Origin of the sequence: Aeromonas ichthyocola (assembly GCF_046087985.1) — a bacterium.
Classification (GTDB): Bacteria; Pseudomonadota; Gammaproteobacteria; order Enterobacterales; family Aeromonadaceae; genus Aeromonas; species Aeromonas rivipollensis.
Genome location: NZ_JBJSWH010000001.1, coordinates 575011 through 685877, shown reverse-complemented (window position 1 = coordinate 685877; position 110867 = coordinate 575011). Strand labels below are relative to the sequence as shown.

The following is a 110867-nucleotide window of genomic DNA, read 5'->3' as shown; positions in this document are numbered from 1 at the left end:
GGCTTTGTGATCCCGGTCCACAAATCCTGCTGATTGTTGGCATCTTTGAAAAGACGCTTCCAATACTGTGTTAATATGCAGGCCGCTTCTTTTCACTGATTACATCCTCATGCTGCTTCAAATTCACAATCTGAGCTGCGTGCGTGAAGATCGCACTCTGTTTGAACATCTCTCCTTTGCGGTGCGCCCGGTGATCTGGTGCAAATTGAAGGCCCCAACGGGGTAGGGCAAGACCAGCCTGCTGCGCTTGCTGACTGGGCTGTCGCAACCGTTTGCCGGTGAGGTGTGCTGGAATGGGGAGAATATCCGCACTGCCGCGATGAGTATCATGCCAATCTGCTCTATCTCGGCCATCAGCCCGGCGTCAAAGCGGCGCTGACCCCTTTCGAAAACCTCGCCTTCTACCAGAAGTTGCATCACCCGCAGCGATACCAGCGTGGACTTGTGGCAGGTACTGGCCCAGGTCGGTCTGGCCGGGTTTGAAGACAACCCCACCGGGCAGCTCTCTGCCGGGCAGCAGCGCCGGGTGGCGCTGGCCAGACTCTGGCTGTCAGCGAAACCGGCGCTCTGGATCCTCGATGAGCCCTTTACCGCCATCGACAAGCAGGGGGTCAAGGTGCTGGAGCAGCTCTTTCTGACCCACGCCGAGCGGGGGGGCATGGTGATCCTCACCACCCATCAGGACCTGACCCTGATGCAGGGGCGCCTGAAGACACTGTCGCTGACCTCGTTGTTGCAGGAGTAGCCATGTTGCGCGCCGTCATACACCTTATTCACCGCGAGTTGCTGATGGCCCTGCGCCAGCGCGCCGACATCTTCAACCCGCTCTGGTTCTTCCTCATCGTCATCACCCTCTTTCCCCTCGGCATCGGGCCCGAGCCCCAGCTGCTGGCCCGCATCGCCCCCGGCATCATCTGGGTGGCAGCCCTGCTGGCGGCCATGCTCTCCCTGGAGCGGCTGTTTCGCGATGACTTCAGCGACGGCGCCCTGGAGCAGATGATGCTGATGCCCCATCCCCTTGGGCTGCTGGCGCTGGCCAAAGTGATCGCTCACTGGTTGCTGACCGGCCTGCCGCTGCTGCTGGTTTCCCCGCTGCTCGCCATCCTGCTCTCCCTGGACATGAAGAGCTATCTGGCCGTGGTGGCCACCCTGGCCCTGGGTACTCCGGTGCTGAGCCTGCTCGGGGCCGTCGGGGTGGCGCTGACGGCGGGCCTGCGCAAGGGGGGCGTGCTGCTCAGCCTGCTGCTGCTGCCGCTCTATATCCCGGTATTGATCTTCGCCACCTCCGCCATAGATGCGGCCAGCATGGGGTTGCCCTACGGGGGGCAACTCGCGATCCTGGGGGCCATGCTGGTGGGGGCCCTGACCCTGACGCCCCTGGCCATCTCGGCGGCACTGCGGGTCAGCGTCAACTGATTAATTATCAAAAAAGCCTCTTTTGAGGCTGTTTTGTGAAAAATATAATTGAGATAGATCAAGGGGATGGCTGCTTATTGCTTTGGGGGGATATGATGTTTCCCGCCGGTGGGTATGGTAGGCCTCGCCACTTAAAAATTAATAACTGAAAGGTTCTGTGAGCTATGTGGAAATGGTTGCACCCTTATGCCAAACCCGAGCGCGCCTATGGGCTGGCCGGCACCCTGCTGCCCTGGTTTGTCGTGACAAGCCTGCTCGCCTTCATCATAGGCACCGTCTGGGGGCTGGCCTTTGCCCCCGCCGATTATCAGCAGGGAGACTCTTTCAGGATCATCTACATCCATGTGCCTGCCGCCATCCTCTCCATGGGAGCCTACTCCACGATGGCGGTGGCGGCCTTCATCGGCCTGGTGTGGCAACTGCGCATGGCGGACATGACGGTGGCGGCCATAGCCCCGGTGGGCGCCGTCTTCACCTTCATCGCCCTCTTCACCGGTGCCGCCTGGGGCAAGCCCATGTGGGGCACCTGGTGGGTCTGGGATGCGCGCCTCACCTCCGAGCTTATCCTGCTGTTCCTCTATCTTGGGGTCATCGCCCTCTACAACGCCTTCAGCGACAAGGTAGTGGCGGGGCGCGCCGCCGGCATACTGGCCCTGGTGGGGGTGATCAACCTGCCGATCATTCACTACTCGGTGGAGTGGTGGAACACCCTGCACCAGGGCGCCTCCATCACCAAGTTTGACAAGCCCTCCATCTCCCCCGAGATGCTGTGGCCGCTGCTCATCATGATACTGGCGTTTACCACCTTCCTCGGGGCCCTGACCCTGATGCGGTTCCGCAACGAGCTGCTGATGCGGGAGTGGCACCGCCCCTGGGTTGCCGACATCGCCAGACAGGAGAAGTAAGCATGCACTTTGCCTCATTCAGCGATTTCATGGCCATGGGCGGTTACGCCTTCTACGTCTGGCTCTCCTTCGGTCTGACCGCGCTCTGCCTGGTCGGCATCGTCATTTCCACCCGGTTGAAAACCCGCAGCCTGCTCGGCGAATTGCGCAACAAGCAGGCCCGCGAGGCTCGTCGCAAGGCGGCCCAGCAGATGGAGAACACCCTATGACCCCGAGACGCAAGAAACGCCTCACCATCATTCTGGCCATCAGCCTGGGCCTCGCCAGCGTGACTGGCCTGGTGCTCTATGCCCTCAGCCAGAACATCGATCTCTTCTATACCCCGAGCGAGCTGGTGGAGGGCAAGGGGCCGGAGAAGGTCAAGCCGGAAGAGGGCCAGCGCCTGCGCATCGGCGGCCTGGTGGTGCCGGGCTCGGTGCAGCGGGATCCCCAGAGCCTCAAGGTGGCCTTCAAGCTGATAGACAACGGTGGCCATCTGGTGACGGTGGAATTTGACGGCATACTGCCGGACCTGTTCCGGGAAGGGCAGGGCATAGTCGCCCAGGGCACCCTCAAGGACGCGACCACAGTGGCCGCCTTCGAGGTGCTGGCCAAGCACGACGAGAACTACATGCCGCCGGAGGTGGCGGACGCCACCAATGGCATGCACTTCAAGCCCGAGTATACCGAGGCGCAATTGCAGGGGGCCAAGCAATGATGCCTGCAGTCTTGATCTCGTGTTCAGCTCGTTTCGCCGCCGGATCGGTATGTTTCACCCTGCCATCGAAAGGAAATAGTCAATGATCCCCGAATTTGGGCAGTTCTCACCGTCTCATGCCTGTGCGCCGGTTCTGGTCGCGGTGCAATTGAAAGGAAGTCAGCCATGATCCCTGAACTGGGGCAATTCTCACCGTCTCATGCCTGTGCACCGGTTCTGGTCGCGGCGCAATTGAAAGGAAGTCAGCCATGATCCCTGAACTGGGGCAATTCGCACTGATCCTGGCCTTTGCCACCGCCCTGCTGCTGGGGAGCTATCCGCTGATCGGCGCCAAATTGGGGCGCCTCGGCATGATGTCGGCGGCCCGTCCGCTCGCCTACAGCCAGTTTCTGCTGCTGCTGCTCTCCTTCCTCTGCCTGACCTGGGCCTTCGTCGACAACGACTTCACCGTGCAGTACGTGGCCACCAACTCCAACAGCCTGCTGCCGCTGCAGTACCGCATCTCGGCGGTGTGGGGGGCTCACGAGGGTTCCCTGCTGCTCTGGGTGTTGACCCTGGGGGGCTGGACCGCGGCCGTGGCCCTGTTCAGCCGTCGCCTGCCGCTGGATGCGGTGGCGCGGGTGCTGGGGGTGCTCGGGCTCATCTCGGTGGGCTTTACCGCCTTCGTGCTGTTCACCTCGGATCCCTTCACCCGCACCCTGCCGTACTTCCCGGTAGATGGCCGCGACCTCAACCCCCTGCTGCAGGATCCCGGTCTCATCTTCCACCCGCCCATGCTCTACATGGGCTACGTGGGCTTCTCGGTGGCTTTCGCTTTTGCCATCGCCTCCCTGATGACAGGCAGGCTCGATGCCACCTGGGCGCGCTGGTCCCGTCCCTGGACCATGGCGGCCTGGGTCTTCCTGACCCTTGGCATAGTACTCGGCTCCTGGTGGGCCTATTACGAGCTCGGCTGGGGCGGCTGGTGGTTCTGGGATCCGGTGGAAAACGCCTCCTTCATGCCCTGGCTGGCGGGCACGGCCCTGCTGCATTCGCTGGCGGTGAGCGAGAAGCGCGCCACCTTCAAGGCCTGGACTGTGCTGCTGGCGCTCTCGGCCTTCTCCCTGAGTCTGCTGGGGACCTTCCTGGTGCGCTCCGGCGTGCTGGTGTCCGTCCACGCTTTTGCCTCCGACCCGACCCGCGGCCTCTTCATCCTGGGCTTCCTGCTGGCGGTGATAGGCAGCTCCTTGCTGCTGTTCGCCTTCAAGGGCTCCCAGGTCAAGAGCCACGGCAAGCATGAGCTGTGGAGCCGCGAGACCCTGCTGCTTGGCAACAACATACTGCTGGTGGCGGGCCTGCTGACCGTGCTGCTCGGCACCCTCTTGCCCCTGGTGCACAAGGAGCTGGGGCTTGGCAGCATCTCCATCGGCACCCCCTTCTTCAACCACATCTACAGCTGGCTGATCATCCCGTTCGCCTTGCTGCTGGGGGTCGGGCCGCTGTTCCGCTGGCGCCGTCAGGAGCTCGGTGAGCTCAAGGGCAAGGTAGTGCTGGCCCTGGGGCTGAGTCTGGCCGCCGCCCTGCTGCTGCCGCTGCTCTTCGCCGGTGAGTTCAAGCCCTGGGCAGCGCTCGGCATAGGCCTGGGTACCTGGATCATCATCACCAGCATCCAGGAGACCTGGGTGCGCGCCACCCACAAGCACAGCTTTGCCACCGGCGTGCGCCGCCTCGGCAACAGCCACTGGGCCATGATCCTGGGCCACGTGGGGCTGGCGGTCAGCATCATAGGCATCGCCTGCACCCAGAACTACAGCATCGAGAAGGACTTGCGCATGCAGGCCGGTGACAGGGTGCACTTCGCCGACTACGAATTCGTGTTCACCGGTATCAGCGAGAAGAACGGCCCCAACTACGACGGCTTCAAGGGGGTGCTGGAGGTGCACAGGAACGGCAAGCAGGTGGCCCTGCTCAAGCCCGAGAAGCGGATGTACAAGGTCAGTCGCATGCCGATGACCGAAGCCGCCATCGACGCCGGCTTCACCCGTGATCTCTATGCGGCGCTGGGCGAGCAGCTCGACAACGGCGCCTGGGCGGTGCGTATCTACTACAAGCCCTTCGTGCGCTGGATCTGGTTCGGTGGCGTCTTCATGGCCATCGGCGGCGTGCTGGCCATGCTGGACAAGCGCTACCGGTTCGGCCGTCGTGACGAGGAGACCAAGGCATGAGCAAGAAGACCTGGCTGTTTCTGCTGCCCTTCATCATCTTCCTGATGGGGGCCGTGTTCCTGTTCAAGGGGCTCTACTCGGACCCCACTAAGCTGGAATCCGTGATGGTGGACAAGGAGGTGCCCGTGTTCACCCTGCAGGACATCTACGACCTCGACAAGCAGCATGATCGCAGCATCTTCAAGGGGCGCCCCATGCTGCTCAACGTCTGGGCCACCTGGTGCCCGACCTGCTATGGGGAGCACACCTACCTCAAGCAGCTGGCGGGGCAGGGTATTCCCATCGTCGGCATGAACTACAAGGATGAGCGGGACAAGGCCATCAAGTGGCTGGCTGAGCTCGGCAATCCCTATGAGGTCAACCTCTATGATCCGGATGGCATGCTGGGGCTGGATCTGGGGGTCTACGGCGCCCCCGAGACCTTCTTCATCGACAGCCAGGGCATCATCCGTTATCGCCACGTGGGGGACGTCAATCCCGAGGTCTGGGCCTCGACCCTCAAACCCATCTTCGATGCCATGAAGTGAGGGCCGCTTTGATGAAAACGCTTATTGCATCCCTGTTGCTGCTGGGGGGCCTGCTGGGCGCCGGCCAGGCCAGTGCCGCCATCGACGTCTACACCTTCGACAGCGATGCCCAGGAGCAGACCTTCCGCGAGCTGACCAAGGAGCTGCGCTGCCCCAAGTGTCAGAACCAGGACATCGCCGACTCCAATGCGGGGCTCGCCAAGGACTTGAGGGACAAGACCTACCAGATGGTGCGGGACGGTAAAAACAAGGAGGAGGTGGTGGATTACATGGTGGCCCGTTACGGCAACTTCATCCTCTATGATCCGCCCCTGATGGCCTCCACCCTGATCCTCTGGCTTGGCCCCCTGCTGGTCATTGTCATCGGTGCCGCCACTGTGGTGGTGCGCAGCCGCCGTGCCCCGGCGGCGACAAAACGAATGAATAACGCCCTGAGCGAAGAAGAGCGGCGCCGTCTGGCCGAGCTGCTCAAAGAGGAAGAGAAACAATGACCGCATTTTGGATAGTGATCGCGGCCCTGCTGGTGCTGGCGAGCCTGGCGCTGATCCTGCCGCTGTGGCGCGGCGAGGGTCGCCAGAGCATCAGCCGTTCGGCCCTCAACAAGCAGCTCTATCGCCAGCGTCTGCTGGAGATAGGCGAGGAGCGTGAGCAGGGGATACTGGCCGAGGAGTCCGAGTCCCTGGTAGAGCTGCAACGCAGCCTGCTGGACGACATCCCCGACGTGGAGCAGAGCGCCCGCGGCGGCAAGAGCCTGATCTGGATCCCGGGTGTGCTGGTGCTGGTGGTGGTGAGCCTGGGGCTCTACTACCAGCTCGGCTCCTGGCGGGAAGTTCAACGCTGGCAGGATGCCAGCAGCCGGCTGGGGGAGCTGAGCAACCGCATCCTGGTGGAGCGGGATAGCGATGTTACCGAACAGGATCTGCTGGACTTCACCCTGGGGCTGCGCACCCGGCTGAAAGAAGAACCGAACGACTACCGTGGCTGGCTGCTGCTGGGGCGCCTGACCCTGGATGGTAACGATCCCGAGATGGCCCGCGAGGCGCTGGAGCGAGCCTACTCCCTGGCGCCGCAGAAGGCCATGGTGGCGGTGCCCTACGCCCAGGCGCTGATGATGACGGGGGATGAGGCGCAAGCGGATGCCCTGCTGCAGGCGGCTATCGCGCAGGATCCGGACAATATCGAAGCGCGCTCCGTCTATGCCTTCATGGCGCTGCAAAAAGAGGACTTCCAGACCGCGCTGCAACGCTGGCGCGAGATGTTGCCGCTGATGGAGAAAGGCTCCCCGTTACGTGATGGTGGAGCGCTCCATGGACTATGCCCGAGCAGCAGCTGAAGCAGCGCGGCATCGCCGGTGACGAATTCAGCCAGCCAAAGGCGAGCGGGCAGAACGCAGGGACAGGTGCTGGCGGTGAAGGAGGGGGAGTTCCCCTCAAGGTCACGCTGGCACCCGGCATCCAGCTGCCGGAGGATGCCCACCTGTTCGTCTTTGCGGTGATCCCCAATGGTCCGCCCATGCCCATCGCGGTCAAGCGCATCCCGGGTCCGCAGTTGCCCCTCACCCTGTCACTGGGGGATGGGGATGCCATGATGGAGGGGAGCAAGCTGGCGGCCTATCCCGAGCTGCAGTTCAAGGCGCGCCTCTCCCGGGGCGGCAACGTCATGAACAAGGAAGGAGCCTTCGAGGGGGTCTCGGTCACAGTGCCGACCACCAGCATCCCTACAGCGCCGATTGACATCCGCATCGATCACGCACTCTAATACGCCTTTGGCCCGGCCCCTGGATGGGGCCGGGTTACCTATAATTCAGATAAATCAAAATAAAAGCTCAGGACTTCCATATGTATGTGCGTGTAGGGGCATTGATGGTGGCCTTGTTGCTGGGGGGCTGTGCTGGTGGCCCACCCAAGCCTGGCCCGAGAGTCTGGATCTCAAGGAGACCCGGCATGAATAATCCGGGTGCGACCAGCACGGCCAGCCGATCCGCGCGACCCCTTCCAGGGGGCCAACCGGGCCATGTGGGCGGTCAACTATGATGTGCTGGAGCCCTATGTGGCACGTCCTGTGGTGCATGGCTATGCCCGCTATTCCGGTAGGGGTGAAGGATGGCATCGAAAACCTGGTGGAAAACTTCAACGAGCCGAGCAGCATGGTCAACCATCTCATCACCGGCGATTTGAAAGGGGCGGGCACCAACCTGGGGCGCTTTACCCTCAACACCACGGTCGGTCTGCTGGGTATCTTCGATGTGGCCAAACATGCCGGTCTCGAGCGCAACAAGCTGGAGATGGATACCGTGCTGGGCAGGGCCGATATCGGTGATGGTGCCTACATCATGGTGCCTGTCTACGGCCCGACCACCACCCGCAAGCTGGTTGGCGATACCGATGGATACCATCTATTTCCCCTATGCCTTGTTGACCTTCCCGCTGAAGGTCACCCACTGGGCGCTGGATGGCTGGGGCACCCGTGCCAAGCTGATCGATCAGGAGCGGATCATCGACAACGCCCTCGATCCTTATGCGCTGACCAAGGACTTCTATCTGCAGTATAACCAGGGCAAGGTGACCGGCAAGTCAGACCGAGCTCAAGCAAGAGCAGCAGGAGAAGCAGGACGACGATGCCAATCTGGACGACTATATGGATGAGTTGGACCAGTAATGTCGGGCCTGCTCGATATGTAAAAGGCGCCTGCGGGCGCCTTTTTCATCTCTGCTGTGCTACAGGCATATAAAAAACGCCCCGCAGTGCGGGGCGTTTTGGCAAGAAAAAGGCTATCAGGCAGCCAGGTTCTTGGCCACGAATTCCCAGTTGACCAGGGCCCAGAAGGTTTCCATGTACTTCGGACGCAGGTTGCGGAAATCGATGTAGTAGGCGTGCTCCCACAGGTCGACGGTCAGCAGCGGGGTGGTCCCGGCTTCGGTCAGCGGGCAGCCGGCGTTGGAGGTGTTGACGATGGCCAGGGAGCCGTCAGCTTTCTTCACCAACCAGGTCCAGCTGGAGCCGAAGTTGCCGATGGCAGACTTGGTGAACGCATCCTTGAACTCGGCGAAGGAGCCGAACGCCTTGTTGATGGCATCGGCCAGGGCGCCGGTGGGTTCGCCACCGCCGTTCGGGGAGAGGCAGTGCCAGTAGAAGGTGTGGTTCCAGATCTGGGCGGCGTTGTTGAAGACACCGCCAGTGGAGGTCTTGATGATCTCTTCCAGAGACTTGCCTTCAAACTCGGTACCCGGCACCAGGTTGTTCAGGTTGACCACGTAGGTGTTGTGGTGCTTGCCGTGGTGATATTCCAGGGTTTCCTGGGAGATGTGCGGTTCCAGAGCATTGATTGCATAGGGCAGAGCGGGAAGTTCGAAAGCCATTTTCTACTCTCCATTGGCTGGGCCGTGCGAAGGCGACGGTTGCAAGACATTGCGTACTCTTTTCTATGTTGAAAAGAATTGTTCTTGAAATGATGGGGCCAGACGGCCCAAAGCCCGTCGATTGTAACAGCATCAAAGATGGGCGAACAACTCTTGATTCTCGCCATGATCCGGATCAAGCTGCGGCGTATTGATTCATCACTTCTTGCATTCGGGACGGTTTGCCAGTTTGTGGTCTGCCCGGTTTGCAGTAGAATGGCCGCCGAAATCGCTCTAGTGAGGCATTTATGGAAACTATTGAAAAGATCAAACAGCAGCTGGCTGAGAATCCAATCATCCTGTACATGAAGGGATCCCCCAAGCTACCCAGCTGCGGTTTCTCTGCCCAGGCCTCCCAGGCCCTGATGTCCTGTGGCGAGCCCTTTGCTTACGTCGACATCCTGCAAAACCCGGACATCCGTGCCGAGCTGCCGAAATTTGCCAACTGGCCGACCTTCCCGCAACTCTGGGTGGAAGGTGAGCTGGTCGGTGGTTGCGACATCATGATCGAGATGTTCCAGGCCGGCGAGCTGCAGACCCTGATCAAGGAAGCTGCCGCCAAGCACAAGCAGGATGATGCCGCCGCCGAATAAGGTCGCATCCGCATCATGCAAAAAGGGGAGCCATTGGCTCCCCTTTTCTATGGGTGCGCAGGGCCTTAGGCGATGCGTTCAATCCGCGCCATGTAGAAACCGTCGAAGCCGGTCTCGGAGGGGCTGACGGTGTGGTCATCCCGCAGGCGATAGTTCTCGTTGGCCGCGAGGAACTTGTCCACCTGCTGGCGGTTCTCCTGGGGCAGGATGGAGCAGGTTGCATAGACCAGCAGGCCGCCCACCTTCACCATCTGGCTGTAGCGCTGCAGTATCTCTTCTTGCAGGGCGACCAGCACCGGCAGGCGCTCGGCGGTGTCACGCCACTTGGCATCCGGATTGCGCTTGAGCACGCCAAGGCCGGAGCAGGGCACGTCCAGCAGCACGCGATCGGCGCTCTCCTTGAGGCGCTTGACAGTCTTGCTGCTGGTGATGACCCGGGTCTCCACGTTGTGGGCTCCGGCGCGGCGTGCGCGCTGCTTGAGGTTCTCCAGCTTCCACTCTTCCACATCCATCGCCAGCAGGCGGCCCTTGCCTTCCATCATGGCGGCGATGTGCAGTGTCTTGCCACCGGCACCGGCGCAGGCATCGATGACCCGCATGCCCGGGGTCACTTCCAGGGCGGCGGCGACCAGCTGGGAGCCTGCATCCTGCTGCTCGAAGCAGCCATCGGCAAAGGCCTTGGTGCGGAACAGGGCGGCGTCAGAGGTGACCTGTAGGGCTGTCTCAACACCATCAACCGGAATGGTGGTGACATGCTCTTTGGCCAGAATGGCCTGCAGCTCTTCCCGGGTGCACTTGAGGGTGTTGACCCGCAGGTAGCGCTTGGGCATCCAGGCCAGGGCGGCACGCTCGGCAGGCCAGGCCTCACCCAGCTGCTCGTTGCCCAGCTTCTCCAGCCAGGCAGGGCAACCATCCATCAGCACCGGGTTCTTCTTCGCTTCGGTCAGGCGGCGACGGAATGCCTCTTCATTGAAGCGATCCAGGGTCGGGTTGTTGGGCTGGGCAATCTTGTGGAAGGCGTGCCAGCTGTGCAGCAGCGGCCAGACATTCTTTTCGGCCTGACGGACCTGGATGCCGGTCAGGAAGCAATAGAGGCTGAGACGACGCAGCAGGTCGCCGGTGACCAGGGCAATCCTTGCCTGTTCTTGCGGTTTGAGTTCGATGCCGGAGAAGTGACGGGCATAGGCGCGGTCCAGGGTGAGACCCTGACCGAGTACATCGTCAACAATGGCAACGACCAGATCCCCGAAACGGGGCAACAGTGGGGATTTGAGCATGAGATTAACCTTGGCCAAAAAAGGATGAACCGGCCCGTGACACAGGAGGGTTCTGAAACGGACAAATCCGCGCCATGATAGGGGCTAGACTGCATTGGTGCAACCGTCCCCATTCGGGGAATGGTGGCCAGGGTGGCTGCTGGACTAAGCATGGGCGGCAGGAAAATGATGCAGGCCGCAGTTCAGGCGAGTGCATTAAAAAGGACTAATAAAGATGCATGTGACGAAATACTCCCCTTGGCCTTGTGGTAGCCAGTATGCTGGGCTCAACTAGCCTCGATGGCCAGCGAATGGGACACGGTGGCCGCCAGAGCAACAGCAGACGAGGGTTATGAGGTGCGGGCCCATCCAGTTTCGGGTTGCCAAGGTGCCGCTCGACTATTTTGCCAGACTGCAAGCCGGGGCGAGTGAGCTGACCCTGCCGCTGCCCGATGGGGGGGAGGTCACCTTCACCCTGGAAGCCTACGACTTGCTGCCTGCAGATCTTGCCGCCAAGTATCCACAGATCCGCACCTTCAAGGGTCACAACCCGGCGAATCCGATAGAGACGGGACGCTTCGATCTGGGGCCGCAAGGTTTCCACGCCATGTTCAGCCATCAGGGCAAGATGGTGTTCGTCGACCCGCTGCGCAATGCCGAAGGGTATGCCGTCTATTACCAGCAGGATGCCTACAGCCGGCTGGAGGAAGACGCCGACAAGGTGATCGGGGCTGACGCCAAAACGCTGGCTCGCAAGGTGCAAGTGGATGGCAATGTCCGCAAGCGTTACGTCATCGCCATCTCGGCGGCAGGTGAGTACACCCAGTATCCACGGTGGCTCCAAGGTGCTGACCCTGGCGGCCATTACCACCCTGCTCAACCGGGTCAACGAGGTTTATCAACGGGATGTCGGGGCCGAGTTCCAGCTGGCCAGCCGCAATGACAACATGATCTTTACCGATCCTGCCAGTGATCCCTTTGATAACACCGATGCGGATGCGGATCACAACGTCGATGTACAAGCGCAGGCCTTTGCTGATGGGGATTTGGGGACATTTGATATCGGCCATGTCCTCAATACTGGAGGCGGTGGTTTGGCGAGTTTGGGGGTGTTATGTGTTGATACCCTGCCACCCTATTACGCCTATGGCGCCAATCATCGGGCATGACGGGTTCAAAAGAACCTGTAGGGGATGCCTTCTTTATCGATTATGTCGCCCATGAAATTGGCCACCAGTTTGGTGCCGACCATACCTTCAACGGCACCACCAACAGTTGCGGTGGCGGCAACCGGGAGGCGATGCAAGCATATGAGCCGGGCAGTGGCAGCTCCATCATGGCCTATGCCGGCATCTGCGGTGAGGAGAATATCCAGCCGCACAGCGACCCCTATTTTCCACAGCAAGTCCATCGAGCAGATGCGAGCACACATGGCGACCGTATCGACTTGTGGCACCACCCTCAACCTCGTGAACAATGCGCCCCAGGCGCGGCCGGGGCCAGCGATATGTGATCCCGGCCAACACGGCCTTCGTGCTAAAGGGGGCCGGGTGCCGATCTGGATAATGATCCTTGCTCTACAACTGGGAGCAGATCGATCTGGGCACCGAATCGAGCAGTGCCGCCACCATGGTTGACGATGGCTCCCGGCCGCTGTTTCGTTTTGTCTCTCCCACCAGCTCGCCGAGCGGATCCTGCCGAGCCTGCCCTCCCTGCTCTCGGGCACGCTCGCCAAGGGCGAGGCCTGGCCCACCACCAACCGGGATCTCAACTTCCGGCTGACGGTGCGTGACGGCAAGGGCGGTGTCGCCAGCGACGACATGAAGGTGCAGGTGGTCAATACCGGCAGCGCCTTCCGCATGACCACCCCGCTTGGGGTGACCCTCACGCCGGGGGCAAGTCAGGCAGGTGGCATGGGATGTGGCCGGCACCAACGTGGCGCCGATCAGTTGCAGCAAGGTGGATATCTCGCTGACCCAGGATGAGGGGGTCAGCTGGACTACAATGCTGGCGGTCAGCCAGCCCAACAGCGGCTCGCCACCGTGACCCTGCCGGCAACCTCACCAGCAGCGTCAGGCCTGAAAGTGGCCTGCAGCGACAACATCTTCTTTGCCATCAGCCCCCTCAAACTGCCTTTGGTGTCCAAAGCGTGGCAGTTCAGGTGGCGGTGGTGGTGGCGGGTCCCTCGGTCTGGTGGACCCTGGCACTGGCCCTGCTGGGCTGGCAACGGAGGCGCGGATGAGGGGAATCTGGCTGGCTGGTGCTTGCCATGCTTGGCGGCTGCCAGGCCGATGCCAGCACCCTGGAACAGGAGGTCAGCGCCAGTCTCGCCAAGCAGGATTACCGGTTGATCGTGATCGCCGGGCGCGGCGAGGTGGCGCCCGGCATTGCGCCGAGCAGCAGGCAGAGGCCAAGGCGCGCTGCGGCGTGCGTTATCTGGATGGGCTGGGTGATGTAATAAGCCCGGACAGGAAGAGGCCATGCCAAGCTGGCGTTTACGCCAGCGAGTATAACCAGCGTATGCTGGTGCATTGCCCGCCGGTGCCTCTGAAATCTGCAAAAGTCCCTAACCAGGCGGGCATGACCATGAGCGTGAATTACCAGCGGGGAGGCAACAGCCTCCCCGCTGTTTTATGGCTGCCGTCATTTGGCCGGTGGGCTTGTACCCATGCCGTGCCCGTCGCACAATGCCTCCACCCATAGCCGCACGGGCGGCAAAGAAAGAGAGAAGGAAAATCAAGATGATGGATGTGGCTGATCTGCGTCGTGAATACACCAGGGGCGGACTGCACCGGGCCGATCTGCCGGCCGAGCCTCTCGCCCTGTTCGAGAAGTGGCTGGCCCAGGCGTGCGAGGCCAAGCTGACCGACCCCACCGCCATGGTGGTGGGCACAGTGGATGCCGACGGCCAGCCCTGGCAGCGCACAGTGCTGCTCAAGCACTACGATGCCCTGGGCATGGTGTTCTACACCAACATGGGCAGTCGCAAGGCACACCAGCTGGAAGGCAATCCCCGCATCAGCCTGCTCTTCCCCTGGCACACCCTCGACCGCCAGGTACACGTGACAGGCCGGGTGGAGAAGATGAGCACCTTCGAGGTGATGAAGTACTTCCACAGCCGCCCCAAGGATAGCCAGATAGCCGCCTGGGTCTCCAAGCAGTCGACCCGCATCTCGGCCCGCGGCGTGCTGGAGGCCAAGTTCCTCGAGCTCAAGCAGAAGTTTGCCAATGGCGAGGTGCCGTTGCCGAGCTTCTGGGGCGGCTTCAGGGTGCGGATCGAGACGGTGGAGTTCTGGCAGGGTGGCGAGCATCGCCTGCACGATCGCTTCTACTACAGCCGCGAGGGGGATGGCTGGCATATAGAGCGGCTGGCCCCCTGATGAACATAGCCCGGCTCAAGAACTTCACCGAGATAGTGAAGAACAACTTCAATATCTCGGCGACGGCGGAGAAGCTCTACACCTCCCAACCGACCCTCAGCAAGCAGATGAAGATGCTGGAAGACGAGCTGGGGCTGGCGCTGTTCACCCGCAAGGGCAAGAACCTGGTGGGCCTGACCCCCATGGGGGAGCAGGTGATGGAGCTGGCCAAGGGAGTGGTGGCCCAGGTCGAACAGATTGGTCAACTTTCCCTCGGTGATCAGCTGGCCACCAGCGGGGTGCTGCGCATCGCCACTACCCACACTCAGGCCCGCTACAAACTGCCAGCGGTGATCACCGAGTTCACCCGCCGCTATCCCGATGTGGCGATACATCTCCATCAGGGGGCGCCTGCCCAACTGGCCCAGATGGTGCAAAGCGGCGATGTGGATATGGCGATTGCCACCGAATCCATGTATCTGTTCGACGAGCTGGCCGCCGTCCCCTGTCATCGCTGGGGCCGCAGCGTGGTGGTGCCCCCACGGTCATCCGCTGCTCGAGTGCCAGCCGTTGTCGATGGCGATCTGGCTCGCTATCCCTCATCACCTATGTGTTCGGCTTTACCGGCCGCTCCAAGATGGACAAGGCCTTCAGCCACCACGGCCTCTCGCCGAAAACCGTGCTGACCGCCACCGATACCGACGTGATCAAGCACTACGTCCGGCTCGGGATGGGGGTCGGGGTGATCGCCAGCGTGGCCTTTGACGAGGGGGACAGGGAGGATCTGGTGAGCCTCAATATCGACCACCTGATCGCCTCGAGTGCCACCCACATCTGTCTGCGCAAACATGCCCATCTGCGCGGCTACATGTATGACTTTATCCACCTCTACGCCCCCCATATCAGCCGGGAGACGGTGCAGTTGCACCTTATCAACCAGCCGCCCGCCGCCAATATGGCGGAGTTGCCGTGGCTCTAGCCCGGGTTGTTTATCGTACACAGAGCAAACATGCAGAGATAAAAAAAGAGAGGCCGTGGCCTCTCTTCTGGTTTTATCGGTATGCGGGATTAAGCGCGGCGGGTGGCCAGATTGATAAAGATCTGGGCTCCCACCAACAGGCAGTCGTCATCCAGATAGTAGGGATTCGCATGCAGATAGTTGCAGATCCCCTTGGCCTGACAGCCGCTGCCGAGGAAGAACATGGCGCCCTTGCGGCCACGGCAGGCGTTGACCATGTAGCTGAAATCCTCGCTGCCGGTCATCGGCTGACCCTGGGCGTTGATCCCCTCGAGGGCAATACCTCGGCGGCGGCCTGCAGCAGGCGCTCGCAGGCCTCTCCATGGTTCTCCACCGCCGGGTAGCCGGCATGGACCATGGTGGTCTTGAAGCCGCGCAGCTCGCTCTGGGCGACCATGTCCCTGAAGCTGTTTTTCAGGATCTGGTCGGTCTCGGCGTCCATGGCACGTATGGTGCCGCGGGCCTGCACATGATCGGCGACGGCGTTGGGGATGGTGCCGCCGTTGATCATGCCGCAGCCAAACACTGCGGGGCTGAACGGGCTGGTGCGCTTGGCGACTATGTAGTCCATGTCCTCTATGATGCGCACCGCCTCGCGGATGGCATCCAGCCCCTTGTGGGGGGTGGAGCCGTGGGCTGAGATGCCGTGCACATCCAGGGTCCAGGCCGAGCCCCAGGAGGACATGACCCCCTGATTGAACTTGATGGTGCCCGTCTCCATGGCGCCGTCGTTGTGGAGGGCGTAGATCTCGTCCACCCCCTTCATGCAGCCGAGCTCCACCATCTTCTCTGCCCCCGGCACCCGCATGTCCTCCTCCGCCATCTGGAAGATGACGCGAACGTTGTAGCGCAGCCGCTCCCTGTGCCCTGCCAGGAATTTGGCGGTGGTCAGGGCGATCGCCATGTGGGAGTCGTGGCCGCAGTTGTGGGCCATGCCCTCATGGGTGGATTTGAACGCCACCTCGCTCATGTCGTGCATCTCAAGGCCATCCATGTCGGCACGGAAGGCGATGGTGGGCAGTGTGGGATCAACGACCAGATCCCCGTGAAAACCGGTAAAGCCCGGATACTCGGTGATCTTGTAGCCAAACTCCTCCATCAAGCCCCGGCAGTAGGCGGAGGTCTTGAACTCGGCCCCCGAGTATTCCGGGATGCGGTGCAGGTGGTGGCGCACCTCGTGGCTGAAGTCGCGCAGGGCAAGGAGGTCAGGTTCGATATGGTAGTGGTTCATCAGATGATCCCTTGAATGGAGAAGCCGAGTTGGGCAACCAGCGAGGCGCCGAAGAAGCAGCAGGTGGAGACAATCATGAAGATGAGGATCACCTTCCAGGACATCTTCTTGAGCTCCTCGAGCTGACCGCCGACGGAGAGGCCGGCGAAGGCCAGCAACGGCACGCAGCAGGAGAGGAAGGAGATCTTCGCCACCGCGTCGATGAAGAGGCCGCGCACTGGCGTCTCCGGCAGGCAGATGAGGATGCCGATGATGGTTGCATAGGCAAAGGCCGGCAGCGAAGAGGGCAGATAGCGCTTGGCCACCAGGGAGGCGAACACCACCAGGGACATGGCGATGAAGCTGTCACCCATCAGCCAGAGCGGGGTGCCCGTGGTCAGGGTCTGGGTAAACATGGCCAGCAGGATCGCCAGAAAGACGAACCGCATATCCATCACGATGCTTTTCATGCTTTCGCTCCTTTGTCAGTCAGGGCATAGATCTTTTCGGCGAGGGGCAACCCCAGGTAGGTGAGGGAGAGGGCCCCCAGGGCAGACGAGAGCAGGTTCGAGGCTGCGGCTATGCTCAGCACCTGCTGGGCCAGCGCCTCGTCGAGGCCGTTGATCAGGGCGCCGGAGGCGGCGCTCAGCATGGAGCCTGAGCCCACGCCGGAGCCGGCGGCCAGGGCCAGCGGGTGCAGACCTGTGAGGGGCGCTATGCTGCCGAGTACGCTGAACCAGAGGGTGCCGATGACGGAGCCGCACAGGTAGATGGCGAGCACGCCTATGTACTCCTGGGAGCCGGTGCCGAACTTGCCCTGGATCACCGCGACCGAAGGCTCACGGCTGATGGAGGAGCAGGCCCCGATGGCGCGACGGCCGAAGCCGAATTTCACCGCCAGCGGAATGGCGATGAGGATGGGCAGCAGGTTGCCTATCTCCTGCAGGAAGAGCGGCACGCCGACGCTCAGGATCATCTTGAGGTTGGGGATGATCATGCCCGCGTACTGGGTACCCAGGATCAGCAGGCTGAAGCCCACCATCTTGCCGCAGAAGCCCTCTTCCTTTTCGCTGAAGAGGCGCTTCCAGCCCGGGATGCGATCCTTGACGGGCTTGGCGGAGACTATCATGCCGATGATGACGGCAAAGAGCATGGGCAGTATGGGGATGATGGCGATGCCTATCCTGATCTCCTGTTTCCCGATGAGGTACTGGGCCACGAAGATCAGCAGGGCGGTCGCCAGGGTACTGACTAACACCGTTTTGAGAGGAGTGGTTTGCTGCATAGTGTGTTCTCTTGTTATGCGTTGTCATTCACGAGCGGCGCTGGCCGCTGCGAGCGAGATGGGGGCATGATAGGAAGGGCAGGGGGGCATTAATGTGACCGCCATCAAGCTGGCCATATGGCATTTTTTCATGGGGTATGCCGTTTAACCATGCTAAAGATATGGGTTAACAAACCATTAGCAGCCGGTTATGCTGCGCCGTTCGGCGGTCGCAGGGGGAAGGATGGAACTGTTGATAGAAGAGGCGCTCTGGCAGCCCCGCTGGCAGGGGGGGCTGCAGAGGTGGCAGGGGCAGGGCAACCGTTGGCAGTTGCTGCACGGCAGGCGCGGCGAGCAAGGGGCAGTGACCCCTGCGCCCTGGGCCCGCTGCCCGCCCGACGGCATCCTTTCGGCCAGCGGCTTGCTCGCCGCCTGGTTGGGGGAGGGTGAGTCACCCCTCATGACGGCGGACCCGAGCTGCCAGATCCTGGTTTCTGCCTCCAGCGTCCTCCTGACCCTGGCCAAGGAGAGCGGCCTGCTCACCCTGGGGCCCAATGGGGCGGATATGCTCCTCGGCGCCGATGGGGATCTGGCCGCCGCGCTGCAACGCCTGCTGGCCCGGCGCCTGACCACGCCCCTGCTGCGTGAACCCGGGGGCGCAGCCTCTCCGGCTCTGGTGCTGCGGCCGCTGCAAGCCGCTGACGAATCGGCCGTCCTGCGCTATTGCTCGGATGAGGCGCTCGCCCGCTACACCCTCAATATTCCTCACCCCTATCCAGCGGAGGCGGCCCGCGACTGGCTCGCCATGAGCGGGCGCAAGGCCGCCCTCGGGCTGGGGCGGACTTGGGCGCTGACATTGCCCATGGGGGATGAGTCGGCCCCCCTGCTCGGGGTCATCTCCCTGCACTGGCACGGCGAGCTGGCCTGGTGGGTGGGGGTCCCTTGGCAAAACCGCGGGCTGGCCACCCGGGCGGCGCGGCTGGTCAGGGCCTTTGCCTTCGAGCAGTTGCGCCTGCCCGCCCTGACCGCCCGCCACATGCCGGGCAACCTGGCCTCAGGCCGGGTGATGGCCAAGCTCGGCATGCACCATTGCGGGCGGCGGCCCGGGTCGGCGCGCCAACCCGCTGAACTGGATCATTGGCGGCTGGATCGCCCGCCGTGCCTGCCGGACGACCTCAAGGAGGCGCTGGCCCCTTGGCTCGAGGACGAGCGGGTGGCGGTGGTCATCCTCCATGAGGACGAAGTCGGGGGGCAGGAGGTGGCGCTCTTCATGGAAGGGGCCGGGGCGGGCGGTGAGCGGCGTCTCCCCGCAGGGCTGACGGTCAGATGCTATCCACTCGCCTGGCTGGGGCCTGAGGCCCCCGGGGTGCAGGCCCATGGTGGTGGCGTCCTGCTCAAGGACAGGGGCGAGCTTGGCCTCGGGTACCTGCTGCGATTGCTGGAGCCTGGTGCTTGATGCTGGCAAAGTCGGCGGGAAGAGGGGGTATTGCGACGCTTGGCGCATGGATTGCCATTCGTTTTCCTGAGTCAGCCCTCCCATTTTCGGATAAAGGCGCTCAAGTCAGGGGCCACTTCTGTGAAATAATGGCCGCCCTGCTGTACGAGGAGTAACGCTGTATGTTGAGAACCGAGCGTCCCGGCGACATGCTGCCAGTCTTTGAGCTGGTGAGCGCCGCCTTTGGTCGTCCCGACGAGGCCGAACTGGTCAATCGCCTGCGCGAGTGTGGGGCCGCCGTGGTCACCATGGTCGAGGAGGAAGAGTACGAGTTCATGGGGCACCTGATGCTGAGCCCGATCACCATTGACGGCCAGGAAGGTCCCTGGCTCGGGCTGGCGCCGGTGGCCGTCCATCCGGACTGGCAGGGGCAGGGCATAGGCTCGGATCTGGTGCGGGAAGGGCTGGACACGGCCCTCGAGATGGACTGGAAGGCGGTGGTGGTGCTCGGCGATCCGGCTTACTATGGCCGCTTCGGCTTCAGGCCCGCCAGCGACTTCGGCCTGCACTGCATCTACGAGGTACCCGCCGACTGCTTCATGGCGATGGAGCTGCAGCCCGGCGGGGGGCTGGCCGGCCTGCAGGGCGAGGTGCTCTACCACCCCCTGTTCGATGAAGAGCCGGTGGGAATAACCGCCTGAATGCCATAGAAGAAGGACCCGTTAAGGGTCCTTCTTCATTTCAATCCGTCCCTCACTGGGCCAGGGACTTCAACTGCTGCCTGCCCGGCGGATTGTTCCAGTCGATGGGGCCGTGGGTGAAGCGATACTGCAACCTTGGCAGGCAGAGCTCCAGCCACTCCTCCCTGAAGTAGGCATAGCCCTGGTCCCAATCCGGGTCATTGGCCCAGCCTGTTTGCAGGAAATGGAGCCGGGTGCCCTGACCTTCGGGCACGAAGCGCAGGCTGACCTGGGTCTTCTGCTGGCGGATATGGGGAAACTGGGGCGGGAAATTCCAGCTGAAGCTGAGCAAGTCATGGGGCATGACCGCCATCACCCGGCACCCTTCACTGCCGCGCTCCCCCAGCGGGGCCTCTGGCCTGAAATAGATTTCGAAAGGACCGTTGGGTTCCGGCACCATCAGACATTCCGGCGCCAGGAAGCTGCGCAGACCGCTCTCCGTGGTCCAGGCCCGCCAGACATCGTCGATGTGGGCGGGTACCAGAATGCTGCCTTCTATTTGCTTGTTATCCATAAATCAGTGAACCTCAAACCAGTCATGGACGGGACCCAGGCAGTATAGCCCCTAAGGCGATAAAATAGGCAGCCCTGCGTCACAGCATCACGTATTCAAGAGGGTCCAGCTTGCCGATTTGACACGGCGGCGGTATCCATCGAGAGTGGGAGGCAGTGAGCAGGCAAATCAAGGATGTCTTCATGATCAGAAAGATGCAAGATGCAGATGAACCCATGCTGGCGCAGCTGTTCCTCAAGGGAAGGCGGCAGGCCTTCCATTGGGTAGAGCCCTCCCTGTTTAGGCTGGAGGATTTTGCCGAGCAGACCCGGGGGGAGCAGATCTGGGTGGCGGAGAAGGGCGGTGCCCCCTGCGGATTCGTCTCCATCTGGGGTCAAGACAGTTTCGTGCATCACCTCTATGTGGTGGCCGACTGGCATGGGCAGGGAATGGGGCGGGCCTTGCTGGCCGCCGGGCTGGCCGGACACAAGCCCCCGGCATCCCTCAAGGTGGCCACCCGCAACACCACGGCGCTGGCGTTTTATCACCGCCTGGGCTGGCAAAACACGGACGAAACCGGCCACTGCGAGATAACGGGCCCCTGGCGCCGGCTGGTCCTGACCTCCGGCGACTAGTCTCCCTCGCGAGGCGCGCCCTCTGCCCCGGCAGAGGGCGGCATCAGGGCCATCTCGCCCGCTACAGCGCCCCGGACAGACCACCAGAGCCGGCTCAGGCATGAACGCAACCCACAAAAAAAGGCCACTTCCTGCGAAGTGGCCTTTTCCAAACGTTTGGCTGGGGGAGTCTGAATCAATAATTCATGTTGTTGATTTTAAATTACTTATCTGTATCTATCAGGAGGGTGGTGTTGCTGTTGGTGTTACTGGTGAATAAGCCACCCCACATTTTTGCCATTGAGGCGTACCGGTCTACCCCGCGAAAAAGCCGTCCAGGTCTCCGGCTACTTCGAGCGCTCGCGACGCACTTCTCGGGATGCGGGTTCAAATCCCTATGACCCGGATCCCACGATTCATACTCACCGTGTTGTTCTTCGCGCCGATGTAATTCGTTTTGCGCAGTTCTGCGCAATTGCGCACTCTCTAAGTCTCCACCAACGCCTCCAGGCCTTACCAAACCTGGCTCCTCCAATATGTGCTCACCATTGTGTTTCGATTTTGCGCAGCGACTTGTGCGCATAAAAGTGCGCAATTTGCGCAGTTTGTAGTGCGCAGCTCTGAGGGGACTGCGCAGGTGGTGAGAGGGGCAAGTGGCCGGCCCAGGATGAATGGTTCATCCAGTGGTTGTGGCACGTTGCCTCACCTGCCGTGGCAGTAACGCTCCATTACTCCCTTGGCTTGCCGCCGGCAAAAGCGCGGAGTTTGCGGTCTGTGATAACCTAGGGCGTTGCAGGACATTGTCGAGTTAGGTGTGTAGTTGACTGACGATTTTTTCCAGGATGTAGTCCGCCTCTGACATATCGTAGCGCTCGCTAGTCATCAGGTAACGGAGGTATCCTTGGCTTCATTCCTGGGTCTGTAGCTATCGTTCTGCCAGCAGGTATGGGATGGCCGCTAAATCTAATACCAAAAGCCCAGGAGGCAACAGTGTCATCAGCACTAGATAAATTCAATGAGCTCTCCACCCATCTTAGTGACTTGCTGGACTGTAATCCCATCGAGGCTGTGAAGCAGGCGCAGGATATTAATCTCAATCTCGCTCTTGATACACGTGAGCGGTTCAACCTGATGGGCCTGCAGGCGGCGATTCTGGTTGATGGTGGTGCGTTGACTCAGCAACAGGATTCGATTGAGGAAGGCCTTGCACTATTTCGTGAACTTCACAGCTCATTTCCAAATGCTGACGTTACCTATAATTTGGGTAATGGACTGGTCGCCGCAATAGGTTCCCCACCTCAAAGTGCTGACTGGCTGAGTCACCAGGAATTAACTCGAGAGCGTCGTGCAGAAGCCCGGCGATGCTTCTGGAAAGTAGCTCAGGATTTGGATGCTGATTTAGCGCTGCGCACTCAAGCTTGGACAAACCTTGCCAACCAGTTCAGCAATAGCTATCGACTTGGTGAAGCCCAAGACGGTTGGCTTGCTGCATTAAAAATTGACCCGCAAAATGGAGTGGCTGCATTTGCCGCCGCTCGTAATCTGCTTTGGCTCTATGAGCTTGGTGGCTGCTCAGAACTGACTCGTATCGAGGCGATCATGCTAGCCAAGATTGCAGATCAACATAAAGAACGAGTCATTCAATATGCCGGCATACAAGCTGCAGAACAGATCGCAACATTTGCATGCCAGTTGGAAGAGCCGCCAATACGCTCACCACATTTAGACCCTTTCATTAGTTGGGTCGAACGTGAACGTTTGACCCTTGCGCCAGCCGTGGAGCTCATCGATCCCTCTATGGGAAAGCTGGATTGGCTTATGCTACCTGGGATTATGGAACGAGAGCCCAGTGTTGCCGGGATGCCCCCTCCGGTGTTTGCCATGTTCAACATGCTAAAAAGCGATTTTATCCTAGCGCGTGACTTGCTATGGAGGGCACTTGACGAGAATGCGTGGCCTACAACAGGTAGATTTGGGGACACCCTTGACTATGCTACCTATGGACCAGATACGTCAGCACTTATCTTGGTTCACCGGACGGCTCTTGATCTGCTCGATAAGATAGCAGTAGTGGCGAATCACTACTTTGAGTTTGGATTACCGCCGGACAAGGTCTACTTTGGTAAACTGTGGCGAGGCAGCCCTGACAAGACAACAGGCATTAGACCGCTCCATGAAAAGGTGGAGCGAGTAATTCGTGGGGGCACTCCTGCCCTATACGGTCTAGTTGAGCTTGCCGAAGACTATGAGAACAATTCCGGAATCTTACGCTCTCAAAAGGATCTTCGTAACGCGGGGACTCACCGGTTCGTAGTGCTGCATGATATTGGCGACCCAATACAACTTAGGCAGACCCCTGAAATTGAGCATCATCGACGGGAGCCGTTTACACAAGAGGCGTTGCGCGCTTTACGTGTTGCCAGGTCGGCAATCCAAATGCTTGTACTTTCGATTTCACAGCACGAACAAGTCTTGGTACAGCGAGCTGATGGCTTTATTGGTTCTATGCTTGTACCCGATCACGACTGGATTCGTGGACGTAGCGACGATATTTGAATTAATAGGCACAACCTGGCGCAACCAGAGCAGGACATTGCTCTCCTTGTCACCGGTCACCACCTGCTGGCGCGGCAGCTTCGGAACCGTCGGCAAGGTCTCCCTGCAGCTTTGTCGTGGAGGCAGGGTGAACATGGCCCGGTGCCTTGGGTTATCAGCGAACAGCCCCGACCTACTGATGATGGCCTTCACGGTACCCAATGGCAGGCCGGCTATCTCGGCGACTTCACTCAGTGAATGACGGCGGCGAAGATTGAGCACCTGCTCTCGTTGTTCGTTGGTCAATCTCAAGGCAACCCCCTGTTGCAGTAAAAGTGTGATCTCGATCGACTGTCTGCACTCTATGTATGAAAAAAACGGTGGCTACAGCGGCTACGCGGCTACAACTCCCCTCTAGGCCGCGTCATTGCTGGGTTTGTCGTGTAGCCACTACCCAAAAAGGTGGTGGCTACAGGTGGCTACACGCCACTTACTGAGTGGCTACAGCCCCTTTTTGTAGCCACTGTAGCCACCATTTTTGTTTCTTCTTTCACGCACGCGTGTGAGGCAGAAATGGCAAGGGCCACACTCGGTGGCCCTTTGGTTCCTGTTGGCAGAGACCCTGGGGTAGTAAGGTAATGTTTGAGACTTTCAGTTGTCGCTTCAGTCGATATAGATAGGTGGCAGTACAGTGTGATTCCGGTCAGCAGTTTGCTCTATATATCAAGTAGGTGCTGGTTACACTGGTTACGTGGTTACATCGCCTTCTAACCCACGCCACCATTGGCTTCTACTGTAACCATGTCCCTAAGAAATGGTGGTTACCGGTGGTTACATAACCCTCTAACAGTAGAGATAGGTTCTTGGCGAAGCCAAGTCGTCTCTATGGCTAGGGCTAAATATCTATACAGCAAGCATGTGTGAATAATATCGATATCGGCAGTCATTAATTTCTTCTGAAGCAATTCTTAGCATGAAAATCAGAAGTAATAGCTATTTTTTCAAACCTTGCCAGTCCATGGCATCTGTTTGAGCAAGTTATTGCGCAAGCAATATCACACAGTTCAAGCATTCGAGTATAAGTTATTGATTATTAAATAATTAAATAAGTGGCATAGTCACTGCTAATGGTTCCGGTTGAGTGTCATAACCGTTTAACCAATCAGGAGCATATCCATGCCAACTCCATGTTATATCAGCATCGAAGGTAAAACCCAGGGCAACATCACCGCCGGTGCTTTCACCTCTGACTCCGTAGGCAACATCTTCGTGCAGGGCCATGAAGACGAGATGCTGGTACAAGAGTTTCAGCACGTTGTGACCGTACCCACTGACCCGCAATCCGGTCAGCCGGCTGGTCAGCGCGTCCATAAGCCGTTCAAATTCACCGTGGCCCTGAACAAGGCCGTGCCGCTGATGTACAACTCCTTGGCCTCCGGCGAAATGCTGCCGAAAGTGACCCTGAAGTGGTACCGCACCTCTGTTGAGGGTAAACAAGAGCATTTCTTCAGCACCGTACTGACCGATGCCACCATCGTCGACATCGACTGCCAGATGCCCCACTGCCAGGACCCGGCGAAGTCTGACTTCACCCAGCTTATTCAGGTCTCTCTGGCATACCGCAAGATTGACTGGGAGCACACCGTTGCCGGGACTTCAGGTGCCGATGACTGGCGCGCACCGATCGAGGCATAAGCCTCACCTTTTATGCCCGTTATTTCTTCTAATCAGGCCGGTTATTAAACTGGCCTATTTCCTTGTTTTTCAGTTGGTTAATTTGTTTCATAGTTTTTATGTTTTGCTATCTCCCTGCTTCCGCGGAGTGATTGCAAAGCAATAAGAGGTGTCCTGTTATGCAGAGACAATCAACGTATTACCCGTCGTATTACTTATCTTTGGTTGCTGCAAATGAACCGGAGAGGGCGGTAGCGTGTTGTTTTAGCAGGTTTCAGGTGGTGTTTGGAGAAGTGATAGGGAGATATCATGGCTAATCAGACCGGACTGCAGTTCACCGTTAAGGTGGGGACGCTGCCAGATCCCACTTTTGTAGTGGCCGGCTTTACATTGAATGAGGCGTTAAGCGATCCGTTCACACTTGCGTTGGAACTGGCAAGTAGCCAGCCTGATATCGATTTTGGCGCTGTACTGGATCAGCCATGCGAACTGTTGGTGTGGTATGAGGGCGAGCTGCAACGTCGTGTGAACGGTGTTGTGAGCCAGTTCGAGCAAGGTGACAGTGGTTTTCGGCGTACTCGCTACAGCATGGAAGTCAAACCAGCGCTATGGCGATTAGGTCTGCGTCACAATGCCCGAATCTTTCAGGCACAAAAGCCGGAAGAAATCATGGGAGCCTTGCTGCAAGAGCACGGTATTACCGATTATGCCTTCGCGCTAAAAAATGCACATGTACAACGAGAGTACTGCGTTCAGTATCGAGAGTCAGACCTTGAATTTATCAATCGCCTCGCAGCAGAAGAGGGGATGTTCTATTTCCATGAATTTGAGCAAGGCAAGCATCGTCTTGTGTTTGCAGACAATACAGCTGCACTCATCGATGGCCCCGCACTCTTCTTCAATTTGGGTAACCGTTCGCTAGAGCAAGGGCCCTATGTTCGCAAGTTTCACTATCGAGAAACGGTGCGCCAAGCTGAGGTTGAACTCAAGGACTACAGCTTTAAAACCCCGGCGTATGCCCTGTCTCATAAAAAGCTAGGGAGTGAACTTGAGCACCAGCGTGACACTTATCAGCACTTCGATTACCCAGGTCGTTTCAAGCAAGACCCCAGTGGCAAATCCTTCACCCAATATCGGCTCGATGCGTTGCGCAGCGATGCCATGGCGAGCCGAGGTCAGTCGAACTGTTCGGCGCTGTTACCGGGTCAGACCTTTGCACTGAGTGAGCACCCTAATGCTGTCCTGAATACCAACTGGCAAGTTGTCAGCATTCTCCATACCGGTAAACAACCTCAAGCCCTGGAAGAGGAAGGCGGAGATGGGGCGACAACCATCACGAATGAGTTCACGGTAGTCAAAGCACTACAAACCTGGCGACCACAATTACCGCATAAGCCCATGGTAGATGGCCCCCAAGTTGCCATGGTAGTGGGCCCTGCAGGTGAAGAGATCTATTGCGATAAATATGGCCGGATCAAGCTGCAGTTCCCATGGGACAGATATGGTGCCAGCAATGATCAGAGCTCCTGTTGGGTGCGAGTCAGTCAAGGTTGGGCCGGTGGCCAATATGGCATGATGGCAGTGCCTCGTATCGGTCATGAGGTCATCGTCTCATTCCTGGAGGGGGATCCGGATCAGCCCATCGTTACTGGTCGCACCTATCATGCCACTAATCAAACCCCCTATGTGTTGCCCGAGCATAAGACACGTACGCTGCTGCGAACCGATACGCATAAAGGCAAAGGCTTTAATGAACTGCGCTTTGAAGATGAAGCGTCGAGAGAGCAGATCTACATCCATGCCCAAAAGGATATGGACGTCGTCATCAACCACATTCATCGCCAAAGTGTGGGACTGGATCAACATTTGACGGTCAATCAGGATCAGTTCCAGCGGGTGGACCGTCACAGTCATCGCACGGTAGCCCAAGATGATTTTGAACAAATTGGGCAAGATCATCATCAGCTGATCGGCCGCCATTTTGTGCAGAAAGTGATGGCTTCATTAAAGCGCTTCATTGGTGGGGGGGAGATCACCCATTTAGATGGCAGCCGCCAGACATCTATCTCCGGTGGAGAAGAGCTGGTAGTTGGGGCACATCAGCGTGTGGTGGTGGGAGCAGATAGCTATCTCAAGGCCACCGACATTGTGCTGGAGGCGGGTCAGGCGCTAACCATCAAAGGGCCTGGCGGTTTCATCAAGCTTGATGGTGCCGGGGTAACTATTTCGGGCAATGTGGTCAAGATCAATGACGGTGGCTCGCCCGGCGCCGGCACAGCGCCGGTCGCAATAGAGCCGGAAGCGCCCAACAAGCCCACCCTGCCGGATGCGCCGGATCGCCGATAAGGAGTCGATATGCCAAGTGCTGCTCGATTGGGCGATAGCTGTGCCGGTCACGGCTGTTTTCCTGCCACCCCGATCATTGCTGGTAGTGGTGATGTCATCATTAATGGTAAGCCTGCTGCACGCAAAGGTGATGCCGTGTTGCTCCATGCCTGCCCGTGTCCCAACATGCCCCACGGTATACATAGCCGCGCTATTTCAGGTGGCTCCAGCAATGTGTTTATCAACGGCAAAGCGGCGGCCAGGGTAGGGGATGCCATTGGCTGTGGGGGCTCTGTCGCGGCAGGCAGTGGAAATGTGATTATTGGGGATAGCCCCTATCAATCGCCGGCCAAAAGCTGCGCCGAACAATCCGCCAAAAAGCGGCTGCCACTGCTGGCGCTTTCTCCCATGCTGGTGCCATGGCAAACACTGCTTGAGTGGGCTGCTCCTGTTGCCTTGCCAGAGGTGGAAAAAACCTTAACGGAAGCTCAGCGTAAGCTGCGCTACCAGGCGCGTAAGCAATTATCCGAGCGTGCCGCCAAGGTGCCTGGGCTGGCCGATGCTGGCAAGCGGCTGGGATTCAACAATGACAGTATCTTGCGTGCTGAAGCTGCGCAGTATGTCTATGCCGTCGATGAATTCAACCGCGGTGTGCAAACTGACTTGCCTGCGGCTCCTGTTGGCCTTGCTCAGGTAGATACCAAAAAAATACCCGGCCTGGAAAAAGCCGTGTTTACCGATAAAAAGAGTGGTTTTGGTGCTGCCTTGTTCAAGTCCTCCATTAACAACGAGACCATGCTCACCTATCGGGGCACCAATAACGCTGTTACCGGAAAATTAGACTGGATGACTAATGCGACTCAGGGGATAGGCTCAGAAACCAAGCAATACAATCAGGCAATGTATCTGGCTCAACGAGTCAAAAGATCAGTAGCCTCGCCATCGTCGCCACTAGTTGCTGTTGGCCATTCCTTGGGCGGTGGTTTGGCTTCAGCAGGAGTCGGTGCTACCGGTCTGCCCGGTTATACCTTCAATGCAGCCGGGTTGCATGCCAACACGGTCAGCCGCAAAGGTGGCTTACCACTGGACAAAATAGGTGAGCTGATCACGACTCAGGCAGTGGACGGAGAGGTACTCACCATGGTGCAAGGGGTAGGCAAGTTGGCTGTGCCCACCATGTTGTCCGGGATTGGTGGTGCCGTCGGAGGTTCTGCTGGTGCGGTGATTGGTGGCGCTTTGGGAGGAGCGATATTGGCTGGTGGGGCATTACCTTCTGCCGCCGGGAAAATGTTACCCTTGCCTTCGCAAGGGGGGAATCCTATTGCTCGACACGGTATGGATCAAGTTATTGCCGGTATTGAAGCGCAAAAGAGTGAGGATATTGGCACCATTACCAGCAAGCTTGGAGGAACAAAATGATATGGCTATCTCGTCTGAAAGTACTCTGCATAGGAGTACTGGGTTTGTTATCTGCGTGCCAAGTGGGAGGAAAAAGTATGCAAGCCAGTGAGTTTTTTCCAGCCCCAGTAGTGAATGTTTTGGATGCAATCCAGCGTGGTGATGAGGCTGCAGCTCGTCGTCAGGTTGAGCAAGGGGTTGACCTTAATATACAAGATGAAGAAGGTATTACCCCGTTACTATGGCTAATTCTTGAGACTAAAGATTACAAAGCGGTCGAACTTGCCCTGAAAGTGGGGGCAGATCCCAATTATAAAGATGGATTTGGTGATAACGCAGTTTGCTCCGTTGCTGGTTCTAAATATCCAGAACTGCTCAAGGTTGTTTTGGATGCAGGAGGGAATCCAAATTCTCTGGATAGAAATGGTGAGCCAGCTATATTCAATGCGATTGGTGAAGCTCGCTGGGCTGATATTAAATTATTAGTAGAGCGTGGTGCAGATCTTAATCTGACAGATGGCCCTGGTAGCAATAGTGCATTGTATGGTGCATATATTAACCAATATGAAGTTGTTTATTGGCTGTTGCAGCAAGGTGCCGACTATAAAATGAGAGACAGCGGTGGTTCAGATTTGGCCTACTCAGTGGAAGATAGCCTATCTTTAATGGATAAATCATCACCTCAATACCCATGGGCTATTAAGGTAAAACAGTTTTTGATTGACAAGGGTGTTAAATTTCCACCGTTGACTCCTGCAGAAGTACGTGAGCGTTGGGCTCGCGGAGAAAAGGTATAGTGATGTGGAATAGTGGTTGATCAACACAAAAGATGAGGAAAAGGTATAGTGATGTGGAATAGTGGGCAGGAAAATTCCGGCCCACAGTTTAACTACTGAATTATGTTATGCTGCTAATGATTTCAGCCATGCTCTGCAGTTACTTCAACCCCTCATCTCCTATAGGTATGTATATATAAGAGCAATTCGCTCTATTAAAGCCACAACTAGATAGGCAATTCTGATGCCGTTACCTATATTCGATATCGTCAGAAATGAAACATCGAAATTATATGTTGTTGTTGATATAAGCAAGTTTGAAGATGGTATTGATTATTGGCAATCACTATGTCGTCGATGCCCAGAAAATTGGCGTTTATTGCCGAATGCACACAATATAGAAGGTTACCCCACCTCTGAGCTTGTGCTGCTTTCCATCGAAGAAGGCACGGCAACTGAAAGTCTGCTGTTATGGATCTTGTCTCATGAACGCTACCCTGGCATGGGCGTTGTACTGCTGACAGCAACTACTGAGATAAATGAGATTCAGCGTGTGTGTATGGCTCGCCATACCTGTATTTACCCGGATGGACGACACACTTTTTTCCCCTTTCACGAACCCACCCTCCTAAAGACATGGTTTGCAATGGCTGGCTTGCCAACGAGGCGGCAGTTTGAGGATCCATTTCTAGCGATATATGTGCCCGAAGTGGTGGGTGCAGACTATTCAAGATCGCAATTTGAAGGTCTTGGGGATCGAGGGCTGTCCACTAACCAGCCTCCACAAGCATATGAAAACAGACTGAGCGCAGAGAATTATCGAATACTGACCAATCAAGCTCGCTATCAATATCTGACCAAAACCCTGTTCATCAGGGCCAGCGAGTATTATCCCTTTGAGCTGAGTATTGAGTGGCTGGAGCTGCGCTTTATCAGCGGAATTACATTGGCAAGAGAATTTTATCCCTTTGCATCGGAGGATGAGTGGGAGTCCTGGTCAGCACATCGCTGGATTATAGGTTCTGATTATTATCGGCACCCTCAGTTTATCAAATTGGTTTCCCACTATTCGTTATCGATGGCCATTAAAAAATTCAAGATGGATGCTGTGCTGGTGAGTGATTCAAGAGCTCATTTTCATCGGCGTGAATGGATGTTTGGCTTGGTAGACGACAAAGGAGCGTAATGCGTGACAGATAACAAGATGATTGTATCTGGTAGGTATAACGATGATGAGTGGCAGAGCCTGCTTGATGGGCAAGGTCTGTTCATGTTTGCCGAGGCAGCCATCAATGATGCTGTTCCCAGCTTGGCTGAAAAATGGGGTGGCAGCCTCGAACAGACCAGGCTGTATTGGGGGGAGACGGGAAAGCTGCATAGCACTATCTCCCCCTATCTCATCCCTGTTCATCGACAAAATTGGCCAGAGCTTCAGCGCCTTGTCACCCATCAACCCGGATGGGGCCTGATGTTTCAGCTCGACTGGTTCATGCTGGCGTATACGCCGCTCCAGCAGTTGCAAGCATTGCTGGCACATCTGCGGCAGTGGTCCTGGATAGATACACCTGAACATGAGACCGCCATATTGCGGCTCAGTGACTGGCAGGTGGTCAAGCCCCTCTTGATGACAAGCTCTCCTGCCGAAGCCACTGCACTGTTTGGCCCTATCGCCAAGTTTATCGATGTGTTACCGGAGGGTGGTTGTGAATATCTCCAGCTCATTGAACGGGTCGAACATGACCTCGCTGGGCGTGCTCCGCAACAGTTATCACCTGCACAGTGGACTGCATTGAACTCGCTGTCAGATCGAGTTGCACACGATGAGTATGTCGCGCATATCCAGGCGCATCATCAAGTGGTTAAGGGGTGGCAACCAGAGCAATTGTTCTCTTTCGTCAAAGAAGGTGAGAAAGAAGCTATCTCCCATGGGTTCCAGAACCAACAGGATGTGATCCGTTTCTTGAGTCTCAAATTGGAAATGCCGGCGGGGTTTATGGCGCTTCCTTGGGCAAAAAAAATAATGGATGACCCAATCGAATTAGTTGGTCAACAAAACCGTATGGATAGGTTGTTTGAACAGGCACTTCATGAATTGGATAAGGGATAGGTTGAGGGACTCATGAGCAAAAATAAAACAGCAAGCCTGATGTCCAGCGATGAGGCTGCCAAAAACAACTTTTCGACCGATAATATCATTTCTGGCGGTTGCGTAAAGTGTGGCTGTGAAGTCATCATCCATTATCATTATGACGATGGAAAGCCGGTCCCTAATGCCCCTTTTGTACTGACAGACAGTAATAAGAAAGAGATCAGTGGCAAGACGGATAAAAATGGGCTCTGTAAGATAAAAGACATGGGCTGTGGTCCTTTTGAGTTGCTAATGGAAGAGGGGAGTGATGAATTCAAACCTCAGGAAACGTTGCAAAACAACCCAGTCTTTCAATCCAATCCCGCCCATGCAGCATTGGCCGCTGAATATTTCACGCTGTTTCTTATTCTGCGTCAGCAAGGATTGATTGAGTATGATGCCTCTGACAGTGACGCAGATGAGGTGGATGTTGATGATGTCGGCATGCTCGGTGGAATTTTCAATAGTGTTCCGGACAAGTACAACCAGGCTTACAAGCGCTTTTGGGAATTGGATAAAAAAATAAACAAAGGTAGCCGTGAGCTCAAAGTTGCCGTCAACAAGATACATCACAGCTTAGCTGCTGAGCTAGGTGATAAGGCCAGCAGTAATGAAGCGGTACTCTTGGTGTGTGAAGTGCTGCTGGGGTTTGTTCCTGTGGTTGGTCAGGTCATCGACCTGTATGCGATTGGTGAGTGGGGTTACGTCTCCTACAAGGAGCCAGCAAAGCTGGATGACAATCTGCACTTGGCGGGAGGAGCCCTGTGTTTGATAGGGGTTATCCCCGGCTTTGGTGATGCCATCAAGGTCAGTGGCAAGGCCATTATCAAGGCATTGAAACTGGGCGATAGGAAGTCAATTCAGTTTGCCATCAAGACTATTCGCAGTCTGTCTAATGGCAACTTGATTAAAGGGCTGACGGAGCTACGTTCCCAGATAACGACATATGGTCAAAAAGCCAAAGCCATCTTGCTGCAGGTGATTGCGGCATTGAAGAAAATGCTGATAGACCCGGCAAGCAACCGCTGGCTGATTGCCATGATGAAGGAGCAAATTACCGGGATTATCCACGCGCTGGAGAAACTCTCTGCAAAATACGACTCAGCACTTGCCTATATAGCTGCAAAATTTGATGAATTTATTGGCAAGGTGGTCACCCGTGTCACCGGCTCACCACGGGCTAAAGGGCGTGCTGATCTGCCAGAGGGTGTCAATGCTGGTCGCAACAAGGGGGATGGTGATCTCGATAAACCACCCACCGAAACAACGCAAGCTGGTCAGGCAGATGGCAATAACTGCGCCTCCACAAAAACGTGCCAAGGGAAAGGTGAGCCGGTCGATATGGCCACCGGTTTCGTGTTCGAACGCCGGGAGGATTGGCGCCTAGTCAGCCTGTTGCCTGTCGGATTGACGCGTTACTACCGCTCGGGTGGACAGCGCCGTCCCGGTATCCTGGGTACGCTCTGGCGCACGGAATGGGACATGTCGCTGGAGCTGCAAGAGGGCATGGTTGTCTTCACCGATGGTGAATTTAACCAAGCCTTCTTTACCCTGCCTGATGAGGGGGCGTGGGCGCAAAGCCTCTCTAACCCTGAGTGGCGGCTAACCCGTACCGAAGGTCTGTTGCAACTGCATCATTTGGATGGTCGTCGTTATGGGTTCGAGCATGCCCGTGGTCCCCACCTCTACCTGACGTCCATGAGCGATGCCTGTGGCAACACCATGCGCTGGGTATGGGAACGGGGACGGTTGGTACGCGTACTGCTAGCCGATGGCCGCTACATTCGAGTCAGCCATCAGGGGCGCAATGTCAGGGCGCTCACCCTGGTGACGTCGGAAGTTGACTCTCCGCGCCTGCTCTCACGTTATGAGTACGGTACCAATGGCGAGCTGCTTGAGGTGCGGGCCGGTGCCGGGCGCAGCTTTGATTATCAATATTCACCGCAAGGGTGGCTTACTCGCTGGAGCGACCTGGCCCAGACTTGGGTCGAGCACGAATACGATGCGCAGGGGCGCTGTCTGGCCAACCGCTGCGCCGACAACTATTGGAATGGCCACTTCCGTTATGACGATGCCAACCTGACCAGTTACTACCACAGTGGTTTTGGTGGCGTTACCGCCTATGTGAGGGATGAGCGTAACAACATCCTGCAGCGCCGTGAGCCGGATGGTGGCGAGACTCGCTTTGAGTGGGTGAACAATCAGTTGGCGGCACTAGTCAATCCGCTGGACCAGCGCACCGAGTTTGAGCGTAACGAATGGGGGCAAGTCACCCAGGTTATCCTGCCCGATGGCACAACTCACCGTTATGGTTACGATGAGGCGGGCAGGCTGCAGGCCTATATCGACCCGCTCGGCCAACCTTGGCAATACAGCTATAACTCTCTGGGTCAGCTTGAGACGGTGACTAATCCTTTGGGGCAAACCTGGGGTCATGAATACACCCCTCAGGGACTGCTTGCGGCCATGACCGACCCGAGCGGGCTGCGCAGCCAGTGGCAATATAGCCCACGTGGCTTGCTGGCCCGCTACGAGCCGGCAGTGGGTGCTCCCTGGCGCTTTGACTATGACCCGCAGGACCGTTTGGTTGCCCGTTATCAGCAGAGCGACCAACGGCCCTTGGTACGCCGTTGGGAATATCGCCATAACGAGCAACAGCCCAGCAAGGTCATCTATGAAGATGGCACAGAGAGCCGCTTCGATTACGATATCGAGGGCAATCTGGTGCGACTGACCGATGCCTTGGGTCAGCAACATCAACTTGCCTATAGTGCCTTTGACAACCTCCAAAGCGTGACCGACCCACTGGGTGCTACCACCCGCTATCACTACAATGCCGAGAGCGAGTTTGCCGGCGTCACCAACAGCCAAGGGCGCAACTGGCGGTATGAATTTGACCACTGCGGCCGAGTGTCCAGAGAGGTGCATTACGATGGTCGCTGCTATGACTACCGTTACGATATGGCTGGACAGCTTGTCTTGCGTCGTGCGCCGGATAGCGCCGAGCTGCACTATCACTACGATGCGTTGGGGCGATTGAGCCGAGTTGAAGCGTTGCGTGAGCATGGCGAGCGCGAGGGAGAGACTCATTTTGCCTATGACGCTGCCGGTCGTTTGCTGCGGGCCAGCAATGCAGATGCGGTGGTCGAATACGAGTGGGATGCGCTGGGGCGGGTGGTGTGCGAGCGCGTCAATGGCGAGACGATAGAGAGCCGTTATGGTGAGGCTGGACAGCGCGAGGCGATAACCGGCTTGCTGGTACCACTAGGTCTGGATTGGGAGCAAGGGCGGCTGGCCCAGCTCACCGTGGGTAGCAAACAACCTCTGCACTTTGCACACGACCAGCAAGGACGTGAACAGGTACGCCAGAGCGAGGCCGGCTTTGCCCTGACACAAGGGTGGAGCGCCACCGGGCTCTTGCTCTCTCAGTCCTTGGTGCCTGCCACAGGCACAGTGCCCGATACCTTGTCGCGCCACTATCAATATGATGCCCTTGACCGCCTGGTTGGGATCAAGGACAGCCACTGGGGCGAACAGGGCTGGAAGTTAAATGGCAATGGCCAGGTGGTGGCAGAGCGCAGCAAGCGCGGCCACGAGCGTCAGGCCCGGCTGTTTGGCTATGACAGCGAGCTGAACCTCTGCGAGCTCTCCCATATCCTGCCAAGTGATGAGCAGCCGTTATCCAGCAAGCAAGCACAGGCCGAGCCGCTGCGTCAGTATGACGAAGCTGGCCGAGTCAGCCAGGTTGGGCAAAATCAGTACCGCTATGACAAATGCGGTCGCCTCAGTGAAAAAGTGGTATCACGGCCCGGCTTTCGGCCCCAGACCTCGCAATTTCAATGGGATGCCCACGACCGCTTGCAGCGGGTAATGCTGCCTGATGGCAGTCGCTGGCGTTACCGCTACGACCCCTTTGGTCGGCGTATCGGCAAGGAGAGGGAAGGTCAGGTAAGCCAACTCACCGCTATCACCCGTGTCCATTACCGCTGGGACGGTGACCAGTTGGTACAGCAACAAAGTTACCAAGCTGATGGCAACGCCGCCCGGCAGGTGCAGTGGGTGTATGAGCCGGGGAGCTTCAGGCCACTGGCCCAGTGGGAAGCCGGTGAACAGGAAGAGCGTCTGCACTATATCGTGACCGATGTGGCGGGCACCGCCCGCGAGCTGTGCAGCGAAGCTGGTGACATCCTCTGGCGTGGTGAACAGCGGCTGTGGGGCAACTATCGCGCAGATGCAGTGCCACAGCCGCTCAGGCGCTTCCTTGGGGATGCAGCCAACGACGAAACCTACTGCGAGCTGCGCTATCAGGGTCAGATTTATGATCAGGAAACGGGGCTTTACTACAACCGGCACCGTTACTTTGACCCGGAGTTGGGGCAATATATCTCGCCAGACCCGATAGGTTTTGCAGGAGGGTTGAGGCCACAGGGATATGTGCATAATCCGCTGGAGTGGGTGGATCCGTTAGGATTGGCAACAAGGCCTAACAATGGTAAATACCACATATTTCATGACCATCAGGTAGACTCTGCTAATAGATATGCAAGTGATAGCGTTCAATTTAGGCAGGCTAATAAAGAACTTTTGTCAAAGTTAGAAACTGACTCTGCGTATAGAAAGGATATGTTTAGCCGATATCCTGAACTTTCTGAATGGTCTAAGTCAGGTAACATGTCAACAAGTCCTGCCGGTATGACATGGCATCATCATGAGGATGTAAACAGACTTGTTCTGGTTGACCGAGGTGATCACTCAGCAAATCATGGTATTTATCATCCTACGGGTAAAGGTGGTCGGGATATATGGGGTGGGGGTAAAGAAGGCCGAACAGGCAAGTTGGATGGTGCAACAGGAGAGAAAAAATGCAAATTATAATGAAGTCTTATGTCAAGTTATCTGATTTGATTATTGTTATAAAAAATACTGGTTCTAACCAAGGGTCCTATTTTTGCTTATATTCTAAGGACTCTATGGAACCGCTTGCTTCCAGTTCAGTTTGCTTTATTGATGAGTATCCAACAGAGGGAGAAGGAGGAGAGGATGTTTTCCCAGAAGATGTTGTCAATAATGACTTGGAATTATGTTATTATGGCGAGCAGTTTGTTGATGTCATAAATAATGTTGTTTCACAAGTTAATGACCCTCCAATATCTGTTTTCATAGATGCCCTTAACTACTACATGGACAATGATGATTTCCTAGATATAAAATAATAAAGGCAATGTGTGCAAGCCTAGTTTGTACAGATCTAGTTATCACCTTACACCGGCATACTGTCGGTGTTTTTTGTTCAGTTGAAATTTCACGGTTCTGGCAAGTTAAAGAGGATGGTAGTAACTCAGGGCAATCATCGCGCCGATGCGGTGCCACAATAGCTCAGACGTTTCCTGGGGGATGTTGCCAACGAAGAGACATATCGCGAGTTGCGCTATCAGGGTCAGATCTATGACCAGGAAACGGGTCTTTACTACAACCGTCATTGTTACGTTGACCCGGAGTCGGGGCAGTAAATATCATCAGACCCGATAGGATTTGCGGGAGGGCTGAGGCCACAAGGGTATGTGCATAACCCGTTGGAGTGGGTGGACCCGCTGGGGTGGGTGGGTGATCCAGCTAATGCGACCCATATCACGTATCAAGGTATAAAAGATGGAAAACCCTATGTCGGTTATGCAAGTAAGCCGGGATTCGGCCATAGCGCTCAAGATGTTTTAGATTATAGATATGGTAATAACTACGACGCATTTGATATCGAACCTAAACCATTCTACCGAGGGGAGGGGATAGAGGAAAAATATACCGCAAGAGGCTTAGAACAGCGGCGATTTGAAGAGCTAGGTGGATTAGAGGGAACATCAAACAAACAAAATCCTGTAGGTCCAAACAACCCTAGAAGGGATGAGTATTTACGTAAGGCGGATGAGCATAACAACAAACCACCTAAAAAGGGGTGTTAAGAGGGTAGGCTAATATGGTCGTTAGGAAAAAAGATTTACAAGTTGATACTGTTTTCTCTATTGAAGTGCCGGAGTATGGCTACATTTTGGCTCAGTTGAGAGAAGATTGTTGTATGGATTTTTTCGATAACCTGAGAGAGGATAACTCATGGGAAGGCGAGGATCTCAGCACTGCCCCCATTTTATTCACCATTGTGGTTGCGGCACATAGGCTATTAAAACTATTCTCAATGCAAGTGATAAATATAGTTAAAATCAACGATAGACCACAGCCTTCAATGAGTTTGGCATTCAGCTCAGAGGTAAGGCCGTCTACAGGGCTGCCTGGCCTAAGACTTGAAAAACATGGTAAAATATATGATCCAAATAATGTTGATGTGATAGTGCCTTTGTTGGATGCTGAAAAGCACCGTGATATATTATATTCATTTGAATACCATGGCATAGTGGGGAAGCCAGACGTTTTATTAGAGCGCATTAGCAATTTTTATAAAACTGGAATTAACTGGGACAAGCAAAAAACAATATTATACCCTGAGCTGCCACCACCTCCTAAAGGATACATCAAGGTTACGAGTGATAATCTTGTTGGAGTATGGTTCCAGCTGGTTTTTAGTTGATGTGATTGACCCTAAGAAGGGGGTATCATGAAAGCTGGCGATGTATACTCAATTCCATTGTTTTTAACAGATGTTAGTGGGCTGACAAGTTTTTCTCGCTATGATTTTACTAAGGAAGGAATGACTTTCTGTTTTGCTAGGGTAATTGAACATAGAGGGGGAAGTGGTCTTATCATCGAAGTGTTTAATATTCAAGGAAGCATAGACATACCACTTTCGGAAATCATTAGTTCTTCTCGCCTTTTCAATCCGGTGGCTGTCGCTGGTGAAGCTATTAAGAAGAAGAGATGGAGGTTGGTTGGTTCGACTGATTACGATAAAGAAAGAGATTCCAAGTATAGTGAAATTACTTTTCTTATTGGTCCTCGAGAAAATCGCTCGATTTGGAAAGGAGGACGTGAGTTATCTATAGAGAATTCAACTCACTCTGGTATTGAAAAATTTATTGTTTGGCCAGCCGTACAAATTGAGCGAAGGATAGTTCACGAGCTTGAAAAGTTAGGTGATACTAAAACAGTATAAACTTGAGTTTTAGGTTCATATCATTATACCGGCATTGCGCCGGTTTTTTTTCACGAAAAAATAAACTGCAGGCATTCTTGAGTAATGCAATCAAATGTTCTCGGAGATAGCTATGGATGCTATTGGTTTTTATGGAAATGACGAAGGTATTTGCTGTGATATTATATTGGAATCATTTGTAGATATTCCTGTCCAGGTTGTAAATCTCGAGACCTATGAGATTGATGACAAATTCCGCTTGGATATTGAATATCTTCGCAACAACCAGCGCGAGATGAATTCGAAAGTTAATGAATCAGCATTTGAGTATATTAAAATAAAATACAATTCTGACAGTGTTGATTTAAAATTAATCAAAGTGTATGCCTTTCATGATGAAGAAAGGATATATGGGCTTGTCTTCACTTGGGATGGTGGTTCAGAACACGGAGTTGGTGTTAAGGTCGATAACACTGATGTAATTAAGGTCGGCCCTGCAGAAGTATCATTCATATAAGTTATTTATAACTTAAATCATAGGGCGCTTGCGTAATAAAGCGCCCTTTTGATACGTCTATCTTTGAAAGTGTTTACTTTCTTGACTAATACGTCAGGTGCCAGAGTAAATTTTTCGATAGAGATATCCCTCGACGTAACCAGTGTAACCAAAGTGTAACCATTAAGATTTATGTCAGTGGTTACACTGTAACCTATTTATATGTAAGGCTTTAGTTGTTTCACGAAAGCCATGTAACCACTGTAACCACCATTTTTGCTTCTTTCTTTCACACGCGCATGTGGAGCGATTATGACCTGAGGGTGATGTGGCTTTTATGGCCCCTGTTGGTTAACGCTATTTGCATTCTCGGCTATCATCCTCGTCGGTCAATACACGTTCGGTCAGTACATAGACCCTTGATGCCTTACCCATACCCGGCAATCGATAAAGGTGCTGTAACCGATTCTTGTCTTTGCCTGTAAGAATATATCCCGCCTTAAGGCAAAGGCGAGCTGCTCGCTTAGGGTCTTTTCCCTTTGTTATCTCAACCCAGCCAGGGGGTAGAACATAGAAACTCACTCCATCTGATTCTACTTTACGGAAACCCACCATATTTGCCGGGCGATGGCTAGCATCGAACCAATCGGCAAAACGTGTAAATTGGTGAGCTGTCACGAACCCACGTACTTGCTCTAGGATGGCTGCGTCCTCCTGGTTACCTAGGTGTCCCCGCTCTGCCAACCATGCCTTGAGGCAGACCCTGACTGCCCTGATGGCTTCCCCCTCTGGCCAGCCAGTTACCCCCAATCGGGTGGCCAGCTCCCCGGCTGTAGCCACCAACGCAAACCGGTTGATTGCTCGGCCAACCTGATTACCCGCACCCTCAGGAGTCAGTTCGGCTGCCAATAGTTTAATCTCGGCCCTCAGCCGCTCACTGTGCTCATCCATGGATTGAGTCAGGGCTTGGGCATAGGTGCGAAAGGCGATGCCGTGATGTTCTTCTGAGTTGGCTTTCAGGGTATCGGCAAAGCTGCGGCCTCCATCCATGCCATGCAGCCACTCAAAGGCGCCATGGTGCCCGGTATCGCTGGGGATCTGGATTGTCCGCACCTCCATCCCGGCCTGGGTACTTTTCCCTGCACTGGCGGCATGGTCCTCGAGGCTCAGCTCACCGGTGGAGAGGAACAGTAACCGCCAGGCTTTGCGCTCTCTTAGCTCGCCATCCTGCTTGCTGCGACCCTTGCCTTGGCCGTTAGCCAGCATATAGGCGGTCTGCCCTGCCTCCCGGCCATCCAGCTCGCCCAGTTCATCCAGGCAGAGCAGGGCATCATTGCGCCGGCTGGCAATCCCCTCAATGGCGTTACCGGTGGCCCGCCAGGTTTGGGAGTACCGATCCGGGTACCCATAGACACTGGCGGCCGCCTTCATCACTGTGGTTTTGCCGTCGGTACTCTCACCCTTGAGGTGGAAGCCACCGCCCTCCATGCCTACCAGGGAGAGCAAGGGAGCCGCAAAGGCGAGTGACAGCGCAAAGCAGAGGCGTGAGTTGCCCACTGCCAGCCCTGCAACCCCCTGTTGCCAGCCGGCCAGGGTACCGCGCTCGGTAAAGTCGCTGGAGGTGTAACCGGCGGTCTGCAGGATGACCCCCTCAGCATCCGGCCCAATGGACCCACCGGGCAGCACATAGGCATGATCATACCACCCTGTGCGCTCGACACAGGTAATGCGCCGCTTGGGTTGGCAGCTCATCAGATAGGCCGCCAGCCTGCGCTTATGACTTAGCTCGATGAAGGGCAACCCCGCATCCAGCAGCGCGGCAAACACTTCCTCTCCATTACGCGGGACCAGGGAACGCACCGGCATGGCCCACTGGCGCACCCGCCCTGCGCTGTCCCGCCACTCCAGCAAGCGGCCGTAGCCCCGGCCCTGCTCGTCAGCGGTTTCAGCCAGTACATGGACGGGGCTGGCGATGGGGATCCACTCTTGCCGGGCATCCTCACCCCGGCCCACAGTGGTCAGGGCACATAGACGCGAGCCCCGCACCTCAAACCCTGCTGGCAGCTCTGGTCCTTCCTCTGGGTTGCCTTTTACCAGATGGAGTGGAGCCACATTGTCTGACCAGGGCGCCTCGTCCGGTGGGTTGTCTGCCGCCAGTGTCTGCTCGAAGTCCACCACATCCACCAGTTGCCAGGGCTCGGCATTCTGGCCCGGGTTGCCGCGGTAGAGCTCGGCCTTGGGGGCCTGCTTGCGCAGAGCCACGATCAGCCGCTTGGCTTTCTCGGGAGCCAGGTTGCCGAACTGGTGAACGATGACTCGCTTGGTAGCATCCCGATCGGCCATCTTGTAGAGCCTGGCGCCTTCATCCAACTGAGCTGGCCCCACATACAGCGCCTGCTCTGGCTCGCTCTCCGGGTCAATCGGGTTGTCTGTGGCCACCGCCTCGTTGTGGGCACGTTGTAGAGTGGCCCTGATGCCGGCATCCCTGCTGGCTTGCTCTCCTGTGTGGATCACGACCACCTGCAGATCATCCAGGTCTGCAAACTTGAGGAAGGTGCCAGCCTGGGATGGCGGGCTGTTTTGATGACCAGGGCCTGCAGTTCCTTGGTATACCGCTGTCATTGCATCGCCCTCCGCTTGCTCTCCTGGGTCAGCTCAACCACGGGGTCCTTTCCCTCTTCAAGCATCTGGTGAACATCGGCGCAGAAGGCGCAATACATCTGATCCACCACCAAGGCGCCCAGAGGGGTCAAAGTCCCGTTCACCACCATATGCCGCAACATGAGCAAGGCATCGGCCTGCCCCTGCTGCACCCCGGCGTTCTCCAGGTGAGCGGCCACGATGTTGTTCTGAATGGCCAACGTCAGCGAGTCAGCAGCAAGGGGGAGCTGGATCCCTAGGTGAGTAAACACATTGCCCCGGGCGGCCAGGTAGGCCTGGGCCAACTGCTCCACCAGCTTATTTATTTCAGTCATGGCAACCCCCTGTTGCATTGCGCTCGCCTGGTTGTTTCTGGGCCTTGGTCACCCGCTTGAAGAGCTCCCGCAGTACTGCGGGGCGCAGTGGATTGCGTGATAACTCGCGCCACATCCGGTCATTCAGGGTGTTGATCAGTCGATTACTCATGGCGTGTCCCTCCCAGCAGAACGGCAACCAGCTCCTTGAACGCCCGATCATCCAATCCGGCTTTCAGTTCTCGAGCCTCCTTGACGGTGACAGCCACAGCGGCGCCCTTGGTCTGGGCAATGAAACGGTCCCGATCACTTCGCCACAGGAAGGCGCTCAGGCTGCCCTGCTGTGAACGTTTCCCGGTACGGGGGCGAGTGGGGCCGATGAAAGTAGCCGGCTTGCTGCCGTTAGCCCATGCGAAATAGGTCATGCCAGCACCTCCTGGCAGAGCCTTATCTCTATGCGTAGGGCATTGAGCAAAGCGCTGAATTGCGCACGCTCTTGCAGGCACAGGTCGGTTTGTTCCAGGGCGTCGGCAAACTGCTCGAGCAGTGCCTCTAGGCGGGATGTGGGGGATTGGGTCATGCGGCCACCCACTTGCACGGGGTGCGGGACATAAACACCAACGACAAGCCAGGCAAGTTGGCGCGGGCTTGAGCCTCGGTATTGGCGATGATGGCGATAGTGCGGATACGCCGAAGCTCGGCCAGACGACAGACGCGAGGACGCTGGATCAAGAAGGTGAAGATTTTGGGTAAAGCAGGGGTGGGGACAGTAGCCATGATGGCAGCCTTCTTCTTTAGCAGTTTGTTACCGCCACAGGAAGACGCCAATCTCCAACTGGTGGCAGCCCGAACGAGGTTGGCGTAACTGGTAAAGAAGGAAACCAGCGCCCCTTTCGAGGCCCTCGCCCGAACCGCCATAACACTGTAGAGGCCGCCGACCGGGTAGGCCAACAGCGCCTCAAGAAATGAGGATCGAGTACCGACAAAAAACCACGCAATAGGAGCGTGGGTCGGCTCCAACTTTAATTTCGAGACGCCAATCTCGGCAGCGGATTTGGCCGCTGCAAGAGGAATCGTACTCCGTTGGACGTTGTGGGACAAGCCCACCCCTTGGAATTTGGGCAAGGCTTCGCCCTGGGCAGTGAGCCCATTAATGTTTCTGGTCATGGCTCATCCCCAATAGTTCAGGCTGATATTTACGCCAAAGTGCGGCCTCTTCCGCTTTCAACCGTGCTTTCTCGTCCTTGCAAGACTGCAGGGCATATCCTCTCTTGCTCGCCTCCTTGGTGTATTGGACTTGCCGGCGGCTGTAGTCATTCAGGGCGGAGAATGGAACACCATAGGCGCCGGTTTTACGGATAGATGGGATGACCTCGCGGAATACCCAGTTACTGAACCGGTGGGGCAGTGTGCCGGGTGTACTGGCCTTGCGACTGCGGACAATCAGTTTGTAGAAACCGGATTCCGATACGGCCCCTACCTTCTGCTTGCCGCCAAGGGTGTAAGTTAAAGTTACCCCCCTTTCGTCCTCATCAAGTGCCTTGATTGCCATACGTGAATTAGTCAGTTCCAGCGCCTCGCAAATATCCTTGGCTACAAACCACGGCTCACCGTTGATATTCACAATGCGTACCTTCACGCCTTCAAACTTGATGACGGACATATCGCCTTCGAGGGCGGTGAAATTAACCCTTTGGCGAGTACCGGGTTGAGGGGCGGCCTCAGAAGTTAATCTGCTTTTTTCGATAGTCATATTTCGGACTCCGTTAGGCGGCGGGAGGAAGGGGGACTGCTGCCGGCGTGCGGGCGCACAGAATGGCGGCGTAGTCATCTGCCAATGGGGCAGCCTGGCGCTGGTGTCGCCAGTGGTTGATCAGAGCCACCAGCTTATGGGCTTGCTCACGGTCGGCCAGCCAATAGCGCTTGAAGCGAGTTGTCCCGCCGCCGCTATGCTGGTGCTCAAAAAAAGCATCTGTGATAGCTACCCCGTGGTTTCGACGGAGCAGGCCAATGCTGTTGCGCAAGTTGAGATCATGGAGCCCAGCCAGGCCAGACAAGGCGCTGACCCCCTGGGCTCCCTGCTCCAGCAGGTGGGTGGCGACCAATTCAAACTTGGTGATATGCTGCTGACCCTGCTCAAGCTGGGTCGTGCCGTTCGCGGTACGGCCTTTTTCTTTTTGCATATCCACCCCCTATGCTGCCACGTTGCGAGCTGCGATACGCTCCGCCATCCAGGCATCAACTTCTGCCTCGACGAATGCCACTGAGCGCCCACCCAGACGTATGGTTTGTGGGAATTGGCCCTGGGCCATCAGGTCGTAAATACTGGACTTGCTCAGGCCGGTTTTCTTGATCGCCTCCCGCACTCGAATAAAGCGCAGTGCGGGGGTTGAGGAGGGAAAATGTTGTTCCATATTGGTTTGCCTCGGTCGTTGTTGACGGGGCAATGGAAACACGGCGGCTAACCCTCAGGGCAATACCCTGAGGGCTCAGGGGATGCGGTTTGGCAACCCTCAGGGTTTCCAAACCCCTCGCCAATACTGGGCTGGATACCCTAAGGGTGAAAGTTTTGAGTGGGCCTTGAGAGGTATCCCCTAAGGGTTGTTATGTACGAACCCTCAGGGTTCTATCTGTGATGAACAGAGGTTCTTACCGGTGACTCGGTCTATCGGGCTCGCTACATATTCGACATTTTTGGCCTTGGCATTGCTAAGCCCATGGGTGTTCTCCAGCTCGTGAAGAATCGTAAACTGCTTCGGGATCGTGTTCGGTTCCCAGGTATCGCCCCAGTACCGTTCTTGTACCTCTGCCACGAGCCTTAGTGCTGGCGTTAAATGTCGAAAATGGGGGATGCCTACCTTAAGTGCGGCAATCTCTGCCTCGGCTTCCTGTAGGCGTTCCGTCAGGGCTGCTACCTGTTCAGTAAGAGCGGTCATCTGTTCACCAGATTCAATATCAAATAGCTGATCGGGCAAGGTGGAGTTGTGAGGGTTGATAGGCTTCGGCAGAACGTAATCTGGATCGAGCCGGTTACGGTCCCGCAACCATTGCCAAACTGACATTGCCTCAAAGGTTGCGTCCTGCGGCTCGCCACGTTCGGCAATGGCCCTCACTATGTCCCCAGTTCCTCGAAAAGTCTCGCCGCCATATTCGTCGAAATAAGTCACGCTAATGGCCGTAGGCCCATTATTTGAGCCTACAGCCCTCAGCAATGCTTGGCGCACTGTTATTGCCTTATGTGAGCTACCACGGGGTCCGCCAACTTTGAAAGAGGCTGCTGCCGGAACGATTTCGGCAGAAACTAATGCAGCTTCGTCTGCTGTTACAAAATGGTCATTCAGCGATATGAAATCTTGAATATCAGGATCCGTAAAATCCATCGGGGGAGATGTTGTTGCCATAGCGTAGCTCTCTCACTATCAGCCTAAATAGGTGCCGGGTCAGGCAGGAGGCTGTCCCCACTCTTCGATTGGCCGATCTAGGCCCGGCGTTTACTCGTGTGGGTCAATCGCCCACAACCTTCAATGCTTTAAAGCCGCTCGCCAAAGAAAGGCTCCCCTGGCTTGCCTGCTCGATGTGGTTGCTCCACCAGCTCATCATGATCACCCGCTGCTCGTAGTAGTCACTGCGGTTATAGGCGCGGCGGATCTCGTTATCGTCGGCATGGGACAGCGCCGCCTCGATGGCGTCAGGGTTGAACCCTTGTTCGTTGAGGGTGGTACTGCCGAGCGAGCGCAAGCCGTGGGCTACCAGTCGTCCGCCGTAGCCCAGCCGCTTAAGGGCAGCATTCGCGCTCTGGTCGTTGATATGGCCGAGCGGATCACGGTAGCCGGGGAACACGAAGGGGCGGTGGCCGCTGATCGGCTTCATCCGCTCCAGCAGGGTCAACGCTTGTGGGGTCAGCGGAACCCGGTGGGGGCGCTCCATCTTCATCCGGTCAGCGGGGATGTTCCACACCTTGGCCTCCATGTCTATCTCATCCCAGCGGGTGCCCGCCGACTCACCAGGGCGAACCAGGGTGTGCAGGCTCCATTCAATCTGACAGCGGGTAGTGTGGTCTAGCCTACCGTTGGCAATGTCGGACATCAGCAGTGGTAACTCCTCCGGCTTGAGCGTAGGCATATGCTTCTTGGCGGGCTTCTTGAACACTTTGCGAATGGCGGAGCAGGGGTTGGCATCAAGCAGGCCGTGGTTAACGGTGTAGTCGAGGATCTCGTTTATCCGCTGACACAGCCGGCGAACTGTCTCCAGCTTGCCATCAGCTTCAATAGGGCGCAGTAGTTCGATCACCAGGGGGGCACGTATCTGGTCGATGGGCATGGAGCCGATGAAAGGCAGCACATACAGCTCAAGGGAGCGCCACGAATCGGCGGCATAGGCTTCGCTTACGTCGTGCCGTTTCAGATCCAGCCACTTGGCAGCCATTCGTTCGAACGTGTTGGCGCAGGCCTCTTGCTGAGCCTGAACGATGGCGAGCTGCTCTGCTTTATGGCGTTTGGGGTCAATTGCTTGAGCCAATAGGGCGCGAGCATCTCGCCGCCGCTCTCGGGCTGTGGCAAGAGTAACATCAGGGTAGGGGCCAAAACTGATATTGGCGCGTTTCTTGTCGCTCGGCCTGTAGTAGTTGAACACCCAGAGCCTCGCACCATTCGGCTTAACCCTTAGGTAAAGCCCGTCACCGTCACCCAAGCTGTATTCCTTGGCTTCAGGCTTGGCGGTTCTCAGCTTTGAGTCGGTCAGCTTGTCTTTACTCACGGCACATCCCCCCAGTAGTAACACCAAAACCGGTGTTACATCACCCATGTGACCGTAGATGTTACTCTTATGGCTGGATTTAGGCGACTCACTCGGACTACTGCGGACAACAAAAAACCCGCAAGACGTTGAATCTTGCGGGTTTTTGTACTTCTTCGTTCCCGGCCGGAACATTGTTTGGTGGAGCTGGGGGGATTTGAACCCCCGTCCAAAATTACTACATCCTCGGTACTACATGCTTAGTCACTCTTTACATTCGCCAACACGCTGCGGAGAGACACGCCACGCATTGACTAGCTCGATTGGTTTTAATGCTTCCGCCCCAGCAGGACTTCCACACGATCCTGTGAAGGATGACCTTCCAATTCCCTAGGACACAGGCAAGCTAGGGGAGAAGGGCTCAGCGCAGGTTATTAAGCTGCGAGTGCGTAGTTTTCGTCGTTTGCGACTATTTTTTTGCGGTTTGTTAACGAGGCCTACCGCACCTCGGCATGCACCTTGGGTTTCGTGAATCTTGTCGAATCCAGAATCAGCCCCAAGTTGTCAAAAGCGATTGTACGCAAAAATCCTGCCATGGCAAGGCGTTGATGGCAATCGACCGGCAGGGGCCGGTCGATTGCTGGTTTATTGGTCGCCCCACGGGAGCTGGCGGCGCACAATCAACCGCGGTTCTTGTTCTTCATGATGCGGGCCTTCTCCCGGTCCCATTCCCGGGCCTTGGTGTCTTCCCGCTTGTCGTGTTCTTTCTTGCCCTTCACCAGGCCGATCTCGACCTTGACCCAGCACTCTTTCCAGTACAGCGCCAGCGGCACTATGGTATAGCCCTGGCGGGCGGTCAGGCTCTCGAGCTTGTCGAGTTCACGGCGGCTCAGCAGCAGTTTGCGGGTGCGAGTCGGGTCACACACCACGTGGCTGGAGGCGGCGTTCAGCGGCAGGAAGCTGGAGCCGAACAGGAAGGCTTCGCCCTGCAGGAAGATGACATAGGCTTCGCTGATGTTGGCCTTGCCCGCCCGCAGGGATTTGACTTCCCACCCTTGCAGGGACAGACCGGCTTCCACGCGCTCTTCGATGAAGTATTCGTGACGGGCGGTTCTGTTGAGTGCAATGGTGCTGGACCCGGCTTTGTTTTTACTGTTCTTTTTGCTCATGACGGGGGCCTTCGGCAATGTTTAGGAAGGCGCATTATACGTGGGTGGCGGCGGCTGTAAAACGCGCAACCACTCGAGTGGCGGCTTTGTGAGCAGTTCGGTGATGTTTTTGGCCGGCAAGGTGATCTCAAGCTGGTCATCAGGGCTGCAAAGGGGGGTAATTGCGCGAGTGGCGGCCCGGTGAGCAGTTTCGGCGGTGATTTTGGCTGGCAAGGTGATAAAATCGGCCCGATTGGATGAGGAAAGCCCATGCCCCGTATTACTCGCAGTGCCCTGGTGATGTTCAGCGCGGAACAAATGTTCCGTCTGGTCAATGATGTTCACGCTTATCCCGAGTTTCTGCCCGGTTGTGTCGGCAGCCGCGTTCACGAGACGGGTGAGGACTACATGATGGCCTCGGTGGATGTGGCCAAGGCAGGCATCGCCAAGACCTTTACCACCCGCAACTTGCTCGATGCCAACCGCGCCATCAAGATGGAGCTGGTGGAGGGCCCCTTCAGCAAGCTGGCGGGCTGGTGGACCTTCACGCCGCTGGATGTGGATGCCTGCAAGGTGGAGTTCGATCTCGACTTTGAATTTACCTCCAAGCTGATCGAGCTGGCCTTTGGCCAGATCTTCCGCGACCTGGTGGGCTCCATGGTGCTCGCCTTCTCCAACCGCGCCAAGGTGGTCTACGGTGTCTGATCTGCTCAATGTCGAAGTGGCCTATGCCCTGCCCGAGCGGCAAACCGTGTTGTGCATCCGAGTGGCCCCGGGCACCAGCGTGCTGGCTGCCATCGAGCAGTCCGGCATAGTGCAGAAACACCCTGAGATCGATCTCTCGGTCAACAAGTTCGGCATCTACAGCCGTCCGGTCAAGGGGAGCGAGCCGGTGCAGGACGGGGATCGCATCGAGATCTACCGTCCCCTCATCGCCGATCCCAAGGAGATGCGCAAGAAGCGGGCGGAGAAGGCCAAGGAAGAGGGACGGGCCGACGTGGTCACCGGCGGGCGCCCCGATGTGCACCGCAAGCGGGACGACGGCGAATCAACCTGATGCGGGGAGACCGAGCAATGAAAAGAGGCGCCATGGCGCCTCTTTTCTATTGGATGTTTTACCACAGAGGTTGCACTGGCCTAGGCCTTACAGGGTCAGCAGCCGCTCGTTTTGCACCGTTTCTATGCCGCTCTCTTGCTTGGCGAGCACCGTCATGGCGTGGGCCACCTGGCTCGCCTCTATGGCCCGCCAGCGCCTGAGGGGCCCCTGCAGCAGGGGTTTTATCCAGGGATAGATGGCCTGAACTATCTGCTCGGATCTGCGCGGGGGTTGGCGGTGGCCGAGCAGCATGGCGGGGCGCAGTATGACGAGCCGCTGCCACGCCTGCGCCAGCAAGGCTTGCTCCATCTCGCCCTTGGTGCGCGGATAGAGGGCGGGGGAGCCGGGGTTGGCTCCCAGGCTGGAGACGACCAGCAGGCGCCGGCAGCCGTGGCGGCGGGCGAGGGCGGCAAAGGCCAGCACATAGTCGTGATCGACCCGGCGAAACGCCTCATCGGAGCCGGCATCCTTGCGGGTGGTGCCGAGGCAGCAGAAGGCCATGTCGACGGAGTTGGGCAGCACCACCTCGTCGAGGCGTTCGAAGTTTACCGGTAGCCAGTGCCGGTTGGGGGCAGCCTCGCCCGGCTGGCGGCAGAGCAGAGTCAGCTGGTGCTCGGGGCCGAGCTGGCGGATGAGGGCCTGGCCGACCAGACCGGTTGCCCCGGCGATCAGGATCTGGCTCATGTGATCTCCTTGAGGGGATGACGAGGGGTGTTGACCTCCTTGATCATGGTTCAGGGAGTGCGCCCCTGTGAAACCCGATCGGATGCCAGACAAGAGAAAACCGGCCTTGGCCGGTTTTATGATGCTATCAGAGCGGGGTCGTGAAGGCGGCGGGGAGGGGGAAGTCACCCGTGGCGGTGGCGAGTCTGTCACCCACGAAGTTCAGGGTCAGCTCCTTGCGCTCCTTGTCACCACGACCTGGCTGGAACTCATAGAGATAGTACCAGGTGTTGGGGTCAAAGCCGTCGCGCAGCATGGGAGAACCCAGCACGAACTCGACCTGCTCGCGGGTCATGCCCTGGCGCAGCTTGTCGACCTGCTTTTGTTCCACATAGTTGCCCTGAGGAATATCGATGCGATAGACCAGGCTGCAACCGGACAGGGTGAGGGCGGTCAGGGCCGCGGCAATCAGGTGTTTCATCCGCATATCGGGTTCAGATCATCCATACAGTCTTTTTAGCTCGGCAAATCATACCCACTCCCCGTGCGGAAGTAAAAAGCCATTGATCCTCCTGCCAATAAAAAGGGCCGCGTGGCGGCCCTGACACATAATCGCCCCGTCACATGGCGGCGCGGAAGATGGCGACTATCTCTTCGTGGCTTGCCTGCTTGGGGTTGGTGAAGCCGCAGGCATCTTTCAGGGCGTTGCTGGCCAGCACGTCGAAATCATCGGCCTTGACGCCGAGCTGCTCCAGCCCGGCCGGGATCTTCACATCCAGCGCCAGCTGCTTGATGGCGGCGATGGCCGCCTCGGCCCCCTGCGCGTCGCTCATGGCGCTCACATCCACCCCCATGTGGCGGGCCACCTCCTTCAGACGGGCGGCGCTCACCCGGGCGTTGTAGGTCTGCACGTGGGGCAGCAGCACGGCGTTGCAGACCCCGTGGGGCAGGTCATAGAAACCGCCGAGCTGATGGGCCATGGCGTGCACATAGCCGAGGCTGGCGTTGTTGAAGGCCATGCCGGCCAGGAACTGGGCATAGGCCATCTGCTCGCGGGCGTGCAGGTCGTCCCCCTGGTTGACGGCGGTGCGCAGGTGTTTGGCGATAAGCTGAATTGCCATCACGGCACTGGCATCGGTCACCGGGGTGGCGGCGGTGGAGACATAGGCCTCGATGGCGTGGGTCAGGGCGTCCATGCCGGTGGCGGCGGTGAGACCGGCCGGCTTGGCCAGCATCAGCTCGGGATCGTTGACCGACATCAGCGGGGTGACATGCTTGTCGATGATAGCCATCTTCACCTGGCGCGCCTCGTCGGTGATGATGCAAAAACGGGTCATCTCGGAGGCGGTACCGGCTGTGGTGTTGATGGCGATAAGCGGCAGCTGCGGCCTGGCGGAGCAGTCCACCCCTTCATAATCCTGGATGCTGCCCCCGTTGGTGGCCACCAGGGCGATGCCCTTGGCGCAGTCATGGGGGGAGCCGCCCCCCAGCGAGATGACGCAGTCGCAGCCATGGGCCTTGATCATGGCCAGACCGGATTCGACGTTGGTCATGGTGGGGTTTGGCTTGGTTTCATCGAAAACCACGCTTTCAATGCCATGTTCTGCCAGCAGGGCGGTGAGCCTGGCGACCACGCCTATCTGGCCCAGAATTTTGTCGGTGACGATCAGCGCCTTGCGAAAGCCATGACCCTGGATGTCGGCCGCCGCCTCTTGCAGGCAGCCCGCCCCCATCAGGTTGACCGCGGGAATGTAGAACTTGAATGTCGCCATGGTGGACTCCGTATGATTAGCCATTAAGTGGTATACGGGCCTCAACATAACAGCGTCAGAGGGGATGAAAAGGGGTCAATGGTATCTGATTGACAACTTTATGGACTCGATCACGTACCGAAAAACCGGGGCCAGGCGGGGATTGACAAGGGCCCTTGCCTCTTGTTCGGTATAAAAACGTTTTTCAAGAAATTCATCAGGTTAGCAAACGTTTTGCCGGTTTTTTAGGGCCGCGGATGCGCGGAAGTGTGAAGCGCGTCAAGGAATTGGAAAGCGCTTTCGACCATAGTTGGCGCCTTCCCCAATGGAGGGAAACAGGCTCGAAAATACCATAAAGAATCACCTTAACTGCGCTCGGCTGCGAGGCGGCGGGATGCAACCAGGAGTCCACTATGTCTGATGTATTTCACTTGGGTTTGAAGAAAGCGGATCTGCAAGGCGCCACCCTGGCGATCGTTCCCGGTGACCCCGAGCGCGTGAAGCGCATCGCAGAGCTGTTGGACAACCCTGTGCACCTGGCCAGCCATCGTGAGTTCACTACCTGGCGCGGCGAGATGGACGGCAAGGCCGTGATCATCTGCTCCACCGGTATCGGCGGCCCGTCCACTTCCATCGCGGTAGAAGAGCTGGCCCAGCTGGGTATCAATACCTTCCTGCGCATCGGCACCACTGGTGCCATCCAGCCGCACCTGAACGTGGGCGACGTGATTGTGACCACCGGTTCTGTGCGCCTCGACGGTGCCAGCCTGCACTTTGCACCCATGGAGTTCCCGGCCGTGGCCGACTTCGACTGCACCACTGCGCTGGTCAACACCGCCAAGGAGATGGGTTCCAAGCTGCACGTGGGTGTGACTGCCTCTTCCGACACCTTCTACCCGGGTCAGGAGCGTTATGACACCGTCTCCGGCCGCGTAGTGAGCCGTTTCCAGGGTTCCATGAAAGAGTGGCAAGCCATGGGCGTGCTGAACTACGAGATGGAATCTGCCACCCTGCTGACCATGTGCACCAGCCAGGGCCTGCGCGCCGGCATGGTGGCCGGTGTCATCGTGAACCGTACCCAGCAGGAAATCCCGAACGCCGAAACCATGGCGAGAACCGAATCTGATGCCATCAAGATCGTGCTGGGCGCCGCCCGCAAGCTGATCTGATAGCACCACCACGAGTGGGGGGTGGGGGCCGTTGCGAAAGCGCGGCCCCTATCTTTATCCGCCGTTTGCCGCTGTTCTCACTTTCTCCTTCTCCGCGTTACGCTTTTTGCCCCGTCATTGCCTCAAGCACCTCCTCAAAGGGCGCCTCACATCTGATTTGCATCGGCTCGCCGTTCACCGGATGCATAAAATCCAGCGCGCTGGCGTGCAGCATCAGCCGTGGCGCCTGCTTACAGCCCAGCAACAGCAGACCGCCGTAGAGATCGCAGCCGAGTATGGGGTGACCCAGCAGCTGGCTGTGGATGCGCAGCTGATGGGTGCGGCCCGTCTCCGGCACCAGGCTGACCCGGGTCAATGGCAAGGGCTCGCCCCCAGCGCCCTCGCGCACCAGTCGCTCCACCACCCGATAGCGGGAGCGGGCGGGCTTGCCGCTGGCGCAGATCTTCATCAGGGGGAAGATCGCCGGATCCTTGGCGATGGGGGCGTCGATCACCCCCTCATCGTCCGCGAGATGTCCGCACAGCAGGGCGTCATAGGCCTTGCTCACCGCCCGCTGGCTGAACTGCTGGCACAGCATCCCGTTGATGGCCTTGTCTCTGGCCACCACCATGAGACCTGAGGTGCCAAAGTCGAGGCGGTGCACCAGGGTGCAGCCGGGGTAATCCCGCACCAGTCGATGGTGGACAGAGTCGAGGTTCTGCGGGTTCTTGCCCGAGAGGCTCAGCAGGCCGCTCGGCTTGTTGATGAGCAGCAGGTGTTCATCCTCGAACAGGATCTCTATTTGGGCATTGCAAGGGGGGGCGATAAAGGTATCGACGATGGCGGACATGGGCGGCTGCGGGCTGGAAACGGGGGGCGATCATACTCCAAGCGGCGGCGCGGGGCGAATCGGGACGAACTGGCCAGTGCCTGCCCGGCGGGCCTGGTGGCAAGTGATTGATAATGCAGGACGATGCCGTTTTGTGACCCCTTCCCGAGTTCATTCGGCGCTGGCTTGCTAAGGTATGGCTCCCTGTCATGTCGTAAGGAGCCTCTCCATGGCGTTGCCCGTTATTCTCGATTGCGATCCCGGCCACGATGATGCCATCGCCCTCATACTGGCGCTGGCGAGCCCAGAGCTCAAGGTGCTGGCGGTGACCACCAGCGCGGGCAACCAGACCCCGGACAAGACCCTCAACAACGCCCTGCGCATCCTCACCCTGCTCGGTCGCCACGACATTCCGGTGGCGGCGGGGGCGCCCAAACCCCTGATGCGCGAGCTCATTATCGCCGACAACGTTCACGGCGAATCGGGTCTCGACGGCCCCACACTGCCGGATCCCGCCTTTGCGCCCCAGGCCATGACGGGCCTCGAATTGATGGTCAAGTGCCTGCGCGAGAGCCCGGAGCCGGTCACCCTGGTGCCGACCGGGCCGCTGACCAATATCGCCCTGCTGCTGGCGGCCCATCCCGAGCTCAAGCCCAAGATTGCTCGCATCGTCTTGATGGGCGGCGCGGCGGGGGCGGGCAACTGGACCCCGGCGGCGGAATTCAATATTTATGTGGACCCGGAAGCAGCCGATATGGTGTTCAACGCCGGTATCCCCATCACAATGTGCGGGCTGGATGTGACCCACGAGGCCCAGGTGATGGACGAGGACATAGCGCGGGTGCGCGCCATCCCCAATCCGGTGGCCCAGTGCGTGGCAGATCTGCTCGATTTCTTCATGATTTACCACAGGGATCCCAAGTGGGGATTTGCTGGCGCGCCGCTCCATGACCCCTGTACCATCGCCTGGTTGCTGGCACCGACGCTGTTCCATGGGGTAGAGTGCCGGGTCGATATCGAAACCGGAGGCACCCATACTACCGGCATGACGGTAGTGGATCGCTACGGGCTCACCGGCAGACCGGCCAATGCGCGGGTGTTGCTGGGGCTGGACAGGGTCGGCTTCATCGATCTGCTGGTGGGGCGTCTAAGGGCATTTGACTAAGAACTCGGACATCGAATAAGGGGTTGGGCATGTGGAAAGGGACGTTGGCACTGCTGACATGTATGCAATTGACGGCCTGTGCCACCCCCTTCGAGAGGATGTGGCAGGGGCTGGCGACCTGCGATCTGGACGATCTCTACCTGGACAGCGAGAGCGGTGAGCCGTCCCACCCGCTGCTCAAGACCTTCACCCCCGACAAGACGTCAGACGGCTTCGCCTGGTACAAGACCCACCAGGAGCTTCATGGCCTGCCCATCACGGGATTTCTGATCCCGGCCTCGACCTTCGAGGTGCACGCCCTGTTTGTGGATACCCCCATCGCCAATGCGCGCAGGCTGACCCACAACGCCTACGGCAGCGAGTTTGCCGACGAGCAGAAGCACGACAGGGGGGAGGCTCCCCTGCTGCTGCGTGACCCGGGCAACCCCAAGCGCTCCATCATCGACTGCACCAAGGGGGAGTCGGCGGATCCGCTGCCGGAGGAGCCCTTCCCGGAGTAGGGGCGCATCCTGCAGATAAATAGAGAGGGGAGCCTGGGCTCCCCTCTCTATTTATCGATTGCCAGCTCGCCCTCAGGGATAACCCAGGGTCTGCTTGATGACCGGCAGCTGAGCCTTGATCCAGTCAGGATTGATGGGGCCCCAGTCGCTGATGCGATAGTGGCCCTGCAGGTGGCGAGCCCCCTCGGTCTGCTCGAAGGCGCAACTGATATCGAGTTCGGCCAGGGCACTCAGGGTGTCCTGGGCGGTGCGGCGCGGCATGCCGGTGGCGGCCATGATGGCGGGCACAGTGTCCGTGCCCTGGCTTATCAGATGGGCCACGTAGAGCCGCCGGTAGAAGCTGGTGCGGGTCTTGCTCGGTTCCGTCATTGCCCGTCTCCGCCTGATGCCGATGTGCCCCTCATATCTCGTCCTCGAGACGGTCGAAGTAGCGCCAGGTCGCGATGGCGGCCTTGCCCATCACCAGGGCCCAGACACCGAACCAGAACCAGCGGAAGAAGCTCCAGGTGGAGGCATCGGGCTGGGTGCTCTCTATCTTGGTGACGTTGGGGAAGAGGGAGAACATGTTCACGCGCCAGCCGTAGGAGGTGATGATGGCCAGGCGCTTCTCGAACTCCATGGACTTGGCCTTGGCCTGGACGTCGGCGGCATTGAACTTGAAGTAGAAGGGCCAGCCCCAGCCGGTATCTTCATTGCGGAACACCCGGATCTTCTCGCCGGGACGCTCGGTGTAGATGTAATAGACGTCGGTGATGGGGCCGTCGGCCGGGTTCTTCTGGCTGATGGGACCATCCTTGTCGGTGCGCTTCACCTCGACCCCTGTGATGGTGGCTATGGTGTGTTCCGGCAGATAGAAATCGAGCCAGGTGGCGGACACGAGGGCGATGAGCCCCAAAGCGATAAAGGCGGGTTTCTTGAACTTCAGGCTCATGGTGTTCTCTGGGTGAGGGGGAATGACGTGCCTCTACCATACCCATATTTGTGGATGCAGCCCAGCCCCTAATGGCGCCTTGTGGGCAAAAAGCCGTTTTAAACGGGAGGGGGCAGACCCGGTGCCGGGCCCGGGGTCTGCCAAAGAGAAGGGGGAGGATTACAGCTGGAACTGGGCGAGCTGCCTGCGCTGCTGCTCGGCGAGCTGTGACAGTTCGTGACTGGCGGCGGCGCTCTGGGTGATGCCGGCCACGTTCTGGTTCACTATCTCGTGGATGTTGGTGATGTTGCGGCTGATGTCGGCGGTGACGCAGGACTGCTCCTCGGCGGCGGTGGCCACCTGGGCATTGGCGCCGTTGATCTGGTTGACTGCCTCCGTGATGCCTCCCAGCAGGTCTTGCACCTCGGCGGAGAGACGCTGGTTGTGGCCGAGGATCTCCAGGGTCTCCTGTACGCCGCTGTTGGCCGACAGGGACTGACTCTGCAACTGCTCTATGATGGCCTGGATCTCCTTGGTGGAGTCCTGGGTCCGCGCCGCCAGCAGGCGTACCTCGTCGGCCACCACCGCAAAACCACGGCCGGTTTCGCCGGCGCGGGCGGCCTCGATGGCGGCGTTGAGCGCCAGCAGGTTGGTCTGCTCCGAGATGCTCTGAATCACCTCTATCACCTTGCCGATCTGCTCGGACTGGGACTTGAGCCGCGCCACCACGGTAGCGGCGTTCTCCAGGCTGCCCGCCATGCGGCCGTTGGCCTGGATGCTCTCGGCAAACAGGGCCAGCCCCTGCTCGACCCGGCTGTTGGCCTCTCGCGCCAGCTCATCGGCCAGGGCGGCATTGTGGTTGACGTTGTCGGCTGTGCTGGCCAGCTCGGTGACGGCGGAGGCCACCTGCTCGGTCTCGCTGCGCTGCTGCTGGGCATTGGCCTCGGACTGGGTCATGACGGCGGCCAGCTCGGTGGCGGCGGAGGCTACGTTGCCGCTGATGCCGGTCAGGGCCTGGATAGTGCTGCCAAGCTGGCTCAGGGTCTGGTTGATGTCCTTGGCCAGCTGGCCCAGCTCGTTGTTGCCTTCGGCTTTGGCGCGCACGTTGAAGCGACCGAGGGCGACGGCGTGCATCACCTCCTGCAACTGGCCTATGGGCTGGACGATGCGACCGGAGAGCCACCAGCCGCCGCAGAGCGCCGCGACCAGGGTGGCGGCCATCAGCAGCAGGGTCTGCAGCAGGGTGGCCTGGTAGTGGGCCTGCTCCTGGGCTATCTCCTGCTGGATCAGCTGGTTGATGTGGGCAGAGAGGGTGTCAATCTGCTTGATCAACTGCTCCCCCAGCTCGCGAAAGCGCAGCCTGGATTGCTCATAGCCGGCGGGCTTGGTCCCGTCTCTGTACTGCTGGGTCAGCAGTGGCAGCATGTTGCTGCGGGTGTGGCCGAGATAGGCCTGCAGGGCCGAGGCCACCTGGCTGTTGTCCTGCTCGGCACCGGGGATCACCAGCCGGGACAAGAGGCCGCTTATCTCCTGCTCGGCGGCATTGAGCGTGCCGGGCAGCTCGGCGAAGCGGGCCTGATCGTAGAGGCCGTAGATGGCATTGGTGCGCAGCCGGTAGGTGGCGTGGATCAGGGCTGCGATGTCATCCTTGTGGCGGGTGACGCTGGTGGTGGTGTCGTTCATGTCCTTGATGGCACCGTCTATCTCCTGCTTGCTGATCACGGCCATGAGCAGCATCAGCAGGCTGGCGAGCAGTAGTGGAATGAGAACTTGCAGACGAATGGACAGATTATTCAAAGACATGAAAGATCCTAACCCAAAAGAGGAGTGAGGCGGCATCTTACACAGGCGCGACAACTCTTGTCACAGGGTTTTTAATGCTGAATTCTTGCTGAACGCAAAGGTTTTTCTTGTGTTAAAAGAGTGTGATAGGCAAGATCGACTGCTTGTTACCTGGAGGTGTAGTGTGTCCGACTGGATTGATCCCGCCATCTTGGCGCTCTTTATTCCCACGTTTTTCTTTGTCTCCGTGACCCCCGGCATGTGCATGACACTGGCGATGACCCTGGGCATGAGCCTGGGGGTGCGCCGAACCCTGCACATGATGTGGGGAGAGCTCATCGGGGTCGGCCTGGTCTCTGTACTCTCCGTGGTCGGGGTGGCGGCCGTCATGCTCAACTATCCGGCCCTGTTCTCGGCCTTCAAGTACGTGGGCGGAGCCTATCTGGTCTGGCTCGGCATCCAGATGTGGCAAGCCAAGGGCAAGATGGCGATTCCGGCGGATCTCTCGGCCGGCCAGGAGACCAAGCCGCTTGGCCTGGCGCTGCAGGGTTTCGTCACCGCCATCGCCAATCCCAAGGGGTGGGCCTTCATGGTCTCCCTGCTGCCCCCCTTCATCAATGCGGCCAAGCCGATGGCACCCCAGATCAGCGCCCTGGTGGTGCTCATCCTGGTCATAGAATTCTCCTGCCTGCTGCTCTACGCGAGCGGTGGCCGCACCCTGCGCCACTTCCTCGCCAAGAGCGGCAACGTCACCCTGATGAACCGCATCGCCGGCTCGCTCATGCTGTTTGTCGGCGTCTGGCTGGCCTTCGGCTGAGGCGATCGGAATGAAAAATGCCACCTCCCTTGCTGAAGGGGAGGTGGCATTTTTATTGGGCGTCCGGCGAGGTGTCAGTCGGTGAGGCAGTCCGGATCGAACACATACTCCCCCGCCAGCCAGCGCAGGATCTCGTTCACGCAGCTCTGATCCTGGAACGGCAGATAGCGGTGCTTGAGGTGGGTGAGCTGCTCGGGGGTGAGCTGGGCCAAGCCTATGTCCTGAAACAGCGGCAGATCCGCCTCTATCATGGCGGAGATCTGCGGCCCGCAGGTGGCGTTGAGGGAGGTGTGCAGTGCCTGATCCGGATCGTACTGGTGGCCGAGCCGGTAACTCATGGGCAGGGTGGCGAGCGGCAGCACGGAGAGCGCCGCCTGCTTCATGGGATTGACCGCGTGGCCGGCGGTCAGCTCCGCCAGCTCGGCGGGGCGGTTCTCGAAGGCACGCAGGTGCAGGAAGCTGCTCGCCTTGCTGCCGTCGTTGACCGGGTAGTTGTCCCACAGGAAGGGCTTGCGGTGCAGCCAGTCGGCGGCCTGCTTGAGGTGCGCGGCCGGGTAGTCGGTGGAGCAGACTCTGGGGCCTGTCCAGAAGATGTCAAAACCCTTGTCCAGCCCCTGGCCCAGATCCGTCAGATAGTGGGGGGGCATGGCGCCGAACACCTTCTCCAGCACAGGATCCGTCGAGTAGTAGCTGGGACAGAAGATGAGACGGCTGGCGCCGGTGTGGGCCGCGATGTCGTGGGCTATGGTGAGCTGCCAGTGGGCGAGATCCGGGGTGTCCCCCTTCATGTCGTCAAACAGCACCGCCAGTATATCGGGCTTGAGCGCCTCCTCGATGAGGCGCACCTTCTCGAGCAGGGCCGGGCGCTTGTGAGCGTAGTCGTGATGGGCGCCCATGGGGCTCAACCCCACACCGAAGGCGAGGCCGTTGTCCCTGCACTGCTGGGCCAGCTGGCGCAGGTGGTCGAGCTGCTCCCTCGGCCAGGGCTCGGCCCAGTGCTTGCGCAGATAGCCGTCTTCCTTGGGGGCATAGAGGTAGAAGCCATAGCCATGGCGGGGCAGCCACTGGGCATAGCGGGCACGGGCCTCCCAGCTCCAGCCCTTGCCGAAGAAGCCCTCGATCAGCCCCAGTCGGGGGGAGGGAGGATACAGACCAGACAACAGGGTTTGATAAGGCATGGGTCACTCCCTTCTCGCCGGGCGCCGGTTCACCGTCTTGGCGGGAACGGGCGCCGAGTATGTGTATTGAACAGGGTCCGGCTTGCGCCCTAGACCGGATCTTCTTCCAGGAAGCGTACCCCTATCTTGCGAGGCTCACCCTCTTCCATCTCCGCCACCGTCCAGAGCAGGCCCTGCCAGGCGACGTGGTCACCCACTACCAGATTATCGCCCAACTGATGGGCAATGAAATCGCCCAGGGTCTGATCCGCCACCTCGCTCACATCCAGCCCGTAGAGCGGGGCGAGATCCACCAGCCTGGCGGTCGCCTCCAGCAGGAAGTCACCGAAGAAGCGCGGGCCCAGATCCTGCTCCGGCGCCTGGCTGAACAGCTGGCCGAGGGCGGGGAGATCCCGCTCGTGGCCGATGACGCAGAGGATGTCGTCCGACTGCAGGCAGGTGCTGCCCGAGGGGTGCAGCAGCTCCTGGCCGCGGAACAGGGCGCAGATGCGGGTACCCTGGGGCATGCGCAACTCCCGCAGGGGCGAGCCTATGCACCACTTCTCGGCGCTCAGGCGATAGACGAAGGTCTCCCACTGGCTGTCGAGATCGATCTCGAGCCCGGAGCGGTTGATGGGGGACGGCGGCGCCGGTACCTCCACCCGCGCCAGCCTGGAGGCCAGCGGCAGCGAGCTGCCCTGCAGTATGAGGGAGACCAGCACCACGAAGAAGGCGACATTGAAGTAGAGCTGGGCATTGGGCAGCCCCGCCATCATGGGGAAGACCGCCAGTATGATGGGCACGGCGCCACGCAGGCCGACCCAGGAGATGAACCAGCGCTCCCGGGGGGCGAAGTTCTTGAACGGCAGCAGGCCTATCCAGACCGATACCGGGCGGGCAAAGAGGATCATCCACATGGCCAGCGCCAGCGCCGGCACGGCGATGGGCAGCAGATTGCTCGGGGTGGCGAGCAGCCCCAGCACCAGGAACATGCCGATCTGGCTGAGCCAGGTCAGACCGTCCAGCACCGACAAGGTGGTACTGCGGCTGCGCAGGGAGAGGTTGCCGAGCAACAGGCCGGTGAGGTAGATGGCGAGGATGCCGCTGCCCCCCACCGCCGTGGTGAGGGCGAAGATCAGCAGGCCGCCGCTCACCGTGAGCAGCGGATAGAGCCCAGGGGCCAGGCGGGCCGTGTTGATGAGCCGCCACAGCAGCCAGCCCCCCGCGAGGCCTATGCCGGCGCCGAGACCAAACTGCTTGATGAGTTGCAGCAGCAGGAAGCCGGCATCCAGCCCCTGCTGGGCGCTGGCCAGCACCTCTATCAGGGTGACGGTGAGAAAGACCGCCATGGGGTCGTTGCTGCCGGACTCTATCTCCAGGGTGGCGCTGACCCGCTCGTTGAGGCTGCGTCCACCGAGCAGGGAGAAGACAGCCGCCGCATCGGTGGAGCCGACGATGGCGCCGATCAGCATCCCCTGCATCAGGTTGAGGTCAAACAGCCAGGCGGCGGCCAGACCGGTCAGGCCTGTGGTGATGGCCACCCCGACGGTGGCCAGCGACAGGGCGGGCCAGAGTGCGACCCGAAAGGAGGAGACCCGGGTGCGCATGCCGCCATCCAGCAGGATGATGGCCAGCGCCAGGTTACCCACCAGGTAGGCGACAGAGTAGTCGGCGAAGTGGATGCCGCCGGGGCCATCTTCACCGGCCAGCATGCCGACGGCGAGGAAGATGACCAGGATGGGGATGCCGACCCGGGACGAGAGCGCACTTAACAGGACACTGGCTCCCACCAACAAGGCACCGATAAAAAAGAAACTGTTGATGGTGGTGGCATCCAATGGCGAACTCCTTATGGCGGGCGGCAAAACAGGCACATTATATGCAGATTGCACCCCTTTGTGTGGCTTAATTGTGCATCGATTTGCAGTTTTTTACGGTTGTTGTGCTGTTTTTAAGCAGTAGGCGCGGGGCCTGAGGGGGACGAGAAAGAGGGGGAAGGAGTGGCGATTGGTGCCCATTTTCAGGGGGCGGGTGCCGGGTTGTCAGCAGGCCGGGTGGGGGCGCAGGAGCGCCATCTGGCTCCTGCGGGGGAGGTCAGTCGTCCTCGTCGTCCTTGACTTCCCGGATCTTGTCCTTGTATTTCGGCAACTGCTTTTCGAGCTGTTTCATGTCCTTGATGGCATTGAGAAACAGGCCGAGCAAAAACAGCAGCGGCAGGCCTATCCATAACCACACACTCATCGGATTCTCCTTTCGGTGTGACCGGCAGTGACATAACGGGCCAGGATCTCGTCGAGATGGGACAGTATGCACGCCTTGCCTTCAATATCCGCCTGTTGCAGGCAAAGCGCCAGCGCATCCGGATCCAGCCGCTGTTCAGCGGACTCCAGGGCGAAGCTGATGTGCCAGGGCTCGTAGGCGACCCCCTGAGCCGCGTCCAGCGGTTTGGCATAGGGCAGGAAGAAGCCGAAGTCGCTCATGTGATCCCCGAGCCACTCGCCGAGATCGGCAAACCAGCCTCCCGCCTCATACTCCCAGGGCTCCAGCGCCAGCCTGGTACCGGCGGGCAGGCAGTCGGGGTCGTAGATGTCGAGATCCGTACCCCAGTGGTGGCGGCTGGTGCCCGGCAGGGCGCTCCAGCGCAAGATGGCGTGCAGCCGCTCTGTCTCCCCCAGCTGCAGCGCATCCAGCGGATGGTTGTCGGCGTCCAGCAGGGGCCGCTCCCCGCGCCACTTGCCATTCCAGATGGCGAGCTGGCGTTCGAAGCTGCGCCAGCTGGAGGCGGCCTGCAGGTTGAACCCTTCATAGGCGGCCGCCACCTGCATGTCGTTGAAGGCCGCCGCGGTGGCGGCGGTCAGGCGGTGAGGCCCGCGCCCCACCAGGATGAGGTGGCTCTCGTCGAGCCCAAGCAGTTGATCCTGGGTCATGCCAGCAAGTGCTCCAGCACCCCTTGGTACATGTCCGCCAGCAGATCCAGATCGTCCGCCTTCACGCACTCGTTCACCTTGTGGATGGTGGCGTTGACCGGGCCCAGTTCGATGACCTCAGCCCCGGTGGGGGCGATAAAGCGTCCATCGGACGTTCCGCCCGTGGTGAGCAGGGCAGGTTGCTGACCGTTGACCGCGGCCACGGCGGCGACAGTGGCCTCCAGCAGGGCGCCGGTGTCGGTCAGGAAGGGCTGGCCTGAGAGGGTCCACTTCAGCTCAAAGTCCAGACCGTGACGGGTCAGCAGTGCCTCGACCCGCTCGCGGATGTCGAGATCAGTGAGCTCTGTGCTGAAACGGAAGTTGAACTGCACCTGCAATTCGCCGGGGATGACGTTGGAGGCGCCGGTTCCGGCCTGGATGTTGGCTATCTGGAAGCTGGTGGGGGGGAAGTAGGCGTTGCCCTGATCCCAGACGGTGGCGGCGAGCTCCGCCAGGGCTGGCGCCGCCTTGTGGATGGGGTTGTCTGCCAGATGAGGGTAAGCCACATGGCCCTGTACTCCGCGCACCAGCAGATCGCCGGTGATGGAGCCACGGCGGCCGTTCTTCACCACGTCCCCTACCACTGCGGTGGAGGAGGGCTCGCCGACGATGCACCAGCGGATCTTCTCGTTGCGCGCCTCCAGGGTGTCGATGACGCGCACAGTGCCGTTGATAAAGGGTCCCTCTTCATCGGAGGTGATGAGAAAGGCGATGGAGCCCTGGTGATCCGGGTGGGCCGCGACGAAGCGCTCGGTGGCCACCACCATGGCGGCCAGCGACCCCTTCATGTCGGCGGCGCCCCGGCCATAGAGCATGCCATCCTGGATGGTCGGCTCGAACGGCGGCGTATGCCATTTGTCCAGCGGCCCGGCGGGCACCACGTCGGTGTGGCCGGCGAAGCAGAACAGCGGCCCCTCGCTGCCACGGCGGGCCCAGAGGTTGGTGGTGTCTTCAAACACCATGGGTTCGATGACGAACCCGAGGCGCTCGAGGCGCTCCGCCATCAGGGTCTGGCACCCTTCATCCAGCGGGGTAACTGAGGGGCGGCGGATAAGATCCTTGGCCAGTGCGATGACATCCGACATCGGCGTTCCTTAACAGAAAAGTTTAACGAGAGAAGAGGGATTGGTAGTGGTCTGCCTTGAACCCCAGGGTGAGCTCGCCATCGCGATCCAGCAGCGGGCGCTTGATCATGGCGGGGTGTTCCAGCAGCAGGGCACGGGCTTTTGCGGTGTCCAGCCCTTGCTTGGCCTCCTCCGGCAGGGCGCGGAAGCTGGTGCCTCGGGTGTTGAGCAGGGCTTCCCAGCCCAGCTGGGCCAGCCAGCCGTCCAGCCGGGCAGGCTCGAGGCCGTCGGCCCTGTGATCGTGAAAGCGATAGTCGATGCCAGCCTCGTCCAGCCACTTGCGGGCCTTCTTGATGGTGTCGCAGTTCTTGATGCCATAGAGGGTGGTGGCCATGGGAGATCCTATATCTGCGGGCCCGGGGCCCTGAAATCCGAACGTGAAATCATGCAAGGGCCCGATTCTGGCATTGTGGCCCAGCCATGGCAACGCTCATGGCCGGGCTGGCTGGTTTTACCAGCGGGGAGGGGGGAGAAATCGCGAGGGATCAGATAGCCAAAACGCGCCTGGGGGCGCGTTTTGAGGGAAGGGGGCTATCAGTGCAGGGTGGTCCACTCGTGGTCGAAGACCCGGGCCCGCTCCCAGGGCGCATCCGGCAGGCTGGAGGAGAGGCCTGTGTATTTGCCCACGTCGTCCACCACTATGGCGGAGAGGATCGGCAGGTTGTTTTCGGTGCAGTACATGCGGATGCGTTGCAGCAGGGTGCGCAGCTCATCCTGGCACTGTTCCAGCCCGGCCTGCCTGGCCAGCTTGGAATAACGAATGGTGGTGCGTTCCTTTGCAGACTCGACGAGGATGTCCCACAGCTTGTAGTCGCAGGTCGAAGTCCCTGCGGTGGCTTGGCTTGTCATAACTCTCTCCGGTGCGAAATGGTCGCTCTGTATCGACGGGCATCTTGGCCAGTTCACCCCTGACGGGCGTTGATCCAACGCAAAAAAAGTGGAGGGTTGTTGGTCAGGAGCTGATGCAGGGCATTCTAGTGCGTCGGCACTGGATTGATGTACCAATTTTATTTGATATATCAAAATTTAATGCTGCTTTTTGTCATTCAAGCCACTTTTATTGATAGGGATCAAGGGGAAAGGAGGGGCTCGCCACTAGATTTCGATCCTCGATAATCTTATCAGGAGCGCACTTTGGAACTCTTATTCGTCTTGCTCGTGCTGATGGCCGTGGTCTACGGCATCGTCAAGGATTACAACCCGCAGGCGGTGCTGGCGCTGGCAGGCATGGCCATCTTCGCGGTGGCCTACTGGCTGGGGTTGCACCCCATACTGCCTGCCGACAAGAGCACGGGGTTCGCCCTGTTCGACCTGTTCGAGGTGTTCAAGGGGATCTTCTCCTACCGGGCGGCGGGGCTTGGCCTCACCATAATGGCGGTGGCAGGCTTTGCCACCTACATGTCCCACATAGGCGCCTCCCAGTCCCTGGTGCGGGTGGCGGTCAAGCCGGTGGCGGGCATCCAGTCCAGCTACCTGATGCTCTCCATCTGCTATCTGGTGGCGGTCTTCGTGTCGCTGTTTGTCACTTCCGCCACCGGCCTCGGCCTCTTTGCTGATGGTCACCATGTACCCCGTGATGCGCAACCTCGGCATCAGCCCGGCGTCGGCCTGTGGCGTCATCGCCACCTCCCAGGCGTTCGAGATTGGCCCGACCCAGACCAACGCCATCTTCTCCGCCGGCCAGTCCGGCATGGATCCGACCAGCTACTTCGTCGACTACCAGATCTGGCTGGTGGCCCCCATGCTGCTGGTGACCATGGTGCTGCACTTCTTCTGGCAGCGTCACTGCGATCGCCTGGATGGCTGGGATCCCGCCCTGCACAGAGGCGATCCGGCCGAGCTGGACGAGCAGGGGAAGGAGGAGGTGCTGGCGCCGACCTGGTATGCCCTGCTGCCCATCATCCCCTTCGTGCTGATGATGACCTTCTCCAAGCTGCTGGTGACCAGCATCAGCGTCAGCGTGGAGGTGGCCATGCTGCTGTCGGTCTTTATCGGCATGCTGTGCGAGCTGCTGCGCACACGCTCGGTGCGCACCGCCATGGCCGGGCTCTCCAGCTTCCTCGACGGCATGGGCAAGGTGTTTGGCCCGGTAGTGGCGCTCATCGTCTGTGCCGAGCTGTTTGCCGAATCCCTCAAGGCCATAGGCGCCATCGATACCCTGCTGCACTCTGCCAGCAATGCCGGGATCGGCAGCGGCCTGATGACCCTGGTGATGGTGGGACTCATCATGGTGGCGGCCGTCATCATGGGCTCCGGTAACGCGGCCTTCCTGAGCTTCTCCACCCTGGCGCCAGCGGTGGCGGCCAAGTTCGGGGTGCCGGCGGTGACCATGCTGCTGCCGATGCAGCTCGCCTCCAGCATAGGCCGCACCGTCTCCCCCATAGCGGCAGTGCTGATCGCCTGCGCGGGGATCGCCAAGGTCTCCCCCTTCGTGGTGGTCAAGCGCACCTGCGTGCCCATGGCCGGCGCCCTGGTGACGGCGCTGGCGCTCAACTATCTGCTGTTTATGTAATGGCGGGGCGGGCGGCCAGGCTGCCCGCTCCATTCACTCTGCGCAAGGGCGAGGCCCGACCTTTTGCCCTTTGGAGACGATGATGACAGATCCTCGCAACGCTTTTTCCCTGGACGCCTATCTGGCGGAGCTGGCCCCCCTCATCAACCTGGATTGCGGCACCCGCACCCCGGCCGGGGTGGCTCGGGTGGCCGACATCCTGACCGAAAAATATGAGGCCATCGGCTGGCAGGTGGTGCGCCACCAGTTTGCCCCCGAGTGCGGTCCCTGCCTCGAGGCAACCAATGCCCCGGGGGCGGATCACTATGACGTCATGCTGGTGGGTCACATGGATACCGTCTTCCCCGAGGGGACGGCGGCCAAACGCCCGCTGAAAGTCGAAGGCAATCAGGCCTTCGGCCCCGGTGTGTCGGACATGAAGAGCGGCCTGCTCTCCACCTGGTATGCCCTGAAGGGGATGGACCCGGCGCTGCTGGCCAAACTCAAGGTGCTGGTCTGCTGCAACTGCGACGAGGAGATTGGCTCCCCCTGGTCCAGGGATTGGCTGGTAGCCAAGGCCAAACAGAGCGGCTGCGTGCTGGTGGCCGAGGCGGCCCGCCCCAACGGGGATCTCATCAGCGCCCGCAAGGGCAATGCCAAGTACCGCATCCGCTTCCACGGCAAGGCCTCCCACGCGGGCTCTGCCCTGGCGGAGGGGGTCTCCGCCATTACAGAGCTCGCCCATTGGGTGCTGGCCATCAACGAGCAGGTTAACATGGAGACGGGCACCACCATGAACGTGGGTGTGGTACAGGGCGGCACCGGCGTCAACGTGGTGCCGGACTTCGCCGAGGCCATAGTCGACCTGCGCTTCTGGAGCAATGACGAGGCTGCCGCCGTGCACGAGCGGCTCGGCTTTATGGCCAACAACCCCTTCCTGCGGGGTTGCCGGGTCGAGGTGGATCGCCAGAGCTTCAAGCCGGCGATGCGCCCGAGTGGCGACACCGAGGCGTTGATGGCGCTGGTGGAGGGGGCCGCGGCAGACGAGGGGATCTCCTTCAACTGGCTGGAGGCGGGGGGCGGATCTGATGCCAACTTCACCGCCGCCGCTGGCGTGCCGTCCCTGGATGGCTTGGGTCCCATGGGGGGCGGTTTCCACTCGGAGGCCGAGTTCTTGCTGCTGGGTAGCATTGAGCCGCGCATCCGCCTGTTGCAGCGGGTGCTGGGCAAGCTGGCGAAATAGGTCGGTGTGCACGGCAAGCAAAACGGGAGGCCATCGCCTCCCGTTTTTTATGGTTGCTCGGTGGGCACAGGCTCGTCCTGGGCCAGATAGGCCAGATGATCCTGGCGCGCCAGCTGCCAGCCATCGAGGCGCAGCGAGGCGGCAAAGCCCGGGCCGTCAGTCACCATGCTGTGGTACTCCCCCTGCTCGCCGCAGGCATCGAATCCCTCGCGCTCGGCCAGTTGTTGTAGCTCGCAGAGGGTGGCGGCATCGAGGGTGCGTCCAGTCCACTCGGGGGCCAGTATCCGGGTATCGACGCAGGAGAGGTGGGCGACTATGCCGCGTGCCAGCATATCCGCCAGCAAGGCTTGGCGAGATTGCTGCCAGAGCGGGGTGTGGACGGTGAGCCCCAGCGGCTGGCAACGCTCGCGGATCCAGTTTGGCGCGCCCCCCACGCTGTCGATATCGCCGGTCACCACCCCATCGAGGGCCCACTCCTGCTGCAAGCGGCTCAGCGCCGTCTCATAGCCCTGCTCGAACGGTGCTTCTATGGTGACCAGTAGATGGGGCAGACCCAGGGCCGCCGCCTGACGGCGCACCAGTGGCAAGGGGTGAGCGAGAAAGCGAGGCTTTAGCGGTGCAAAGGTGGCCAGGGCCACCACCTGATGACCCGCATCGCGGGCATGGCAGAGGGCCAGCATGGCATCTTTGCCACCGCTCCAGAGCAGGATGACGCGAGACATGGGGGAGATTCCTGTGGTGAAAGAGGGATCACATGCTACCTAGCGGCGGGGGCGCAGGTAAAGCCGCAGCGGGAAATCGTGACAGGAATTGACCGAGGGGAAAAAAGAGCAGGCCCCCAAAGCGGGGGCCTGTCTGGCAATGGCGTGCTAAACGCGACTGCGATTAGAGCAGAATGGTGGTCAGCACATAGCCCAGGGCGCAGGAGCTGCTGACCCCGATCAGCCCCGGAATGATGAAGCTGTGGTTGATGATGAACTTGCCGATGCGGGTGGTGCCGGAGCGGTCGAAACCGATACAGGCCAGGTCGCTCGGGTAGGTCGGCAGCACGAAGTAGCCGTAGCTCGCCGGCAGGAAGGCGATCAGCAGTTTCGGCTCAACGCCCAGTGCCAGACCCATGGGGGCGATGGCGGTCAGGGCGGCGGCCTGGCTGTTCACCAGCTTGGAGATGAGGAAGAGCACCAGGGCATAGGTCCAGGGCTGGGCCTGTACCACGTGGGCCAGGGTCTCTTTGAGCAGCGGCATGTGGGCCTGGAAGAAGGTCTCGCTCATCCAGGCAACCCCGAACACGGAGAAGATGGCGACCATGCCTGCCTTGAAGACGGCGCCGTTGGAGATATCGCCCGGCTTGACCTTGCAGCGCATCAAAATGATGGCGCCGGCGATCAGCATCATCATCTGGATCACCAGGTTCATGGAGAGGGGGCCTGTCTTGTCCTTGATGGTGAACACCGGACGCAGACCTTCGTTGGCACCGAGCAATACCACGGCGGCGATGGCGGCGAAGAAGATCCAGGTAGACCAGTAGGCCTCTTTCGGGAACTTGGTGTTGAGCAGGGTTTCACCGCCGCCATAGACGAAGGCGCGCTGCTCCGGATCCTGGATCTTGGCCTGGAACTCCTCATCCTTGTCCAGATCCTTGCCGCGGCGCAGGCTCCACAGGGCCGCCATGACCACACCGGTCAGGGAGGAGGGGATGGCGATCATCAGGATGTCGAGCAGGCCGTAAGCCTGACCTATGCCGTGACCGGCCGCCAGAATGGAGACCATGGAGACCACGGCAACGGAGACTGGGGAGGCGCAGATCGCCATCTGGGAGGCAACAGATGCCACGGCCATGGGGCGCTCGGGACGGATGTTCTTCTGCAGCGCTATGTCGGCGATGATGGGGAACATGGTGTAGACCACGTGGCCGGTACCGCACAGGAAGGTGAGGGTCCAGGTGGTGAGGGGCGCCAGTATGGTGATGTACTGGGGGTGACGGCGCAGCAGACGCTCGGCCACCTGCATCATCAGGTTGAGGCCACCGGCGGTCTGCAGGGTGGCGGCGCAGCCGATCACCGCCAGTATGGTCAGCATCACCTGCACCGGCGGTTCGCCCGGCACCAGGCCGAACACGAAGGTCAGCAGGAACAGACCTATGCCACTGATGAGACCCAGTCCCATGCCCCCAAAGCGGGTACCCAGCAGCAAGCAGCCGAGCACCACCAAAAATTCCATCAAGATCATTCCATTACCTCGTGTGATTGAATCCATGTCCGCATCGGCCCTGGGGCCCGGGAGCATCTGTCGTTATTTGCCCCTAAAGGGTTGGTGGGTATTCTGGCACCCCTAAAGGGGTAAAAAATTGAGGTGGTTCAATAACAGACTCTTTTCCGATTTAAGTGCATAAAAACTATGGATATGCCCTTGAACAGGGGCGATCGGGAGGGTGGCAGGCAGGGGAAGAAGGTGGTGGGATTTATTCGAGGATCAGGATGAGAGGCGGGGGGCCACAGCCGGGAGAGCAGGAAATAAAAAGCCGACCCAAGGGTCGGCTTTTGCACGGTGCGAGTCTGGCTCGGCGCGTCTTAGAACTCGGCGGTGCGAGGGGTACGCGGGAAGGGGATGACGTCGCGCACGTTCCCCATGCCGGTCACATAGACCACCAGACGCTCGAAGCCCAGGCCGAAACCTGAGTGCGGCACTGTGCCGTAGCGACGCAGGTCGCGATACCACCAGTAATCTTCCTTGTTCAGGCCCATTTCGGCCAGACGGGCATCCAGCACCTCGAGACGCTCCTCACGTTGGGAGCCACCGATGATCTCGCCGATCCCCGGGGCCAGCACGTCCATGGCGGCGACGGTTTTGCCGTCGTCGTTGAGGCGCATGTAGAAGGCCTTGATGTCTTTCGGGTAGTTCTTCACCACCACAGGAGACTTGAAGTGCTCCTCGGCCAGGTAGCGCTCGTGCTCGGAGGAGAGATCGATTCCCCAGGAGACAGGGAACTCGAAGCTCTTGCCGCAGTTCTTCAGCACCTCGATGGCGTCGGTGTAGTCAATCTGGGCGAAGTCGGAGGCGACGAAACGCTCCAGACGGTCGATGGCGTCCTTGTCGATGTGCTGGGTGAAGAACTCCAGATCGTCACGGCGCTCGGTCAGCACGGCATTGAAGACGTATTTGAGCATGGCTTCGGCCAGGGCTGCGTTGTCTTCCAGGTCCGCGAAGGCGATTTCCGGCTCCACCATCCAGAACTCGGCCAGATGGCGGCTGGTGTTGGAGTTTTCGGCGCGGAAGGTCGGGCCGAAGGTGTAGACCTTGGACAGGGCGCAGGCATAGGTCTCGACGTTGAGCTGACCGGAGACGGTCAGGAAGGTCTCCTTGCCGAAGAAGTCCTTGTCGTAATCCACCTTGCCTTCAGGGGTGCGCGGCAGGTTTTCCATGTCCAGGGTGGAGACGCGGAACATCTCGCCGGCGCCTTCGGTGTCGGAGGCGGTGATGAGGGGGGCGGCAATCCACAGATAGCCTTCTTCGTGGAAGAAGCGGTGAATGGCCTGGGCCAGGCAGTTGCGCACCCGGGTCACGGCGCCGACCACGTTGGTACGGGCACGCAGGTGACCCTGCTCGCGCAGGTATTCGATACTGTGGCGCTTGGCAGACATGGGGTAGGTGTCCGGGTCTTCGACCCAGCCTACTACCTTGACGTCGGAGGCTTGCAGCTCGAAGGCCTGGCCGCTGCCCTGGGAAGCCACGACCACACCGGTCACTTCCACTGAGCAGGCGGTGGTCAGACGCAGCACTTCATTCTCGTAATTGGCCAGGGTATTGGGAACGACGGCCTGTACCGGATGGAAACAGGAGCCATCGGATATGGCCAAAAATGAGATCCCCGCCTTGGAATCGCGGCGGGTCCGGATCCACCCTTTCACTGTCTGGGTGGTGCCAACCGCATACTTACCGGTCAGCACATCTACTACGGATGCGTGCGTCATCGAAATATTGTCTCCAGCTTGTTCTTGCAGCGCTATTTGCAACACTAGGGGTCTGGCCCGGGCGTGAGTGGCCCACCATGGCAGACTAAGCCGTTAATCTTACCCGCGCGGGTTTGATAAACAAGCAAAAATGTCGGACCCTTGCGGGGTTTTCCCCATGAATCTTGCATGGATCCGGTCGGTTGGGCAGGGGGTGAGAGTGAAGGAACGCAGGCGGGGGGCGGATGGCTGGATACGGGTACTCCAGGGGCTGGTGATCCTCTGCTGGGGCGGCTTCATCGCCCTGCTCGGCCTCTATCACCATGCCCGCCCCGATATTGCCTACGGCTTTCTGGTCTATGGCGGGGTCAAGGTGCGCGACTATTGGGATCCTGCCTTGACCCCCTGGTTGGTGCATGGGCTCTGGGGGGGCTGCCTGCTGACCCTGGGGGTCTTGGCGCTGGAGCGCCGACGCAGCCGACGGCAAGAGGATGCGCTGCACGTCAACCTCTTCATCCTGCTGTTGATCCTGATCGCCAGCCTGCTGTTCTATTACCTGGCGTGATCCGCCGGCTTGTCGTCCTGTGACGAGGGGGCGGGGCGCTTGCCGAGCTGGCGCTCCACGCTGTCGAGCATCTGGTTGTAGGCGAGTGCCACCCGGCCTATCTCGTCCCCTTCATCCCCCTCCAGTCGGTGACCGAAGTCATGCAGGTCGGTGGCCTCTTCCATGGAGCGGGTCAGCTGGTTGAGGGGGCGGACTATCCAGGTGCGGATGACCCAGAGGGTGAGCAGCAGCCCCAGCCCGAAGATACCGGTGAGAATAAGTGCCGAAGTGAGGATGTTCTGCTCGACCCGGGTAAAGAGGGTATCGAGGGAGTAGTCAAAGCGCACCGCCCCCAGCACCGTATTCTCCGGCACCTGGTGACAGCTGGTGCAGTCGGTGCCGCGAAAATCCGTCTTGGCCAGCAGGGGGCGGGTCACCACCAGCTTGCTGTGGGTGCCGTCGTGCACCACCTCCAGGCTCCCCTTGCCCGCCAGGGCCAGGGCATCGAATCTGTCCTTGGGGGCCTCGGTCTCGCGACCCGCCCCGTACTGCTTGTTGATCGCCGCTCCGCGCACTATGCGGGCATCTTCCACGTGGGCATGATCGAGGAACTTGGCGCGCAGGGTGTCGCGGGCCTCCATCTTGCCGGTCAGCATCAGCATGTTGAGGCCGTCGAAATAGGCCTCGGTCTGCTCGCGGCTCTGCTCCTTGATGAGGGTCAGGATGAGGTCGCGCTCGCGCACCGCCTGATAGGCCGCGGAAAACACCAATACCATGGAGAAGATGAAGAGCAGGAAGAAATTGATCTTGGCAGTGATGGAGAGGCGCATGGGAAAGGTACATCTGTTGGGTAAAACCCGCGCAGTCTACTCCCCTCGCCAGCCGGGTTCTGGTGTCTCGCTCACATTCTGATGAAAAAGAGCCAAAAGACCCTGCATTCTCATGCAGGGCCTATTCATCCAGACTCAGAATTCGCCGCTGGCGATGGCCTCATGGATGGCGCGGGTCAATACCCGCAGCTCCTCGGGGCTGATGACGAAGGGGGGCATCAGGTAGATGAGCTTGCCGAACGGGCGGATCCAGGCTCCAAGCGACACGAACTTGCGCTGGATGCGCGCCACGTCCACTCGCTCCTTCATCTCTACCACGCCGATGGCGCCGAGTACCCGCACGTCGGCCACCGCCGGGTTGAGGGTCAGCTGCACCAGCTCGGTGCGCAGCTGATGCTCGATGGCCTGTACCCGTTCCTGCCACGGGGAGGCCAGCAGCAGATCGATGGAGGCGTTGGCCACCGCGCAGGCCAGTGGATTGCCCATAAAGGTGGGGCCGTGCATAAAGACCCCAGCCTTGCCGTCACAGATGGTGCGGGCGACCTGCTCCGTGGTGAGGGTGGCCGACAGCGTCAGGTAGCCGCCGGTGAGCGCCTTGCCCAAGCACATGATGTCGGGGCTGATCCCCGCCCAGTCGCAGGCAAACAGCTGGCCGGTGCGGCCAAAACCGGTGGCGATCTCGTCGGCAATCAAGAGCAGGCCGAACTCGTCGCACAGGGCGCGCACCCACTGCAGGTAGCGGGGATGATAGAAGCGCATGCCGCCCGCTCCCTGGACTATGGGCTCCAGCACTATGGCGGCTATCTCTTCGTGGCGATCGGCAACCAGCTCCGCCAGCTCCACCACGCAGCTCTCGTCCCACTGGGCGTGGAAGCGACAGCTCGGGGCGGCCACGAAATGGTGCTCCGGCAGGAAGCCCTTGTAGAGCTCGTGCATGCCGCCATCCGGGTCACAGACGCTCATGGCGCCGAAGGTGTCGCCGTGATAGCCGCCCCGCAGGGAGACAAATTTGGCCCTTGGCGTCCCCTTGGCGTGCCAGTACTGCTGGGCCATCTTGAGTGCCACCTCCACCGCCACCGACCCCGAATCCGCCAGAAACACCCTGTCCAGCCCTTTTGGTGTGATCTCCACCAGCTTGCGGCACAGCTCTACCGCAGGGGCATGGGTCAGACCGCCAAACATCACGTGGGACATCTTGCCGAGCTGGGCAGTGGCGGCGGCGTCCAGCTCCGGCACCTGATAGCCGTGGACGCAGGCCCACCAGGAGCTCATGCCATCCACCAGTTCACGGCCGTCGCTGAGGGTGAGGGTCACCCCCTTGGCGCTGGCCACTTCATAGCAGGGCAGGGGATGGGTGAGGGAGGTATAGGGGTGCCAGATATGGTGCAGGTCGAATTCTTGATTGGTCATTTTGTGTTCTGTTGTCAATTGGTTTGATCTGGTCGGTGTTGACAGTCTACGCGCGCTCTCTACACTAGCCAACAATTTCAGCCACTTGGCGCCAGGCCTCACAACGAGGAGGTCGGCCTGTGGCGGCTTTTGCGGTCCTTCATCCCAGGATGGCGGCGCAGGATCCCACTTATAACAACTGGAAGCCATGTATGAATGCTCTCACCCTGGGCGGTCACGCCCTTCGTCACGACTGGACCCTCGCCGAGGTTCAGGCCCTGTTTGCCCTGCCATTCAACGATCTGCTGTTCCAGGCCCAGACGGTACACCGCGCCCATTTCGACCCGAACGAGGTGCAGGTGAGCACCTTGCTCTCCATCAAGACCGGCGCCTGCCCGGAGGATTGCAAATATTGCCCCCAGAGCGCCCGCTACCACACCGGGCTCGAAACCGAGCGGCTGATGGAGGTGGAAAAAGTGCTGGAGCGGGCCCGCGAGGCCAAGGCCAATGGCTCGTCGCGCTTCTGCATGGGGGCCGCCTGGCGCAACCCGAAGGAGAGGGACATGCCCTATATCCTCCGCATGGTCGAGGAGGTGCGCGGGCTGGGGATGGAGACCTGCATGACGCTGGGGATGCTGACCGCGGATCAGGCCGCCCGCCTCGGCGCCGCCGGCCTTGACTACTACAACCACAACCTCGATACCTCGCCGGAGTTCTACGGTGACATCATCACCACCCGCACCTATCAGGACAGGCTGGATACCCTGGAGCACGTGCGCGGCGCCGGCATGAAGGTGTGCTCAGGTGGCATCGTCGGCATGGGGGAGCAGGCCAAGGATAGGGCTGGCCTCTTGATGGCGCTGGCCAATCTGCCGCGCCACCCGGAGAGCGTGCCCATCAACATGCTGGTCAAGGTGAAGGGGACGCCCCTGGAAAACGAGGAGAACCTGGATCCGTTCGAATTTATCCGCACCATAGCGGTGGCGCGCATCATGATGCCGGCCTCCCATGTGCGCCTCTCCGCCGGGCGGGAGAAGATGAACGAGCAGATGCAGGCCATGTGCTTTATGGCGGGTGCAAATTCAATTTTTTATGGCTGCAAGCTCTTGACCACCCCCAACCCCGACGAGAACAGCGACATGCAGCTCTTCAAGCGGCTCGGCATCCGCCCCGCCCAGCGCGCCCAGAAGCCGGATCAGGTTCAAGAAGAGGAGCTGCTGGCCGAGGTGAGCCGCCAGAGCGAGCCGACCGAGATCTTCTACGATGCCACCCGCCCCCGCGCAGGTGCCGTTCGTTCATGACTTCCTCTGTTGTCACAGGCCCCTTTGCGCTGGGGGAGGCCCTGGCCGGGCGCGAGCAGGCGGCCCTGCTGCGCCGCCGCATCGCCACCGATGGCTCCACTGGCGCCAGGCTGGTGGTCGATGGGCGCGACTACCTCAACCTCTCTGCCAACGACTACCTGGGGCTGGCCGATCATCCCGCCATCAAGGCCGCCTTCAAAGCGGGGATCGACCGCCATGGTGCGGGCGCCGGCGCCTCGCCCCTGGTAACCGGTTACAGCCGTGCTCACCAAAAGTTGGAAGAGACGCTTGCCGACTGGTTGGGGGTGGAGGCGGTGCTGCTGTTCAACTGCGGTTTTTCCGCCAATCAGGCGGTGCTTAAGGCCCTGCTCGGCAAGGAACATCTGCTTTGGCAGGACAGGCTCAACCACGCCTCCCTGCAGGAGATGGGCAGCCAGCTCCCCTGCAAGATGAAGCGCTTCGGCCACAACGACATGACCGCGCTCGCGCGTCAACTCGAACCAAACCGTGGCTTGATCGTCTCGGAAGGGGTCTTCAGCATGGACGGGGATCAGGGCCCCTGGCGCGAGCTCGCAACCCTCGCAGCCCAAAGCGGTAACTGGCTGATGATCGACGATGCCCACGGCCTCGGCGTGCTGGGGCCACAAGGGCGCGGCACCCTGGCGGCGCAAGGGGTTGATCCTGCCAGCGTGCACATCCAGATGGGAACCTTTGGCAAGGCGCTCGGGGTCGCCGGTGCCTTCGTGGGGGGCAGTCGCGAGCTGGTGGAGTACCTGGTCAACTTTGCCCGCCACTATGTCTACAGCACCCATATGCCAGCCGCCCAGGCCTGTGCGGTCAGCAAGAGTATCGAATTGGTACGCGCTGCTGATGATGCCCGCGCTCATCTTGGCCAGCTGATCGCCCGTTTCAGGCAAGGAGCACAGGCGTTGGGCTGGCGGCTCGGTGCAAGCGAGACCCCGATCCAGCCCCTGCTGGTGGGGGAGAGCGCCGCTGCCCTGCAACTGGCCCAGCGGCTGCGGGATAGCGGCGTCTGGGTCAGCGCCATTCGCCCGCCCACTGTGCCGGTCGGCACGGCGCGCCTTCGCATCACCCTGAGTGCCGCGCACCGAGAAGAGGATGTGGACAGCCTGCTCGACGCCTTGGGCCCTTGCCCGCCAGGTGCTGCTGCCGAGGGGGCTTACCATGCATGAGCGTTTTCAAACGGTCGACAAGGCGCAGCTTGCCCGCCGTTTCGGCGCCGCCGCTCGTCATTACGATGCCCATGCCCGCTTTCAGCAGGAGGTGGGTCAGGCGCTGCTGGAATGGATGCCGAGCAGGCCGGTTGGCACTGATCTGACGGTGAGCGGGCTGGATCTGGGCTGCGGCACCGGCTTTTTCTGCCCAACTGGCGAACCGTTGTCACCAGCTGGTGGGGCTGGATCTGCCCCCGGCATGCTGGCGCAGGCCGCCTTGCGTGGCAGCGGCGCCCGCCTGCTCTGCGGCGATGCGGAGCAGCTTCCTTTCGCCGATAACGCGTTCGACTGGATTTTCTCCAGTCTGGCGCTGCAGTGGTGCGAGCGTCCGGCCCAGGCTTTCGGCGAGCTGCTGCGGGTGGTCAAACCGGGCGGCCAGATCTTTTTCTCGACCCTGCTCGATGAGTCGCTCTGGCAGTTGCGAGCCGCCTGGCAGCAGCTTGATGGTCGCGCCCATGTCAATCGCTTCCTCAGCCTGCCACAATTGGAGCAGGCGCTGGCGAGCGCCGGGGTATCTGCTCCCGAGCTGCGTTGTATCACCTGGGATCTCGCCTATCTTGAATTGCCGCAGCTTGTTGCGCGATCTCAAGGGGATCGGGGCCAATCAGGTCAATGACAATCAGGGGAGTGCCGCCCCGGCCGGTCTGAGCGGTCGCGCCAGATTGCAGCAGCTGGCTCAGGCCTATGAGGCGTTTCGCCAGCCCGATGGTCAGGCTGGTCGCCAGTTATCGGGTGTGCCTCGGCCAGCTCAGCAAGCCTCTCTGAGCGCCGGGAATCGCAATGTGTGCAGGGCGCGTGTGCCACTCCCTGCCAAGGAGAGAACCGTATGAAATCATTCTTTATCACCGGCACCGATACCGATGTGGGCAAGACGCTGGTCGCCCGCACCCTGCTGCTGAATTCAGCGCACAGGGCATCAGCGCTGCGCCGGCTACAAGCCGGTCTCCGCCGGCTGTGCCCGCACCCCGGACGGGCTGCGCAACCTGGATGCCGTTTGTTGCAAGGAGGCGGCGAGCCTGCCGCTGCCCTATGAGGTGGTCAATCCGTTCGCCTTATGAGCCGCCGATTGCGCCCCATATCGCCGCCAGCGAGGCGCGCCAGCCTATCACCATGCAGGGGTTGTCGAGACGGGCTGCGCCAGATTGAGCAGGCCGGTGCCGAACTGGTGGTAGTGGAGGGGGCGGGGGGCTGGTTTCTGCCGCTGGATCGCAAGCATCTGCTGTCGGACTGGGTCAAGCAGGAGAACATGCCGGTGATCATGGTGGTGGGGGCCAAGCTGGGTTGCCTCAACCATGCGCTGCTCACCTTTGCCGCCATTCGCAATGATCAGGGGCTGCCGGTGGCGGGCTGGGTCATCAATCGGCTGTGGTTCCATGAGCCATTATCAGGAAAATCTGGACACCTTGAGGGGCTTGCTGCCGCCCCCTTTCTGGGTGAAATTCCGTTTATAAACAATCCGCTTGAGGCCGATCTGCGCGGGCGTCTCGATATCTCGCCCCTGCTCTGAACCCGACATTCAGCAAACATTCATCGAATCTGTCTATGATCGGGAGCAGGTGTGGTATCAGGTCGATTGTGAACTGGCCCGAACCATGCATCTATATCTCACAAGGAGTCAATATGAAGCGAATTATGCTATTCCTGGTGACCAACCTGGCCGTCATGCTGGTGCTGGGGGTGGTACTCAATATCCTGTTCTCGGTTCTGGGGATCAACAAGTCCAGCATTTCCGGTCTGTTGGTGTTCTGTGCCGTGTTCGGTTTTGGGGGTTCCTTTATCTCCTTGCTGATGTCCAAATGGATGGCCAAGCGCAGCTATGGCGTCCAGGTCATCGAGCAGCCCCGCAACGAGACAGAACACTGGCTGGTGAGCACAGTTGCCCGTCAGGCCCGTGAGGCTGGCATCAAGATGCCGGAAGTGGGGATCTACGACTCTCCCGAGATGAACGCCTTCGCCACAGGTGCCCGTCGTGACGACTCCCTCGTCGCCGTCTCCTCCGGCCTGCTCTACAGCATGAGCCGTGACGAGGCGGAAGCCGTGCTGGCCCACGAGGTGAGCCACGTGGCCAACGGCGACATGGTGACCCTGACCCTGATCCAGGGGGTGGTGAACACCTTCGTGATGTTCTTCGCCCGCATAGTGGCCGGCGTCATCAGCAACTTCTTCAGCTCCAACAACAGCGAAGAGAGCAGCAGCTCCGGTGGCTTTGCCTACATGATCACCGTCTTCGTGCTGGAGATGCTGTTTGGCGTGCTGGCCTCCATGATCGTCATGTGGTTCAGCCGTCAGCGTGAGTTTCGCGCCGACGCCGGTGCCGCCAAGCTGGCCGGTCGCGACAAGATGATAGCCGCGCTGCAGCGCCTCTCCCGCGGTGCCGAGCCGCAGATGGAAGGGGCCATGATGGCCTTCGGCATCAACGGCAAGCGCTCCATGAGCGAGCTGTTCATGAGCCACCCGCCCATAGAGCAGCGCATCGCCGCCCTGCGTCAGGTTTTTTAAAGCTTGAAGTGCCCCATCTCCTTTGGCGCAGCACCCGTGACAGCTGATTGCCAGAGGGAGGTGATGTTGCGACGGTGGAGACCACCTCGTTGGCGGCGGTCGAGAGGGTGTGGGGTGAGGGGTGAATCACCGGTGAGGTTGGAGGCGTGATGGCTGCCTCAGGGCCAGCCGTTGTTGACCGTGTTCTCCATGCTGCGGATGCTCGAGGCATCCGCCCCGCTCTGGATCTTGCTGATCATCCCGGTGATTTGCTGGGTGATGGCTGGCCAGATTGCGCACCTCGTCGGCCACCACCGCAAAGCCGCGACCCTGCTCACCGGCCCGCGCCGCCTCGATGGCGGCGTTGAGAGCCAGCAGGTTGGTCTGATCGGCGATACCGCGGATCACCCGATGATCTCCGAAATCTGCTGGGTATGACCGTTGAGCTCGGAGATGGTGCTGGCTGCATCCCCCACAGTGGTGGAGATATTCTGGATGCTGTCCAGGGTCTCTTTAATGACCCCGGAACCCTCCTCCAGGGTATTGGCGGAGACCTTGCTCAGCTCGTCGGCATGGGTGGCGTTGTCGGAGAGGTGGCTGATGCTCACTACCAGCTCCTCGATGGCGGCGGCCATGGTCTGGGTGCTCTGCTGATAGGTGGCAAACTGGGCGGTCTGCTCGGCAATTTGGGCGATGCTGTCGGCAGAGCTCGGGACAGCTCTTCGGTGGAGTGGGAGACCTTGGCGATGATCCCCTTGAGGGTGGTTTGCATGCCGCCGAGCAGGCCGATCAGGCTCTCTTTGGAGCCTGCCGGCACCTTGATGGGGCGCGAGAAGTCCCCTTCCGCCAGGATGGAGATCGGTCTTGAGCTGTTCGACCGAGGTGCCGACCAGGTCGAGCAGGGAGCGATAGGTGCGCCAGAGGAAGAACATCAACACCAGGCCGAGGGCGATGAAGAGATAGCGCAGCATGGCGGTATTGGCTGGCGCTCTCGACCGCCTCTGGGTTGCGGTGCTTCCATCATCACGTAGAAGTCATCGATGGGGGACATGATGCGCCCCTTGTTCTGGTGATAGGCCTTGTCATGCATCATGGCGATGGCTTTTTGCTGGTTGGCGGCCGGATCGCCATCGCTCTGCTGCACCAGCTTGAAGGCGGCGACCTCGGTGTTGACCAGGGCATCCGAGTTGTTTTTGGCCTCGTTGAGCTTGGCGAGCTCCTCGTCGGTGAAACCGGCATCCTTCATCAGGTCGATGAGGCCACGGCGAACATTGCTGTCGGGGCGGGTTCTGGCCGTTGGCGGCGACAAGTCCCAGTAGATACGGTTGTAGCCATCCGGTCTGGCTGTTCGCCGTTGCGAATGGCCAGGATCCGCATGTACTGCTGCTCGTAGGCCGGATCCTTGGTGATGACATAGGTGCGGCCGAGTCGGGTCAGATCATCGGAGGATTGGCGCAGTTCATCGGCCAGCAGGTAGGATATTGTTGTCGATAACTCTCTTCCAGTTGTTTACCCGCCCAGCTGTAGGCGAAAAACACCAGTGACAGCAGGATCAGGGTGATGACGGATAGCAGCAGGTTGAGCTGAAAGGCGGGCTTGTTCTGTTCCATGGTATGGGCGTCCTTTCCCTATGGATGAGTGTCGTATGGAGCATCGCCAAGTCAATGGCTGGCAAGGCTTTTTGCTCTGAGAGTATAGGAAGGGGAAACTCACTGATGAAGGCCGGAGGACAAATTAAGGGCGGGTCAGGTGAAACAAGGTGAGAAAAAGATGACCGGGGTCAATTCCCCGGTCATCTGGGTGGGTGAGTTAATGCGGACTCACCTTATTTGGATGACAAGGTCGGTGAGCGGCACGGCGCAGCAGGTGAGGATCTTGCCCTCTGCCCGCTCGGCGGCGGTGATGGCGGGGGCATCGGGGTGATCCACCTCGCCCGAGACCAGCGTCTGTTTGCAACTGCCGCAGATGCCGGCGCGGCAGCTCCATGGCAGCTCTACACCTTGCTTGTTGGCCTGATCCAGCACAGTGCCCTGATTGTTGCCGGTAAAGGCTCTGGCGCCGATACGCAGTTGCACCGCCTGATGGGGGCGAGCCACCGAGAGATGGCGCCGCCAAGCTCTCCTGACGGATCCGTGCGGCTGGAACGCCGAGGGCTGCCACTTTCGCCGCCGCATCGGCCATAAAGCCGTGGGGGCCACAGATAAAGACCTCTTTTTCGGCCAGCCCTTTGATCAGTTGCAGATGCTCATCATTGAGTCGCCCTTGCAGCCCCTGCCAGTGATTATCCGGCTGGCTCAGGATCAGGGTGAGGGCCATCCCCTGCTGCGCCATGGCGTGCAGTTCGCTGGCGGCGGGAATGTCCGCTTCGCTGCGGCACAGGTGCATAAAGTGAACATCTTCCAGCTCCCCGCGTAGCGCAGGGTGCGGGCTATCGCCAGCATGGGGGTGACGCCGGAGCCTGCCGAGAGCAGCAGCAGGTTGCGCTCGGTGCCTAAGTGAAACTCGCCAGCAGGGGTGGCGGCCAGCAGCCGGTCACCCACCTGCAACTGCTGGTGCAGCCAGGGGGAGATACGGCCATCGGCCAGCTTCTTGACGCTGATGCTGTAACGCTCGGGCCTCTCCGGGGTGGAGCTCAGGGTATAGCGGCGCTGTTGCCTTTCCCCCTTGATGTCGAGGCTGATGGGCAGGTGCTGGCCCGGCAGATAGTCGGGCAGGGGCTCGCCGTCGGCGGCCTCGAACCAGAAGGTCTCCAGATCCCGCGCCAGCGGCTCACGGGCCACGCAGACCAGCTCCCGCTTCTTCGGCGCCGCATTGGGGTAGACATGGGGGCGGGCGCTCTCCAGCACCTCGATCTCGCTGCCCGCCTCAATCCAGCCATCATTCAGCGCCACCAGATTCTGGCCGAAATAGACATCCCCATCCTCGCCACGGCGGTAGCGGGTGAGGGTGGCCAGGGGCTCTTTCAGGGCGTTGAAGCGATCCGTGCCCGCCTCCACAGTGGTCATGATGCAGCGGCTGCAGGGCTTGGCCACCAGAAACTCCACCTCGCCGATGCGGATCCGCTTCCAGCCATCCTCCTCGAAGGGGCGGGTGCCGCTCGCCACCAGGTTGGTCCTAAACTGGCTCATCTGGTGCAGCGCATCGGAGCGCAGGTTGAGATCCTCAAGGGAGGCCTGGCTTATCAGCAGCAGCGGATAACCGTCGGCAAAGCTGACCCGGGTGCCGGTCTTCTCGCGAAAGCGGTCAGAGGTTTCACCCAACCAGAGCAGCTGCACCGTTTCCCCTGCCACCCGGCTCAGCCACCCATCGGCTTTGGGCGGTCTGCAGGGCGGTGAAACGGTCGCTCCAGACTCCGGTGGCCCGCGGGGCGCGGCTGAAGTCGACCTCTTGCAAGAGTGAGCGGTTCAAAGCCCGGATAGCGCAGTTGCAAGCCGCCTTCGATGGGGGTGGCCACGATCTGCTGCAGTTGGGGATGGGTACGGGCTGTGATAAAGGTGCCGTCCGGTTTGACCACCATGTAGCGGCGATCCCCTGCCAGTCCCTCTTCGGTCAGCCCCTCTTCGGTAGAGGGCGTCTAGCCTGGGCATCTTCATATCCTTGTGCGGCATGCCTGCCGTCGACCTTGATGGGGTAAGAGGGCAGATGAATGCTGGCGAGCCTTTTTTGCCACGGGCTTGGGCATGTGACCCACGGGTCCTTGTGCTGTGGCGAATTCCAGTGGTGAGCGAGGCATTCAAGAGTGAGGGGGTGAGCGTTTTCTGCCCTGGAAGCGTGCCTTTCGCTTGTCGGAGGAGGGGGTGGTGGATGGCACAGTCCACTGGTATGAGTCGGCGAGCGGCGCAAAACCCATCTCTACAGCGATCCCATCCTGAGCGAAACCTATGTCTGGTTCCGGATCCTGGAATGGCACGGCTATCAGGATGCTCTGGATCGCAAGTGGCTGCGGTCAGTGGCTATACCTACAATGCAGATTTTTTTGCAGCCATCGCGCAGGTGCCGCTGCGTTCACCCGGCTGCGCCAGAGCTTTGATCTGCTGCTCTCCGGCCGCGCCGACCTGACGCTGGAGAACGGTGACTACTACTCCCTGCGTCAGACGGCCAGCAAGATGTTCAAAACCCGTGATGAAGGTCGAAGGTCACCTGCTGATCAGCCGCAAGCGTGCCAACGCTGACGAGCTGATAAAGTGCAACATTTACTTGATCCGTTCTGGTCTCTATGAACCATAAAGTGCAACATTTTCCGTATTCGCTAATCAGTACAAAAAGCGGCCATTATCGACTTAGCTTCCAGTTTCTGACGCTTTCGCTTCTTCCCTCTCCGGCCACCGTCTGCCCAGGCTACACGGTATCAAGTGCATTCGGAGCGGGCCTGTTACCCAACAAAGAAGAAAGCAATGTATGAGCAAACAACTGGATATGACCCCACAGCCGGATCTCTCCCAGAAAACGGGAACGGGCCCGGTCCGCACCCGGCTGCCCGTCTGGCAACCGGCCCTGCCACCCTGCAATCACGCCTGTCCGGCCGGTGAGAATATCCAGGCCTGGCTTGCCCTGGCCGAAGCGGGCCGCTTCGAGGCGGCCTGGCAGCGACTCATCGAAGAGAATCCCTTGCCTGCCGTCCATGGCCGGGTCTGCTATCACCCCTGCGAGAGCGCCTGCAACCGTGCCCAGGTGGATGATGCCGTCTCCATCCACGCCATCGAACGCTTCCTCGGTGACGAGGCGCTGATCCATGGCTGGCTGCCTGCGCCGCCAGCGCCCACCAGTGGCAAGAAGGTGCTGATCGTCGGCGCCGGTCCCTCCGGTCTCTCCTGCGCCTGGCACCTCAACCGGCTCGGCCATCGGGTGGAGATCCGCGAGGCGGGGCCGCTGGCGGGCGGCATGCTGCGCTTTGGCATTCCCGCTTACCGCTTGCCCCGCGATGTGCTGGACAGGGAAGTGGCCCGCATCTTGGCCGCTGGTGTGACGCTGACCCTCAACCACAAGGTGGAAGACGTGCTCAAGGAGCGCGATCAAGGGGGCTTTGACGCCGTCTTTATGGCCATAGGCGCCCATCTGGCCAAGCGTGTCGATATTCCGGCCCGGGAAGCGGGCAAGATCCTCGATGCCGTGAGTTTCCTCGAGCAGGCCAGTCTTGCCGAAGAGCAGGGACTGCCGCCCCCCAGACTGGGGCGGCGGGTGGCGATTTATGGTGGTGGTAATACCGCCATGGACGCGGCCCGCACCGCCCGCCGACTCGGGGTTGAAGAGGCGATGATCATCTACCGCCGCGACCGGGATCATATGCCCGCCCACGCCTTCGAAGCCCTTGAGGCCGAGGAGGAGGGGATCAAGATCAACTGGCTGCGCAGCATCCGCCAGCTCGACAACACCAGCATCGAAGTGGAGGTGATGGCGCTGGATACCGAGGGCAAGCCTGTGCCCACCGGCCAGTTTGAAACCCTGGAGGCTGACTCTCTCATTCTGGCCCTCGGTCAGGAGGTGGATCTCTCGGTGCTGGAGAGCATTCCCGGCGTGCGGATCAACAAGGAGGGGGTGGTGCAGGTGGCGGGCAACCTGATGACGGACGTGCCGGGCCTCTTTGCCGGCGGTGACATGGTGCCCTCGGAGCGCACAGTCACCATAGCCACCGGCCACGGCAAGAAGGCGGCGCGCCATATGGATGCCTGGCTGCGTGGTCGCCACTACCACAAACCGCTCTCCTATCCGCTGGTGGGGCCAGAGCAGCTGCAACTCTGGTTCCAGACCCACGCGCCTGCCAGCAGTCAGCCGGTCAAACCGGCGTGGGCGCGGGACGATTTTGGCGAGATCATCGGCGGGCTGGATGAGGTGGCCGCCCGTTACGAGGCGGCGCGCTGCTACTCCTGCGGCAACTGCTTCGAGTGCGACGGCTGCTACGGCAGCTGCCCCGAGCAGGCCATCGCCAAGCTGGGGCCGGGCAAGGGCTATCAGGTGGATGCGGCGCGCTGCACCGGCTGCGGTGCCTGTCACGACCAGTGCCCTTGTCATGCCATCGAGCTGCGCCAACCGGAGGAGTCCCAATGAAACATGAACTGATCATGGTCGATGGCAACGAAGCCGCGGCCCGGGTGGCGTACCAGCTGAGTGAAGTGTGCGCCATCTATCCCATCACCCCTAGCTCGACCATGGCCGAGCTGGCCGACGCCTGGGCGGACGAGGGGCAGACCAACCTGTGGGGCAACATCCCCACAGTGGTGGAGATGCAGAGCGAAGGGGGAGCGGCTGGTACTGTACACGGCGCCCTGCAGGCGGGGGCGCTCGCCACCACCTTCACCGCCAGTCAGGGGCTGATGTTGATGCTGCCCAACATGTACAAGATCGCCGGGGAGTTGACCGCTGCCGTGTTCCATGTGGCGGCCCGTTCGCTGGCGGCGCAGGGGCTCTCGATTTTTGGCGACCATCAGGATGTGATGGCGGCGCGCAGCACCGGCTTTGCCATGCTCGCCTCCGGCTCGGTGCAGGAGGCGCAGGACTTGGCCTTGGTCGCCCACAGCGTCACCTTGCAGTGCCGGGTGCCCTTTATCCACTTCTTCGACGGTTTTCGCACCTCCCACGAGGTGAACAAGATCACCGCCCTGCATAGGGACGAGATCCGGGCCCTCATCGACAACGACTGGGTGCGCGCTCACCGCGCCCGGGCCCTAAACCCGGATCATCCTGTGATGCGCGGCACCGCCCAGAACCCGGATACCTATTTCCAGTCCCGCGAGAGCGTCAACCCCTTCTACGAGGCGGTACCGGCCCGGGTGCAGCAGTGCATGGACAAGCTGGGATCCCTCACCGGCCGCCACTACCGGCTGGTGGAGTACCACGGCGCAACCGATGCCACCGACGTCATAGTGCTGATGGGATCGGGGGCGGCCACCGCCCGCACTACCGTGGATTGGCTCAACCGGCAGGATCGCAAGACCGGGGTCCTGGTCATTCGCCTCTATCGTCCCTTCCCGGTGCAGGCGCTGCTCGATGCCCTGCCCAGGAGTGTGCGTCGCATCGCCGTGCTGGATCGCACCAAGGAGCCGGGCGCGGGCGGCGAGCCGCTGCTGCTGGATGTACAGAGCGCCCTGATTGACGGCTTGCAGCGTGGCCTTCTCAAGCGGCTGCCCTGGCTCAGTGGCGGTCGCTATGGCCTCTCTTCCAAGGAGTTCACCCCCGCCATGTGCGCGGCCGTGTTTGAGGAGCTGGCATCCGATGCACCGCGCCCGCGCTTTACCGTGGGGATTGTCGATGACGTCTCGGGCCTCAGTCTGGCCTGGCACCCCATCGGCGATCTGGAGCCTCCTAGCCGGGTGCGGGCACTCTTCTTTGGCCTGGGTGCCGATGGTACGGTCGGCGCCAACAAGAACAGCATCAAGATCATCGGCGAGCTGGAGGGCTTCCACGCCCAGGGCTACTTCGTCTACGACTCCAAGAAGTCGGGCTCGCGCACCGTCTCCCACCTGCGTTTTGGCCCCGAGCCCATAGACGCGCCCTGGCTTATCGAGCAGGCGAGCTTTATCGGCTGCCACCAGTGGGGCTTTGTCGAATCAGTGGACCTGCTGGAGCACGCTGCAGAAGGGGCGACCCTGCTGCTCAATGCCCCCTATGAGGCTGACAAGGTGTGGGGCCGGCTGCCCGAGCGGCTGCGTGCCCGCATCCGCGCCCTCAATATCCAGCTCTACTGCATCGACGGGGATCGGGTGGCCGAGCAGAACGGCATGGGTAATCGCATCAACACCATAATGCAGACCTGCTTCTTCGCCCTGGCCGGGGTCTTGCCGCGGGACGAGGCGATTGCGCTGATCAAGGAGAGCATAGAGAAGAGCTATGCCCGCAAGGGGCCCGAAGTGGTCGAGCGCAACTTCGCGGCGGTGGACGATACCCTGGCTCACCTCTGCAAGGTGGCGATCCCGGCCGGTGATGAGCAGATCAGCGACTATCCGCTGCCACTGGCACCGGGTGGCAGCGAGTTCGTCCAGCGGGTCACAGGCGAGATGCTGGCAGGGCGCGGCGATCTCATTCCCGTCTCCATGTTGCCGGTGGACGGCACTTACCCCACAGCCACCAGCCGCTTCGAGAAGCGGGATATCGCCCGCGAGATCCCTATCTGGCACTCCGATATCTGCATCCAGTGCGGCAACTGCGTCTTTGTCTGCCCCCACGCGGCGCTGCGAGCCAAGTTCTACCATCAGGACTGGCTGGCGACCGCCCCCGAGGCGGCGCAGTCGGTGCCCGTCACCGCCAGGGGCTTCCCCGACAGCCGCTACACATTGCAGCTCTATCCGGAGGATTGCACCGGCTGCGGCCAGTGCGTGCAGGCCTGTCCGGTGCGGGTCGAGGCTGATGAGGAACATGAAGGCACGCGTGCCATCACCATGCTGGACAAGACGCCGCATCTGACTGGCCAGAAACAGGCGCTGCGCTGGTTCGAAAGCCTGCCCTGGCCTGCCCGCGAGCGGGTGGACTTCTCCACCGTGCGCGGTGCCCAGTTCCTCGAACCGCTGTTCGAGTTCTCCGGTGCTTGCGCCGGTTGTGGCGAGACCCCTTATCTCAAGCTGCTGACCCAGCTGTTTGGCGATCGCATGCTGGTGGCCAATGCCACCGGTTGCTCCTCCATCTATGGCGGCAACCTGCCGACCACGCCGTGGGCCAAGAACGCGGAAGGGAAGGGGCCCGCCTGGTCCAACTCCCTGTTTGAGGACAACGCCGAGTTCGGCTTTGGTTTTCGTCTCACCGCCGATCAGCATCATGGTCAGGCGGTGGCCGCCCTCAAGGCGATGAAGGGGGAGCTGGGGGAGGCGCTGGTCGAGTCGCTTATCAAGGCCCCGCAGCGGCTGGAGTCGGAGATCCGAGCGCAACGCAATCGGGTCGCGCAGATGCGGGAGCGGCTGGAAGAGGTGAAATCCGGCAAGGCTCGCGAGCTGTTGTCACTCATCGATCAGCTGGTGCGCCGCTCGGTCTGGATCGTCGGCGGCGACGGCTGGGCCTATGACATCGGCTCGGCGGGGCTCGATCATGTGCTCGCCTCCGGGCGCGATGTGAACGTGCTGGTGATGGATACCGAGGTCTACTCCAACACCGGCGGCCAGATGTCGAAATCGACCCCGCTCGGTGCCGTCGCCAAGTTCGCGGCGGGGGGCAAGACGCTGGCCAAGAAGGATGTGGCGTTGCAGGCCATCTCCTACGGCAACGTCTATGTGGCCCGCATCGCCTTTGGTGCCAACCCGCAGCAGACGCTGCAGGCCTTGCGCGAGGCGGAGGCCTATCCGGGCCCGTCGCTTATCATCGCCTACAGCCACTGCATCGCCCACGGCATCGACATGGAGTTGGGGTTGGCCCAACAGAAGCGGGCGGTGGATTCGGGCCATTGGCCACTGCTGCGCTACAACCCTGTATTGCGCAGCGCGGGGCAGAACCCCTTCAGCCTCGACAGCCTGCGCCCCTCCATTCCCCTCGCCGAGTACAGGGCGGAGGAGACCCGCTACCGGGTGCTGGCCCAGAGTCATCCTGAAGAAGCCGAGCGGCTGATGCAGGTGGCGCAGCAGGTGGTCTGGCAGAGGTGGGCCACCTACGAGGAGATGGCCACCCGCGAGGCCAGCCAGTTCCATCCGCCGGTGTGAGAGGGGACTAAATCGGTATAACGAAGCGGGCCAGCGGCCCGCTTCTTTGCTTCCGATGTCAAAGGGGAGTGGCTCCGCGCCGCCATGAGCGACCAATAAAAAGCCCGGCTTTAAGCCGGGCTGGGGGATAAGTTGCTTATCCGGGTATTCGTCGAGGCGTCTAGTGTGGATGTTGTTTGAGGATGTCGTATATCTCCTCTTTCAGTTTAAGTTTCTGTTTTTTCAGATCCTTCACCTCGGAGCTGTAATCGCTGGCGTGATGTTTTTCCAGCTTCCTGATCTCCGCATCCAGGTCGTTGTGCAAGTCAAACTTCTTTTGGAAATGGACATCACTGCTCTTCAGTTTCGAGATGAGATCTCTGTACTCAGGGAACATGTAATGAAGCCTCCTTGGTGTCGTTTGATTGTGCCTTGACCTTCAAACTACCCCTTCCCCCGGGAGATAAATGTGATCCCGATCCAATTTGGGGCAACGGATTTGCTGCATCTGGCGGATGATTTTTAACTGATTGAATCACAAGCAGATAAGTGATTTATGAGGCGGGCAGAGAGGAGGGAACTGGGAGCTTGTTCACAGTTGTGGCCCTTTGATGACGGCAGGCGTGCGCCAGGCGGGCAGCAAGAAGGGGCGCAAGGCCCCTTCTTCAAAAGCAGTGCCGTCTTTACTCTTTTTTCTTTTTCTTCTCGGGCAGGGGCTGACCGCTTCGGGCAATCACCTTGCCTACCTCGAAGCCTATCTGGGCCGCCAGTTCTTCCAGATCCGGGGACTTGGCCTCGTTGCCGATGGCGTACTGGTAGTTGGCTATGGTGATCTTCTCGGCCACCGGGGTGCCCGGCACTATGGGCTCACGCCAGCCCTGGCCCACATGGGCCACCAGGGTGCCGTTCATGATGAGCTCGCCGACTATCTCCTGGGTGGGGATGCCCTTGCCGTAGGTCAGGCCCTGGGGGTGTTTCTTGCCCACCAGGGGTTCGGTGCTTGCGGGCACCAGCTTGGTGCGGATCAGCCACTTGGGATCCTTGTGCTTGCCCACCGCCTTGCCGGTCTGGTACTCGTTGATCTTGATGGTCTTGATCATCTGGGCCATGAAGTCCTTGGTCAGGGCCTTCTGCGCCTCGCTGGTCTGGTCGATGACGATGGGGGCCACGTACCAGGTCTGGGGGGCTTGCGCCTTGGGGGCCGCCGGGGCGGTTTGTGCCATGGCGAGCGGGCTGAGCAGGATGGCCGCCAACAAGAGTCCGATTTTCTTCATTGTGATTCCGCTTATGTTTCGACAAGAATTTTGTTTTGCCAGCGACGACTGCGCCAGCGCCAGAACATGGCCAGACCGCGTACCCACTCGTCGCAGGCCAGCGCCAACCAGATGCCTACCAGGCCATAGCCCTGCATGATACCAAGGAAATAGGCCAGGGGAACGGCAATGCCCCACATGGAGACGAGCGCCATGTAGAGCGGGAAACGGGCATCCCCGGTGGCACGCAGGGCGTTGATCACCACCAGGTTGAAGGTGCGGCCGGGTTCGAGGATGAGGCTGATGAGGAAGAGCTGCGCCACCTGGGTGATGATGTCGGGGTCGTCGGTGAACAGGCTGATGATGGCGCGTCCGTTCAGGGCCGCGGCTATGGCAATCAGGCTGGTGACGATGAGGCCGAGCTTGAGGCTCTTGATGAGCTGGCGATAGGCCTGCTCGAAGCGACGGGCCCCCGCCAGGTGGCCGATGATGATCTCGTTGCCAAGGCCGATGGAGAGGCCGAACAGCAGGATGAACAGGCAGATCTGGAAGAAGTAGGACTGGGTCGCCAGCGCCTTGTCGCCGAGCAGGCCGACGAAGGCGGTCACCACCATGAACTGCAGCATCCAGGAGAGGTTTTCCCCCGCCGCCGGCAGGCCTATGTGCAGCACCTTGTCCAGCATGACCTTGCTTGGCCGAAGGATCTCCGGCAGCCGCAGCCGTATGCCGGTCTTGCGCGCCACCAGCCACACCAGCAGCACCACGCCGACGATGCGCCCCACTACTGTGCTGATGGCGACCCCGGCGACCCCGAGCTGGGGCAGGCCGAACCAGCCATAGAGCAGCAGCAGGTTGCCGACGAAGGTGATGAGGTTGACGATCAGGGTCACGTACATGGCCTGACGGGTGTGGCCGTGGGCGCGCAGGGTGGCGGCCAGGCAGAGCGCCGCCGCCTCCGGCAGCAGGCAGAGGCCGATGATCTGCAGATAAAGGGTGGCATCCCCCATCAGGTGGGCGGGCAGGTTCATCAGCGCCAGCATGGTGCTGGCACCGGCCATGACCCCAACCGCGGCCACCAGCCCCACCAGCAGGTTGAAGCCGATGGCGGTGTGGATGACCACGCGCGCCTTCTCCCTATCCCCTGCCCCCAGATACTGGGTGATCACCACGCTGGTGCCTATGCTGACGAAGCTGAACAAGGTGATGGCGAGATCGAACACCTGGTTGCCGACCGCCAGTGCCGCCACCCCCTGATAGGAGACGTGGCCCACCATGAAGGTGTTGAGGGCCCCGGTCAGGAAGTGCAGGGCGAGATCGATGAACAGTGGCCAGGTCAGGGCGAACAGGGTGCCCGGGCCCGCGTGGGATTGAGTCTGCATGGGATGTCCAAATACTGGGGATGGCCCTCGTCAGCGCCATCTGGACGGGCATTTAACACCAAGCGGGTGCGGGGTGCAATCCTGCCCTGAGCAAAGAGGGTGCTGGCCCGGCACCCTCTCCAGTCTGGTGGCGCGCCGCCGTCAGACCGGGGTGGCGCCCGCTTCCTGCTCGCAGGGCCGGGTGAGGCGCGCCGAGTCCGGCAGCGTCTCATCCTGAGGCCAGCGGGAGAGCAGGGTATCAGTGGTGCTCTCCACTACCTCGTCATCCTTGAACACAGGCTCCCGGTAGCAGCGGGTCAGGCGCAGGGCCTGATACATGTCGGGACTGAGGATGACCCCCTCGTCCCCGATCCTGATCCCCGCCTGCTTGAGCCACTGGGTCATCTGGCCGTGACGACCCGCCATCACCATGTGGATGCCACGGCGCCTGAGCTCCTTGTGCAGCTCTCCCACCATGCTCATCACGCTGATGTCCTGGTGGGTGAAGCAGGCCACAGCGTCCACGATGAGGCACTTGGGATTGTGGGGATCCTGCACCAGCAGCGCCAGCACCCGCCGCTTGAAGTAGGGGGCGTTGAAGTAGGTCAGCGGCGAGTTGAAGCGATAGACCAGGATGCCGGGGATGGCCTTGGCCTGCTCGTTGTCCCCCAGGGTGCGCACCACCCCTTCATCGTCCATGCCGAGCAGCTGATCGGTGGGGCGCATCACGTTGCGCAGGAACTGGAACAGCCCCAGCAAGACGGCGAGGGTGATCCCCGGGATCACCCCCATGGTGAGCACGCTGATAAAGGTGATGAGGGCCAGCCAGAAGGCGGCGCGGTCCGAGTCGCGCAGGGCCCAGAGACCGCGAAAATCGGTGAGCGACAGGGAGGCCATCACCAGCACTACTCCTAGGGCGGCGGTGGGAATGAATTGCAGCGGCGCCGTCAGGTAGAAGGTGATGAGGGCGATCACAGCCGCGGCTATGATGGAGACCAGCTGGCTCTTGCCGCCGTTGGCGTCGTTGACCGCGGTGCGTGAATCCGCGCCGCTGATGGCAAAGCCCTGGGAGACAGCCGAGGCGAGGTTTGCCATGCCAAGGGCCCTGAACTCCTTGTCCGCATCGATTTCGTAGCCGTTCTTGGCGGCGAAGCTGCGGGCGGTGAGCATCATGGAGACGAAGCTCACCATGGCGAGGTTGAGCGCCGGCAGCACCAGCTCGCGCATCAGGCCGGGGGGGAACTCCGGCATCTGGAAGGCGGGCAGGCCCGAGCCCACGGCACCCAGGGTGGCGATATCGAACTGGCCGAGATTGAGGGCCCACACCAGGGCCGCCGTCACCACCATGGCCACCATGGAGGAGGGCCAGGATGGCCTGTAGCGTTTGGCCAGCAGCAGGGTGAGCAGGGCGGTCAGGCTCATGACCAGGGTCGGCAGATGGGTCTGGGTAAGGTAGTCGGTGCCATTCAAGATCCGCTCGATGAGATAGCGCTCGCTGAAGGTGAAGCCGAAGATCTTGGAGAGCTGGCTCACCATTATGGTGATGGCCACACCATTGAGCAGGCCCATCAGTATGGGGCGGGAGAGAAAGTCCGCCAGCACCCCCAGCTTGAAGCGGCTGGCGATCAGGCACCAGAAGCCGGTCATGGCGGTCATGGTCATCACCAGTTGCCACTGGCGGGTGGGGTCCCCGGCGGCGAGCGGTGTCACCACGGCGGCAATGACGGCGCAGGTGGCGGCATCCGGGCCGACGATGAGCTGGCGGGAGGTGCCAAAGAGGGCATAGACCACCATGGGCAGTATGCAGGAGTAGAGGCCGACGATGGCGCCCACCCCGGCGAGCTCCGCATAGGCGATGGCCACGGGCAAGGCCACGGCCGCCACCGAGAGGCCAGCGCGAAGATCCGGCATCAGCCAGGCCCGCTGATATTGCAGCAGGGCGGCGAGGCCCGGCAGCCAGCGTTCGAGAGAGAAGAAGTCGCGCATTATTTAACCCATTGAGTTATAAACAGCTTTTCCTTAGTGTGCCCAAGGTTGCCGAAACATTGCAATCCGGTTATGGCCAGTTCACCACCAGATCAGGCCAGATGCGCTGCCACTGTTTGTCCCTGATCCTGTCGATGAAGATCCGGCTCTCCTGTCGGCAGCGCGGATTGGCACTCACCTGCAGCGACCAGTTGTGGCCAAAGCCATGGGGCGCCAGCCACTCGAACTCATCGTTGGCCAGCAGCCTGACCCCGATGCAGGTGGGGACCTCCACCCAGTGACTGAGCGCTTCCAGCGAGCTGGCGAAGGGGGGGACCTGCTGGTGCACATGCATGCGCGCCTGATTGCGCACCTCCCAATGCAGGCCCGGCACCCTGACAGCGAGCCAGGCTTCGTACTCCCGTTCGTCCGCACCTTCCGGGTCGCCTGGATCCAGATAGATGAGATCTATGTCGTTGAGGGGAGTGGGCTCGGCTTTCTGGTGCAGGTGATCCCAGATGAGGTTGCGCACAAAGCCCGCCCCCAGCGCCCAGTCCGGCAGGGCCAGCTCCCGCGCTGCCCAGAGGCAGGCCATTCGCAGGGGATCGGCTCGCAGCAGGGCCTCGGTGTGGGCTTGCAGCAGTGCCTCCCGGGCCGCGTGTGCCTCAACCCCCATGGCGGCGCAGCCAGACGTCTATGTAGCTGCAGCTCGGCACTATGGTGAGCCCCTCTGCTCGGGCCCAGTCGTAGAAGCTGCGCGCCAGTTTGTCGGCAATGCCCTGTCCCCTCAGCTCGGACGGCACCTGGGTGCTGCAGGCATCGACAGTGCCCGCATCCAGCCAGCGGTAGCTGAGGCGAGAGGTCTTGCCGTCCACCACGCAGATGAACTGCTGCTGGTCGGCCTGATGAAGAATGTCGCTCATGGAGGCTCCTCAAAGGGGGGGAAGGGGTATCAGAGCATGCTGGCCGGACTTTGCCAACAGTGCTCTTTGCGGGCCGAGGAGGCTCGCTTACACTGACCGGCCTGCGAGCGGCTCGTCAGGCAAGGTATAGAACAGTTAGCAGAGGATGGATCCCGTTATGGCCTTCGCCACCCTGGAAGATCTGATTGGCAATACCCCGTTGCTGCGCCTGCGCCGCATCAACCCCTATCCCGACGTGACCCTGCTGGTGAAGCTGGAGGGCAACAACCCCGCCGGCTCGGTCAAGGACAGGCCGGCCCTGAACCTCATCCGGGCGGCGGAGGCGAGTGGTCACTTAGGGCCAGGCGCGCGGCTTATCGAGGCCACCTCGGGCAATACCGGCATAGCGCTGGCCATGGTGGCGGCGGCCCGGGGGTACAGGATGCGCCTCATCATGCCGAGCAACATGAGCCAGGAGCGGCGCGATGCCATGCAGGCCTATGGCGCCGAGCTGGTGCAGGTGGAAAACGGCATGGAGGGGGCGCGAGACCTCGCCCTCGCCATGCAGGCGCGCGGCGAGGGGCTGGTGCTCGATCAGTTCAACAACCCGGCCAACCCGGATGCCCACTACCTCTCCACCGGTCCCGAGATCTGGCGCCAGAGCGAGGGGGCAATCACTCACTTCGTCTCGGCCATGGGCACCACGGGCACCATAATGGGGGTCTCCCGCTACCTCAAGGAGCAGAACCCGGCGGTGCAGGTGATTGGCCTGCAACCGGCAGAGGGGAGCCAGATCCCGGGCATTCGCCGCTGGCCCGCCGCCTATATGCCCGCCATCTTCGAGCCACAAAGGGTCGATCGGGTGCTGGATGTGACCCAGACCCAGGAGGAGGCGCTCGCCACCATGCGCCAGCTGGCGCGGGAAGAGGGGATCTGCTGCGGGGTCAGCTCTCGGGGGGCGCCGTGGCCGGTGCCCTGCGGGTGGCGGCCGAGCTGAGCCAAGGGGTGGTGGTGGCCATCATCTGCGATCGGGGGGATCGCTATCTCTCCACCGGGGTCTTCACTCCGCCCTTCTGATACTGCGCCCCGGGGTCATTCCCATACCTGCTCCAGCAGTGCCAGTAGCTGTTCCCTGTCCGCATCCTTGCGGTTGTAGAGCAGGGCACCGTCGTTGATGGCGAGATCCCGGATATCCTTGAGCACGGCTCTGTCCGTCACCCCGGCCTCCGCCAGGGTGCGCGGCAGCCCCACCGACTGCCAGAGACTGTCCCTCAGGGCGCAGAGTGCATCCAGGGCCGCCTGGGGGCGCAGGGCCTGTGGGGTGGCCGCGAAGCGCTCCGGCCCCGCCAGCGGCAGCAGCAGGCGGGCCAGCTCGGTGTCTATCTGCGGCCTGTTGTAGTCGAGCACCGTGGGCAGGAAGAGGTTCATGCACAGGCCGTGGGGCAGGTGGCAGCGGGCCCCCAGGCTGTGGCCGAGGGCGTGCACCAGCCCCACCATGGAGTTGGAAAAGGCCATGCCCGCCAGGGTGGAGCCCTCCGCCAGTTGCAGCCGCAGGGCCTTGTCTTCTGGGGCCAGCAGCACCTTGGGCAGGGCATCGGCTATCTTCTCCACCGCCATCAGGGCCAGGGCATCGCTGACCGGGTTCTTGCCGTTGCCGATGAAGGCCTCGATGGCGTGGGTCATGGCGTCCATGGCGGTGGCGGCGGTGATGGGCAGCGGCAGCCCCTGGGTGAGGCGCGGGTCCAGCACCGCCAGCTGGGGCAGCAGGAAGGGGGAGGTGAAGGGCACCTTGCGTCCGCTCCCCTCGTCCCGGATCACCGCCACCAGTGTCACCTCGGAGCCGGTGCCCGCGGTGGTCGGCACCACCGCCAGCGGCTTGAGGGGCCGGGTCAGGCAACCTGCCCCCGCGTGATCCAGCAGCCGCTCCCCGCCCAGGGTGACCAGGATGTTGACCGCCTTGGCGGTATCGATGACGGAGCCACCCCCCAGGGCCACCAGGCTGTCACAGCCCAGCTCCCGCCAGCGGGCGGCGATGCGCTCCACCACTGCGGTGGAGGAGTCGGCGGGGATCTGGTCCCAGATGGCGGCCACCGGCAGGCCCCCCTCCGCCAGCACATTGGCCAGCAGGGTGGCGAGCCCGCTGCCGCCGACCCCCTTGTCGGTGAGCAGCAGCGGACGGCGTGCCCCCAGTGCCATCAGCTCGTCCGGAAGTTGCTCCAGTGCCTGCTCCCCCGCCATCAACCTGACCGGGCAGAAGAAATCGTAATAACGGCTCATGGTGTTCATCCTTCTCTTCAACCGGTCAGCAGACCCAGGTAGATGTGGCAGGCTCGCGTCAGCTTGTGGCGCGGGCTAGGGTAGTGGCGCAGCAGGGGCCGCGCGATAAAGGCGGGCAGGATCAGGGCTTGCAGCTGCTCCAGCGCCCGCACCAGGTGCATGGCCGCACTGAGATCCCCCTCCACCAGCAGTCGGTTCTCGCAGAAGGCCTGATTGATGCCGAGGCGAAAGCTGAGGGCGCGAAAGGCGATGGCGGGGTGCTTGAAGCAGACGCGCAGCGGATGGATGGTGGCATGGGGGGCGACAGGCGCACCGCCAGCGCCCGGCCCTGCTTGTGCAGGGTCATTGCGTAGGCGATGCCGTGAACCTCCAGCCGAATAGCAGAGCCCCTCCGGCAACGGGGCCAGTTCCCGGCGCACCGCCTCGTCGGTGCGGGCGGCGCGGCACAGGGTGCGGCCGATGACCCAGAGCAGGCTGGTGATCCAGAGGCGCCTGCCAAGGGCTGCCGCAGGGGAACAGCGTCATGAGGGCCTCCTGAGATGGCTGACCAGAAGAGGGCGAACGCACTGGCTTGCCAGTAGTCGTCCTGTCCCAGCTCCGGTTGATCGACAAACAGTGATGCGCAGGCGAGGAACTGGCCCTGACACACCTCCAGCAACAGTGGCGCGGGAGCCTGCATCAGCTCGCCGCTGGCCTGCCCCTTTGCCACAGGGCCAGCAGAAAGCGCAGGGCATCGTTCAGGATCTGGCTGGGGCCAGTCTGGCCAGCAGCGGGGAGTGAAAGAAGCCGAGCACGAATTTGAGCTCATTGGGATGCGCCAGCATCCATCTCATCGCCAGCTGCCAGTAGTGGCGGGTCTGGTCGTACAGCGGCAGGGTGGATCTGCTTCATGGATGGCGCTCCCCATTACCGGGTTTTCACATCCTGATAGAGGGCGAGGATCAGCGCCTCCTTGCTCGGAAAGTGGTGGAACAGAGTACCGTTGGCCACCCCGGCCGCCTTGGCGATACGGGCGGTGGCAGCCCCCTGCAGGCCATCTTCGGCGCAGAGGGCGAGGGCGGCATCCAGGATCTGGCGGCGCTTGTCGGTCATGGTTTGTGGCTACGGGATAGCCTGGTGCATGGTCATCTCCATCAGCGCAGGAAGAAGGCCATCATCAGCTGGATCCAGCTGTGGTAGGGCGGATGGATCAGGGAGCCGGTGGTGAACTTGCCGCGGGTCAGCACGGTTTTCGCCTTGGAGAAGGTAAGAAACCCTTCGTGGCCGTGGTAGTGGCCCATGCCGGAGGCGCCGATGCCGCCAAACGGCACATCGTCGGCCGCCACCTGAAACAGGCTCTCGTTGATCGCCATGCCGCCGGAGTGGGTCTCCCGGGTGACTCGCGCCTGCAACGCGGGATCGAAGCTCATCAGATAGCAGGGCCAGCGGGCGCGGGCCGCTCGCTACATAGGCGAGGGCCTCCTCCAGGGTGTCATAGGGCATGAGGGGCAGCAGCGGGCCGAAGATCTCCTGCTGCATCACCTGACACTGACCGGGCACCCCGGTCAGCAGGTGGGGCACCAGGCGGCGGCGCTGGTCATTCCGGGCCGGGCTGCCACAGGGTGGAGCTGGGCTCCCGCCTGCTTCGGCTTCATCCAGCCAGGCTGACGAGGCGCTGATACTGGCGGTCATTGATGATGGCGCCGTAGTCCGGGCTATCCAGCCCCTGCGGGTAGAGCTTGCTGAAGTGGCGGCGATAGGCGGCGATAAAGGACTGCTCCTGCCCCCGTGGCAGCAGCACATAGTCCGGGGCCACGCAGATCTGGCCGGCGTTCAGGCTCTTGCCGAAGATCATCCGCTCCACCGCCAGGGCCAGCGGCATGTCGGGGGCGATGAGGCAGGGGCTCTTGCCACCGAGCTCCAGGGTGAGGGGGGTGAGCTGGGGGGCGGCGGCGGCCATCACCAGCCTGCCCACCGCAGTGGAGCCGGTGAACAGAAGATGATCGAAGGGGAGGGTGCTGAAGGCGGCCGCGAGTCCCGCGTCTCCCTCGATGACCACCACCTCGTCATCCCCAAACACCTGGGCCAGCAGGGTGCGCAACACGGCATTGGTATGGGGGGTGAACTCGGAGAGCTTGATCATGGCTCTGTTGCCGGCGGCGATGGCGCCGATGAGGGGCCCCAGGCTCAGCATCACAGGGAAGTTCCAGGGCACCATGATGCCGATGACGCCCAGCGGCTGATAGTGCACCTCGACCCTGGCGGGGGCCAGCAGCAGGCCGGGGTGGCGCCGCGCTGGTTTCATCCAGCCCTTGAGCCGTTTCAGGCTGTAGTTGATCTGCATGACGCAGGGCAGTATGTCGGCGACCAGGCTGTCGTAGTCGCTGCGCTGGCCATAGTCCAGGGCCAGGGCGTCGCACAGGGGTTGCTTGTGGGCGAGCAGGGCGCCCTTGAGTGCGCTCAGCCGGTTGCGGCGTTGCTCCAGGCTCGGCATGGGATGGGCCTGACAGGCCTGTTTGAGGCGGTTCACCTGCTCGGGCAGGGAGAACTTGTCTGGGGACTCTGTTCGTATGGCTTCCATGGCATGCTCCGCACAAAAACTGACCGACTGATTAGTCGGTCTAAGCCTACCGGCTTGTTGCCAGCTTGTAAACATGGGCGTACCAGAGCAAGGGCGGATGAGTGGGTTCTCTGATGGAACTGTGCTCGGCCACACAGTTTGGGGGTATCCCGATTGGTGAATTATCCAATAAGAGGTAGTTTTCAATCATCAACTCAAATGGAGAGCAGCACATGACCAGGGAATTGCACAGCCTGCTGGCCCGGCTGGACGATGTGATCGAGCGCATGCCGGACAGTTTCAACACCTATGAATTTGCCCAGAAGCTGGCGCTGCAACATCAGCGCGAGTATTTCGCCGCGGGTCACTCCCTGGCGGAGCAGGACAAAAACCTGCTGCGGCTGCTCCACGAGAAGATTGCCGAGGCGCTGGCAGCAAGCGAGCGGCTGATCGAAGGGGCCCTGCTGCCCTGCGTGACCCCCTGGGGGGAGCGAGCCACCTCGCCCCGCTGGCACCGCAAGCACTGAGCCTCTGCGCGGCACATAAAGAAGAAGGCCCCTCGGGGCCTTTTTGGTGTTCGTTGGTGGCGGCTACTGGGTCAGGCGGCGGGCTTGCCAGTAGCGGCTGTTCCAGTAGACGTTGTCGAGGCGAGAGCGGATCACCCCCTTGCTGGTGGAGGCGTGAATGAACTCCCCTGCACCTGTATAGACGCCGACGTGGTACTGCTGCCAGCCGGTCTTGAAGAACACCAGATCCCCGTGCTGCAGACGGTATCTGTCCACCGGCCTGCCGAGATTGGCCTGGGATTCAGTGGTTCTGGGCAGGGTGAAGCCCAGCACCTGCTGGTAGGCAAGCTGGGTGAAGGCGGAGCAGTCGAGGCCGGCGCGATTGGTGCCGCCCATGCGATAGGGGACGCCGCGCCACTGCTGATAGAAGCCGTCGAAGGCACTGGCCTGGCGGGCAGGAGGGGGCGGCTCCGGGGTACTGGAGCAGGCGACGACAAGCAGGGCCAGCAGGGGCGGAAGCAAGGTGCGAAACATCTCAACTCCTTGATAGGGCACGGGATTCATCATAGACGATGTTCCTGCCTGGAACCTGAACAGCGATAGCATAAAAACTTGCCGAGGGCAGAGAAAGGGCCCCCGGCAAGCCAGGCGTCAGTCCGCCGCCTTGGGACTTATCAGCGGCGTGAGCAGTTCGGCAATCTTGTAGAAGGTCTGCACCCGGGTGGTGCTGGGGCGCCATACCAGGCCAATCTCGCGATAGGGCTTCTCCCCGGGCAGGGGGATGGCCACCAGATCCGAGTTGTCGAGAATGCCCGCATCTATGGCCATCTGGGGCAGGAAGGTGGTGCCAAGGCCGGCGCCCACCATCTGCACCAGGGTGTGCAGACTGGTGGCGGCGAAGGGGTTGATCTTGCTCTTGTCCCGCAGCCGGCAGGCACTCACCGCGTGCTCGGTCAGGCAGTGCTCCCGCTCCAGCAGGAAGATGCTCTGATTGGGCAGCTCCTTGTAGTCGAACGGCATGTGCAGGCCCGCCGCCATGTGGGAGGGCATCACCATGTGGAAGGGATCCAGCCCCACCGTCTTGCTGTGAAAGCCGCCTATCTCCACCGGCAGCGCCAGGATCAGCAAGTCGAGCTGCCCCTGCTCCAGCTGCTTGAGCAGATTGGTGGTGGTGTCTTCCCGCAGCAGCAGCTCCAGCTCCGGATAGGCCTTGCCGCACACCTGCAGCAGCTTGCTGAGCAGGAAGGGGGCTATGGTGGGGATGCAACCCAGGCGGACGGTGCCGTGCATGACGCCCCCCTGCTGCTGGCCGAGCTCCATCAGATCCCGGGCGTCGGAGAGCAGGTTGCGCGCCCGCGCCACTATCTCCATGCCGACCGGCGTCATGATGAAGCTCTTGTGGTCACGCTCCACCAGTTGCAGGTTCATCATGTCCTCCAGGGTCTGGATCCCGGTACTCAGGGTGGACTGGCTGACATGACAGGCCTTGGCGGCGCGATTGAAATTCTTGTGCTCGTCCAGAGCGACCAGATACTGCAGCTGTTTCAGGCTGGGCCAACGTTGCATAGGGGAAACCCGATCGATGCTATCTATTTGATTTGATTAATCTACCATCGAGAGACTGCTTTGTCGCCGAGATTAGGCGCCCTCCTGGCAGGGTCTGTGCATTGCGGGGCAAGCGGATGGGGATAAGCCCGCCATCCACCTGCCCGTCGCTACAACAACTGCCATGGGAGCTTATCCCCTTGTGCCAGCCCGTTGAAGGGGGGTTGCCATGGGATGTGACGGGGGTCGGCCTTCCCTGGCGTCTTGCGGGGCCGCCCATGGCTGGCCATAAAAAAACGCGCCTGTTGGCGCGTTTTTGCAGGAGTGAGGGCAGGCTATTCGTCGAAGATACCGAAGTGATCCTTGGCGAAGTTGACCCGCTGCTCCACGTTCATCTTGACCTGACCCAGCTTCTCTATGGTCTTGAGATTGGGCACCAGGCCGCGACCGTTGGCTATCTGGATGGCGAGACCGGGACGGGCGTTGAGCTCCAGCAGCATGGGGCCGCGGAACTTGTCGAGCACCATGTCGGTGCCGATGTAGCCCAGACCCGACATCTCGTAGCAGGAGGCGGCCAGGGTCAGCAGGGTATCCCAGTGGGGCACCTTGAGATCGTAGAGATCCAGACCGGTGTCCGGGTGGTGGCGCAGCGGGTTGCCAAACTGCACCGCCCGCAGGGCGCGACCGGTACGCAGGCACAGACCCACCCCCACGGCGCCCTGGTGCAGGTTCGCCTTGCCGTCGGAGGCGGCGGTGGAGAGGCGCATCATGGCCATCACCGGGAAGCCCTTGAAGATGATCACCCGGGCATCGGGGACCCCTTCGAAGGAGTAGCCGTCGAACACGTCATCGAAGTTGATGAGGCCTTCCACCAGCGCCACGTCGGGCTTGCCGCCCAGGGAATAGAGGCCCGCCAGTATGTTGGAGACATGGCGCTCCAGATCCTGACCGGTGGAGGCGCTGCCGTTGGGCTTGTAGAAGCTGCCTTCTTGCTGGCGCAGGATCACCAGTATCCCCTTGCCCCCCGAGCCGCGGGCCGGCTTGATGCAGAAGCCCGGCCAATCCTTGACCAGCTCGGTGATGCGGGTCACGTCGTGCTGCTCGCGTATGGTGCCGATGAGTTCAGGCACAGTCACCCCCGCATCCAGCGCTATGCGCTTGGTCTTGAGCTTGTCATCCACCAGCGGGTAGAGACGACGCGGGTTGTAGCGGCTGATGTAGGAGTGGTTGCGTTTGTTCATGCCGAGGATGCCTGCTTGGGACAGGCTCCACGGACTGGTGTATTTCTGCCAGAACCACATCTGTTACTTGTCCTTACCCGGGGTGGCACCGGACTTCATCTCATCCACCAGCGGCTTGAAGCGCTTGAGCTCGCTCAGCTTGTAGCCGGTGTAGTTACCCATCACCAGCACGGTGGCCATCAGCACCAGTTGCAGGCCGAGGAAGTTGAAGGTGAGGTGACGAATGAGCTCGTTGTCCATGGCCAGGTAGGCGATGACCGCCACCAGCAGGGAGCCGCCACCCTGACGGAACACCTCTTTCGGGCCCTCTTCTTCCCACAGGATGGACATCCGCTCAATGGTCCAGGAGAGGATGATCATCGGGAAGAAGGTGATCTTCATGCCGTCGGTCAGCCCCAGCTTGAAGGCAAAGGCCGAGAAGATGCCGATCATCGAGATCACCATGATGATGATCGCCGATATTCGGGCCACCAGCAGCAGGTTGAGCCTTGAGAGGTAGGAGCGGATCACCAGGCCGGTGCCGACGATCAGCAGGAAGCCGATGAGACCGGTGACCAGGGAAGTCTGGATGAAGGCGACCGCGATCAGCACCGGCATGAAGGTGCCCGAGGTCTTGATCCCCACCAGAACCCGCAGGAACACCACCATCAGCACGCCGATGGGGATCAACAGCAGACCCTTGAACAGGGCCTGCTCTTCCAGCGGCAGGCTGTGGATGGAGAAGTTCATCATCTCGGACTTCTCGAACTTCTGCGCCAGGGCCACGTTGACCGGTTGCTCCTGCTCGATCATCGAGAAGGTGACGCGGGAGTTGTGACCGCCGGTGACGTCCAGCAGGGCACCTGAGTTGTATTCCCACAGCAGCAGGTTGCCCGGTTGCCCCTGTTCGCCGGTTTGCGGGTTGAACAGCTTGTAGTCGGTCGGGCTGTTGAACACCTGCAGGTAGTCCACCAGTTCTTGACGACGGCGACCGTCTTCCAGGCTCAGGGCGTGTACCACGCGCGCCGGCACCTCGGCGTTGTTGAGCAGCTCGGCGATCAGGCTGGCGCGGCTCTTGTGAGACTTGAGCAGCTCGGCGTTCTGTTCCTGCTTCTCGATCTCCTTGATGATCTCGCGGGTCAGGGTGTAGCCGTCGGCGGAACGCTCCTGGGCGCGCTCGAGGATCTGCTTCATCGCGGTGGCGTAAGGCTCACTCTCGATCTGCTTCTCGATGGCGGGCGGCAGGGGGTTGGCGGCGGGCTTGGCATGGGCATCCGCCATCATGTCGACCCGGTAGTAGAGCTCCTGGCGGCCGGAGGCGCTGCGAATGGACCACTCGGCGCGGGCATCCCCGTCTTTTTCCACGAACGACAGGCCGTAGCCCGGGCTGGCGGCATTCTCGTTCATCAGGGTGAAGCCGGGCTGGGTGCCCGGAATGGCCAGGGAGGCGATCACCGGCTCGCCGGTCGCCTCGAACTCGAGCTTGGCTTCGATAGACCAGATCTGACGTTTTTCACCCGGCGTGAGGGGCACATCCAGGGCGACATGGTGATAAAACGTCATTCCCAGGCCGACAATGAACAGCAGGGCGACCAGCAGATAGAACGGCTTACGGGAAACCATGGATTATTTTACATCCTTGAGCTTGGGTTTTGGTTGGATATACTCGCGGGCCACGTCGACCACGGCGATGTCTTTCAAGAATTCACGGCCCAGCAGCACGGGGAAGGTCATGTCGCTGCGATCTTTGAGGGTAAACTCGGCCTTCTCGGTCATGTCGCCGATGCGCACTGTGAGACGCACCACGGGACGACGGTCGAGGTCGTCGGCAGAGGCCTGACGCACCCGCACGTGACGCACCAGGGGTGCCTCGATCTGGATCTTGTCGTCCATCTCCTGGTGGCTCAGGAAGAAGCGCACCCAGTTCTTGCCGTTGCGCTCGAAGATGGTGATCTCCTGGGCGCTGATGGAGGAGGTGGTGGCGCCGGTATCGACCCGTGCCTGGAAGGCATCGTTGGCGGCATCGACCCAGATCCACTCGGCTTCACCCACCAGCAGCTTGCCGTCGACCGTGTGGCCCTGGCTCGGGGCCGGGCACTTCTCGGTCGGGATGGCCATGGGTTTGGGGGGCTCGGGTGGCAGGGTAGCCAGCTTGCTGTCGACTTTCTTCACGGACTCTTTCATGTTGGTGACATCGGTGTTGAGCTGAACCAGCAGGTGCTGTTGCTGCACATACTGCTTCTGTTGCTGTTCCATGGATGTTTGCAGGCGTTGCTCGCTCAAGCTTATCTCGTTGCGAAGCTCCGCCAGCGTCAGGGTCGGGACAGGGGGCGCTTTTTCCATACTGACACACCCGCCGAGACTGAGCAGGGAGAGCAGGGTCATTCCTTTTAATTTGCTTTTCATGTCATTCATTTAACTGTGCTTCCTGGAATTGGGTCAGTGTAACTTCCACAGCCGCCATCGGCTAGTCTTTGGCCTTTCTGGCGATCAGTACGGCACGCTTGGGTGCCGGGTATCCTTCGACCGTGAGTGCGGGATCATCGGGATCCAGATAGTCACTCAGGGACTCGTTAATCATCCAGTCGGTACGACGCTGTTCGTCGGTGCTGGTCATATTCTCGTCCACTATCCGCACGTCGCTGAAGCCGCAGCGCTCGACCCAGAGTTTGAGGGCCGCGCTCGAGGGGATGAACCAGACGTTGCGCATCTTGCCGTAGCGATCGGTGGGCACCAGCACTTCCCGCTCGTCGCCATCAATCACCAGGGTCTCCAGCACCAGCTCCCCATCGTCTTTGAGCTGATTGCGCAGCTGTTCGATGTGTTCGATGGGGGACTTGCGATGATAGAGCACCCCCATGGAGAAGACGGTGTCAAAGGCACGCAGCTCCGGCAGCTCCTGGATGCCGAGCGGCAACAAGTGCGCCCGTTGATCGTTGCCGGCGAAGTGGCGAATGGCCTCGAACTGGCAGAGGAACAGGGGGCTCGGGTCTATGCCGACCGCGAGCCTGGCCCCTTCCCCCACCATGCGCCAGAGGTGGTAGCCGCTGCCGCAGCCCACATCCAGCACGTAACGACCTTCGAGGGGGCTGATGTGGGGCAGCACCCGATCCCACTTCCAGTCGGAGCGCCACTCGGTGTCGATGTGGATGCCGTGTACGGTAAAAGGCCCCTTGCGCCAGGGCATGAAGTGGCGCAGCAGGCTCTCGGTCTTCTTGCGCTCCCCCTCGTTCATGCTCTCAAGGCTGCCGATCTCGACCCGGCTTTTCAGCTCGATCTCGCCGGGGGACACCTGCGGCAGCTTGTTGAGGGCCCGGTTCCAGCGCGGCAGATCCCCGTGCAGGTTGTCGTGCTGCCAGGCGTGCAGCTGGGCAGGCAGGGTGTGCAGCCAGTGGCTCAGCCGGTTCTTGGCGATCAGTTGATAAAAGTTGGCGAAATCGATCATGGCTGGGCGTCGCTTGATTTGATGGCAATCATGGAGCCGAAGTTGAAGCACTGGAACCAGAGATCCTGATGGGTGAAACCGGCGTCTCGCAGGCGGGCGCGGTGGGTCTCCAGGCTGTCGGTGCGCATCACGTTCTCCAGCGCCGTGCGCTTCTGGCTTATCTCCAGCTCGCTGTAGCCGTTGGCCCGCTTGAAGTCCAGATGCAAGTCGATGAGCAGTTCGTTGACCTGGGCATCCTCGAAGCGGAACTTCTCGCTCAGGATCAGGATGCCACCGGGGCGCAGGCCGTCGTGGATGCGCGCGATGAGGGCGGCCCGCTTCTCGGGGGCGACGAACTGCAGGGTGAAGTTGAGCACCACCACCGAGGCGTTCTCGATGGCGATGTCGCAGATGTCCGCCTCCACCAGCTCCACCGGCACCTCGGACTTGAAGCCCGACAGGTGGGCGCGGGCGCGCTCTATCATGGGGTGGGAGAGATCCACCGCAGTGATCTGGCAGCCGGGCTGGTTGACATGGCGGCGCATCGCCTGGGTCGCCGCGCCAAGGGAGCAGCCGAGATCGTACAGGCGGCTCTGGGGCTGGGCGTAGCGGGCGGCCATCATGCCGATGGCGGAGATGATGTTGCTGTAACCCGGCACAGAGCGCTGGATCATGTCGGGGAAGACATCGACGACCTGTTCGTCAAAGCAAAAATCCCCCAATTGGGCGATGGGGGCGGCAAAAATCTGATCGTGCATGCTGGCGCAACCTGACAGCCGGTGCGCGAACCGACTGTGTGTTCAATGGAGTCGTTGGGTGACGCCCGTCCGGGTCGTCACCGGTTTACGAACGGGGTGGCTGGCCTTGAGATCCTTCGGGCCCGCCCCGTTCGCAATGGACCATCATCCTGGTCCTTTATGGGGATGAGCCGTCTGCGGCAGGTGTTGCCATGGACAGCGGTCAGAGCCCTTTACCGGGAGCCGGACGGTCGCCTGCAACACTATGCAATGGCGGGCGTCCGGGTCCTTACTTGGGGCGGTAGTGTAGAGGAAAGGTGGGCGTTTGTCTTGACGCCGAGCCCCGTGGGGCCACAAAAAAACGGCTTTTTTTAGCGGTGAAACAGGGGCAGGGAAGGGAGCGGCTAAAAGGGCAGCAGGCCCTGGCGCGCGCGATCGTTTTCCCCCGGCCAGGGGGCCATCTCCTGACCGAGCAGCCGACTGACCTGACGGGCCATTTCGGGGGCCCGGGCATTGTCGGCGGTATGGATAAAGAGGTAGAGATCCTTCCCCTCTGCCAACCATTGTTTCCAATGGGGCAACCATGAGGGCAAAAAGGGGTGATTGTCCTCGGGATGAGGAAGGCCGATGAGGCGCACCACAGGACTGTTGGCCGTGGCGAGCAGGTGCACCGGCAGCCTCGGCTTCTTGCCCTGGGCATCGACGAGGGCCGCATTTTTTGCGGCGAGGCTGGCGGGCACCGAGAAGAGCGGTCGGCTGTCGAGCATGATGCGGTTGATGCCTTTGTCCATCAGCAGCCGGTTGAGGGCGCGCTCTGCCTCCCCCTTGGCGAAGAAGTCGGGGTGGCGCACCTCGAGGGCATAGGTGAAATCCTGCGGCAAGCCCTCGAAGAAGGCGGCGAGGCGCGGCAGGCCGGCGGGGCCGAAGCGGGCGGGCAGTTGCAGCTTGAGCAGCCCCAGCTTGTCGTGCAGGGGCGCCAGCAGGCGGATGAAGTCCGTCACCTGCTTGTCGGCGCTCACCAGATCGCTCTGGTGGCTGATGGCCTGCGGGAACTTGAAGCTGAAGCGAAAGTGGTCGGGCACCGCATCGGCCCAGCGGCGCACCGTTTCCGGGGTGGGGGAGGCGTAGAAGGTGGTGTTGCCCTCCACCGTATTGAACACCCGGGCATAGTGGGCGAGGTGTTCGGCAGGCTTGGCGCCCACCCCCAGCAGCTTGCCGGGCCAGGCCGGGTGTGACCACTGGGGCAGACCCAAATAGAGGCTCATGTTGGTTCCTGTCTGCGGATTTATGCTGTTTTGCTCCCCTTTTTGCGCCAGGACAACAAAAAACAGGGCAAAGGAGGCTGCGGGCCATTTTACCCAAATGGGGGTTTTCCTCTATAATGCCAGCCCTTTTGTTTGCCAAATCGTTGTGACTCACGGGGTTGTGCGCCTAAGGTGGCGATGACCGGGGTCACAAGGTTGCCAGACAACGACGCTTGCCGATGTTCTCGCCTCGCGCGTCGACCCCTCAAGGGGCCACTCGGCGCGAGCCGGCATTGGCGGCAAGTATCCGGCTCGGGGAGCCGGATGATATGAGACTGATTTCAAACCGGGTAAGAACCAGGATCTGGCCAGCTGTGAGACAGACGGTGCTTGCCAGTCGTGCCCGGCGACCCAAGGTGAACCGTCTCTCTACCATTTCGAAGGAAGAAGTCCATGCGCTCTATCTATTGCGGACAGGTCAATGAGGCCCATGCCGGGCAGACCATTACATTGTGCGGTTGGGTCCACCGTCGTCGCGATCTCGGCGGCCTCATCTTTATCGACATGCGCGACCGGGAAGGGATCGTGCAAGTCTTCTTCGACCCGGACAAGCCGGACGCCTTCGCCCTGGCCTCCGAGCTGCGCGGCGAGTTCTGCATCCAGGTGACCGGTGTGGTGCGTACCCGTCCGGACTCCCAGCGCAACAGCGACATGGCCACAGGTGCCATCGAAGTGTTCGCCCACGAGCTCACCATCATCAACCGTGCCGAGCCGCTGCCGCTGGACTTCAACCAGGTCAACAGCGAAGAGGTCAGCCTCAAGTATCGCTATCTGGACCTGCGTCGCCCCGAGATGGCCAAGTACCTGAAGACCCGTGCCAAGGCCAGCGCCTTCGTGCGTCGCTTCATGGACGAGCAGGGCTTCCTCGACATCGAGACCCCCATGCTGACCAAGGCGACCCCGGAAGGGGCCCGTGACTACCTGGTGCCGAGCCGGGTGCACAAGGGCAAGTTCTACGCCCTGCCGCAGTCCCCGCAGCTGTTCAAGCAGTTGCTGATGATGTCCGGCTTCGATCGCTACTACCAGATCGTCAAGTGCTTCCGCGACGAGGATCTGCGTGCCGACCGTCAGCCGGAATTCACCCAGATTGACGTGGAGACCTCCTTCATGACTGCGCCCCAGGTGCGTGAAATCATGGAAGAGATGATCCGCAAACTCTGGATGCACATCCTGAACGTGGATCTGGGCGATTTCCCCATCATGACCTTCGACGAGGCCATGCGTCGCTTCGGCTCCGACAAGCCGGACCTGCGCCTGCCCATGGAGCTGGTGGATGTGGCAGACCTGCTGACCGCCGTTGAGTTTGCCGTGTTCGCCGGCCCCGCCAACGACCCCAAAGGCCGCGTGGCTGCCTTGAAAGTCCCGGGCGGCGCCGAGCTCTCTCGCAAGCAGATCGACGAGTACACCAAGTTTGTCGGCATCTACGGCGCCAAGGGCCTGGCCTGGATGAAGGTCAACGCCGCCGCCAACGGCCTCGAGGGCGTGCAGTCCCCGGTGGCCAAGTTCCTGTCCGACGAGATAGTGCGCGAGATCCTGGCCCGTACCGGCGCCGCCGACGGCGACATCCTCTTCTTCGGCGCCGACAGCAAGAAGGTGGTGTGCGACGCCATGGGCGCCCTGCGCCTGAAGGTGGGCCGCGATCTGGGTCTGGTGGAGAACGTCTGGAAGCCGCTCTGGGTCATCGACTTCCCCATGTTCGAGGAAGATGGCGAAGGTGGCCTGGCTGCCATGCACCACCCCTTCACCGCCCCGAGCAACCTGGGCCCGGCCGAGCTGAAAGCCAACCCGGTGAGTGCCTATGCCAACGCCTACGACATGGTGATCAACGGCTACGAAGTGGGCGGCGGTTCTGTGCGTATCCACAACAGCGAGATGCAGTCCACCGTGTTCGACATCCTGGGGATCACCCCGGACGAGCAGCGCCTGAAGTTCGGCTTCCTGCTGGATGCCCTGAAGTACGGTACCCCGCCCCACGCCGGTCTGGCGTTCGGTCTGGACCGCCTCAGCATGCTGCTGACCGGTACCGACAACATCCGGGACGTGATCGCCTTCCCGAAAACCACGGCAGCGGCCTGCCTGATGACGGATGCTCCCAGCTTCGCCAACCAGGCCCAGCTGACCGAGCTGGCCATCGCCACCGTTGCCAAGGCCGATGCCAAGGCTGACGCCTGAGAAGATTGAAGAACGGGTCGCCATGCGACCCGTATCCCATTGATTTCAAAATTATAACGGAGAGTTTTTATGGCAGGTCACAGCAAATGGGCCAACATCAAACACCGCAAGGCGGCGCAAGACGCCAAGCGTGGCAAGATCTTCACCAAGCTGATCCGCGAAATCACCACCTCGGCTCGCCTCGGTGATGCTGATCCCGCCAACAACCCGCGCCTGCGCGCGGCGGTAGCGGCTGCCCTGACCGGCAACATGACCCGTGACACCATCAACCGTGCCATCCAGCGCGGCGCCGGTGGTGGCGATGGCGAGCAGCTCGAGACCATCG

At 60.4% G+C, this 110867-nt stretch carries 108 protein-coding genes, 1 other RNA gene and 11 pseudogenes (1 of these 120 running past the window's edge); 58 read left to right on the top strand and 62 right to left on the bottom strand.

Annotation, left to right across the window (positions count from 1 at the left end):
• The first annotated feature begins 109 nt into the window (after positions 1-109).
• The 10 genes and pseudogenes from ccmA (at position 110) to ACF2JD_RS03170 (ending at position 8407) form a co-directional block, all read left to right on the top strand.
• Positions 110-745, top strand: a pseudogene (gene ccmA / locus ACF2JD_RS03215) (cytochrome c biogenesis heme-transporting ATPase CcmA).
• A 2-nt stretch (positions 746-747) separates the two neighbouring features.
• Entirely contained in the window at positions 748-1416 is a 669-nt protein-coding gene (ccmB, locus tag ACF2JD_RS03210; protein WP_025326266.1) for a heme exporter protein CcmB, read from the top strand.
• Positions 1417-1580: 164 nt separating this feature from the next.
• On the top strand, positions 1581-2321 hold the full coding sequence (locus ACF2JD_RS03205; protein WP_429100373.1) for a heme ABC transporter permease: 741 nt from the start codon (positions 1581-1583) through the stop codon (positions 2319-2321).
• Positions 2322-2323: 2 nt separating this feature from the next.
• The gene (ccmD, locus tag ACF2JD_RS03200) at positions 2324-2530 is read left to right on the top strand and encodes a heme exporter protein CcmD (RefSeq protein ID WP_106887463.1); all 207 of its coding nucleotides are present in this window, start codon (positions 2324-2326) and stop codon (positions 2528-2530) included.
• On the top strand, positions 2527-3018 hold the full coding sequence (ccmE, locus tag ACF2JD_RS03195; RefSeq protein ID WP_139744873.1) for a cytochrome c maturation protein CcmE: 492 nt from the start codon (positions 2527-2529) through the stop codon (positions 3016-3018). The genes ccmD and ccmE overlap by 4 nt, the downstream gene beginning before the upstream one ends.
• A 248-nt stretch (positions 3019-3266) precedes the next feature.
• Entirely contained in the window at positions 3267-5222 is a 1956-nt protein-coding gene (locus ACF2JD_RS03190) for a heme lyase CcmF/NrfE family subunit (protein WP_440986751.1), read from the top strand.
• On the top strand, positions 5219-5749 hold the full coding sequence (locus ACF2JD_RS03185) for a DsbE family thiol:disulfide interchange protein (protein WP_025326271.1): 531 nt from the start codon (positions 5219-5221) through the stop codon (positions 5747-5749). The genes ACF2JD_RS03190 and ACF2JD_RS03185 overlap by 4 nt, the downstream gene beginning before the upstream one ends.
• 11 nt (positions 5750-5760) lie before the next feature.
• The gene (locus ACF2JD_RS03180) at positions 5761-6240 is read left to right on the top strand and encodes a cytochrome c-type biogenesis protein (RefSeq protein ID WP_234569918.1); all 480 of its coding nucleotides are present in this window, start codon (positions 5761-5763) and stop codon (positions 6238-6240) included.
• Positions 6237-7507: pseudogene (ccmI, locus tag ACF2JD_RS03175) on the top strand (c-type cytochrome biogenesis protein CcmI). Before ACF2JD_RS03180 ends, ccmI begins: the two are co-directional and overlap by 4 nt.
• 80 nt (positions 7508-7587) lie before the next feature.
• A pseudogene (locus ACF2JD_RS03170) lies at positions 7588-8407 on the top strand (MlaA family lipoprotein).
• Between the two features lie 116 nt (positions 8408-8523).
• Here ACF2JD_RS03170 and sodB read toward each other — a convergent pair.
• On the bottom strand, positions 8524-9108 hold the full coding sequence (gene sodB / locus ACF2JD_RS03165) for a superoxide dismutase [Fe] (RefSeq protein ID WP_005331469.1): 585 nt from the start codon (positions 9106-9108) through the stop codon (positions 8524-8526).
• Between the two features lie 287 nt (positions 9109-9395).
• Between sodB and ACF2JD_RS03160 the strand changes: the two genes are divergently transcribed.
• Positions 9396-9740: a Grx4 family monothiol glutaredoxin gene (locus ACF2JD_RS03160; RefSeq protein ID WP_025326276.1), complete on the top strand. Its 345-nt coding sequence runs from the start codon at positions 9396-9398 to the stop codon at positions 9738-9740.
• Between the two features lie 65 nt (positions 9741-9805).
• Here ACF2JD_RS03160 and ACF2JD_RS03155 read toward each other — a convergent pair whose 3' ends face one another.
• Entirely contained in the window at positions 9806-11017 is a 1212-nt protein-coding gene (locus ACF2JD_RS03155) for an RsmB/NOP family class I SAM-dependent RNA methyltransferase (RefSeq protein ID WP_106887457.1), read from the bottom strand.
• Positions 11018-11348: 331 nt separating this feature from the next.
• Here ACF2JD_RS03155 and ACF2JD_RS03150 point away from each other — a divergent pair, with 331 nt between their 5' ends.
• The 8 genes and pseudogenes from ACF2JD_RS03150 (at position 11349) to ACF2JD_RS03115 (ending at position 15334) form a co-directional block, all read left to right on the top strand.
• A complete protein-coding gene (locus ACF2JD_RS03150; protein ID WP_440986750.1) occupies positions 11349-11939 on the top strand; it encodes a hypothetical protein in 591 nt (196 codons plus the stop codon).
• Positions 11842-12165, top strand: coding sequence for a zinc-dependent metalloprotease family protein (locus tag ACF2JD_RS03145; RefSeq protein WP_440986749.1), 324 nt, complete (start codon positions 11842-11844; stop codon positions 12163-12165). Before ACF2JD_RS03150 ends, ACF2JD_RS03145 begins: the two co-directional genes overlap by 98 nt.
• A complete protein-coding gene (locus ACF2JD_RS03140; protein ID WP_440986748.1) occupies positions 12162-12509 on the top strand; it encodes a reprolysin-like metallopeptidase in 348 nt (115 codons plus the stop codon). Before ACF2JD_RS03145 ends, ACF2JD_RS03140 begins: the two co-directional genes overlap by 4 nt.
• A 395-nt stretch (positions 12510-12904) precedes the next feature.
• A complete protein-coding gene (locus ACF2JD_RS03135; RefSeq protein WP_440986747.1) occupies positions 12905-13042 on the top strand; it encodes a hypothetical protein in 138 nt (45 codons plus the stop codon).
• Between the two features lie 103 nt (positions 13043-13145).
• Complete coding sequence (locus tag ACF2JD_RS03130) at positions 13146-13238, top strand: MYXO-CTERM sorting domain-containing protein (RefSeq protein ID WP_440986746.1); 93 nt, start codon at positions 13146-13148, stop codon at positions 13236-13238.
• A gap of 27 nt (positions 13239-13265) precedes the next feature.
• Positions 13266-13540: pseudogene (locus ACF2JD_RS03125) on the top strand (hypothetical protein); the annotation flags it as partial.
• Positions 13541-13737: 197 nt separating this feature from the next.
• Positions 13738-14376, top strand: a complete 639-nt coding sequence (pdxH, locus tag ACF2JD_RS03120; protein WP_440986745.1) for a pyridoxamine 5'-phosphate oxidase — start codon at positions 13738-13740, stop codon at positions 14374-14376.
• A pseudogene (locus ACF2JD_RS03115) lies at positions 14376-15334 on the top strand (LysR substrate-binding domain-containing protein). Before pdxH ends, ACF2JD_RS03115 begins: the two are co-directional and overlap by 1 nt.
• Before the next feature lie 89 nt (positions 15335-15423).
• On the opposite strand, the gene ACF2JD_RS03110 reads toward ACF2JD_RS03115, so the two are convergent.
• From ACF2JD_RS03110 to ACF2JD_RS03095, 4 genes are read right to left on the bottom strand one after another with little or no spacing between them, the layout of a single operon-like run.
• On the bottom strand, positions 15424-15618 hold the full coding sequence (locus tag ACF2JD_RS03110) for a hypothetical protein (protein WP_440986744.1): 195 nt from the start codon (positions 15616-15618) through the stop codon (positions 15424-15426).
• Positions 15615-16604, bottom strand: a complete 990-nt coding sequence (locus ACF2JD_RS03105) for an amidohydrolase (RefSeq protein WP_440986743.1) — start codon at positions 16602-16604, stop codon at positions 15615-15617. Before ACF2JD_RS03105 ends, ACF2JD_RS03110 begins: the two co-directional genes overlap by 4 nt.
• Positions 16604-17053, bottom strand: coding sequence for a hypothetical protein (locus ACF2JD_RS03100; RefSeq protein ID WP_005325846.1), 450 nt, complete (start codon positions 17051-17053; stop codon positions 16604-16606). The genes ACF2JD_RS03105 and ACF2JD_RS03100 overlap by 1 nt, the downstream gene beginning before the upstream one ends.
• Positions 17050-17868: a DUF3100 domain-containing protein gene (locus ACF2JD_RS03095; protein ID WP_106887450.1), complete on the bottom strand. Its 819-nt coding sequence runs from the start codon at positions 17866-17868 to the stop codon at positions 17050-17052. Before ACF2JD_RS03095 ends, ACF2JD_RS03100 begins: the two co-directional genes overlap by 4 nt.
• Before the next feature lie 223 nt (positions 17869-18091).
• Here ACF2JD_RS03095 and ACF2JD_RS03090 point away from each other — a divergent pair, with 223 nt between their 5' ends.
• Together ACF2JD_RS03090 and ACF2JD_RS03085 are read left to right on the top strand one after the other, a co-directional pair.
• Positions 18092-19303 carry a GNAT family N-acetyltransferase gene (locus ACF2JD_RS03090; protein WP_440986742.1) on the top strand — a complete coding sequence of 404 codons (1212 nt, stop codon included), beginning with the start codon at positions 18092-18094 and terminating at the stop codon, positions 19301-19303.
• 161 nt (positions 19304-19464) lie between these two features.
• Positions 19465-19983 (top strand): GNAT family N-acetyltransferase, encoded by a 519-nt coding sequence (locus tag ACF2JD_RS03085; RefSeq protein WP_440986741.1) that lies wholly within the window; start codon positions 19465-19467, stop codon positions 19981-19983.
• A 52-nt stretch (positions 19984-20035) separates the two neighbouring features.
• On the opposite strand, the gene ACF2JD_RS03080 is transcribed toward ACF2JD_RS03085, so the two are convergent.
• A complete protein-coding gene (locus ACF2JD_RS03080) occupies positions 20036-20536 on the bottom strand; it encodes an SRPBCC family protein (RefSeq protein WP_106887447.1) in 501 nt (166 codons plus the stop codon).
• A gap of 182 nt (positions 20537-20718) precedes the next feature.
• Between ACF2JD_RS03080 and ACF2JD_RS03075 the strand changes: the two genes are divergently transcribed.
• From ACF2JD_RS03075 to ACF2JD_RS03005, 15 genes are all read left to right on the top strand, one after another.
• On the top strand, positions 20719-21150 hold the full coding sequence (locus ACF2JD_RS03075) for a GNAT family N-acetyltransferase (protein ID WP_440986740.1): 432 nt from the start codon (positions 20719-20721) through the stop codon (positions 21148-21150).
• Between the two features lie 969 nt (positions 21151-22119).
• Entirely contained in the window at positions 22120-23685 is a 1566-nt protein-coding gene (locus ACF2JD_RS03070) for an LA2681 family HEPN domain-containing protein (RefSeq protein ID WP_440986739.1), read from the top strand.
• A 1155-nt stretch (positions 23686-24840) separates the two neighbouring features.
• A complete protein-coding gene (hcp1, locus tag ACF2JD_RS03065; RefSeq protein ID WP_010634822.1) occupies positions 24841-25359 on the top strand; it encodes a type VI secretion system effector Hcp1 in 519 nt (172 codons plus the stop codon).
• Between the two features lie 288 nt (positions 25360-25647).
• Positions 25648-27684 (top strand): type VI secretion system tip protein TssI/VgrG, encoded by a 2037-nt coding sequence (locus ACF2JD_RS03060; RefSeq protein WP_440986738.1) that lies wholly within the window; start codon positions 25648-25650, stop codon positions 27682-27684.
• Positions 27685-27693: 9 nt separating this feature from the next.
• A complete protein-coding gene (locus tag ACF2JD_RS03055; protein WP_440986737.1) occupies positions 27694-29082 on the top strand; it encodes a PAAR domain-containing protein in 1389 nt (462 codons plus the stop codon).
• A 77-nt stretch (positions 29083-29159) separates the two neighbouring features.
• Positions 29160-29858 (top strand): ankyrin repeat domain-containing protein, encoded by a 699-nt coding sequence (locus ACF2JD_RS03050; protein ID WP_440986736.1) that lies wholly within the window; start codon positions 29160-29162, stop codon positions 29856-29858.
• Positions 29859-30081: 223 nt separating this feature from the next.
• Positions 30082-31023 carry a hypothetical protein gene (locus ACF2JD_RS03045; protein WP_440986735.1) on the top strand — a complete coding sequence of 314 codons (942 nt, stop codon included), beginning with the start codon at positions 30082-30084 and terminating at the stop codon, positions 31021-31023.
• A 3-nt stretch (positions 31024-31026) separates the two neighbouring features.
• Positions 31027-31944: a DUF4123 domain-containing protein gene (locus tag ACF2JD_RS03040; protein WP_440986734.1), complete on the top strand. Its 918-nt coding sequence runs from the start codon at positions 31027-31029 to the stop codon at positions 31942-31944.
• 12 nt (positions 31945-31956) lie between these two features.
• The gene (locus ACF2JD_RS03035) at positions 31957-36840 is read left to right on the top strand and encodes an RHS repeat-associated core domain-containing protein (protein WP_440986733.1); all 4884 of its coding nucleotides are present in this window, start codon (positions 31957-31959) and stop codon (positions 36838-36840) included.
• Positions 36828-37178, top strand: coding sequence for a DUF7716 domain-containing protein (locus ACF2JD_RS03030; protein ID WP_440986732.1), 351 nt, complete (start codon positions 36828-36830; stop codon positions 37176-37178). Before ACF2JD_RS03035 ends, ACF2JD_RS03030 begins: the two co-directional genes overlap by 13 nt.
• Positions 37179-37352: 174 nt before the next feature.
• Positions 37353-37475 carry an RHS repeat-associated core domain-containing protein gene (locus tag ACF2JD_RS03025; protein WP_440986879.1) on the top strand — a complete coding sequence of 41 codons (123 nt, stop codon included), beginning with the start codon at positions 37353-37355 and terminating at the stop codon, positions 37473-37475.
• Positions 37476-37538: 63 nt separating this feature from the next.
• Positions 37539-37922, top strand: coding sequence for a hypothetical protein (locus tag ACF2JD_RS03020; RefSeq protein WP_440986731.1), 384 nt, complete (start codon positions 37539-37541; stop codon positions 37920-37922).
• A gap of 14 nt (positions 37923-37936) precedes the next feature.
• Positions 37937-38542, top strand: a complete 606-nt coding sequence (locus tag ACF2JD_RS03015; RefSeq protein ID WP_440986730.1) for a hypothetical protein — start codon at positions 37937-37939, stop codon at positions 38540-38542.
• A 27-nt stretch (positions 38543-38569) separates the two neighbouring features.
• Complete coding sequence (locus tag ACF2JD_RS03010) at positions 38570-39064, top strand: Imm26 family immunity protein (protein ID WP_440986729.1); 495 nt, start codon at positions 38570-38572, stop codon at positions 39062-39064.
• 112 nt (positions 39065-39176) lie between these two features.
• Entirely contained in the window at positions 39177-39560 is a 384-nt protein-coding gene (locus tag ACF2JD_RS03005) for a hypothetical protein (protein ID WP_440986728.1), read from the top strand.
• Positions 39561-39896: 336 nt separating this feature from the next.
• Here the strand turns inward: ACF2JD_RS03005 and ACF2JD_RS03000 are convergent, their stop codons facing one another.
• The 13 genes from ACF2JD_RS03000 to smpB all read right to left on the bottom strand — a co-directional run bounded on the left by ACF2JD_RS03000 (position 39897) and on the right by smpB (position 48396).
• Complete coding sequence (locus ACF2JD_RS03000) at positions 39897-42161, bottom strand: DUF927 domain-containing protein (protein ID WP_440986727.1); 2265 nt, start codon at positions 42159-42161, stop codon at positions 39897-39899.
• Positions 42158-42514, bottom strand: a complete 357-nt coding sequence (locus ACF2JD_RS02995) for a hypothetical protein (RefSeq protein WP_440986726.1) — start codon at positions 42512-42514, stop codon at positions 42158-42160. Before ACF2JD_RS02995 ends, ACF2JD_RS03000 begins: the two co-directional genes overlap by 4 nt.
• On the bottom strand, positions 42507-42665 hold the full coding sequence (locus ACF2JD_RS02990) for a hypothetical protein (RefSeq protein WP_440986725.1): 159 nt from the start codon (positions 42663-42665) through the stop codon (positions 42507-42509). The genes ACF2JD_RS02995 and ACF2JD_RS02990 overlap by 8 nt, the downstream gene beginning before the upstream one ends.
• Positions 42658-42918, bottom strand: a complete 261-nt coding sequence (locus tag ACF2JD_RS02985) for a hypothetical protein (RefSeq protein WP_440986724.1) — start codon at positions 42916-42918, stop codon at positions 42658-42660. The genes ACF2JD_RS02990 and ACF2JD_RS02985 overlap by 8 nt, the downstream gene beginning before the upstream one ends.
• On the bottom strand, positions 42915-43073 hold the full coding sequence (locus tag ACF2JD_RS02980; RefSeq protein ID WP_440986723.1) for a hypothetical protein: 159 nt from the start codon (positions 43071-43073) through the stop codon (positions 42915-42917). Before ACF2JD_RS02980 ends, ACF2JD_RS02985 begins: the two co-directional genes overlap by 4 nt.
• Positions 43070-43660, bottom strand: a complete 591-nt coding sequence (locus ACF2JD_RS02975) for an ash family protein (RefSeq protein WP_429165334.1) — start codon at positions 43658-43660, stop codon at positions 43070-43072. Before ACF2JD_RS02975 ends, ACF2JD_RS02980 begins: the two co-directional genes overlap by 4 nt.
• Positions 43644-44246 (bottom strand): BRO-N domain-containing protein, encoded by a 603-nt coding sequence (locus ACF2JD_RS02970; RefSeq protein WP_429165333.1) that lies wholly within the window; start codon positions 44244-44246, stop codon positions 43644-43646. Before ACF2JD_RS02970 ends, ACF2JD_RS02975 begins: the two co-directional genes overlap by 17 nt.
• A gap of 13 nt (positions 44247-44259) precedes the next feature.
• Positions 44260-44676 carry a hypothetical protein gene (locus tag ACF2JD_RS02965; RefSeq protein ID WP_440986722.1) on the bottom strand — a complete coding sequence of 139 codons (417 nt, stop codon included), beginning with the start codon at positions 44674-44676 and terminating at the stop codon, positions 44260-44262.
• 9 nt (positions 44677-44685) lie between these two features.
• Entirely contained in the window at positions 44686-44907 is a 222-nt protein-coding gene (locus ACF2JD_RS02960) for an AlpA family phage regulatory protein (protein WP_440986721.1), read from the bottom strand.
• Positions 44908-45111: 204 nt separating this feature from the next.
• On the bottom strand, positions 45112-45894 hold the full coding sequence (locus tag ACF2JD_RS02955) for a hypothetical protein (protein WP_440986720.1): 783 nt from the start codon (positions 45892-45894) through the stop codon (positions 45112-45114).
• A 103-nt stretch (positions 45895-45997) separates the two neighbouring features.
• The gene (locus tag ACF2JD_RS02950) at positions 45998-47248 is read right to left on the bottom strand and encodes an integrase domain-containing protein (protein WP_440986719.1); all 1251 of its coding nucleotides are present in this window, start codon (positions 47246-47248) and stop codon (positions 45998-46000) included.
• Positions 47249-47426: 178 nt separating this feature from the next.
• Positions 47427-47785, bottom strand: a transfer-messenger RNA (tmRNA) gene (gene ssrA, locus ACF2JD_RS02945).
• Between the two features lie 122 nt (positions 47786-47907).
• Complete coding sequence (smpB, locus tag ACF2JD_RS02940) at positions 47908-48396, bottom strand: SsrA-binding protein SmpB (protein WP_025326288.1); 489 nt, start codon at positions 48394-48396, stop codon at positions 47908-47910.
• A gap of 249 nt (positions 48397-48645) precedes the next feature.
• Here smpB and ACF2JD_RS02935 point away from each other — a divergent pair, with 249 nt between their 5' ends.
• Positions 48646-49080: an SRPBCC family protein gene (locus ACF2JD_RS02935; RefSeq protein WP_043133123.1), complete on the top strand. Its 435-nt coding sequence runs from the start codon at positions 48646-48648 to the stop codon at positions 49078-49080.
• Complete coding sequence (locus ACF2JD_RS02930) at positions 49073-49432, top strand: RnfH family protein (protein ID WP_106887445.1); 360 nt, start codon at positions 49073-49075, stop codon at positions 49430-49432. The genes ACF2JD_RS02935 and ACF2JD_RS02930 overlap by 8 nt, the downstream gene beginning before the upstream one ends.
• A gap of 87 nt (positions 49433-49519) precedes the next feature.
• Here the strand turns inward: ACF2JD_RS02930 and ACF2JD_RS02925 are convergent, their stop codons facing one another.
• From ACF2JD_RS02925 to yiaY, 3 genes are all read right to left on the bottom strand, one after another.
• A complete protein-coding gene (locus ACF2JD_RS02925) occupies positions 49520-50155 on the bottom strand; it encodes an NAD(P)H-binding protein (protein WP_440986718.1) in 636 nt (211 codons plus the stop codon).
• A gap of 127 nt (positions 50156-50282) precedes the next feature.
• A complete protein-coding gene (locus ACF2JD_RS02920) occupies positions 50283-50621 on the bottom strand; it encodes an outer membrane protein assembly factor BamE (RefSeq protein WP_005325779.1) in 339 nt (112 codons plus the stop codon).
• 133 nt (positions 50622-50754) lie between these two features.
• Positions 50755-51906 carry an L-threonine dehydrogenase gene (gene yiaY / locus ACF2JD_RS02915; protein WP_234677810.1) on the bottom strand — a complete coding sequence of 384 codons (1152 nt, stop codon included), beginning with the start codon at positions 51904-51906 and terminating at the stop codon, positions 50755-50757.
• 392 nt (positions 51907-52298) lie between these two features.
• On the opposite strand from yiaY, the gene udp reads away from it, so the two are divergent.
• On the top strand, positions 52299-53054 hold the full coding sequence (gene udp / locus ACF2JD_RS02910; protein WP_106887442.1) for a uridine phosphorylase: 756 nt from the start codon (positions 52299-52301) through the stop codon (positions 53052-53054).
• Between the two features lie 97 nt (positions 53055-53151).
• On the opposite strand, the gene ACF2JD_RS02905 is transcribed toward udp, so the two are convergent.
• Positions 53152-53883 carry a pseudouridine synthase gene (locus ACF2JD_RS02905; RefSeq protein ID WP_440986717.1) on the bottom strand — a complete coding sequence of 244 codons (732 nt, stop codon included), beginning with the start codon at positions 53881-53883 and terminating at the stop codon, positions 53152-53154.
• 208 nt (positions 53884-54091) lie between these two features.
• Between ACF2JD_RS02905 and rihA the strand changes: the two genes are divergently transcribed.
• On the top strand, positions 54092-55027 hold the full coding sequence (gene rihA / locus ACF2JD_RS02900) for a pyrimidine-specific ribonucleoside hydrolase RihA (RefSeq protein ID WP_440986716.1): 936 nt from the start codon (positions 54092-54094) through the stop codon (positions 55025-55027).
• 29 nt (positions 55028-55056) lie between these two features.
• On the top strand, positions 55057-55527 hold the full coding sequence (locus ACF2JD_RS02895) for a hypothetical protein (RefSeq protein ID WP_111911189.1): 471 nt from the start codon (positions 55057-55059) through the stop codon (positions 55525-55527).
• A gap of 72 nt (positions 55528-55599) precedes the next feature.
• On the opposite strand, the gene ACF2JD_RS02890 is transcribed toward ACF2JD_RS02895, so the two are convergent.
• The 3 genes from ACF2JD_RS02890 to ACF2JD_RS02880 all read right to left on the bottom strand — a co-directional run bounded on the left by ACF2JD_RS02890 (position 55600) and on the right by ACF2JD_RS02880 (position 58240).
• Positions 55600-55896, bottom strand: coding sequence for a winged helix-turn-helix domain-containing protein (locus tag ACF2JD_RS02890; RefSeq protein WP_106887438.1), 297 nt, complete (start codon positions 55894-55896; stop codon positions 55600-55602).
• A gap of 31 nt (positions 55897-55927) precedes the next feature.
• Positions 55928-56458 (bottom strand): DUF1523 family protein, encoded by a 531-nt coding sequence (locus ACF2JD_RS02885; protein WP_106887437.1) that lies wholly within the window; start codon positions 56456-56458, stop codon positions 55928-55930.
• A 159-nt stretch (positions 56459-56617) separates the two neighbouring features.
• Entirely contained in the window at positions 56618-58240 is a 1623-nt protein-coding gene (locus ACF2JD_RS02880) for a methyl-accepting chemotaxis protein (protein WP_440986715.1), read from the bottom strand.
• Between the two features lie 163 nt (positions 58241-58403).
• On the opposite strand from ACF2JD_RS02880, the gene ACF2JD_RS02875 reads away from it, so the two are divergent.
• On the top strand, positions 58404-59036 hold the full coding sequence (locus tag ACF2JD_RS02875) for a LysE family translocator (protein ID WP_106887435.1): 633 nt from the start codon (positions 58404-58406) through the stop codon (positions 59034-59036).
• Positions 59037-59110: 74 nt separating this feature from the next.
• Here ACF2JD_RS02875 and ACF2JD_RS02870 read toward each other — a convergent pair whose 3' ends face one another.
• From ACF2JD_RS02870 to ACF2JD_RS02840, 7 genes are all read right to left on the bottom strand, one after another.
• Positions 59111-60214, bottom strand: a complete 1104-nt coding sequence (locus ACF2JD_RS02870) for a beta-N-acetylglucosaminidase domain-containing protein (RefSeq protein WP_106887434.1) — start codon at positions 60212-60214, stop codon at positions 59111-59113.
• Positions 60215-60303: 89 nt separating this feature from the next.
• Positions 60304-62031 carry a potassium/proton antiporter gene (locus ACF2JD_RS02865; RefSeq protein WP_163136011.1) on the bottom strand — a complete coding sequence of 576 codons (1728 nt, stop codon included), beginning with the start codon at positions 62029-62031 and terminating at the stop codon, positions 60304-60306.
• Positions 62032-62287: 256 nt separating this feature from the next.
• Complete coding sequence (locus ACF2JD_RS02860; protein ID WP_080675092.1) at positions 62288-62434, bottom strand: hypothetical protein; 147 nt, start codon at positions 62432-62434, stop codon at positions 62288-62290.
• Positions 62431-63120: a M15 family metallopeptidase gene (locus ACF2JD_RS02855; RefSeq protein WP_440986714.1), complete on the bottom strand. Its 690-nt coding sequence runs from the start codon at positions 63118-63120 to the stop codon at positions 62431-62433. The genes ACF2JD_RS02860 and ACF2JD_RS02855 overlap by 4 nt, the downstream gene beginning before the upstream one ends.
• Positions 63117-64244, bottom strand: coding sequence for a succinyl-diaminopimelate desuccinylase (dapE, locus tag ACF2JD_RS02850; protein ID WP_440986713.1), 1128 nt, complete (start codon positions 64242-64244; stop codon positions 63117-63119). Before dapE ends, ACF2JD_RS02855 begins: the two co-directional genes overlap by 4 nt.
• A gap of 22 nt (positions 64245-64266) precedes the next feature.
• The gene (locus tag ACF2JD_RS02845; RefSeq protein WP_171275729.1) at positions 64267-64617 is read right to left on the bottom strand and encodes an ArsC family reductase; all 351 of its coding nucleotides are present in this window, start codon (positions 64615-64617) and stop codon (positions 64267-64269) included.
• 200 nt (positions 64618-64817) lie between these two features.
• The gene (locus ACF2JD_RS02840; protein WP_162627270.1) at positions 64818-65132 is read right to left on the bottom strand and encodes a hypothetical protein; all 315 of its coding nucleotides are present in this window, start codon (positions 65130-65132) and stop codon (positions 64818-64820) included.
• Positions 65133-65417: 285 nt separating this feature from the next.
• Here ACF2JD_RS02840 and dcuC point away from each other — a divergent pair.
• Positions 65418-66795: pseudogene (gene dcuC, locus ACF2JD_RS02835) on the top strand (C4-dicarboxylate transporter DcuC).
• A gap of 82 nt (positions 66796-66877) precedes the next feature.
• Positions 66878-68017 carry a M20 family metallopeptidase gene (locus ACF2JD_RS02830; RefSeq protein ID WP_440986712.1) on the top strand — a complete coding sequence of 380 codons (1140 nt, stop codon included), beginning with the start codon at positions 66878-66880 and terminating at the stop codon, positions 68015-68017.
• Between the two features lie 47 nt (positions 68018-68064).
• On the opposite strand, the gene ACF2JD_RS02825 is transcribed toward ACF2JD_RS02830, so the two are convergent.
• The 3 genes from ACF2JD_RS02825 to asnS form a co-directional block, all read right to left on the bottom strand.
• The gene (locus ACF2JD_RS02825) at positions 68065-68739 is read right to left on the bottom strand and encodes a Dph6-related ATP pyrophosphatase (RefSeq protein WP_440986711.1); all 675 of its coding nucleotides are present in this window, start codon (positions 68737-68739) and stop codon (positions 68065-68067) included.
• Between the two features lie 163 nt (positions 68740-68902).
• Positions 68903-70246, bottom strand: coding sequence for an anaerobic C4-dicarboxylate transporter (locus ACF2JD_RS02820; protein ID WP_025326310.1), 1344 nt, complete (start codon positions 70244-70246; stop codon positions 68903-68905).
• A 341-nt stretch (positions 70247-70587) separates the two neighbouring features.
• Complete coding sequence (asnS, locus tag ACF2JD_RS02815) at positions 70588-71988, bottom strand: asparagine--tRNA ligase (RefSeq protein ID WP_163148604.1); 1401 nt, start codon at positions 71986-71988, stop codon at positions 70588-70590.
• 199 nt (positions 71989-72187) lie between these two features.
• Here asnS and ACF2JD_RS02810 point away from each other — a divergent pair, with 199 nt between their 5' ends.
• On the top strand, positions 72188-72532 hold the full coding sequence (locus ACF2JD_RS02810; protein ID WP_440986710.1) for a hypothetical protein: 345 nt from the start codon (positions 72188-72190) through the stop codon (positions 72530-72532).
• Here ACF2JD_RS02810 and ACF2JD_RS02805 read toward each other — a convergent pair.
• Together ACF2JD_RS02805 and bioA are read right to left on the bottom strand one after the other, a co-directional pair.
• Positions 72520-73341 (bottom strand): HAMP domain-containing protein, encoded by an 822-nt coding sequence (locus ACF2JD_RS02805; protein WP_025326317.1) that lies wholly within the window; start codon positions 73339-73341, stop codon positions 72520-72522. The two genes, ACF2JD_RS02810 and ACF2JD_RS02805, sit on opposite strands and share 13 nt — an antisense overlap.
• Positions 73342-73476: 135 nt before the next feature.
• On the bottom strand, positions 73477-74751 hold the full coding sequence (gene bioA, locus ACF2JD_RS02800) for an adenosylmethionine--8-amino-7-oxononanoate transaminase (protein ID WP_440986709.1): 1275 nt from the start codon (positions 74749-74751) through the stop codon (positions 73477-73479).
• Between the two features lie 191 nt (positions 74752-74942).
• Between bioA and bioB the strand changes: the two genes are divergently transcribed.
• The 6 genes from bioB to htpX all read left to right on the top strand — a co-directional run bounded on the left by bioB (position 74943) and on the right by htpX (position 79765).
• Positions 74943-76031: a biotin synthase BioB gene (bioB, locus tag ACF2JD_RS02795; RefSeq protein WP_139746279.1), complete on the top strand. Its 1089-nt coding sequence runs from the start codon at positions 74943-74945 to the stop codon at positions 76029-76031.
• Positions 76028-77224 carry an 8-amino-7-oxononanoate synthase gene (gene bioF, locus ACF2JD_RS02790; RefSeq protein ID WP_440986708.1) on the top strand — a complete coding sequence of 399 codons (1197 nt, stop codon included), beginning with the start codon at positions 76028-76030 and terminating at the stop codon, positions 77222-77224. Before bioB ends, bioF begins: the two co-directional genes overlap by 4 nt.
• Positions 77217-77882 carry a methyltransferase domain-containing protein gene (locus ACF2JD_RS02785; RefSeq protein WP_440986707.1) on the top strand — a complete coding sequence of 222 codons (666 nt, stop codon included), beginning with the start codon at positions 77217-77219 and terminating at the stop codon, positions 77880-77882. Before bioF ends, ACF2JD_RS02785 begins: the two co-directional genes overlap by 8 nt.
• Positions 77883-78092: 210 nt before the next feature.
• Entirely contained in the window at positions 78093-78299 is a 207-nt protein-coding gene (locus tag ACF2JD_RS02780) for a hypothetical protein (RefSeq protein WP_440986706.1), read from the top strand.
• A 33-nt stretch (positions 78300-78332) separates the two neighbouring features.
• A complete protein-coding gene (gene bioD, locus ACF2JD_RS02775; protein WP_440986705.1) occupies positions 78333-78773 on the top strand; it encodes an AAA family ATPase in 441 nt (146 codons plus the stop codon).
• Between the two features lie 113 nt (positions 78774-78886).
• The gene (htpX, locus tag ACF2JD_RS02770) at positions 78887-79765 is read left to right on the top strand and encodes a protease HtpX (protein ID WP_440986704.1); all 879 of its coding nucleotides are present in this window, start codon (positions 78887-78889) and stop codon (positions 79763-79765) included.
• A gap of 264 nt (positions 79766-80029) precedes the next feature.
• Here htpX and ACF2JD_RS02765 read toward each other — a convergent pair.
• The 5 genes and pseudogenes from ACF2JD_RS02765 to ACF2JD_RS02745 form a co-directional block, all read right to left on the bottom strand.
• A pseudogene (locus ACF2JD_RS02765) lies at positions 80030-80152 on the bottom strand (methyl-accepting chemotaxis protein); the annotation flags it as partial.
• Positions 80149-80715, bottom strand: a complete 567-nt coding sequence (locus tag ACF2JD_RS02760; protein ID WP_440986703.1) for a hypothetical protein — start codon at positions 80713-80715, stop codon at positions 80149-80151. The gene ACF2JD_RS02760 and the pseudogene ACF2JD_RS02765, both read right to left, overlap by 4 nt.
• Positions 80676-81053, bottom strand: coding sequence for a hypothetical protein (locus ACF2JD_RS02755; protein ID WP_440986702.1), 378 nt, complete (start codon positions 81051-81053; stop codon positions 80676-80678). The genes ACF2JD_RS02760 and ACF2JD_RS02755 overlap by 40 nt, the downstream gene beginning before the upstream one ends.
• 124 nt (positions 81054-81177) lie before the next feature.
• Positions 81178-81354, bottom strand: a complete 177-nt coding sequence (locus tag ACF2JD_RS02750) for a hypothetical protein (RefSeq protein ID WP_440986701.1) — start codon at positions 81352-81354, stop codon at positions 81178-81180.
• A gap of 210 nt (positions 81355-81564) precedes the next feature.
• Positions 81565-83392: pseudogene (locus ACF2JD_RS02745) on the bottom strand (MOSC domain-containing protein).
• Positions 83393-83664: 272 nt separating this feature from the next.
• On the opposite strand from ACF2JD_RS02745, the gene ACF2JD_RS02740 reads away from it, so the two are divergent.
• The 3 genes from ACF2JD_RS02740 to nifJ all read left to right on the top strand — a co-directional run bounded on the left by ACF2JD_RS02740 (position 83665) and on the right by nifJ (position 89361).
• Complete coding sequence (locus tag ACF2JD_RS02740) at positions 83665-83916, top strand: hypothetical protein (protein ID WP_440986700.1); 252 nt, start codon at positions 83665-83667, stop codon at positions 83914-83916.
• A 226-nt stretch (positions 83917-84142) separates the two neighbouring features.
• Positions 84143-85789, top strand: a complete 1647-nt coding sequence (locus tag ACF2JD_RS02735; RefSeq protein ID WP_440986699.1) for an NAD(P)-binding protein — start codon at positions 84143-84145, stop codon at positions 85787-85789.
• Entirely contained in the window at positions 85786-89361 is a 3576-nt protein-coding gene (gene nifJ / locus ACF2JD_RS02730; RefSeq protein WP_440986698.1) for a pyruvate:ferredoxin (flavodoxin) oxidoreductase, read from the top strand. The genes ACF2JD_RS02735 and nifJ overlap by 4 nt, the downstream gene beginning before the upstream one ends.
• Positions 89362-89521: 160 nt before the next feature.
• Here nifJ and ACF2JD_RS02725 read toward each other — a convergent pair whose 3' ends face one another.
• The 6 genes from ACF2JD_RS02725 to ACF2JD_RS02700 all read right to left on the bottom strand — a co-directional run bounded on the left by ACF2JD_RS02725 (position 89522) and on the right by ACF2JD_RS02700 (position 94839).
• Positions 89522-89737, bottom strand: coding sequence for a YdcH family protein (locus ACF2JD_RS02725; protein ID WP_005313020.1), 216 nt, complete (start codon positions 89735-89737; stop codon positions 89522-89524).
• A gap of 286 nt (positions 89738-90023) precedes the next feature.
• Positions 90024-90614: a hypothetical protein gene (locus ACF2JD_RS02720; protein WP_440986697.1), complete on the bottom strand. Its 591-nt coding sequence runs from the start codon at positions 90612-90614 to the stop codon at positions 90024-90026.
• An 11-nt stretch (positions 90615-90625) separates the two neighbouring features.
• Entirely contained in the window at positions 90626-91972 is a 1347-nt protein-coding gene (locus ACF2JD_RS02715; RefSeq protein WP_111911229.1) for an MATE family efflux transporter, read from the bottom strand.
• A 141-nt stretch (positions 91973-92113) separates the two neighbouring features.
• Entirely contained in the window at positions 92114-93937 is a 1824-nt protein-coding gene (locus ACF2JD_RS02710) for a SulP family inorganic anion transporter (RefSeq protein WP_408816793.1), read from the bottom strand.
• Positions 93938-94007: 70 nt separating this feature from the next.
• Complete coding sequence (locus ACF2JD_RS02705; protein WP_440986696.1) at positions 94008-94592, bottom strand: nucleotidyltransferase family protein; 585 nt, start codon at positions 94590-94592, stop codon at positions 94008-94010.
• The gene (locus tag ACF2JD_RS02700; protein WP_042650210.1) at positions 94582-94839 is read right to left on the bottom strand and encodes a GNAT family N-acetyltransferase; all 258 of its coding nucleotides are present in this window, start codon (positions 94837-94839) and stop codon (positions 94582-94584) included. The genes ACF2JD_RS02705 and ACF2JD_RS02700 overlap by 11 nt, the downstream gene beginning before the upstream one ends.
• Positions 94840-94984: 145 nt before the next feature.
• On the opposite strand from ACF2JD_RS02700, the pseudogene cysM reads away from it, so the two are divergent.
• Positions 94985-95895 (top strand): annotated as a pseudogene (cysM, locus tag ACF2JD_RS02695) (cysteine synthase CysM).
• Between the two features lie 15 nt (positions 95896-95910).
• Here the strand turns inward: cysM and ACF2JD_RS02690 are convergent.
• From ACF2JD_RS02690 to ACF2JD_RS02675, 4 genes and pseudogenes are all read right to left on the bottom strand, one after another.
• Complete coding sequence (locus ACF2JD_RS02690; protein WP_440986695.1) at positions 95911-97095, bottom strand: iron-containing alcohol dehydrogenase; 1185 nt, start codon at positions 97093-97095, stop codon at positions 95911-95913.
• 17 nt (positions 97096-97112) lie between these two features.
• On the bottom strand, positions 97113-97514 hold the full coding sequence (locus tag ACF2JD_RS02685; RefSeq protein ID WP_440986887.1) for a hypothetical protein: 402 nt from the start codon (positions 97512-97514) through the stop codon (positions 97113-97115).
• Between the two features lie 98 nt (positions 97515-97612).
• Positions 97613-98187, bottom strand: a pseudogene (locus ACF2JD_RS02680) (TetR/AcrR family transcriptional regulator); the annotation flags it as partial.
• A 41-nt stretch (positions 98188-98228) separates the two neighbouring features.
• A pseudogene (locus ACF2JD_RS02675) lies at positions 98229-99655 on the bottom strand (coniferyl aldehyde dehydrogenase).
• 212 nt (positions 99656-99867) lie between these two features.
• Here ACF2JD_RS02675 and ACF2JD_RS02670 point away from each other — a divergent pair.
• Positions 99868-100161, top strand: coding sequence for a hypothetical protein (locus ACF2JD_RS02670; protein ID WP_163148587.1), 294 nt, complete (start codon positions 99868-99870; stop codon positions 100159-100161).
• A 63-nt stretch (positions 100162-100224) separates the two neighbouring features.
• Here ACF2JD_RS02670 and ACF2JD_RS02665 read toward each other — a convergent pair whose 3' ends face one another.
• The 8 genes from ACF2JD_RS02665 to ACF2JD_RS02630 all read right to left on the bottom strand — a co-directional run bounded on the left by ACF2JD_RS02665 (position 100225) and on the right by ACF2JD_RS02630 (position 108331).
• Positions 100225-100674, bottom strand: coding sequence for a C40 family peptidase (locus ACF2JD_RS02665; RefSeq protein WP_106887397.1), 450 nt, complete (start codon positions 100672-100674; stop codon positions 100225-100227).
• Positions 100675-100791: 117 nt separating this feature from the next.
• On the bottom strand, positions 100792-101706 hold the full coding sequence (locus ACF2JD_RS02660) for a hydrogen peroxide-inducible genes activator (RefSeq protein WP_163148586.1): 915 nt from the start codon (positions 101704-101706) through the stop codon (positions 100792-100794).
• Positions 101707-102020: 314 nt separating this feature from the next.
• Positions 102021-102986: an alpha-L-glutamate ligase-like protein gene (locus tag ACF2JD_RS02655; protein WP_106887395.1), complete on the bottom strand. Its 966-nt coding sequence runs from the start codon at positions 102984-102986 to the stop codon at positions 102021-102023.
• A 3-nt stretch (positions 102987-102989) separates the two neighbouring features.
• Positions 102990-104528, bottom strand: coding sequence for an inactive transglutaminase family protein (locus tag ACF2JD_RS02650; RefSeq protein ID WP_106887394.1), 1539 nt, complete (start codon positions 104526-104528; stop codon positions 102990-102992).
• 3 nt (positions 104529-104531) lie between these two features.
• On the bottom strand, positions 104532-105320 hold the full coding sequence (locus tag ACF2JD_RS02645; RefSeq protein WP_041204232.1) for an ATP-dependent zinc protease family protein: 789 nt from the start codon (positions 105318-105320) through the stop codon (positions 104532-104534).
• A gap of 52 nt (positions 105321-105372) precedes the next feature.
• Positions 105373-106350, bottom strand: a complete 978-nt coding sequence (gene cmoB, locus ACF2JD_RS02640) for a tRNA 5-methoxyuridine(34)/uridine 5-oxyacetic acid(34) synthase CmoB (protein WP_162627272.1) — start codon at positions 106348-106350, stop codon at positions 105373-105375.
• Positions 106347-107087, bottom strand: a complete 741-nt coding sequence (gene cmoA, locus ACF2JD_RS02635; protein WP_168235489.1) for a carboxy-S-adenosyl-L-methionine synthase CmoA — start codon at positions 107085-107087, stop codon at positions 106347-106349. Before cmoA ends, cmoB begins: the two co-directional genes overlap by 4 nt.
• A gap of 383 nt (positions 107088-107470) precedes the next feature.
• On the bottom strand, positions 107471-108331 hold the full coding sequence (locus tag ACF2JD_RS02630) for a DUF72 domain-containing protein (RefSeq protein WP_440986694.1): 861 nt from the start codon (positions 108329-108331) through the stop codon (positions 107471-107473).
• A gap of 432 nt (positions 108332-108763) precedes the next feature.
• On the opposite strand from ACF2JD_RS02630, the gene aspS reads away from it, so the two are divergent.
• Entirely contained in the window at positions 108764-110542 is a 1779-nt protein-coding gene (aspS, locus tag ACF2JD_RS02625; RefSeq protein ID WP_106887390.1) for an aspartate--tRNA ligase, read from the top strand.
• 69 nt (positions 110543-110611) lie between these two features.
• A protein-coding gene (locus tag ACF2JD_RS02620; RefSeq protein WP_005325689.1) for a YebC/PmpR family DNA-binding transcriptional regulator crosses the window boundary here: on the top strand, positions 110612-110867 show its 5' end (the start). 485 nt of this gene lie beyond the right edge of the window; only the first 256 of its 741 coding nucleotides appear in the window; its start codon is at positions 110612-110614; its stop codon lies off the right edge, out of view.

Excerpts from the sequence above, each read along its gene's own strand:
- ccmB (WP_025326266.1), top strand. The coding sequence starts at position 748 with ATGTTGCGCGCCGTCATACACCTTATTCACCGCGAGTTGCTGATGGCC.
- ACF2JD_RS03205 (WP_429100373.1), top strand. The coding sequence starts at position 1,581 with ATGTGGAAATGGTTGCACCCTTATGCCAAACCCGAGCGCGCCTATGGG.
- ccmD (WP_106887463.1), top strand. The coding sequence starts at position 2,324 with ATGCACTTTGCCTCATTCAGCGATTTCATGGCCATGGGCGGTTACGCC.
- ccmE (WP_139744873.1), top strand. The coding sequence starts at position 2,527 with ATGACCCCGAGACGCAAGAAACGCCTCACCATCATTCTGGCCATCAGC.
- ACF2JD_RS03190 (WP_440986751.1), top strand. The coding sequence starts at position 3,267 with ATGATCCCTGAACTGGGGCAATTCGCACTGATCCTGGCCTTTGCCACC.
- ACF2JD_RS03185 (WP_025326271.1), top strand. The coding sequence starts at position 5,219 with ATGAGCAAGAAGACCTGGCTGTTTCTGCTGCCCTTCATCATCTTCCTG.
- ACF2JD_RS03180 (WP_234569918.1), top strand. The coding sequence starts at position 5,761 with ATGAAAACGCTTATTGCATCCCTGTTGCTGCTGGGGGGCCTGCTGGGC.
- sodB (WP_005331469.1), bottom strand. The coding sequence starts at position 9,108 with ATGGCTTTCGAACTTCCCGCTCTGCCCTATGCAATCAATGCTCTGGAA.
- ACF2JD_RS03160 (WP_025326276.1), top strand. The coding sequence starts at position 9,396 with ATGGAAACTATTGAAAAGATCAAACAGCAGCTGGCTGAGAATCCAATC.
- ACF2JD_RS03155 (WP_106887457.1), bottom strand. The coding sequence starts at position 11,017 with ATGCTCAAATCCCCACTGTTGCCCCGTTTCGGGGATCTGGTCGTTGCC.
- ACF2JD_RS03150 (WP_440986750.1), top strand. The coding sequence starts at position 11,349 with ATGAGGTGCGGGCCCATCCAGTTTCGGGTTGCCAAGGTGCCGCTCGAC.
- ACF2JD_RS03140 (WP_440986748.1), top strand. The coding sequence starts at position 12,162 with ATGACGGGTTCAAAAGAACCTGTAGGGGATGCCTTCTTTATCGATTAT.
- pdxH (WP_440986745.1), top strand. The coding sequence starts at position 13,738 with ATGATGGATGTGGCTGATCTGCGTCGTGAATACACCAGGGGCGGACTG.
- ACF2JD_RS03110 (WP_440986744.1), bottom strand. The coding sequence starts at position 15,618 with ATGACCGGCAGCGAGGATTTCAGCTACATGGTCAACGCCTGCCGTGGC.
- ACF2JD_RS03105 (WP_440986743.1), bottom strand. The coding sequence starts at position 16,604 with ATGAACCACTACCATATCGAACCTGACCTCCTTGCCCTGCGCGACTTC.
- ACF2JD_RS03100 (WP_005325846.1), bottom strand. The coding sequence starts at position 17,053 with ATGAAAAGCATCGTGATGGATATGCGGTTCGTCTTTCTGGCGATCCTG.
- ACF2JD_RS03095 (WP_106887450.1), bottom strand. The coding sequence starts at position 17,868 with ATGCAGCAAACCACTCCTCTCAAAACGGTGTTAGTCAGTACCCTGGCG.
- ACF2JD_RS03090 (WP_440986742.1), top strand. The coding sequence starts at position 18,092 with ATGGAACTGTTGATAGAAGAGGCGCTCTGGCAGCCCCGCTGGCAGGGG.
- ACF2JD_RS03085 (WP_440986741.1), top strand. The coding sequence starts at position 19,465 with ATGTTGAGAACCGAGCGTCCCGGCGACATGCTGCCAGTCTTTGAGCTG.
- ACF2JD_RS03080 (WP_106887447.1), bottom strand. The coding sequence starts at position 20,536 with ATGGATAACAAGCAAATAGAAGGCAGCATTCTGGTACCCGCCCACATC.
- ACF2JD_RS03075 (WP_440986740.1), top strand. The coding sequence starts at position 20,719 with ATGATCAGAAAGATGCAAGATGCAGATGAACCCATGCTGGCGCAGCTG.
- hcp1 (WP_010634822.1), top strand. The coding sequence starts at position 24,841 with ATGCCAACTCCATGTTATATCAGCATCGAAGGTAAAACCCAGGGCAAC.
- ACF2JD_RS03060 (WP_440986738.1), top strand. The coding sequence starts at position 25,648 with ATGGCTAATCAGACCGGACTGCAGTTCACCGTTAAGGTGGGGACGCTG.
- ACF2JD_RS03055 (WP_440986737.1), top strand. The coding sequence starts at position 27,694 with ATGCCAAGTGCTGCTCGATTGGGCGATAGCTGTGCCGGTCACGGCTGT.
- ACF2JD_RS03050 (WP_440986736.1), top strand. The coding sequence starts at position 29,160 with ATGCAAGCCAGTGAGTTTTTTCCAGCCCCAGTAGTGAATGTTTTGGAT.
- ACF2JD_RS03045 (WP_440986735.1), top strand. The coding sequence starts at position 30,082 with ATGCCGTTACCTATATTCGATATCGTCAGAAATGAAACATCGAAATTA.
- ACF2JD_RS03035 (WP_440986733.1), top strand. The coding sequence starts at position 31,957 with ATGAGCAAAAATAAAACAGCAAGCCTGATGTCCAGCGATGAGGCTGCC.
- ACF2JD_RS03030 (WP_440986732.1), top strand. The coding sequence starts at position 36,828 with ATGCAAATTATAATGAAGTCTTATGTCAAGTTATCTGATTTGATTATT.
- ACF2JD_RS03015 (WP_440986730.1), top strand. The coding sequence starts at position 37,937 with ATGGTCGTTAGGAAAAAAGATTTACAAGTTGATACTGTTTTCTCTATT.
- ACF2JD_RS03010 (WP_440986729.1), top strand. The coding sequence starts at position 38,570 with ATGAAAGCTGGCGATGTATACTCAATTCCATTGTTTTTAACAGATGTT.
- ACF2JD_RS03005 (WP_440986728.1), top strand. The coding sequence starts at position 39,177 with ATGGATGCTATTGGTTTTTATGGAAATGACGAAGGTATTTGCTGTGAT.
- ACF2JD_RS03000 (WP_440986727.1), bottom strand. The coding sequence starts at position 42,161 with ATGACAGCGGTATACCAAGGAACTGCAGGCCCTGGTCATCAAAACAGC.
- ACF2JD_RS02995 (WP_440986726.1), bottom strand. The coding sequence starts at position 42,514 with ATGACTGAAATAAATAAGCTGGTGGAGCAGTTGGCCCAGGCCTACCTG.
- ACF2JD_RS02990 (WP_440986725.1), bottom strand. The coding sequence starts at position 42,665 with ATGAGTAATCGACTGATCAACACCCTGAATGACCGGATGTGGCGCGAG.
- ACF2JD_RS02985 (WP_440986724.1), bottom strand. The coding sequence starts at position 42,918 with ATGACCTATTTCGCATGGGCTAACGGCAGCAAGCCGGCTACTTTCATC.
- ACF2JD_RS02980 (WP_440986723.1), bottom strand. The coding sequence starts at position 43,073 with ATGACCCAATCCCCCACATCCCGCCTAGAGGCACTGCTCGAGCAGTTT.
- ACF2JD_RS02975 (WP_429165334.1), bottom strand. The coding sequence starts at position 43,660 with ATGACCAGAAACATTAATGGGCTCACTGCCCAGGGCGAAGCCTTGCCC.
- ACF2JD_RS02970 (WP_429165333.1), bottom strand. The coding sequence starts at position 44,246 with ATGACTATCGAAAAAAGCAGATTAACTTCTGAGGCCGCCCCTCAACCC.
- ACF2JD_RS02965 (WP_440986722.1), bottom strand. The coding sequence starts at position 44,676 with ATGCAAAAAGAAAAAGGCCGTACCGCGAACGGCACGACCCAGCTTGAG.
- ACF2JD_RS02960 (WP_440986721.1), bottom strand. The coding sequence starts at position 44,907 with ATGGAACAACATTTTCCCTCCTCAACCCCCGCACTGCGCTTTATTCGA.
- ACF2JD_RS02955 (WP_440986720.1), bottom strand. The coding sequence starts at position 45,894 with ATGGCAACAACATCTCCCCCGATGGATTTTACGGATCCTGATATTCAA.
- smpB (WP_025326288.1), bottom strand. The coding sequence starts at position 48,396 with ATGAGCAAAAAGAACAGTAAAAACAAAGCCGGGTCCAGCACCATTGCA.
- ACF2JD_RS02935 (WP_043133123.1), top strand. The coding sequence starts at position 48,646 with ATGCCCCGTATTACTCGCAGTGCCCTGGTGATGTTCAGCGCGGAACAA.
- ACF2JD_RS02925 (WP_440986718.1), bottom strand. The coding sequence starts at position 50,155 with ATGAGCCAGATCCTGATCGCCGGGGCAACCGGTCTGGTCGGCCAGGCC.
- ACF2JD_RS02920 (WP_005325779.1), bottom strand. The coding sequence starts at position 50,621 with ATGCGGATGAAACACCTGATTGCCGCGGCCCTGACCGCCCTCACCCTG.
- yiaY (WP_234677810.1), bottom strand. The coding sequence starts at position 51,906 with ATGGCGACATTCAAGTTCTACATTCCCGCGGTCAACCTGATGGGGGCG.
- udp (WP_106887442.1), top strand. The coding sequence starts at position 52,299 with ATGTCTGATGTATTTCACTTGGGTTTGAAGAAAGCGGATCTGCAAGGC.
- ACF2JD_RS02905 (WP_440986717.1), bottom strand. The coding sequence starts at position 53,883 with ATGTCCGCCATCGTCGATACCTTTATCGCCCCCCCTTGCAATGCCCAA.
- rihA (WP_440986716.1), top strand. The coding sequence starts at position 54,092 with ATGGCGTTGCCCGTTATTCTCGATTGCGATCCCGGCCACGATGATGCC.
- ACF2JD_RS02895 (WP_111911189.1), top strand. The coding sequence starts at position 55,057 with ATGTGGAAAGGGACGTTGGCACTGCTGACATGTATGCAATTGACGGCC.
- ACF2JD_RS02890 (WP_106887438.1), bottom strand. The coding sequence starts at position 55,896 with ATGACGGAACCGAGCAAGACCCGCACCAGCTTCTACCGGCGGCTCTAC.
- ACF2JD_RS02885 (WP_106887437.1), bottom strand. The coding sequence starts at position 56,458 with ATGAGCCTGAAGTTCAAGAAACCCGCCTTTATCGCTTTGGGGCTCATC.
- ACF2JD_RS02880 (WP_440986715.1), bottom strand. The coding sequence starts at position 58,240 with ATGTCTTTGAATAATCTGTCCATTCGTCTGCAAGTTCTCATTCCACTA.
- ACF2JD_RS02870 (WP_106887434.1), bottom strand. The coding sequence starts at position 60,214 with ATGCCTTATCAAACCCTGTTGTCTGGTCTGTATCCTCCCTCCCCCCGA.
- ACF2JD_RS02860 (WP_080675092.1), bottom strand. The coding sequence starts at position 62,434 with ATGAGTGTGTGGTTATGGATAGGCCTGCCGCTGCTGTTTTTGCTCGGC.
- ACF2JD_RS02855 (WP_440986714.1), bottom strand. The coding sequence starts at position 63,120 with ATGACCCAGGATCAACTGCTTGGGCTCGACGAGAGCCACCTCATCCTG.
- dapE (WP_440986713.1), bottom strand. The coding sequence starts at position 64,244 with ATGTCGGATGTCATCGCACTGGCCAAGGATCTTATCCGCCGCCCCTCA.
- ACF2JD_RS02845 (WP_171275729.1), bottom strand. The coding sequence starts at position 64,617 with ATGGCCACCACCCTCTATGGCATCAAGAACTGCGACACCATCAAGAAG.
- ACF2JD_RS02840 (WP_162627270.1), bottom strand. The coding sequence starts at position 65,132 with ATGACAAGCCAAGCCACCGCAGGGACTTCGACCTGCGACTACAAGCTG.
- ACF2JD_RS02830 (WP_440986712.1), top strand. The coding sequence starts at position 66,878 with ATGACAGATCCTCGCAACGCTTTTTCCCTGGACGCCTATCTGGCGGAG.
- ACF2JD_RS02825 (WP_440986711.1), bottom strand. The coding sequence starts at position 68,739 with ATGTCTCGCGTCATCCTGCTCTGGAGCGGTGGCAAAGATGCCATGCTG.
- ACF2JD_RS02820 (WP_025326310.1), bottom strand. The coding sequence starts at position 70,246 with ATGATCTTGATGGAATTTTTGGTGGTGCTCGGCTGCTTGCTGCTGGGT.
- asnS (WP_163148604.1), bottom strand. The coding sequence starts at position 71,988 with ATGACGCACGCATCCGTAGTAGATGTGCTGACCGGTAAGTATGCGGTT.
- ACF2JD_RS02805 (WP_025326317.1), bottom strand. The coding sequence starts at position 73,341 with ATGCGCCTCTCCATCACTGCCAAGATCAATTTCTTCCTGCTCTTCATC.
- bioA (WP_440986709.1), bottom strand. The coding sequence starts at position 74,751 with ATGACCAATCAAGAATTCGACCTGCACCATATCTGGCACCCCTATACC.
- bioB (WP_139746279.1), top strand. The coding sequence starts at position 74,943 with ATGAATGCTCTCACCCTGGGCGGTCACGCCCTTCGTCACGACTGGACC.
- bioF (WP_440986708.1), top strand. The coding sequence starts at position 76,028 with ATGACTTCCTCTGTTGTCACAGGCCCCTTTGCGCTGGGGGAGGCCCTG.
- ACF2JD_RS02785 (WP_440986707.1), top strand. The coding sequence starts at position 77,217 with ATGCATGAGCGTTTTCAAACGGTCGACAAGGCGCAGCTTGCCCGCCGT.
- ACF2JD_RS02780 (WP_440986706.1), top strand. The coding sequence starts at position 78,093 with ATGAAATCATTCTTTATCACCGGCACCGATACCGATGTGGGCAAGACG.
- htpX (WP_440986704.1), top strand. The coding sequence starts at position 78,887 with ATGAAGCGAATTATGCTATTCCTGGTGACCAACCTGGCCGTCATGCTG.
- ACF2JD_RS02760 (WP_440986703.1), bottom strand. The coding sequence starts at position 80,715 with ATGCTGCGCTATCTCTTCATCGCCCTCGGCCTGGTGTTGATGTTCTTC.
- ACF2JD_RS02750 (WP_440986701.1), bottom strand. The coding sequence starts at position 81,354 with ATGGAACAGAACAAGCCCGCCTTTCAGCTCAACCTGCTGCTATCCGTC.
- ACF2JD_RS02740 (WP_440986700.1), top strand. The coding sequence starts at position 83,665 with ATGCTCTGGATCGCAAGTGGCTGCGGTCAGTGGCTATACCTACAATGC.
- ACF2JD_RS02735 (WP_440986699.1), top strand. The coding sequence starts at position 84,143 with ATGAGCAAACAACTGGATATGACCCCACAGCCGGATCTCTCCCAGAAA.
- nifJ (WP_440986698.1), top strand. The coding sequence starts at position 85,786 with ATGAAACATGAACTGATCATGGTCGATGGCAACGAAGCCGCGGCCCGG.
- ACF2JD_RS02725 (WP_005313020.1), bottom strand. The coding sequence starts at position 89,737 with ATGTTCCCTGAGTACAGAGATCTCATCTCGAAACTGAAGAGCAGTGAT.
- ACF2JD_RS02720 (WP_440986697.1), bottom strand. The coding sequence starts at position 90,614 with ATGAAGAAAATCGGACTCTTGTTGGCGGCCATCCTGCTCAGCCCGCTC.
- ACF2JD_RS02715 (WP_111911229.1), bottom strand. The coding sequence starts at position 91,972 with ATGCAGACTCAATCCCACGCGGGCCCGGGCACCCTGTTCGCCCTGACC.
- ACF2JD_RS02710 (WP_408816793.1), bottom strand. The coding sequence starts at position 93,937 with ATGCGCGACTTCTTCTCTCTCGAACGCTGGCTGCCGGGCCTCGCCGCC.
- ACF2JD_RS02705 (WP_440986696.1), bottom strand. The coding sequence starts at position 94,592 with ATGGGGGTTGAGGCACACGCGGCCCGGGAGGCACTGCTGCAAGCCCAC.
- ACF2JD_RS02700 (WP_042650210.1), bottom strand. The coding sequence starts at position 94,839 with ATGAGCGACATTCTTCATCAGGCCGACCAGCAGCAGTTCATCTGCGTG.
- ACF2JD_RS02690 (WP_440986695.1), bottom strand. The coding sequence starts at position 97,095 with ATGAGCCGTTATTACGATTTCTTCTGCCCGGTCAGGTTGATGGCGGGG.
- ACF2JD_RS02670 (WP_163148587.1), top strand. The coding sequence starts at position 99,868 with ATGACCAGGGAATTGCACAGCCTGCTGGCCCGGCTGGACGATGTGATC.
- ACF2JD_RS02665 (WP_106887397.1), bottom strand. The coding sequence starts at position 100,674 with ATGTTTCGCACCTTGCTTCCGCCCCTGCTGGCCCTGCTTGTCGTCGCC.
- ACF2JD_RS02660 (WP_163148586.1), bottom strand. The coding sequence starts at position 101,706 with ATGCAACGTTGGCCCAGCCTGAAACAGCTGCAGTATCTGGTCGCTCTG.
- ACF2JD_RS02655 (WP_106887395.1), bottom strand. The coding sequence starts at position 102,986 with ATGTGGTTCTGGCAGAAATACACCAGTCCGTGGAGCCTGTCCCAAGCA.
- ACF2JD_RS02650 (WP_106887394.1), bottom strand. The coding sequence starts at position 104,528 with ATGGTTTCCCGTAAGCCGTTCTATCTGCTGGTCGCCCTGCTGTTCATT.
- ACF2JD_RS02645 (WP_041204232.1), bottom strand. The coding sequence starts at position 105,320 with ATGAATGACATGAAAAGCAAATTAAAAGGAATGACCCTGCTCTCCCTG.
- cmoB (WP_162627272.1), bottom strand. The coding sequence starts at position 106,350 with ATGATCGATTTCGCCAACTTTTATCAACTGATCGCCAAGAACCGGCTG.
- cmoA (WP_168235489.1), bottom strand. The coding sequence starts at position 107,087 with ATGCACGATCAGATTTTTGCCGCCCCCATCGCCCAATTGGGGGATTTT.
- ACF2JD_RS02630 (WP_440986694.1), bottom strand. The coding sequence starts at position 108,331 with ATGAGCCTCTATTTGGGTCTGCCCCAGTGGTCACACCCGGCCTGGCCC.
- aspS (WP_106887390.1), top strand. The coding sequence starts at position 108,764 with ATGCGCTCTATCTATTGCGGACAGGTCAATGAGGCCCATGCCGGGCAG.